A 107,957-nucleotide genomic window follows, 5' to 3' on the forward strand; every position below is an offset into this window, starting at 1 on the left:
GGCCAGCGCCTGTGACGGATTGGCTCCCGAGAGCAGACCGGGCAGTGACTGGCCAGCTGAGGCCGCGGGAACCTGTGGCATCTGCGGCATCTGGGCACCCTGCCCACCACCGCCCTGGCCGAGTGCGCCCATCAGGCCGCTGGCGCCACCACCCAGACCCGCCAACAGAGCGGGCCCGATCTTGTTGATGCCGTCCGAACCTTCCGCATCGATCCCGGTCTTGCCGGTGGAATCTCTTTTGGTCGTGTCGATGCCGCGGTCGACCTTGTCCCCACCCCGGCGGTTCTGCTCCGCGGTGTCGTCCACGGCGACGGCCAGACGCGGGTCGACACCCGGGGCGTTGGCCCGTCCGCCACCGGTGCGTGCGCTTTCCAGCGCGGCCGAAGCCTGTCCGGACCCGGACTGGATCGCGCCGTCGTCGGTACTGATCGATGAGGTCATGGGCTAGGCCCCCTGAATTCCGGATTCGCCGCGGTTGTCCGAGCCGGTGATCCCGTCCTGCAGCGCACCCAGATCGGTGATCACCGCCGAGAGCGACTGCGATGCCGCGCGGGCCGCGTCGGTTGCCGCTTTGATGGCAGCGCCGGCAGCGGAGAGGGTTTCGGCAGCCGCCGGTGCCACCGTCTTGCCGCCGGTTGCGGCCGCTGCGCCGCTGCTGGAGACCACGCCCGCACTGCCCGCCGCCGTGAGTGCGTCAGTGAGCTTAGTGCCCTCGGATGTGAGTTTGTCCGCCTCGGCCTGCAAGGTACGCAGATCCTGCAGGCCGGCGCGGTAGCTCTCGTGCGAGGTGATGGAAATCGTGGAGGGAGAGGTCATGTCACGTCCTGGTCTAGGTGTGGTGGATGTCGGCAGCAGCGGCGATGTCGGTGCCGGTAATGGCGGTGAACTTCTCGCTGATGGTGTCGGCCGCGGCTTGGGCCTGGTCGGCGACAGAGCGAGTGAGCGCCGCCGCGGCCTTGGCCCAAGCGTCGAGGCCCTCCAGTGTCTGGGCGTAGATGGGCGCCGGCACGCCATCACGGGTGAACTGCATGGTCTCCGTGCGTGCGGTATCCGCGATCGTGCCCAGCTCCCCGGCGATGGCGGAGAGGCCAGCCGCGGCTTCGCGGATACGTGTCACTTTGGCAGGGAAACCGTCGGCGTCGGCGATCTCGATCGTGGTCCCTGACGGACTGTTGCCCACTATCTCTCCTCCCGCGGCCTGCACATGTGCCATCTCTTTTGCCGCATGAAATGCACGGCCTCTCTGGGCAGTGTATGGGCGCGAGCGTTGCATCGACGGCTGATACGCGTCTAAGTGCACGCATCTGGTGCCGATGCAAATGCACGGGCGCCGAATGCGTGCTGGACGTGACGCTGAGCGGGGAACGCCGCTGCGATCATCGCTCTGGCAGGAACCGGACCCAGCGCGGTGGCGGATCGGGGAGTCGGTGCCTGCGCAGACTGAGCAACCGTGCGGACGGGCGCGGGGCGATCACGGTGGCCACCGCTGATAGAGCGGCTACGGCGACCAGGAGGAGCACTGGGCCGCTCATACGTCACCGGAACGGCTGCCGCCTGCGTCCGCACCTGAGCGTGCTCCCTTCGGTTCGGCGCCCGTGCGTGCGGACCGCGGGCTCGACGACGTCGCGTCGGTGTCACGATCCGGACGCAACGACACCCGGGGGGCGCTTGTGGACCGCTGTGTGTCGCGCGCAGTGCGCGTTCGCGCGGCGTCGGTGCGGCTGGTCACCGGCGAGTCGGCGACCGCTGCCGGTGCGTCCGCGGCTGCATCGGGATCAGCCGTTGTGCGGATTGCCTGCGGGGAGGATCTCTTCTCCGTCGCGGTGGACTCAGCGCTGTCTGGCGACGGGGCCGTGGCTTTCCCGGTGTCTTCAGTGGCGGCGGTGTCCTCGGGTGCGTTCACCTCCGCTGTGGTCGCCGCGGTATTGGTGGTGGGGATGGTTCCGGCGTCGTCGGCGGGCGCGCTTGCCTCCTGTTCGGCGGTTGCGTCCAGGGGGAGCATCGTGGAATCCGGTGCTCCCAGGGTGTCGGTGACCGCGGGGACCTGATGCGCCGCGGTGGCCGCCGTCCGCAGCTGGGCCCCGTTGCCGGCCGACCGGAGCGCGGGTGGCGTGTCGATGGGCTTCAAATTGAAGATGCTGCGAATGCCGTTGTTGATGCCGTCGCCCACCTGGTTGGCGAACCGGTTGGCATCGAGCATCGGCCCGTTGAGGTCCACCCCGAGATCGGTGACAGCACCCAGGCCGCCGTCGATCGCCTTATTCGCCTGGGCGGTGGCGTCGTCGAGTGCCTTGGCGATCGGGCTGAGCGCACCCTGAGCGTTGTTGATGATCGGGTTGAGCGCATCGCGCACCTGCTCCAGCGCCTGCGAGATGAACTGCGCGGCTGCGACGCTGACGGCGTTGCGGTAGACCAGGTTCCCGATCTCTTTGTTGCCGAAGATCTCAAACTCGCCTTTGGCCGGGTCGAGAAGGTTGTCCTGCAGCCCCGAGATCACCGAGTTGAACACGGTCTGCGGGGTCTCCAGGCCCATCTGCCAGGAGACCGGGTTCTGCCAGAACTTCGCCTGTGTACCGGCCATGTCCCAGCCGCGGGTGAAGGTGGCGACACCTTCGGCGTCCACGGTCATGTTGACGTCCTGGTAGCCCTGGGCGACCAGCTGGGTCAGGACATCGGCGAATGAGTCCGACACCGTGGTGGAGAATCCGAATCCCGGCAGGTAGCTCAGTGTGCGCGGGATGAATTGGACGGGTTCCAGCAGCGGCAGACGACCCGAGTCGTAGGTGACATACAGGTTGCCGTCCGCGCCGACGTCGACGTGCAGCAGGCTCGCCACGTCCACGGTCTCCAGCAGATGGTTGATCGTTCCGGCGCCCAGTGTGCCGCCGGTGAGATCGCTGATCACCTCGAAGAGCGCGTCGACGTTGGGCGGAAGCAGGTAGGTGGGCATGGCCATCCCGACGCCGCTGTTGAACCACGCCAGCGGGTTGAGCAGCGTGGACGGGGCATCGGAGACGATGTCGTAGGCGGCACCGAAGTCCCACACGGTGACGTTGCCGTCCATGACGGTGATCGGTATGCCCCAGTTGTTGGTGCCCTTGTGCGACGCCGTTCCGTCGGCGTTCGACAGATTCAGGCCGACCGCCGACGACAGCGGGTTGAGCAGCGAGAAAATTCCGCCGCCGGTGCGGCTCGGGTTGCGCAGCGCGAGCGCCAGGATGGCGGTCTTGGCGAACGCGGGATCGTTGAGCAGCGTCGGCGAGGCGAGCGCGAAGTTGGTGCCGCCCAATCCGATTGCCGGCACGATGGCGAGCTTGCCGGCGTCGGAGAAGAACGGCCCGTCCCAGGCGCCGGGAACGTTCAGCGGCAGATCCCCGACCAGAGTTTCGATGATCTCGGTGTCGATACCGGTGATGTCGCCGAGCAACCCGATGATGACCGCAGCTGCGTCACCGGCAGCCAGCGCGGTCTTCAATGCCGACAGTGTGCCCTGCGTCAGCGTCGACCACTGCAGGGTGCTGATCTGATCGATTGTGCCGGCGGGACCCGATGGGGGTACGGCGATTTCGGGGATGGAGATGTTGCCCAGGATCGGCATGTTGATGCCGGTCTGCAACGCGGCGACGAGGGTGGCGAGGCTTTCGACCGTCTGCTTGAGGCCTTGTCCGGCGTCGCCGGGAATGATCTGTGCCAAGCCGGCCATGCCGTTGAGGAAGTCCTGTGCGGTGCCCAATCCCATGGTGCGGAACGCCTGCGGGATCGGCCCGATCGGGTATATCCCTGTCGAAGCGGCGAGACTGACCTGCGCCGCGACGAGCCGTGTCGGGGCGGGTGGCGGGGCCGGAACGGCCGCCGCGGTGGTGAGCGCGGTGACGGTGGCCGCCGCTGCGACCGTGGCGGCCAAGCGGGACGGTGTGGTGGACATGAGACTCCTCATAGGTGATGGGGTTGGATCGGTCATGGGGTCGATTCAGATCCCGCCGGCGGCCATGATCTGTTCGCGCGTCTCGACAGGCAGTTCGATGAGCATCGTGGTGAGTCGGCGAACGTCGGGGTTGTGCGCGAGATCGAGCCAGCCCAGTTCGGTTTCCAGCTGTATGGCGTAGGCGCTGTCGGGCGCGGTGAAGTACCTGCTACCGATTCCGAAGAATTCGGCGATCAGCTCGGTCGTGTATTGCGAGGGCCGCTGGCGGTTCCCAGTCCGGAGCTGAGACAGGTACGGCGCCGAGAGCCGCATGCCGCCGGCGTGCACCCACTCGATGAGTTCGTGGCTGGTGAACGGGCCGCGGCCCGGCGGATAGATCGTGTCGAACAGCCTATTCAGCTGTGCGGCAAAGCCGCCCGGTCGAGCCGCTGCGGTCGCGACCTCGATATTTGTCGACCCTGCACCGCCGCTCACCGCGGCTCTCCTCGCTGCCGCCGCGCCCGCAGCACGGTGAGAGTCGCCGTGACGGCGGCGAGAAAGAAGCCGACCGGCCCGATCACGGGGCACCACCTTGAGGAGCAACGGCCGGCCGATTGGCGGGCTGGCCTGCCGGCGGGCTCGGCTCGAACGTGTCGATGCAGCGGCGGATGTGGGCGGCGCCGGCGCGAATCCGGCGCGTCGCCTCCCAGATTGTGAACAGAATGCCAGCTGCGCCGACTATCCAGGCCACGGTTGTCAGGATCATGATTTGCCTCCTGGGCTCTTCGTCAGCCGGGATGTGTCCTTGCGCGATGACGGTCCGGAGATCTCGCGGTCACCGCTGCGGGCAGTGAGACCAGGCTGACTCGCCGTCCTGGCGGTTCTCGGTGAGCGCGGACCTGTTTCGGGTTCGGGGCCACTGTCTTGGTCGGTGTCGTGTGTGCGTGGCGGCGTGCGCGTCTCGGCGGTGTCGCTGTCGCGGGGCGAGTCCGCTGGGTCGACATGGTGGGTCGGGCTGCCGTTGTCGTTGTTGACGGTGGTTGTCGCGTCGTCCTGTGAACCGGCGTCTTCCGGCCCGGCCAGGTCCAGGGCTGCCGGTTCGTCGCGGTCATCCACCGCATCCGGCTCCCCGGCAGGCATCGCGTCGCCGGGCTCCGCTGGTGAGTCCTTCGTTGTCGATTGATCAGCCGCCGGATCCGGCTCGCTGCCGGATCCCCGCTCTGGTTCCGTATTCGACTGCACCGCTACGTGGTCGGCGGCGACTTCTGGGTCTGCGCCTTTCGAACCTGAGATCGGTTCAGCCTGTGTCAGTGGTGCCGAAAGGTGCCCTGCCGCAGCGATCGACGTGGTCGTGTCGGTGTCGGGCGCGGACTCGACGGTCGGGGTGTTGCGGGCGCGATGTGCTGCATCGATGCGCCGAAGCACCGCGCCGATCCCGTCTGCCATCGCAGTCATCTGGTTGACCACGGCCCGCACCATCGACTGCACCACCCGCGCCAGGACGGGGGCCCGACCGGGCTCGTAAGCGGAGTCGATGATCGGTTTCAACTTCTGGTGCCAATCATTGAGCAGACCTTCGTCTATACCGAGCGCCTGCAACGGCCGGAGCAACGGCAACAGCCCGGTCGCACGGATCAGATAGGTCGTCGTGGTCGCCCCGAGGGAGTTCACGGTGGTAGTGATGTCGGATTCCGGGAACGCCGACAGGTCCACTGCGTAGGCGTTCGGGTTGTGGAACGTCAACGTGCCCAGGACCGCGTTGAGGACAGCGAGCACGTTGAGCTGATTAACCGGCCAGTGACCGAGACCGTCGTATTCGTGGTTGAGCACGATCTGATCGAACGGGGATTCGTCCGGCCGCGTGACGAACGAAAGCCCAGGCAACTTGAAGCCCCAGTTGCGGCCCATCACCCCGGTGTCCCCGGACGGGCCGGCCATCCGCACGAACAGCACGTCGCGGGCCTCGCCCGCCGCGAGTAGCGCCTGCTCCAGCAGGCTCAGCACGATGTCGCCCTGCGAGACCCCGATCAGTACCAGCCGGTCTCCGGCCGGCGCGGCCTCCAGCGCCGCTACGAGGTTCGCCAATCCCTCGGCTACCGAGGCGTTCAACGCAGTCGCGCCCTGGAACGGAAACAGCGCTGCTGCATAACCGATCTGCAATGCCTGTTCACCGAAAAATGTGAAGGCCGCACCGATGTCGGCCAGATCAACCATCTGCTGTGGCGCAGGATTGTTGCGGGTGCCGGAGAGATAGAACACCGAATCAGCGGCCTGCGCAGGTGCAGAGCTGATCACCAGCGTGGGCGAAACGATCAGCGCAGCGCACACTGTGGTCCCGATCCACCGCTTGGTCCGGTGCGTGTGTCGGCGGCTTCGCCGGGCCCGAGCGGCCGTCATTCGCCAGCCCTGGAATTCGACTGGCTGCCCTCGCGCCCGGATTCCCGCGGTGCGGACCGGTCATCGCCTTTGTGGGCTCCGCGTTGGGTCGCCGGCGAGGTCGGCCTGTCTGGCGCCGTTGCCGTGCGCGGTGCGCGCCGCGGGGAACGTTCTGACTTCGCGGCACTGCCCTCGCCGAGGGTTTCTTTCGCTCGCTGTGACTCAGCCTCGGTGTCGGTGTCGGTGTCGGTGTCGGTGTCGGTGTCGGTGTCGGTGTCGGTGTCGGTGTCGGTGTCGGTGTCGGTGTCGGTGCCCTCACCGGTGACCGTGGTGCCGTTCGTGTCGGGCTCGGACTCGGTGTCGCCCGCAGGTTCGTCGGAGCTGTCGGCTTCCGTCTCGGCTGACGAGTCGACGGCTTCGGCTTCGGTCGGAGCCGGGTCGGAGAGGGGTTCGGTCTCCTCGACCGGTTCGGTCAGGGAGTCCTCGACCGGGGCTGGCTCGACGGCCGGCTCCTGTGCAGTGTCGGTGTCGGCGATGGAAACCACCTCACCAGCGAGAGCATCCGCGGCCGGCACCCCGACTGGTTCAGCATTGATGTCGTCGACCACCGCGGCGGCCTCGCTCATCGGGGCACCAGACTCCTCGCCCGCGTCGCCGCTATCGGCCTCTTCCTGCGCCAGGGCCGTTGTCGCGCCGCCGGTCTCGTCCTCGGTAGCGTCGGTAGCGGGAGTCTGCGGCAGAGCGCGGATGACCAGGCCCAGCGCGGCCTGCATGACCGGGGTCATCGCGATCGCGACCTGCGCCACGACAGCCGAGACCGCGTTGGCTACCGCGGTGAACGCCTTGCGCAGCGGGCCCGGCATCAGGTTGTAGATCACGGCGATCGCGGCGTTGGGGATGATCAGCGCGGTATTGGCCAGCCCGAATCCGACCGACGCCAGTTGCAGGTACAGATCACGTGCGGCCGACATGCGCGGCGCGGTGTAGTCCGGCAGCTCACCGAGGCCGCTTGCCGCGATCAGTTCGGCGAGTACCTGTGCGGCCTGCTTGGGCGCGCCGGAGGAGGTGAACAGTCCGAAGTTGTACTCGTGGTTGAGAATTCCGGTCTGCGCATCCTGGGAGGTGTACACGAATGCCGGTCCGGTATAGGACAGCTTGGACCAGGCGGTGAGGAAGTCGCGCAACAGTGCGGCCTGCTCGGTCTGGGTGACACCCCACCCGGGGGTGGTCGCGGTGCCGTACTCGGTGGCCCAGATCTGTTTTCCCCCATCGCCGTTGGCGACCATCAGGTCATAGAGTGCTTTGACCTGCTCCAACGGCGTGTTGGCGGTACCCGTGCCAGCGGAGAACGGCAGAGTGAAGTGATACGGGTGATAGGACAACGCGTCGAAGTAGCCGGCGGCGCCCGCGGCGTACATCTGTTCCAGGAAGCGCTGAGGGGTGACCGAGATACCGTTGACATCGGTAGTCGCACCTAGCGATCCGGCGAGGACGACAGCATCAGGGTTGGCGGCCTTGATGGCGGTGTAGGCGGCCTTGAGCATCTCGGTGTAGCCGGCGGCGCTGACCGGGGCATAGAAGATCACACCGTTCGGCTCGTTCCAGATCTCATAGTTCGAGATCTGGGACCCGTACCGGGCAGCGACGGTCCCCGCGAATGCGCCGTAGGTGTCCGGATTCGGGGCGCCGGCCAGCGGCAGCCCTGCCCAGGTCGGAGTGGCCGTGACCGCGCCGGTGAGGGTGAACCCCATCTCGGTGGCCTTGGCCACCAGCGCATCCATCTTCGACCAGTCATACGTGCCGGCCGCCGGCTCGATGTAGACCCACGGCACCGCGACCCGCAGGTCAGTGACACCGAGGCCGCGCAGTTCGGTCAGTCGCGCCGTGAGTTCCTCGGGGCCCAGGTTGTACAGGTGGGAATCGGCGACACCGAACACTGGTGCGGCACTGCTGGTCTCGGACAGCAATGTGACTGCCAGTTGGTATGTCGGCCGCAACTGTTCATTGGTTGCCGTTGCGGGCGCAGCGGTGAGTACCGAGGCCAGCGTGACGGCCGCGACGGTGCCCGCGGCGAGCTTGGCCCGTAGGAGGGGGGTGGGTACGCCCGTCGTGGTGGAGACATGCCGGGCCTGATCGCGGGACTTCTGACCTGCACTTTTAGGGCTCGATGCGGGACGGTGAGGCTGCTTACGTGAGTTCACGCGCGCATGCGACCACATTCACCGGTGTGAATCGCACCGCGGCGCGTAGCAGGTCAGACGCGGGACTGGCCGAGAGACTGGGCGGGTTAAAGCAGCGAACCCGCAGCTAGAAGCCCTGGGCCGTCAGTCCAACTCGCGACGTTGCGCGATCGTGCCGCCCCGCACCGCCTCGTTGATGGAACTGGCGCCGTGGTCGCGGCCGCTGTCATAGGCGGTCACCTTCGATCCGTCACCGCCGCGGGATCCGCTGCCCCCGGCCCCACCGCCGGGCATTCCGCCCATCGGGACCATCGGCATGTGTGGCATCCCCGCACCGACGCCCATGCCGCGGCCGGCCAGCGGCGTCGCCGGAGCAGCCGCTGAGCCAGTGGCGTGCGAGGTTGTCGTGGTCGGGTTATAGGCCGTTCGTGCAGGCTCGGGGCGCCCGGAAGTGTCGGCGACGGTGGACAAGTTGTTGGCCGAGGTACCCGGCGTCTGCGACACCGGCGCGGCCGCAGCAGCGGCCGGTGCCGGGGCGGATGGACTCACCGTGGCCGCAGGCGATCCGCCGCTGGCCAGGCCCAGACCGACCGGCGCGGGGGCGATGGTGTCTCCGAAGTCATCGGCTGTCAGCGCGCCGGAGGTCTTCGCGTTCTGCGCCGGCCCCGCCGCGGTCGGAGCGCCGGACTGCGCGGCCAGCTGCGGCGCTGGCTGCTGGGACGGTGCTGCCATCTGTGGCTGCTGCGGGTTCTGGGCCTGGCTCGCCAGCAGTTTCAGCGCATCCGCGTTCAAGCCGGGGGAGGAGGAGCTGGTACTGGGCGCGGTGGCCGGCGGTGCCGATGACGGACGCGTCGCCGGCGGAGCGGACGGTGCCGGAGTGCCGGGCGCGGGTGCTGGGGCACCAGGTGTCGACGGGGCGGCGGCCGGCGGGGTATCGAGCTTGCCGGCCTCGGTGCGGGTATCGGCGGGCAGCGGGCTACCGCCGCTGCGTTCCCGCGCTTGATCGGTGGACCGTTTCTTGCCACGCGGCTGGCACTTCTCCTGCGGCACAAGCCTCTCCGCCCCGCGGCGGCACGCCCGCTCATAGGCCTCGTCTGCCGCCTTGCGGCGCGACTCCAGTTCCCGCAGTTCCGCTTTCGCCGCTTCCAGCCGCTCTTGGAGCAGGCTGGCCGGCAGACCCGACAGCGCGGCTAGTTGCATCTCCGCGCGAATCGACGCGACCTTCTGCGTGGCACGTTCCAGATCGGCCTGCTTGGGCGCATTCCGCAGCCACACGTCGCCACCGTCACGCATATCGCGCATCGTCTGCGCCGCGGCCACCGCCGATGATGCCCCACCATCAGCGGTGTCGCGGGTGCCGGCCATGTCACCACGCGCACCTTCCAGCGCCTCACCGGTTGCCACTGATCCGAAATGCGTGCTGCCCTCCTCGACGCCGCGGCCGAGTCGGTCCAGCGCGGAAGCCAGCGCAGCGGCGGCCGCAACCTCCTCCGCCGTCGGCCGCGACACGTCGAGATCAGGAGCTACAGGCATGCAACTAGCATGGCATTACCGACGGCATCTTGGCGGCGAGGACGCACGATCACCGCGAAAGTGCAAGGTCCAGCGCCAGCAGATGCGGGTCTGCGGCTTCTGCTCCTGGATCAGTAAGCACCCTCGCTCCGAGACCCCGCAGTGCCGGTTCCAGGAATGTGGCCCTGCCAGTAGTTCCGTCGTCCGGGTGGACTTCGCTAAGCAGGCCAATCAACAGAACCGCACTGTTGCTGTCCACGACGAATACAGGCGCGCCGCTGTCGCCCTGTTCGCTCTTGTCAACGTAGTTGATGAAGAGGTCTTCATCGGTGTCCCGTTTCGCGGCGCACCAAACACCGGTACGTCCGGCGTCGACACAAATCGGCGTTCCAACGGGCAGAGCGCGAACTGCGTCTGCGCGCATCACCCCTGCGATTGGACGATTCGCGATGCGTGTCGCTGCAGAATCCAGACGCAGGTCCGGAACCCACACAACGCCATGATCTTCGACTCCAGAAGGTCCCGTGTCGGTGACGGTGTCAACAGCCTCGGTGATCTCGCCGAAATCCACGCCTGGCGGCGTCTGGCGGGCCTCGTTGAACAGACGAGCACTTCTATCTCCACTCGCCTTCCCGCAGTGGCCAGCCGTCAGAAATCCACGCTGACCGTCGCGCGTTACCGCAGGCCCTACAGTGCACGCCCAGTTTGGTGAGAACATGAGGCTTCCAGGCAGCGGGACGGGCGCCCACTGCGCTCGTGGCTTACCTTGATCGAACCGCTCGCCTTGACCCGTTACGTCCTGGTACTCCTGCAGCTCTTCATTGGACGGCCTCGTCTCGGGCTGCAGAAGCTCGGGGGAGGGCGTCGCGGTGCCGGCCGTGGACTGCACGGCGATCCCGTCACCCGGCGAGCAGGCAGCCAGAACCGCGACAGCTGCGAGTGCAGCTGCCGTCAGCCTCGTGACCTGCGAAAACCGGGTGGACATACCTCCATGGTCACACGGGGATGACAACTCGGCAAATATGAGATCACCGCCGCGACCTGCACTTTTGTCGCGGCGGTAGCGTTGAAAGCAAATCATCCACGGTTTACGCATCGGTCACGGCCCGCTGACCTGCGGATTCAGCAGCCTCCTCCACGCTGACCTGCACCGCCTCCCAGCAAAGGACTTTCCACGGTTTCACTGTCACGTCCCCCTTTCGTCAGCTGATCATGAAACCCCATACGGGCCGGTCTGCGCACCCTTCAGCCGTCGAGGTAGCGCCGGGGTTCCGCTGGCGCAGATCGCACTAACTTTTCCGGTTGGCGCACCGTTGACCTGCGGAAAGTGTCATGGTTTTCGGTGATCTCGGCGTGAGCTGGACAGTTGCGTTGATGTCGCCAGAGGGGGGAGGGGGTCTGACGGTAACCCTCTCTACACGGTCGCCTGTGGCGTGGCTCACAGCGGTTTATCGGGGCGATGAATGGTGACGGTTTCTTTTACTCGTTCATGTTTTTAGTTAGTGTATCTAGTTATATGTATCTATCAGGCAATTCTACTTTTACGCATCCGACAATAAGACCGTTTTTGTAGCGAGAAGTGTTTCATTGAGTTTCTTCACGATTGACGACCCCCTCCCCCTTCTGGCGACATGGATGCCGCACTGCAGGTAGCGCCGTGATTGCACGCCGTGCTGACAGTTTCCACTGGTCAAAAGTGCGTCAATCGAAAATGTTCATGCGTTCTGCGCCAGCGGTTTGGCGTCCGACAACTGTCTACGAAATCCTGTGAGCCGTGTCACGTGACCAGCGGAGTCTTCGCCGCGACACGGCGATGCATGTGCATCTGGTGGGTGCATTGCGCCGTGCATCCGATACCGTGTGCGCCATGACCGACGCCGACAGCAACTGGATCGACCCCGCGGACTACGCGGACGAAGTGCTGCCGTCGTTCTGGTCCCGGCCCCCGCACTGGCAGCAGGAGATCCTGCGACAGCTGCAGGCCAGTCGCCGCCATCAAGAGGAAGAAGCGCAGCGCTGGCGCGAACAGGAACTGCCGACTCCTCCGGATCCGCCGCGCGCCACCGCGCTGGAAGCGGCAGCATCGATGTTCGGCCAGCCGTGGCACCCCGGCATTCAGCTGCACCGCCTGCCGGGGCGAGAACAGGCTGAACTGGAAGCCGCTGCACTGCGGGCCGGCGGTGTGCGCCAGATCGACGGCCCTGTCTACAGCCAGCAGGTCCGCATGCTGACAATCGCCGAAGCCGCAACGGCACTGGGCACCAGCGCCAGCGGTGTACGGCGCTTGATCAGCGGAGGGCGCCTGCCCAAGGTGACGTTCGGACGCACGGTACGGGTGCGCTCGGATCTGGTGTGGGCGCTGACGCACCGCCCCGACCTGAGATTCGGCGCCGACGTCTACTTCCGCACCGACACCGCCGCCTACCGGCCCACCGCCCCGGCCGTCGACAGTGACCTGGGCGTGCCGATGGCAGAGGTCGCCAAGACCATGCGCGTCAGCGAGGGGACCGTGCGCCGCTGGTCGCGCCAGGACCCGTTCACGCTGCCGATCGTGGGGCGGGGCCCCGACGCGCTGATCAAAGCCTCGCTGTTGGCCACGCACACGGTGCCGTTCACGTCCTCGCAGCTGCAGCTGATCGACTTCGCCAAGATCGCGCTGGCCAAACGGAAGACACCGGAAGCCAAGCGCGCCTACCTCAACGCGCTGCGTGTGATGGCGCCTGCGATCACCCCCGACCAAGTGCGCCGCACCGACGAGGTTTTCGATACCGCGGCCGGCAACGCGCTGTGGCCGATGTCCAAAGTCGCGGAGACACTGCGGCTGTCGCTGTCGGGGGCGCGGAAGCGTGTGGCCGCCGCCGGGATCCGCACGCAGGTCATCGGCGGCGTGGCCCGAGTGCGCGCCGACGACGTAATGCACCTGATCTATCTGCGCCAGGAGCTGTACGCCAAGCAGCAGGGCCGCCCTCCTGTCGACCCTGACGACCCGAACCACATAGACCTGCCCACAGCTGCGGGCAGGCTGGGGGTCACGGTGCGCACACTGCGGCGCTGGATCGCGGCTAAGCGCATCGAGGCGATCACCCGCGCCGACAAACTGTGGGTGCGTGCCGATGACGTTGTGGCACTGCGCCGCACGCTGCGCATCGACAAACACAACGACCGGGTGGCAAAGGCCCATGCTGAGGCCGCACCGAAGCGGGGTGCGGCGCTGACCGCCGAACACATGAACAACTACATGGCCTGGCTGGAAGAGACCATGAAGCTCGAGCGCCCCTCGGAGTGGATCCACACCCGCCGCGCCGCCGCTCTGCTTGCCGGCTGCCGCAAGTCGACCATCGAGACCCTGGTGCGTGAAGGGCTCATCCCGGCGATGCGCGACGGTCACGAACTGCGCATCCGTCACGGCGACCTGTACGCCGCCGGCGTGTTCTCCGCCAGGGTGGCGCGCCTGTGCCCGAACCTGCGGCCCTCCAGCCGTGAGCACGGTCGCGCGATCACCCGCGACTTCCTGACCCTGGACTTCGCCGCACGGTTCCTCAACCGCCCGCTCTCACAGGTCAAGCAGCTGATCCGGACGCGCAAGCTGCACAGCGTGCACTTCGACATGGTGCACCGCATCCACGCCAGCGAACTGCTGGGGCTGGGCCGCCAGAAACTGGAGTCAGCGGCAGGGCACTACCCGCGATTGCGAGTCGACCGCTGGGACGGGGTGCTGACAGTTGCCGAGGCGGCTGACCGGCTACAGGTCAGCGAGCGCACGGTGCAGCGCTGGTACCGCAGTGGTGCGCTGGCGGGCGGGCCCGCGACCAAGCCGAAGTGGAAGCAGTTCCCGAACGGTGCCTGGATCGAGATCGGCGTGCCGATCAACCGCGGCGGGCTGCTCCTGTTGGACCGCCACGTGGAGGCGGCGCGGCGGGCTCGACAGGTCGAAGGCAAGGTTCCGCGTGACCCTGTGCCGGTCACCGCGTCGCAGGTGCGCAGCGGGCATCTTCCGCAGCTGATGCCGTGGCAGCAGTTCGCGGTGAGTCACTGATCGCGGTCCCGGCAATGCAGGAGTCGCAGACACGGCGCGCAGCTCGGCTGTCGGCACGCGCGCAGGTGGCGTTCACCCGCGACCTCGCCGCGGCACGCGCCGCCGCCGGACTCAGTCAGGCGCAGCTGGCGGCGCTGATGGGCGTGGACGCGACGACCGTGGCCGGCATGGAGCGCCTGGACAGTGACCCGCGGCTCTCGCAGCTGCGCCAGTACCTCACCGCGTGCGGCGCGTCGCTGGTGCTGTCGGTGGTGGCTCCCGCGTCTTCGGAATAAGCGGCCGCACGACTGGGCGGCACACCCATGCCGCGAAGTGGCGTCGCGCCGCGGCGCAGCGGTGTTGGGTGCGCGAGCTTAGTTTGCCGCCCATGCAGGTCGTAGTGAAGCCGACAGCGCGGCAGCACAGTGTCACGGACGCCGAGATCAGGTCGGTCATCGAGCACTTCATCACCCGGTACCCGATCAATGCCGCCTTCGACCCCACTGCGAACGCATACATGTATGTGGGACGGATCGGGGGCGAACCATGGATTGAGGTTGCGACCGAAGAGACCGCGCGGGTGGAAGTCTTTCATGCGATGTTGTTGACCAAAGCTGTGGCCGAAGACCTGTTTCGGATCAGCCGCGGATCGCTAGACTTGCGGGGAATGCTCTCGGGGCAGCGTCCGTACGTTGGCCCGCAGACCGAGCCCATCGACTGGCCACTCGGGTAGAAGGGATTCAGCGGTGACAACGAGTTCTGATCATCCGGTGCGCGACGACGCGTACTACGCACAATTCAGCCGCGCAGTAGAGAACCACGAATACACAGTCGGGGAACTGGAGTGGGGACCCGCCGCGGGAGAAGTGGGCGTGCCATCCGGCTGCCCAGTCTGGGTTCCAGGAGAAGTAGCGGCGCGGCTACGACTTCGCGCAGAGCGTGAAGGTGTGAGCCTGGAGCAAGCTCTGCAGGATGCTTTGGACCGCTACCTGGCTAACTGACAACTCGCTGCGCAAAGCACCGGTGCCTGTAGCGCCCGCAACCTGTTCGCCCGGCAGCTAAGTCGCGAGTTGGGCGCGTTCCCCGCGCGGGCTCCGGATCCTCATCGCACGCCTGCTGCAATGCGCGGCGCCGGCACCTTCACCGCCGCCCCGTCGCGTCGATGGGTCGCGCCACTTCGGCCACGGGGGGACTACTCTGCTGCCGGGGAGGGCCGGTGCACCAGCGGTCTCTTGGTCCCGGGATCTCGCCTGTATTCAGCGGCGCAGGCGGGACCCGGCCAGTTCGTGGTCGACGGCCTCCTGCAGCTCCTCGCGGCTGTAGTTGCCGTGGCCGGCGTGAACTCTCACCCGGTATCCCCGCGCAGCGTAGGACCGTGCCGGCTCGTTGTGGTCGACGTAGTCGTAGGGCTGACCGTCGGCGGTGTAGACGGTGGCCACCAGGTAATCGGGGTGAATATCGTTGGGATAGCGGGGAAGTGGCATCAGGCCTTGCGCTCCGCTTCGTCAGCGGCACGGCGCAGCCCCTCCGCGGCGACGGTGTGCTTGCCCTCGCGTTCCAGGTTGCCGGCGATGACCCGCGCCTGGTCCGGTGTCAGCCGCGCGTCGAGGGTGACGTCCAACTCTGCCTGGGCGTCGCGGACGAAGACGTATCCGGGGTAGGTGTCGGTGTCGGCGATCACGGAATCTCCCGGTATCCGAAGCGGTAACCCTCCAGCGACAACAGGTTCTGGATGCTGCCGCTGCCCTCGTCGGCGTAGTTGCCGCCGGGGTCGCAGGTGGCGCGGATATGTCCGATCATTGCGTCGTAGTCGTCGTGCGTGGTGACGTCCAGCCCGTCGACGTTCGGGTCGTCGGTGGTCAGCTCGATGCGGGCCATCAGCTGCGGATGGATTCGTTGACGATGGTTTCGACAGCATCGGGGACGCTGGAGTGGGGGATCGCCAGGCGGAGGCGTTCGTACTCCGCATCGGTCAGTGGTGGACCTCCGGCCCACGCGTTCGCCTGCTCGCGTGTGATGAGCATGGTGGTGTGTCCTTTCCGGGGATGGTTGGTGGCAGGTGCGTGGGGTGTCAGATACCCCATTCGAATTCGCGACCGACCAAGCTCGGATCGGTTGCGCAGGTGATGATCTTGGCGAAGTAGCCGGACTCGCTGTGGGCGCGGCCGTCACCGGTGCGCGGGTAGATGTTGTCGTAGGCCCAGTCATCGAAATCTCCGGATGGGGTTGCCACATCGAAGGTCTCGGTGCGCTTGGACTCGCTGCCGTCGTAGACGTCGGTGAATTCCACGGTGATCTGCACGGTGTTGGTTCCTTTCACGGGGAATGCTGTGCGCCCGTCACGGTGTCAGCCGGCCCGGCGTCCGCGGGTGCGCGGCGCGTGCGGGGCAACTTTCCGGACAGTTCACCGGACGCTGACGACAGCGCTGCTGCTGTCACGTCCTGCCGGGTTCAAGCGCCGTTGGGCGCGCGCCGGCTGCTCGAAAGCAGAGAGCCCGGGTCGACCGCGAAGATCGAATACCGGGCTCTCACGAGGCCTGAACCAGAACGTCACCGGATGCACCTTGTGTGGGCGTGTGTCCTGGCCCATCTCCGCGCCTGGTTGCGCACATTGCTGCCCACGTCGCTACCGTCCGCGCCGAACAGAGGAGCCCGATCCCGTGCCCATCCCCGCGCCGGTCATCGCAGAGCTGACAGTGGTGACGCACGCCAACTGGCGCGTGCAGCAGCTGTGCGAGCACACCGCAGCCCGCCAGCATTTCGGCATGGACCTCGAGGGTGCCGACGACCCCTGCGCACTCTTCTGGTGCCCGGGATCCTGGGCCGCCGCGGCGACGACGCGCTACCCGCAGCTGCGGTTGTCCTCGGCTGGGCCGCGCTGGCTCGACACGTTGCCGGTCGCGGTGACCGGGCGCGAAATAGTCACGCGCACAGCAGGTGCCGTCGCCGAGACGGCAACGGGTGTCGGGTCCTCGGTGTTCGTGAAGTTGCCGGAGTCCAAGCACGATTGTTTCGCGGCGGCAGTGCGCACCCCGCGGGAGCTGGCCGATGCGTGTGCGCGACTGCCCGTCGACGAGCCCGTCCAGCTGTCCACGCCGGTGCAGTTCGCCTACGAGCTGCGGTGCTGGGTCCGTGACGGGCAGGTGGTTGCGTCCAGTCCGTACTTCGTTGACGCCGACCGGCAGGTGTGGCCGCAGCGCCAGATGCGCACTTGCGATCGCGAAGGCCGCGGCTGGCTGCAGTCGGTGCTCGATACCGGACTCGATGTCCCGCCTGCGGTGGTGCTCGACGTCGGCTGGTGCGCTGCACCGGCGACGGGGCCGCCCGGGTGGAAGATCGTCGAGGCGAATGCTGCGTGGTCGTCGGACTGGTACCTGGCCGACGACATGGCGGCGGTGTGCGCCACGGTCGCCGCCTCGCAGCGCGATGTGCCGGACCGGTGGCTCTGGAGGCCCAGCCCGATGTTGTTCACGATGTGCCAGGCGTTGCTGCGCCGTTGAGATCGGCGTGTCGTGCCGGGCTGGGCAACGTTGTCGGGCCGGTCTGCTCAACTGCGCGTTGAGCCCGCTCTCACCACTGACACCGGTGGGCGAACCTGCGACGAAAAGGACCCCGCGCATGGCCCGACGCAAAGGGAGCCGAAACCGCTTCAATTCCAACCGCGATGTCGTGGCGATGAAGCAGCGGCGCCAGGACAAGCGCGCGGTAAACCGCGGCGAGGACCGCGACGACAAGTGGGCCGGGACCGAAGCGCACACCCAGTTTCCATCGGCCGACCCCCCTGCGGACCTCCCGGAGTGCACCCGTGCTTGGTGACTGGCAGTCCCATCCGCTGCCACCGGGGCAGGTGGCCGACATATCACCGCGACATGCCCCCGAGATCCGGTTCCGCCCACATACGGTGAGCGTCCGCCGTGACGCTTCCGGCGCCGTGGCGGTGCTGAGGATCAGCGGTAATCGGCTGCCGCCGCGCGGCGGTCTGCCGATGGCCGGCACGCTCGACAGCTGGGAATGGGACCGCTCCCGCGACCCCGCCGAAGGCTGGCTCGACGCCGTGATCGCGGGACTGGACCGGTGAGCGTACCGATGACCGCCCCGTGCCGGTTCGTCACCAAGCGGCGGTTCGAATCCAGCGACGCGGCGTTGGCCGGCGCCGAGACCATCCGGGTCGCGGTGTTGGCCCGCGGCGACCGGTACACCCAGCTGCACCCGTACCTGTGCCCGGACGCTGCCCACTGGCATCTGTCGCACTACCCGCAGGGCACCGCCGTGTGCCCTTGCTGCGGTGAGGAGGTGTCGGCGTTCGACGTCGGCACCGGCTGGGTGGTGTCTCCGCACGGCGGGCAGGACACCGCGTGCCTCGGGGCGGGGATGCAGGTCGAACGAATCGTGGCTTCGTGATGTACGCCTGCGATGACCTGTACTGCGAGGGGTGCGGCGCGGTGGTCGATCATCAGCATCTCCAGGAGTGCTCGGTGTGGTGCGAGCTACGTGAACGCTATGGCGTCGCATGAGCAGTGTCGCAAAGCAGTTCCCGGCGCACACCGATTCGAACGGCAACACCTGGTATCGCCCGGTGCGTGACAAAGGTATGGCCCACGACCAGTGGGGGTGGACATCGAACCCGGCGATGGCCGATCCGAGCTACGCGCAGGACGTGACACTGTGCGCGATCGGCGAGGCGAGCGCCGGCGACCGAGCCGCGCTCCTGGACTTCGCTGCGGCACTGGCTGCAAAGGCGAAAGCTGCTGCAACCGAGACTGAGTCGGGGTGCACAGCTGGGACGGTGGCGGCCACCTGTGCGGATGCCGCCCCGACGACGCCATTCCCAGCTGCAGCCGGGACTGAGTCGGGAACAACGGTTTCCTTGCTTCCTGTGACGGTCCCCGGATGGCTGCCGGCGTGGCCAGGGCGCATGCACTAATCTCTAAAACAGAGAATTGTTCACGGAATCAAAAGAGGAGCTACGAGAGCGCGATGTGGGAAGATCTGCCTGACGGTCCGAAGTCCCCCGATCACGGCGAACCGCCAGGAAACAACGATGCCGACGCTGGGCCGGCCCCGCTGGTGCCGACCGGCCCGCCCGGAGCGAACCCCGCCCCGGCTTTCCCGCCGGCCGCTCCGCCGAACGGCGACCAGCCTGCAGTACCTTCCGGCCCGCCGGCCGCTCCGCCGAACGGCGACCAGCCTGCCGCACCTTTTCCGGTCGCAGGCCCGGTGGCGGGAGAGCCACAGCCCCCGCTGACTGATGACCGCTACCGGATGCGGCGGAATCTGGGATTGCGGGACTATCAGCACTACGCACTGGACGGCATACGCCAGCACTTTCAGGACCAGGGGGACCGCGTCACCCTGGTGATGCCCTGCGGCACCGGCAAGACCCGCGTGGCCGCGGAACTGCTGCGCGACACCGCGCACCGCCGCGTGGTCGTGCTCGTTCCGACGATTGTTCTGCTGGGTCAGATCGCCGAGGACATGAAGCACGCCGCGTCCGGGCATCGGCAGATTCTCGTATGCTCGCGCAACCCGCACACCGAAAACCCCGACGACCGGTCCATTCGGCGATCGGAGGCCGAAGCCCCCGCAGCCGCAGGGCTGGACATCACCACGGACGCCAGAAAACTCGCCGCGCAGTTGCAGCAGGAAGGCCCGATCCTGCTCGTGGCGACCTACGCCTCCGCCGACACCGTCCGTGACGCCGTCGACAAGGCGCCCGGACGGGACGGGTCTGGCTTCGATCTCGCCATCGCCGACGAAGCACACCGCACCGCGGGCCCGGTCGACAAGTCGTGGGGCCTGGTGGTGCGCAAGGAGTTCCGCGCGAAGCGGCGACTTTTCATGACAGCAACCCCCCGGATCATGGAGATCCGCGAAGGCGACGACGAGGATTCCCCGTCGGTCGTGTCGATGGACGGGCCCGCCTATGGAGCACAGCTGGTGCCGTTGACGTTTCGCGAAGCGATCGCCGGGGATTACCTGTCGGAGTACCGCGTACACCTGGTCGGTATCGCGAAGTCGCGGGCCACGGAGCTGCGGCGCCGCATCGAGGGTCACGGCTGCAGCCTCGAGGAGGTCGCCGCGCTGCTGGCGCTGGCCCAGCTGCATCGCACGTATCCGCACGTGCGTTCCGTGCTGGCGTACCACAACCGGGTCAAGCGCATGCGGCGCTGGTCGGAGATGTTGCAGAAAGTGCATGCCGAACTTGCCGCCGACGACCCCGTGCTGGCTGAGGTGCCGCTGGTGACGTTCGAGATGCACTCCGATACCCGCATGTGTGACCGGGGTGTGCAGCTGGGCATGCTCAAAGAGCCCGGCGGGAACATGGTGGTGGTGTCGAACTGCCACACCATGGCCGAGGGGGTCAACATCCCCGCACTCGACGCCGTGCTGTTCGCCGCTCCGCGCTCCAGCACCATCGACATCATCCAGATCATCGGGCGCGCAATGCGGGTCGCCCGCGATGAGCAGGGCCGGTCCCTGGGGCGTCCGCCGGCGCTGGTGATCGTTCCGGTGCTGCTGGCCGACGGTGACGAGGACATCGACTGCACGATCGGGACTTCGTCCTACAAGAGCATGTGGCGTGTGCTGCAGTCGCTGGCGATCGAAGACGTACAGTTTCAGGACTCACTGGCCACCTGGCCGATGAACGTGCTTGGATCCCGGAACGGCCACGACGCGAGAATAACGGTGGATCTCCCGCCGGGGATGACCGCGCTGGCGCGCCACGTGTTCGCCGTACGCGTGTCCAGCGCCACGCCCGGCGACTACCAGACCGCCAGCTGGGTCCGGAAGTTCCACGCCGAGAACGGCAATCTTGACTTCCCGGAAGGGGAGTGGCGGCCGGTGGCCGATGCGCCCGGGTTCACATTCGGCCCAGCCGTGCGTCGAGTGCGCAGTCGCCACACGAGCAAAAAGTTGCGTGCAGACATCGAGGCGCAGTTCGAAGCGATCCCGGGCTGGGACTGGCGCGAGAAGCGCGCGCCCAAAGAGCCAGCAGAGCCCGCCACGCCACACGTTGACGCGATCGAACGCCTCGCCGCCGATGGCCGCATCGCCGGGGGTCGCCTCCAGCGGACTCAGGTTGCGGTCTCCGGGGGTAAGTCCATCAATGTGAGCAACTGGTTCTACATCCAGAAAAAGCGCGGAACACTGTGTACCCCTGCAGAACAGGAGCGGTTGCGGAAAGTCATCCCGAACAGTTTTCGTAGGTAGTTGCGCACCGCCAAAACATCATCTAGTCTCTATTTTAGAGAACAGCCGCACGCATCGGTGCGCACGTTCAGAAAAGGAGTTTCATCCGTGCATTCTTTTGATCTCGTCACCGCCCCCTGGATTCCGGTGCTCTCTGCATCGGGTGTTCGCGACGTGGGCCTGGCAGACGCGTTCAGCGAGGACATCGCTGCGCTGGCCACCGGTGATTCCTACGAAGACGTCGCACTCTTGCGGCTGATGATCGCCATCGCCGTTGCCGCTGACGCTGAATCGCTGCACCCCGCACAGTGGGTGCGTAACCACACCGGCGATTTCGACCTCTTCCACCCGCAGCGGCCATTCGCGCAGAACGCGGACATGCTCCGCTTCATCGATGCGGGCAAGACGAACCCGATCGCCGACCTGTCCTACCGTCACGGCGGTACCGGCAAAGCCGCGGCCAACATGTTCCACAGCCACAGCGGCATCACGTTGACCCCCGCAGAAACCGCCCGCCAGCTCGTGGTGCGCCAGTGCTTCTCCGTGCCCGGCATCCAGCCGTTTCTGGGCAATCTGTTTCCCGCGCAGAAGCATCCGGGCACCGGGAAGATGGAGACCGTATTGCCCAGCATCGCCGCCGAGGGAACGGCCGGCACGCTGGCATGGATCGAGGACGGTGACCTGCCCTCGACGCTGGCCGCCAACGTCGCCGCGGTGCGCGGCCGCCCGCTGGGCACATTCCACTTCACCTGGACGCACGGACACCCGCCGGTGTATCTGCACCCCGAGGGCGTCCTCGACGGGCTGACCTACTTGGCGCGCTCCATCTACGTGGAGCCGGGAACGGAAGTCACCCGCGCCATGGTCTGCAACGGTGTGCGCTGGCCGGCCGACAAGGACAAGCTCGGCTACACCGAGGACATGGATCCCGAGCTGAAACCGTTCGCGCTCTACCTGATCAGCAGCGAAGAGCACAACGCTGCCAAGCGCGCGACGGAACGGATCGTCAAAGCGGCCAAGGCCGGCAAGAAAGCGAAGCCGGTTGCGCCGAAAACGTTTCCGCGCAGGAACTATTCGTCCTCGATGGGCCGGACGGCGTGGCGCACCCTGTTGCGGGGCCTGGTCGACCAGCAGCCGCCGTCGGCAGTGCTCTCGGCTGCCCGACCGGGCCAGACGCTGCGCACCGCAGGCATCGGCACATCCAACCAGTCGCGCATCGACGGGCTGTTCGTCGCCTCCCTGCCCGCCCCCGCCGAGGGGGTCGACCCCGCGGCGATCAACGCCGCGGTGGAGCACCACGTCGCGCGTCACGTCGAGATGGTGGCCGTGTCGCGCAACCTGCGCGGCCGCTCCGCAGCCGTCGAATCAGAGAAGGACATCCGGCGTGCGCTGGAGGGGCAGATCACTTCGGTGCTCGACGCGCAGATGTACCCGCACGTGTGCGCCGCCCTGCGCGGCGAGTGCGCGCTGTCGGACTTGGAACTCCGGCTGGCAGCGATCAGCGAGGCCGCCGGAGGTGCCGCCGTGGCCGGTATGGCGCCCGCACGCCCCGAAGCCGCGTCCCAGCTGCGTCGCATCCGCGACGCGCGCTGGAGCAAGAAACAGCGCGACGCAGCAGATCTCGCCGCCATCGTCGCCAAGAACACCGCCGAGAACACTTCCACCGGACAGGACAACAACTGATGACCACCGCCACCAACACCGACACTCGCGTTGAGAGCAGCAAGACCGATCCGGAACCCTCTCGCGAGGTCGCGTTCATCCGCCGGCTCATCGCCGCGCATCACAGTGGCGGCTCCGCGCAGCTGCGCCGCTGGCAGCCGGGGACCGTCGATGTCGCGATGATCGCGCTGACCCAGGACGCCACCGTGCAGGAGTACCCGGCGTGGGCACTGACGGCCAAGCTGTTCGTGACGCTCAACACGAAAGACCCGACCAAAGAGCTGTTCGGCTACCGGGGCACCGGGATCGGGAAGTGGGCGTTCTTCTCGAAGCCGCGCCTGGACTCGGGGGCACCCAATCCGCAGGCCGAGCGGATCCTCAACGCGCTCATCCGGGCGCAGACCTTCGAAGCCCTTGACCAGGCGATGACCGCGCTGGCGCGGATGACCACCGACACGCTCCCCGGATGGTTCCGTGTCCTCGACGAGCTGACGCAGTGGTGTGACCCTCAGCGCCGCGACGCCGTGCGCTACCGGTGGGCCCAGGACTTCCACACCCCCTACAAGCGCGCCCCGAAAAACAAAGACACGTCCACAGGCGAGGACACGACCGGCAAGTCAGACGTGTCCGACACGGTGCCCGGCGAGACCACCGACGGCCTCACCGCGACCTAGCGAAAACCGTTCTGCACCTGCAGAACCGAAACAGCACCACCGCACGTATTTCGTTCCACACCTGCACGTCACCCCCTGATAAGAGAGAAGGATTCACCATGTCCGCATCCACCCCGGCCACCACCGTGACCACCCCCGCGGCCAAGATCATCATCAACGTCCACGCGCTGCATCCGCTGGCCGGGTCGCTGCTCAACCGCGACGACACCGGCGCACAGAAGACCATCACCGTGGGCGGCACGCTGCGCACCCGCATCTCGTCACAGTGCTGGAAGCGCGCGGCTCGTTTGCAGCTGCGCGATCACGCGGTGGCGCAGGGCGCGTTCGCCGTGCGCACCAACCACCTGCCCGGGATGGTCGCCGACGCCCTGCTCGCCAGCGGCGCCGTCGAGGACATCGAAGACGCGCGGTTCCGCACCGTGGCCGTGTTCGAGGCGATGGGCTTCAGTCTCAAGACTGAGACGATCAGCGTGAACTCGACGTTCGTTCACCGCGCCACCCCCGCCAAGCTCGCCGCGCTGATCGCCGGGCACCCTGATGGCATCACCTACACCGCCGCGACTGACGACAAGCCGAGCAAGGCCGTCGTGTCTAAGGAGCTTCGGGCCGGATTCGAGGCACTGTTCGACGTCAACGGCGCCATCGACCTTGCGCTGTTCGGCAGCTTCCTGGCGACGAAGTCGATGGGCAAGCGTATCGACGGCGCGGTGTCGTTCAACCACGCCTACAGCGTCGACCCCGCCCGGATCATCGACGACTTTTTCACCGCGGTCGATGATGATCCGGGCGGTGTCGCGGCACGCGCCGCCGGTGGGGACACCGACGAAGACGACGACGACAGCAACGGTCGCGGCGCCGCGCCCAACAACATCGGCGTGAGCGACCTGTCCGCGCAGGTCTACTACCGCACGATGAGCCTCGATGTGCATCATCTGCGCCGCCTGCTCGGCGGGGACGCCGAACTCACCGCCGCGACCATCGGTGCCGCGATCGAGTCGTTCGTCACCTCGCTGCCGGCGGCCAAGCAGACCAGCACCAACGCGGCCACCCGCCCGTCGCTGGTGGTGGTAACCGTCGGGGACGCCCGCCTGAGCGCCGACAACGCGTTCACCCGCGCAATCACCGGCGACAACGTCGTCGCCGACGCCACCGGACGGCTGTTCACCCAGCTGGACTTCGCCGCCCGGTTCGGCGCGGCCCAGCACACCGTGGTGCTCGCCGGTGACGCGGATGTCCTCGGCCAGATCCCTGACGCAGGGGACTTCCGGGCTCCGCTGGCCGCGGTCGACACCCTCGACGAACTGGTCTCCACCGTGCAGGGCCAGATCGACACCCTGGACGCAGCATGAGCACCGCGGTGGTCGGCATCCGTCTGGAAGCCGCGATGCAGGCGTGGGCGCTGGCAGCGCGCGGAACACACCGCGACTGCTACGCCCGCCCCACCAAGTCCGGGGTTATCGGTCTGGTCGCCAACGCACTTGGCCGCGACTTCGCCGACCCGATCGGCGATCTGGCCGCGCTGCGGTTCGGTGTCCGGGTCGATCGCCCCGGACAGCTGGAGATCGACTACCACACCAGCGGCGGTGGCCGGCATCAGGCGCTGCCCCGTGAGGTGGTGTGGTCAGCCGGTGCCGGTGACCCGACCGACCCGGCATTCCTGGTCTACGAGACGGTGAAGAACCCGACTCCGGGCCCCGGATGGAACATGAAGGGGGTCAGCGGCGACACCTACGTGACGATCGACCGCTACCTGGCCGACGCGTCGTTCCTTGCGGCGCTGGAAGGCCCGTCGGCGCTGATCGCCCAGATCGGTGAGGCGCTGCTGTCCCCGGCGCGGGCGGTGTTCCTGGGGCGCAGGGCGTACGGTCCGGCGACCTCGCTGCTGGAGGGGGTGCGCGAAGCGAGCATCGAAGAGCTGTTCGCCGACACCGTCGAGGAAGCCGCCGAACGGACAGGTAACGCCGTGTTCGACGCCTACGTCGAGCCGCGTCACGGGGCGCGGGGGAACGTCATCTCCGATCAGCCGGTGTCGTTCGACGGCCCGATCCGGCGCAGCGCTCGTTTCGAGAACCAGTACACGCTGACCGCTGCGGCCGCGGCTGACCGTCGCGATGTGGGCGGCCCCGTCGCGAGCCCCGACCGCGATGACGTATTCGATACCGCTTTCGCAGAAAGGAATTGACCGTGAATGCCTCCGGCGCCGGGCAGGGCGTCCCCGTCCTGCGCACCTACCTGGAGTTCGATCCCGAACACCCGGTCACCCACGCACTGTTGACCGACGCCCACAAAGGGCACCGGATCACCATGGCACCGTTCGCGTACGCGATGCAGTCGAGAGACTTCTTCACCGGCGCGACCGGCCACGCCGATCACCGGTCGGCCCACAACATCCTGTGGGCGGTCAACACGCAGGGGATCGCCGGTGTCGGCTCCGGAATCCGTACCCACAGAGGGGAGTTCGCCCCTGCTCCGCGCGTGCGGATGATGATGCAGAGCGACATCGAGCCGCGCTTCGATCACCACCTGTGCGCCGATCTCAACGACGCACTTCTCACCGACCCGGTGTCGCGGCGGTACGTTCCGCGCACCGATGCCGGCACGGTGATCGAGTACCAGGTGGTCGTCAATCCGCGCCAGAACACCCGCATCCGCGTCCCCGGCCGCGATAAGCCCATCAACCGCACCACGACCCCCCGCGGCGAATCCCAGATCCAGGGCTGGTGGGTCCGCAAAGCCATCGCGGCTGGGCTCTCGCCGGTCGAGGACCCGATCCTCGACGAGCCGGGGGAGCGGACTCTGCGCAAGCACGGAGACGACCCCGGAAAGGCCCGCATCACGCATGTGCGGCTGACAGGCAAGGCGATGATCACCGACCCGTCCGCGTATGCCGAAGCGGCGCACGTCGGAATCGGATCGGGACGCTCCTATGGTTGCGGTCTGTTGCTGACCCGCTGACCGGTGGATGCGCAGCCGTTTGACAACTGAACAGTGAACCACCAACTCCGCCACGGTCAGCATGGAACCGTGGCGGAGATGGATCCCCTGATGCGTGGCGCCTCCTTTCTCAGGAGAATCACAGCATTTCAGGTAACAGAATGATAACGACGACAGAACTGATGCTGGTCAGCTTCTGTTTCCCCCGCGTAGGCGGGGATTGATCCGCCGCCCGAGTGTCGTCACGGCGTGCAATGATGGTTTCCCCCGCGTAGGCGGGGATTGATCCCATGGGTTGTCGGTTTTCTGACAATGGCCGGTGTTTCCCCCGCGTAGGCGGGGATTGATCCCGGAGCGGGTGCCGCCCGCGTTCGAGGACATCAGTTTCCCCCGCGTAGGCGGGGATTGATCTAGTTCATCTGCCCGACCGACCAGCTCGCTCTTGTTTCCCCCGCGTAGGCGGGGATTGATCCCACTGTCAGTGCTGGCCGCGCCTCGCCCGCAGGTTTCCCCCGCGTAGGCGGGGATTGATCTACCGCCATCAAATGTTCCAGCGGCTCGCCGTCGTTTCCCCCGCGTAGGCGGGGATTGATCCGGGAGCAGCCCGCGACTGGTCAGCATGGCCTTGGTTTCCCCCGCGTAGGCGGGGATTGATCCCTTGGAGCATGTCTGCGGGGCGGATAGCCTCCTGTTTCCCCCGCGTAGGCGGGGATTGATCCCCGAATTCGCGCATTTGGACTGCCGATCTTCTGTTTCCCCCGCGTAGGCGGGGATTGATCCGGTCAGCGACCCGATGTGAAGGCACTGTATGAGTTTCCCCCGCGTAGGCGGGGATTGATCTGAGGTGGGCGCGTGGCTCGATGATCAGCTTTCGTTTCCCCCGCGTAGGCGGGGATTGATCCGGACACATGACCAAGACGACAAGGAGCACAACGTTTCCCCCGCGTAGGCGGGGATTGATCCTCGCACCCGCGCTGCGTGATCTCGGCGCAAAGGTTTCCCCCGCGTAGGCGGGGATTGATCCATACCGATGCTGGCAGTCGTGCGCAACGATGGAGTTTCCCCCGCGTAGGCGGGGATTGATCCGAAATGTAGACCAAGGATTTCGGGTCGCACGCGGTTTCCCCCGCGTAGGCGGGGATTGATCCGACCGTGGCCGCCTCGTCTTCGGAACCGCTTCGGTTTCCCCCGCGTAGGCGGGGATTGATCCGCATCGCGCGGAATCAGCGCTCGGAGATCGCGCTTCCCCGCGTAGGCGGGGATTGATCCACCGAGACCGCCGCGGGCACCGACGCGATGCGGTTTCCCCCGCGTAGGCGGGGATTGATCCGACACATGCGGACCGTGCGAAATGTGGCTCCGGTTTCCCCGCGTAGGCGGGGATCGCGCTGCGGCCTTTTACCGGCACCGCGGTGCCGGTAAAGCGGGCCTGCACGCGCCGTGCGCCGTCGTGTGCCGGTGTCGGCGGCGATGCTGGCTACCGTGGCCAAGACACCGCGCATACATCTGCCTACCGCCTCTGCCCGGATCGGAATCCTCACACTGGAGCGGGCACGGATCGCCGTCGAAGGCGGGACCGTCGTCGCGCACACCGGTGATGTGGTGTTGGCACTGCCGACGCACACTCTCACCGCGCTGTTTCTTGGGCCGGGCACGACCCTGACCCACCGCGCAGCAGCGGATCTCGCCGATGCCGGCGTCACCGTGGTGTGGACCGGCTCCGGTGCGGTCCGTGCCTACAGCACAGTGACGCCGCTTGCGGTGCGCGCCCAGTTGCTCCATCGGCAGGTCAGTGCGTGGGCCGACCGCCAGCAGCGACTGACGGTGGCCCGGAGGCTGTATGCCCTGCGGTTTCCCGATGATGCCGCGGCGCAGCTGCTCACGATGGAGGAGTTGCGGTCCGCCGAAGGGCGCCGGGTCCGCGACCGGTACCGCGACGCCGCCGCCGAGCACGGCCTTACGTGGGTGCGCCGCGACACCGACTGGGACCGCAGTGACGATTTGAACCGTGCCATCACCACGGCGTATCAGGCGCTGTACGGGGCGGCGCTGGCCGCGATCCAGGCACTAGGCCTGCACCCGGGTCTCGGGTTCATCCACACCGGAAATGCGCATGCGTTCAGCTACGACATCGCCGACCTGCACAAAACAGAGCTGGGCCTGGACACCGCCGTCGCGGCGTACCTGAACACGGCTCCAGGCGGTGTGGAGCGCGCCACCCGGCGTGCGATGAACCACGCGATGGCCCAGAACCACACCGTGGCGGCGATGATCGGCGCACTGCACAGGCTGTTTGCCGGGGAGGATGCCGATGTCTTTAACCTCACCGTCGACGATCTGGAGTTGTTCGACCTGCGCGGCAACGTGCCTGCGAACACCAACTACGCCGACACCGTGGACGTCCCATTCTGATCACCATCTGCTGCGGAGGAAATTCGCAGCTGATGCACTCGCTGCGGCGCACGCTCACGCAGATCGGCACAGGTGTGTTCGTTGGTGACGTCAACCGTCGCGTGTTGGAGCACCTGACTGCGACCGCCGAAGCGGCTGTTTCTCGAGATGGCGGATGGGCGACGATCGTGTCGCCCTCGCACGCCCCACAGGGATTCGACATTGTCACTTACGGTCGCGATCCGCTAGTCGAGATGGACGGTATCCGACTCGCGGTGCTCAGGAGTATCACAGAAGACTAGCCCGGATTTTTCGTGGTTTGTTGCTGGTGAGGGTGTGTAGATAAGCGAAAGTGCCTGTCCTGCAAGGAATAATCGGACTTGTCTAAGGTTCGGATCGTTCCAGCGGAAAGGCACCTCGCAGGTGAAGAATATCGCGACCACATCACGGGTGAAAGTGTCCGCCGACGGCCATGGCGTCGTGTCGCATGCCGGGATGGCCATGCTGCGCGAACTCGCCGACTGGACCGGGCTATCGACGCAGGTGACCGCCGCGTTGGCCGACACCTACCGCGGCCCGTGGGTGTATGCGCCCGGGGAGGTGTTCGCCGACCTGGCGGCCGCGGTCGCCGACGGCGCCGATTGCATCGACGCCGTCGGCCAGTTGTGCGGGGATCGTGAGCACGCCTTCGGCGCGAAAGCCTCCACCACCACGATGTGGCGACTGGTCGATGAGCGCATCGACGCCGCCCACCTACCCGCAGTGCGAGCAGCGCGCGCCGCGGCGCGCGCGGCGGCCTGGGCCGCCGGAGCCGCACCCACCGGCGATGACTGGCTGCACATCGACATCGATGCCACCCTGGTCATCGATCACTCCGACAACAAGCACGGCGCGGCCCCGACCTGGAAGAAAACGTTCGGCCTGCACCCGCTGCTGGCGTTTCTGGACCGCCCCGAGATCGCCGGCGGGGAAGCTCTGGCCGGGCTGCTGCGCACCGGTAACGCCGGCTCCAACACCGCCAGTGATCACATCATCGTCCTGGCCCAGGCACTGGCCGCCCTTGCGCCGGTGTGTCGGCCCGACCCCGCCACTCCCGACAACCCTGAAGCACCCAAGGTGTTGGTGCGCTGCGACACCGCCGGAGCCACCCACAAGTTCGCCGACGCCTGCCGCGAACAGGGGGTGGGGTTCTCCTTCGGCTACCCCGTCGATGCCCGCGTGCAGGACGCGGTGGACACCCTCAACCTCGGCCAATGCTGGTACCCGGCGATCGACACCGACGGTGGTATCCGTGACGGCGCCTGGATCGCTGAGGCCACCGACCTGGTCAACCTGGACTCCTGGCCACCGGGCACCCGACTGATCCTGCGCAAAGAACGCCCCCACCCCGGCGCCCAATTGCGGTTCACCGACGCCGACGGGATGCGGGTCACCGCCTTCATCACCGACACACCACCCGGTGTCGTGGCCGGCCAAGTCGCCGGCCTGGAACTGCGCCACCGCCAGCACGCCCGCGTCGAAGACCGCATCCGCGAACTCAAAGCCACCGGCCTGCGTAACCTGCCGTGCCACTCGTTCTGGGCCAACGCCGCCTGGCTGGAAATCGTCCTTGCCGCCGCCGACCTGGTCACCTGGACACGACTGATCGGCTTCCGCACCGAGACCGGCCTGGCCCGCGCCGAAATCACCACCTTCCGCTACCGGGTCCTGCACGTGGCGGCCCGCATCACCCGCAGCGCCCGACAACTACGGCTACGCATCGATGCCACCTGGCGATGGGCGCACGCGATCGCCACCGCCTGGCAGACCATCCGCACCGCCTTCAGATAGAACTCCGGCCCACCCGACCCACCGACCACGAAAGACCAGGCCTTCGGGAAAGCCCGCCCCACCCGGCGACACGGGACGATCAACCACTCCACTACGCCGAAACCGCCACCCCGCAACACAATTCAGCAGCCGAACCGCACCCACATCAACTTCGATGCAAAATCCGGGCTAGGCAACAAAACGATAACGTCTATTGTGAAGCTGCAGAACATGTTTCGGATTCCTCCGGTGGGCAGGGATTGATCCCACAGCAGTTCCTCTACCACCTCGGGTCGGCGTTGCCCCGCGTAGGCGGGGATTGATCCTGACCGACGGCGCGACGGCTTTGGCTGCTGCCGTTTCCCCCGCGTAGGCGGGGATTGATCCTTCCCAGCGCGTGTCGACCGCGTGGAGGGTGTGTTTCCCCGCGCAGGCGGGGATTGATCTGTCGAGACTCCTAGTACGGTCCCGATTTCCAGGTTTCTCCCGCGTAGGCGGGGATTGATCCTGACCCGCGAGCACTTCATCACTGACGAGGTTGTTTCCCCCGCGTAGGCGGGGATTGATCCGCGTTGGAAACGTATCTGCACCGGTTGACCGCTATTTCCCCCGCGTAGGCGGGGATTGATCCGTCACCGACGGCGAGCGCTCCGGCAACAGCAGTTTCCCCCGCGTAGGCGGGGATTGATCCTCGGATTCGGACATTGGACGGGCGGGGCTGAAGTTTCCCCGCGTAAGCGGGGATTGATCTGCGCGACACCGCGCTGACGCTGAGCCCGACCTGTTTCCCCGCGTAGGCGGGGATTGATCCGCGCCCGGCCTCACCGAGGCGGGTACGCCGATGTTTCCCCGCGTAGGCGAGGATTGATCCACAGACGGTCGGCACCTGCGGCTGGGAGTCGACTTTCCCCGCGTAAGGCGGGGATTAATCCGGCCTGGTCGCCAAAGCTGACACCAGCGGCAGGTTTCCCCGCGTAGGTGTCAATGGCCAAGTGGAAGTCCCCGCTGGTGGCCGGATAAAAGTCCCCACCCCGTGTGGTGATTTCTAGTTTTGTGGGGCGGCCTCCTTGCGGTGGTGGGCGTCTTTCATCCGGTAGGAGTCGCCGTCGGTGATGACGACGGTGGCGTGGTGCAGGAGCCGGTCGAGGATGCTGACCGCTGTGGTGTGCTCGGGCAGGAATCGGCCCCATTCTTGGAATGGCCAGTGTGATCCGATGGCCAGGGATCGGCGTTCGTAGGCGCCGGCGACGAGCCGGAATAATAGTTGCGTGGCGGTGTCATCGAGTGGTGCGAAGCCCAGTTCGTCGAGGATGATCAGATCGACCCGCAGCAGGGATTCGATGATCTTGCCGACAGTGTTATCGGCCAGGCCGCGGTAGAGGGTTTCCACAAGATCGGCGGCGGTGAAGTAGCGGACCTTGTGCCCGGCGTGGATGGCGGCGACGCCCAGCCCGATCAGGGTGTGCGACTTGCCTGTGCCGGCGGGTCCGATGATGGCCAGGTTCTGTTGTGTGCGAACCCATTCCAGACTGGATAGGTAGTCGAACACCTTCGGCTGGATCGAAGAGTCGGCCACGTCGAACGACTCGAGTGTCTTGGTCACTGGGAAGCCGGCGGCCTTGAGCCGGTTGACGACGTTGGAGGCATCCCGGGCCGCGAGTTCGGTCTCGACCAGGGTCCGCAGCACCTCCTCGGGGGTCCAGCGCTGGGTCTTCGCGGTGATCAGCACTTCGGGTGCGGTGCGGCGGATCGCGGCCAGCTTGAGTCGGCGCAATCCTGCGTCGAGATCGGCCGAAAGCGGCGGAACTGACAGCGGTGCAACGGTTTTAGCGGCTTTAGATGCAGCGGTCACGATGTGACCCCACCGTCGGCAGCGGGTGTGACCGTATAGGCATCCAAGGACCGCGTCGGGGCGATCGGGAGGTCCAGGATCAACGCGTCACCGGCGGGGCGGGGTTGCGGTGTTCCCGCGCCGGCAGCCAGGATAGAGCGCACGTCAGCGGCACGGAACCGCCGAAATGCCACCGCCCGGCGCAACGCCGCGGTCAAGGCGTCGGTGCCGTGCGCGGCACCCAACCCGAGCAGGACCTCCAACTCAGAGCCCAGTCGGGTGTTGCCGATCGCTGCCGCCCCGACCAAGAACGCCTCGGCATCCGCGCCCAGAGCGCAGAACTGCTGCTCAGTCGTTGTCCGAGGTCGCGGCCCCCGATGCGGTGCTGGTCGTGGCCCGTCGTAGTGCGCGTCCAGGATCGAGGCACTGCCCGGCGCGGTGAGTTCGTGCTCGGCCACGACTGTCCCGGTGGCGGGTTCGACCAGGCAGACCGCGCCGTGATCGAGCACCACCGCCACGCTGGACCCGATCAGCCGGGTCGGCACCGAGTAGCGGGCCGAGGCATACCGGATACATGACAGTCGGTCGACCTTGCGCAGCACCGAGGGTGCCCCGATCCGCAACCGCAGTGACGGTAGCGGTTGCAGCAGTTCACGTTCAACGATCAGACGCTCGACGGGAATGGCGCAGATCTCCGAATGCAGCGCGTCGTTGACCTCGGCGCACCACGCCCTGGCCGCCGTGTTGGCGGCCCGCAGATCGACACCGCGGCCCGCGATGGCGGCCTCGGTTAACAACGGGACGGCCAGGTCACGTTGGGCGTAACCGCACAAGTTCTCCACGATCCCCTTCGATTCGGGATCCGATGCGTGGCAGAAGTCCGGTGCGAACCCGTAATGGCCGGCCAGTCGCACATATTCGGCGGTCGGGATCGCCACGTTGGCGACCACCCCGCCCTTGAGGCATGCCATCCGATCTGCCAGGACCCGGGCCGGCACGCCGCCGATCGCGTTGAACGTTTCAGCGATCAACGCCAACGTGGTGGAGGCTTTCTGGTCGGTGGCGAACGCGACGAACCGCCACCGCGAGAACGCCAGCACCGCGCAGAACAGGAACAATCCCGGCGCGGCCTGGGCCCAGTCGATGACCAGGTACTCACCCGGTGACCACACCGCCGGGCGTCGACCCCGATGATGCTCATTGCGCCACAACACTTTCGCCTCGGCGACCAGTCGGCGGAAGTTGCGGGCAGACCCCTCGTATCCGGCGGCCCGGGCAATCGGCAGCATCCGCTTGGCCGACATCCGACCCTGGGACTTCGCGACACGTTCGGCGACCAGATCGGTCACCGCGTCGTAGTTGTGGGCTCGCTGCGCCCGTGGCGGTGCGTTATCGCCGGCTTCGAACTTCCTCACGATCCGTTTGACGGTCTTGGGGGTGGTGTGGCAGAGGTCGGCAGCACCTCGGTACGACCCGACTTGTTGGTAGGCGGAAATGATGTCCATGCGGTCCTTCGCAGACTTCAATGGAACTCCCCGGTGGTGGTGGCGTTTGGTTGGCACCTTCACCGTCACCATCGGGGCCCACAGTTCCTGATCGACACGACGAACACGGGGTGGGGACTTTTATCTGGCCACCAGCGGGGACCTCTACTTGGCCACCAGCGGGTACTTTTTCATGGCCACGGACAGTAGGCGGGGATTGATCCGAAACCGTCCTCACCAACGCCTACCAAGGCCAGTTTCCCCGCGTAGGCGGGGATTGATCCGTTCCGCAAATGGCTGCGGAGCGCGGCGCGTCCGTTTCCCCGCGTAGGCGGGGATTGATCCAACAGCGCGCAGCACTTCTCAGCGGTCCACGAGTTTCCCCGCGTAGGTGGGGATTGATCCGACTCCCTCGAACTGCCGCCGAAGGTCTCCGGGATTCCCCGGTAGGCGGGGATTGATCCGTCCCGGGCCCACCCACACCCGGCCTCCCGCCGTTTCCCCGCGTATGCGGGGATTGATCCCAGCAACCGCGACGGGCCAAGCAGCACGCCGAGGTTTCCCCGCGTAGGCGGGGATTGATCCCAGCGTCTGCCCGCACCGCAGCAGTTCGGCAGGTTTCCCCGCGTAGGCGGGGATTGATCCAGCGCTGTGATTTACGTGGATGCCCCGCTGCCGTTTCTCCCGCGTAGGCGGGGATTGATCCTCTGCGAGATCCTTCACCGCGAGCGCGCCCAGGTTTCCCGCATCGGCGGGGATTGATCCGTGGCCGCTGCCGCCGCGCGTCTCGAAGCAGGGTTTCCCCGCGTAGGCGGGGATTGATCCGGAGCGGGTGATTGCTGTGCACGTGACGACGTTGTTTCCCCCGCGTCGGCGGGGATTGATCCCGCGACCGTTCCGGCCCCGCCGCTGGCGCGATGTTTCCCCGCGTAGGCGGGGATTGATCCACCGCGTTACCGGTGCACCGCCGGACGAGATCGTTTCCCCCGCGTAGGCGGGGATTGATCCCAGCGGCTACGGCGGCTGAAATCGCAGGTACCAGTTTCCCCGCGTAGGTGGGGATTGATCCTGAAAGAAGAGGGAGAACCGCCGGGCTCGCGCGTTTCCCCCGCGTAGGCGGGGATTGATCCGTCACCGACGGCGAGCGCTCCGGCAACAGCAGTTTCCCCCGCGTAAGGCGGGGATTGATCCAGCTTCGCCAACAAGTCGTCGCGCACCGACGCGGTTTCCCCGCGTAGGCGGGGGTTGATCTGACTGGTTCGGAGATGTGGTCATGTCGCTGTTGTTTCCCCGCGTAGGCGGGGATCTATCTCAGGCCGAGTGTGCCTCCCCTCGCGGGGATCGATCTATCGGCAACGCCGCGGTCCCGAATGGTCCTGAGCAGCCACTGTCACGTCCCTGACAACTTTGTGCTTCCGCTGTTGTCGGCGTGTCGGTCCGCGCGGGTAGGTGCGCGGGACCGGCGGCTGATGGACTCACCGCGCCCGGCCTACCCGAGGAGAAGCGATGTCTGTCACCACGTCACGAGCAGCTGCGCAGGCGGCGATGTTTCTGGAGGGCCGCAGTGCCGATGATCTCGGTTGGCCCGACCGCGACTGTGTGGCACGGCAGTTCGCCGCGGCGGTGCTGACCGGTCTCGGTCCCGAGCAGTGGGGCGCCGATCCGGTCACGTGGTGCATTGAGGTGCTGGAGCCGGCCATCGAGCGCCGCATTCCCGGTCCCCACGACGATCTACGTGCGTTGGGCTGGCCGCACACTCCGACAGTCGCGGCCAACCTCGTGCAGTGGCTCGTCGACGACGGAATCCTGGCCGAAAACGACGGATGAGCAGCGCCGTTGGATGAGTGTTCGCACTTGTCGGTGCTCGCATGTATTCTCTAAAACAGAGAACGACCCACACCCTAAACAGGAGTTTTGACGATGCGCCTTCCCGCCCCCGCCTCCACGCTGGTCACCGCTGGCGACGCCGCCGACGCCGCGCCGACGATGGCAAGTCGCGTGGACCCCGAAGGCGCGCGGCGCATGATGGACATCCTCATCAACCTCTACGCCGACCGCCGCCTGGCCGTAGTCCGCGAGTACGTCTCCAATGCCGTGGACGCCACCCGCGTCGCAGGCAGCACCGCGCCGGTGCGCGTCACCAGCCCCACCGAGCTGGAACCCAACCTCGTCGTCGCCGACACCGGTGTCGGGATGTCGGCAGCCGAGGTCGAAGACACGTTCCTGGCGTTCGCCGCCTCCACCAAGCGCGACAGCAACGACCAGATCGGCGGACTCGGTGTCGGCGCGAAATCCGCTCTGACCCTTGCTGAATCATTCCTGGTGGACACCGTGAAGGCAGGGCGTCGCACCCTGGTGCGCGCCGCACGTGACCTGACCCATCAGGTGCTGCTGGCCGACTCGCCCTCCGACCTGCCCAACGGCACCACGATCACCATCGCAGTGGAGGTCGCCGGCCAGCTCGACACGTGGAACACAGTCATCACCGAGGTGGCGTCCGCACACCCCGCAGGGGCGGTGCTGGTGGACGGCAAGCCAGTCGCGAGCCTGACCGGCGGACTGCGCTGGATCGGCCCCGTCGGCTGCCTGCGCGCCGGTGCTCGCACCGTCGCCGTGCTTTCCGGCGGCACCCTGTTCAGCGCGGTCCCCGAGGTCACCAACCGGGTGCTCGGCGCGACCAAGTTGCAGGGCGCGGTCATCGAACTGCCCATCGGTTCGTTCGACCACACCCCGAGCCGTGAGTCGGTGGTCGCCACCGAACGCACGATGGCCGCGGTGGACGCCGCGCTGGCCGAGTTCGCCGTCCTCTACGCCGACCTGGCTGAGCAGGTGGCGACCCTGGCGCTGACCGACGTGCACGCTGCGGCCACCCTGCGCGCCAGCGTCCTGGGTGACGTGGCCCGCGCCGATCTGCTGCCGGTCCCGTTCCACGCGGCTGTGCCCGCCGGCGCGGGTGTGCGGCACGGGTCGGAGAAGGGACGGCGCACCCAGCGCCGCCGCTGGAAGATCGCCGGAGAAGACGAGGTGGTGTTCACCGCGCTCTCAGCTGAGCGTGCGCTCAAAGACGTTGTGGTGGTGACCGATGTGCCAGCACGGCGCGGCCTGCGCAGCTTCGCCACGATGATGGCCGACACACACCCCGAGGCGCGGTGGGTGGTCCCCATCGTCGAAGGCCAGGACCGTGTCGAGTTGCCCATCCTGGGTGAGGGCGACACCGACACCGGACAGGTATGGCCGATCAGCGCCGACACCCCTGGCGTCACCGTCTACAGCTTCACCGAGTGGCTGGCCGCCACCGCGACCACGCGCGCCCCGCGCAGCGGTCTGGCCGGATACATGACGATGCGCGTCATCAGCGATGACCGCCCACAGCACCAGGAGCTGTTGACCGGAGCAGAGATCGCCGCGCTGGGACTGCCGGTCTTCTACCTCGAAGAGGACTGCGGCCGCACCTACGACCAGCGCATCGCCGGGTCCAACGCGGTGGCCGTATACCTCGGTCGCCGCAAGCCGGGGCCGCTGCTGGCCGCAGTGCCCGTCGCACAGACCTACCACGAATGGGCCAAGGCGCGGTTCGCCGCCGAGACCGTCGGGTGGACCGAGACCGAACTGGTCGCCGCTGCCATCGACTCTCAGTCCTACTGGCACGGCGACCGCGTTCGCCTCACGCTGGCCGCGACCGCCGCGTCGCAGGTGGACGCGACCCACCCGCTGCGCGCCGTGCTGACCCGGGCAGCGGAGATCGAAGCTGCGTGCAAGGCCGTACCGGCGGCGCACACCGCGGTGATGGAGCGCGCACGCAGCATCGGCCTGGCGGGCCAGTACATGCGCGAGGTCACCGACCTGTTGACGGCGATTCGGCGCGCGTACCCGCTGCTGGAGCATCTGCGCGGCTCTGCCTTCGACAACGAGAAGCAGGGATTCATCGACAATCTCGTGCACACCCCGCCGCGGATGCCCGCAACGTCCAGCTCCACCGCCGACGCCGCCTGACCGGCGCGGACGACCACACCCCGACAGACAAGGAAACACACACCATGCGCGCATTCATCGACGCCAACTCCATCATCGTCACCGAGGGTGCCGACACCGTGATGGTCGGCGCGGCTGACCCCGCCTACCAGAACGTGCGGTCCTATCTGGTCGATGACCACGGCCAGGACTTCGCCACGATCAAGACCATGGTGGACGTCGTGCGCGTCACCGTGAAAGCGGCTGTCGCCGAAGCGGTATCGGTGGTGGACGGAAACGACGACGACGCTGACGATGCCTACCGGATCACCCACGGTGACCCGGTGGCGGAGACGGTGCTGTCCACCGCACTGCGGCTGGCCCGGGAGAACGCTGACCTGGCACCGCTGGGGGAGTTTCTGCGCCGGTTGGAGCGCAACCCGTCCGAGGCGTCGCGTTCACAGCTTTTCGGCTGGCTCAAGGCCGGTGGCTTCACGCTGACCACCGACGGTCTGATCGTCGGGTATAAGTCGGTGCGCAACGACGGCTTCTCGGCTCACGCCGGTCGCGAGCCGGTGACTGTGGTGCACCAGGATGGCACCAGCGAGACTGTCACCGGGAACATCCCGTACCCGGTCGGGGCGACCGTGTGGATGGACCGCGGGTTGGTCGACTCTGAGCGGCACTCTGCCTGCTCGGTGGGGCTGCACGTCGGAACATACAGCTATGCAAGCCATTTCAGCGATCAGATGCTGGTCGTGCTGGTCGATCCCGCCGATGTGGTTTCGGTGCCCGCCGACCACAACGCCGAGAAGATGCGGGTGTGCCGCCTCACGGTTGCCGCGCGCCACGACGGTGAGCAGATTTCGGACGCGGTGATCGACAACATCCGCACGGTGCCCGATTTCGAGGCTTCCGACGAGTACGCCAGCCGCGAGGAGAACCAGCCGCCGGCCCGGTTCGCGGTGGCTGTCTTCGACGACACCGACGACGAGGACGACGACAGCACGGACTGGGGCGACGACTACGACAGCCACGGCGACAGCGACAACGATGACGACACCGACTGGCCCACCGACTACGACCTCGACAACGAGGAGTACGGGGGGTCCGATGACGATGACGATGACGATGACGATGACGATGACGATGACGATGACGATGACGATGACGATGACGATGACGATGACGATGACGATGACGATGACGATGACGATGACGATGACGATGACGATGACGATGACGATGACGATGACAGCGGCGCTGATGAGGACACCGCTGATCGGGCAACGGAAGCCGAGCCCGTTGTCCGCGATGTTGTCCCGCTCGTCCCGCGCGCACGTTCGTTCATCGGCCCGGTGACGCGGGCCTGGAATAACCGCAAGCGCGGGGCAGGGGAGTAGATAGCAGTGCTTCACACAGACTGCCGCCGCTGCGGGCACAGCTACACCTCCCACCAGCACCACCGCGCCGGAACTGACTGCTGTGCACCCTTCTGCAGTTGCCGCGTCTACCGCCGTCGATGGTCGCCGATGCACCGGCTTCGCGAGAGCCTGGCGCGGCGATGAGCACCACCTACGTCCCGCTCACGCTCGGGGAGCTGGTCGCCCATCTTCGCGAACTCGGTGATGAGCCGGTGCGTGGACTGACCGGAAACGTGCACTCCCACAGGGCGTTCTACGACCGCAGTGCGACGGAGCCGACCGACGATGTGCGTAACGGTGCCTGGCTGGCCGAGGCCTACAGCGCCGAGATCGATACGCCGCTGCCCGGCTACGGCGGCGGGCAGTACCGCGTCAGCGCCGACGAGGTGGTCTACTACGCCCGCTACGGCCACGACGGGCCGGTCATCATCGGATTCGAGCGCGCCGCCGACGGCGTTCACGAACTGGTGCTGCTCGATGACAGGTACCGGCTGTGACGATCCCGTCGCTTCGGCTGCCCGCACCGCCGACACCAGCGGTCGCCGGCCGATTCCGCGCGCGTGCAGTCGACGTCGACGCTGTGCGCGTCGTGCTCGGCGCGACCACCGAAGCCGACATCCTGGCGCTGTGTCCGTCGGCCAACGTCGGTGTCGGCGGCTGCACCGACCACCCGGACAGCGCTGATCTGCGCTGGGTCATCGTCGCCACCAGCACCGGGCCGGTCCCGGCGCTGGACGGCGACTGGATCGTCGCGCTGTCCACCGGGTTCGAGGTGCTGTCCAACGCACGATTTCGGGCGCGCTTCGCTTCACTGGACGACAGCGACGGGAACTGAGCCATGGACACACCCACATCGGTGATTGAACCCGCCAGCGCCGCTGCTGGCCGTGTCTATCGCATCGCTTTCCACGACGACGACTGGGATCACTGGACCGGCCCGGAGCAGTGGGCGACCTACCTGGGCGTGCGCGACCCCGCGTCGGGTCACTGGCAGGTGCGCAGCCTCGACGGGACGCCCATCGACTGGACCTACGCCGACGACGAAATCATCGTGCGGGGGCAGGCGTGAGCACCCGGAACCACGCGCCCGGCACTGAACCCGGTGCAGAATGCCGGCTGATCCGTGAACTTCGGCCACGGTGCTCGTGCGGCCAGCCGCTGCACGGGTGTACCTGCGCAGGGGAGCCGCCGTGCGGGCGTGACTGCGGCGAGTGCGAATTGGACTGACCGGCGGTGGAACTCTCAGACGAGAAGCGTGCGGTCAAAGCAGCGACGCTGGCACACCTGCGCGAACATGCAGCCGCGCTGCACCTGGCTGTCGGCCAGGTCTGGCAGCACATCGGTGCGGTCTCGCTGGTGGAACCGTCGCGACGGCTGCACACCGACGGCAGCTGCATCCGTATCGTCCAGGTCGCCGGCCAAGGCCGCGCCCGCACGACCCGCTTCGTGAAGATCGACCCGCCACGCGGCGGCAACGGCGGCTTCGACCGGCAGTCGCACCCGATCACGGCTCTGGAGTTGGCGCGTGCGTGGCAGCTCGTCAATGCCGCCGGCGAGTGAGGCGGCAAGCGCCTGCTGTCACGTCCTCCAGATCGCAACGGTGTGTGCCGCCGCGGCTGAAATGCCCACCGGGACGTGGTGCATGCCGAGGACGTGACATCTCCCGGCGGGCGCTGCGTTGCGCGCTGTCGACATGTGCGGCTAATCTCTAAAATGGAGAACAGGGGATTGGGGAGCCGCCCGTATGACCACCACCGCCGTCGCCGTCGCCGACACGCTGCGCGAGCTGGCACGCCAGACTGACCGGCAGCTGGCCGAGGTCGGCAGCCAGATCGCACGCCATCAGCGTTCCCGCACCGGCCACATCGCGAGGCTGCGCGACCTTCTCGGTGCACACAAGGACACCGCCGCTGAGGACGTGCTTTCGCAGGCACATCGTTGCAGCGGCGAGGATTCCCGCATCGCGCTGCGGTGCAACGAGATAGCCACGATCGAGGAATCCCTGGCCGACCTGCTCGCTGAGCGCGCCGCACTCGATGATGTCTATGCCGCCAACGGCCGCTGGTCGCGGTTCTTTCTCGTCGCCGGCGGACACATCCACGCCAGCACCGCCTGCTCAACCTGCAACAAGGGCGAGACACCCACCGAGTTCGGCTGGCTGACCGACCTGTCAGCGCTGACCGAGGCCGACGCGGTGGCCACCCACGGTGCGTTGCTGTGCACAGTGTGCTTCCCCAGCGCTCCCGTGGAGTGGACCAACTTCTACGAGACCCAGGCCGCCGCGAAGAAAGCCGCCCGGTGCCCCGGATCGGGAACCCGGGATTACCCGCGCGAGACAGCCCGGATGGGCTATGCCGCAGGCAACTACGGCACGTGCAGCCATTGTGGTCAGAACACCACCCTGACCGCCACCAACAAACTCCGGGGACACAAGCCGTGACGGCGACCATCAAGGGTGCCCCCACCGATGCGGCGGGGGCACCGGCACGCAAGCTGACCGGCGACCAGTACATGGAACTGCTGCTGGCGCGCCAGGCCGAGTTCATGGCGCAGTACGAGCCGCGACCGGGCGCGAAAGCGCTCCTGGCGCCGACGCTGGAGACGTTCGTGCGTGCCGGCGACGAGGATCTGGTCGAGTTGCCCGAGCCGCCACCGAAGCGGGTGGCGGCCCCGCGGCGCTACCGTCCTGCTTCGTTTTGGCGTGAGCGGGTCCAGGCGCTCGACGCGCAGATGGCCGCGGTATCGGCGAGCGTTGATCTCGGGGACCGTGCGGCGGCCGGAGGTGTCGGACTCGGACCGAAGCGCAACGCCAGGCATCGGAAGCGCATGGACGCGGCCCTGCAGCGCTACGTCGCGCTGAAAAAGCACAGGGACCACGCCGAGATGATGCTGCGCAGCGCGACAGCACGCGAACAGAAGCAAGGAGGCTGAGATGGATCTGGAGAACGTAGCGCAAGGGTTGCAGGCGACGTTCGGGGTGTGGGGCGAGTCGCCGTCGTACCCGTCGGCGGACTGGAAGTACGAGGTCGCCAACGGCGACACCAGGCTGGGTTACTGGCAGTGGGTCGCGGCAAAGATGGAGGGCTGATGGCCGAGGCGGTCATCGTCGATGTCGACGGCACGTTATGCGATGTCTCGACCGTGCGCCACCACATCGCGGAGCGCCCGAAGAACTTCGACGCTTTCCACGCCGCATCCGCGCAGTGCCCGCCGATCGCGCAGACACTGGATTTCGTCGAACGTCACCACCGGGCCGGACGCACCATCGTGGTCGTTACCGCGCGCCGTTACCAGTGGGAGGGGCTGACCCGCGCCTGGTTGCAACGGCATCTGACTGTGCCGTTCGTCGGGCCGTTCATGCGCGGTGATGACGACGTGCGTCCCGACGTTGAGGTCAAGCGGCGAATCCACGAGATCCTGCTGCGAGACCACGACTACCGCATCGTCGAAGCCATCGATGACAACCCGAGCATCGTCGCGCTGTGGCAGGAACTGGGAATCCCCACCACGGTGGTCCCGGGCTGGGCCGGGTGAGTCGCGCCCTACCCAGCTCTGCACCGCGGCGCGTGCTCTCCTGGCGCCGACGACCTAACAGCACAGCCGGAAAGAGGCCCAGACACATGGCACTGACGCGCGAGCAGGTCCACCAGCGCATCGCCGGCATGCACCTCGATGACCTGGATCTGATCGTCACTCGGGACAACGACGGATTCTCCGCCGACCCGCATCGTGGCGGCGGCAGCAGCGAGGACATCGGGTCCAGCTACGAGGTGCCGGAATCGGCGGATGATCGGGGGCGGATGGCGTTCACCGTCGGACCCTGGACCGCGTTCCAGTACCACTCCTCGGTCACCGCTCCGCACCGCGGAAACTATGACGGACTCCTCGACGACCTTGTCGCTGGGCACGTCTCGGCTGTCGTCGTCGGTTGTACGCCCATCCTGGAGAACAACACCTGGGTGCTGGCCGTGCGAGCGGAGAGCTGACCAGCGTGGGATTTTGGGACCAAGTGGACGCCGCGTTGGCCGGAGCGCGGACGGCGAAGACCGCCGATGAGTTGATCGCGGCGCTCAACGCGCAGCACCCACCGAGCAGCGGGGATGCGTTCTTCGCCGGATCGGGCGGTGACAACCAGTTGATCGGTGCGCTGGACCGCACCTACTGGAAAGTGCACTCGGTGGAAGCTGACTACCACTGGCAGGCCGTCTCGAACGTCGACGGCAGCCACATCGAGTACGTCGAAGGCGACGTATACCGCCGGGAAGGGGGTTGATCACCGTGGCAGAAAACGAACCCACCCAGTCCGAGATCGACGCCGCCATCGCCGTTCTCGCCCGCACCGACCGCTACAGCGTCAAAGACAACGACCGCGACGATTGGATCGCCTGATGCGTGAACTTCACTTCGACCACCGGGGCCAGACCTACCGGCTGGAGGTCGACGACTACGGCGACCACGAGTCTTCGGACACCCTCACCGTGTACGGCCCCGACGACTGCGCGCTGTCCAGCTTCGACTCCACGGCGCACACCGACGCCGCGCGTATCGCCGAGGCCAAGCGCGAGATCGAAGGACTGTAGCCGTCATGGACATCCCTGACTCGGTCATCGACCCGGCAGCCGCGACCCCCGACACGTTCCGCTACGTCGTCGCACTCAAAGACGACGACTGGGATCACTGGGACTCTGCTGGGCAGGTATCGAAGTACAACGGAGCACGTCGCGCCGGCACCGGGCGCTGGAACCTGCGCGATCTCGTTACCGGATCCCCGGTCGCCTGGGATTACGCCGACGACGAAGTGGTGGTGCTGGCGGTGCTGAACTGAGCCGTCGCTGCTCCGGTGGGCTGGCATTTCGAGCAGGCCACGGGGCGCTGTACCAGCATCTTGAACACGCGTCGGGTCACGCGTCATTCGCGCACTTCTGACCCTGCTTGTCCGCGTGTCGGCACTCGCTAGTGGACCTCGACGCCGCGGCGCCTCACACTCGTCGCAATCGACACCAATCAGCTTCTGCGCGGCTGCTTGTCGTAGCGCGGACCGTCGATAGGAACCCGAGTTCATGTCGCGTGTAGAGATCACACCAGACGCGATCGCCGCTGTGCTCTCGGAGTACCCGCAGCTTACTTGGCACGGCTTCCGTGAGGACCCGAGTCCTACACCGTGGAGCGGCGATGCTGCCCACGCGCAGGTACAGCGGGTGGTCGATCATCTCGTGGCGACATATCCGCGCGGAACGCGGATCAACCCGAACGCATACTCCTACAGTCTCAAGCACGTCTACGAGCGCCTGGCCGGCGAGTACATCACCAACGGGACGTTCATCCTTGCCGCACTGCTGGCCGGCTACCGCTGCGAGCCCCAGGACCGCGGCCCGAACGCCACGTTCGACATGCGCCAGCGGGACGTGTTGCGTGCCTGGTCCGCGAGCCACAATCAGCCCCTGCGCCGGTCATGCACCCCCGAAGAACGCGCGGGGGACACGCAGCGTGAGTTCGCGGTCGACTGGGATGCGCTCGTCGATACCGGCCGTTACCGTGTTCCCGCCCGCGATGCGCTGGAGGCGATCATTCTCGACTGCGTGATTGATACCCGCGGCGCCTATGACCCGCTTGACGAAGACGACCCCGCGGCGGTGTTCGCCGAAATAGTGGTCGACGATCTTCGCTCGGACGGGGCGGAATCGCGGATCGGTCAGCAGTTCGGCGATCTGCTGGCCGCAGCGCCGATCGGTGTTGACAGCGCGGAGCCCGGACAGGACTGCCCCCGGGGTTACTTTCGCGTCACGATCGCCGGCGAGGCTTTCGAAGGTCCGCTCGTCGACATCCCGTGCAGCTACGTCTTTTCCTGATGCTGTGCCGCGTGTGCTGCAGTCGTGTTTGGTCGCAGCTGCGGCACAGGTGTTTTCAGTCGCCGAACATGGCCCGCTCGTAGCTGCGCTCGGCGCGCTCGGTCGCGGCCTCTTCATCGAAGTTGTCTTCGCGCATCTGCTCGAAGTCGGGCTCGTCGGAACCGTAGTCGTCGTCATCGTCGCGTCGGCGGCTCATGGGGTGCCTTTCGGTGCAGCAGCAGTGACGTGCGCAAGCTAGGCCGCCGATGCCGGCGCACCGGGCCCGCGGCGCGACTGTCACGTCCCGGCTGGCCAGAGGTGCACGTCATGGGCCCCTGCCGCGCCGGGCACGCAGCCTGAGCGGCACCGGTTCTAGCGTGGGCGCACGTATCCGCACCGAGAAAGTGAGTCACACAGTGGCGACCATCACCATCAACGTCCCGGCCAAAGACGCCCGCATTTACCTCGAAGAGGTGTTGCGGCAGGTCGATTTCGGATTCACTTCTGGGCACGTCGACCGCGACACGAACTGGGATGCGAAGTTCGATGCCGGCGAACACGACGGCTTCGCGTCGTGAACACCTGGCCTGGATACGGCGGCTGGGCCGTCCAGAAGCAGGGCGACTGCGAGTACCACATCGCCACAGTGGCCGGCGGTCACCGTGCGGCATATGTCACGCTCAACGACGCCGGAGAATGGGTCGCCGGCTTGTACGACCGACAGGGAACTGCGACGGTGGTCGGGTCCGGTTATCCGTCGCTACACGTGGCGAAGCTCGCGGCTGACGCCGCGCGCAACCCCTGACTGCTTCCGACACGGAACTCGCCGCGGTGTTCGGCGTGGCGTCGCGTGTGGACCCACCAGTGATGCGGGATCTGACACGATCCGGGCAGGCTACAGAGGAGAACAGATGTCCGAGGTTAAGCCGACGCTGCCGGCGCAACTGTGTGCCGGGGACCGGATCCACCTGGCACCGCTGACCCGTTACGCGCTCACCGAGACCACCCGGGAGCAGCGCGTGGCGGCGTGTGAGGGACCGGTCGAGGTCATCGGTCATGACCGCGACGGATCCCGCATCGTGTTGCGCACGGCCGTATTTGACGTGGCGGTCCCGTCCACCGTGGAGGTCGGCCGTGTCATTGGCTGACCCAAGTGCGGTGGCTATCGCACCTGCTGAGACCGTCGTCATCTACACCGACGGTGCCTGTCACGGGAACCCCGGGCCCGGCGGCTGGGGTGCCGTGCTGCGCTTCGGTGAGCACGAGAAGCAGATCCTGGGCGGGGACCGTCACACCACCAACAACCGCATGGAACTCACCGCTGCGATCGAGGCCCTGGCCGTCCTCACCGTGCCCGGCTCGCCGGTGCAGCTGTGGACCGACAGCCAATACGTCCGCAACGGCATCACCAGCTGGATCTCCGGCTGGAAACGCAAAGGGTGGAAGACCGCGGCTGGACAGCCGGTGAAGAACGACGACCTGTGGCGCCGGCTCGACGAGCTGGCCGCACAGTTTGCCATCGAATGGCGGTGGGTGAAAGGCCATGCCGGACACGAAGGAAACGAGCTGGCCGACAAGCTAGCCACCCGTGGCGCAGTCGAGTTCGGCGGATCGACCGGTGCTGTCGGCGCACCGCGCCAGGGAAGCAGACGACCAGGGCGGGGTAGACCGGCCCGCCGCGGTGGCCCACGCAGTGGAGGGGAGGGCAACGGAAGATGGTAGCCGGCAAGCTCAGCGCATCCGAGCGCCGCGACCTGGGGGAGCTGTACGGCACCCTGGGAACAGAGGCGAACCTGTCGATGTACTGGAACACGTGCCCGGTATGTGGGAAAGAATCGGTGTATTCGAACGTAGCCGACCGCACATTCCATTCTGACGGGTCAGCTAACCGCGCATGCTGGGTGATGCAGCTGCGCAAGGAGTTCGACCTACACGCCACGGCGAGACGTGACGGATCGAGGATCCCCCAATGAGCGCACCCGCACTGTCACGTCCTTCCATCCCGCTCAGCGTCTGTGACGCCTGCGACGGCGATCACCAGAAGCGTTACGAGCCACTGAAGTTCAACGGCGTGACGCGTGACTGGCTCTGCGCCTCCTGTCGGGCCGTGCTGCTGGAACCCGCAGCTGTCGCGGTGTGCGAGCTGGGCGTGATGAACACGGATCCAGCGCAATGTGGTGAACAGGAGAATCGATAGATGTCCGATGACACCGGTGTCGATCCGTCTGACTACGCCGACCCGTCGATCCCGGAGATGAGCGAAGCGGTTTTCGACGCGTATTTCGAGCGAGAAGCCCGGTACGGCGCGGACTACCGTGCCCGCACAAGTTATCTCAAAGAGCACGTCGGCTGGGAATGCGCAGCGGTCGCATCACTCACAGAGATCGCGTCGAGTGCCCAGCTTGAGAAAAGTATCGGCTGGCCAGACCTTATCCAGGTGGCGATGATCATCGCGGAGTGCACCCACCTCCCCGAAAAGGTCTACGACTCGGATGCGTTCCTGGGCTTCATCGTGCGGAAGCTGTATGAGGTCCAGCGACAGCATCGCAGCGTGCCCGCCGGCCCTTGTACCGGCGACTTCCCCTGGCACTGCAACGGGGACTTCGCGCTTGAGGTCGTGGGCTGGATCTCTGAGTCGGGGATGTTCGGTTCCCGAGACGTGCTGGAGCCCGCAGCGCCGCCGTCGCCGACACCTCTGCACGGCGGGCACACTGACAGCAGCGAATCGAACGGAGACTCATGCCCCCGGTAACCGCCGAACAGGCCCGCGTGGCTCAGACGCTGACCTCGTGGTTCAACAACCTCGACGAGGCGGCGCGCATCGACGCGCTCTGCGCCGCGCCGTGGGACGATGTGGTGGCGCAGTGGGCGGACGCCACCGGGGCGAGCGCCGCGGACTCCGGCACCGCGAAGGATCTTGTGTCCGACGGCGTGATCGAAGTAGAGGACGGCCGGTTCTTGCGCACCCGCGCCTGGTCCTGAACGGGACCTGACGCATGAACCCCGAGACTGACGCGCAGGCGTGCGCTTTGCTACTGGATCTGATGATCGACTGGAACGACCGCGATGTGGCCGCATACGCCGCGGCCAACGCGGGAACCGCGATACCTGAACTGCAGTGTGTCCTGGTCCGTTGGCGGGCGCACAACCTGTTGGCCGACAGCCCGCTGCAATCTATAGCTGCGATGATCTACGTCGCGGCCTACGCCATGTTGCGCCTGACGATCGGCAGCGACTCGAAAGCCCCTGAGCACCACTACACCGCACCGTTTCTCGTGCGCACAGCAGCGGCTGAACTCGGTCGCGAAGGCCGCGCAAACGTCCGTAAGCTGATCGACGACAGCTGGGCCGTCCTGTGCGCGGACACCGACAGCGCTGGTCCGCAGTGACCGTCTACGTCGACGACATGCGCCTGCCGGTGCGGACGGGCCAACACGAGGTGCACTGGTCGCAGTTGCTGGCCGACAGTGAGATCGAACTGCACGTCTTCGCGGGCCGACTGGGACTCGGCCGGCACTCGGCCCGTGAGCTGGACTCACCGATCGCGCACTACGAGGTCAGCGATACGATGCGCCGCCAGGCTCTGGCCGCCGGCGCCGTCGCGATCGGCTACCTGAGCCCGGAACGGGCGGAGCTGATCCGTCGCCGGCGCGCGGCGACACATGTGCCGGTGGACTCACGTGTCGCCGCGGCCATCGCCCGCACGAGAAGCGTTGACGCGCAGACCGGCTGAGTCGGCTCGCGCGGTCAACGATCAGGGGTCAGCTCACTCCGGCCCAGCGGCAGAACGCCCGGTATCGCTCATCGAGGTCGGCCCGCGCAGCGATCGCCGGGCGAAGGTCGGACTCGTTCTTCGCGTACTGATCGAAGGGGTACGCCGCGGGCCCGACGCCGAGGACGTAGTAGCCCTGCTGTCCCGCGTTGAGGGGGATCGGGCCGCTGGACACTACCGCGGGGTACCAGAACGGGTTCCCGGTCTCGTCGCGGACGTTGGGTCCGCTGTACACCTCGACCTGCGTGCCTTTGGTGAACATGTCGATTCCTTTCTCGTCGAGCGACTACACGCGGAGCTTGGCGTTGAACTCGGCGAGTCGCTGGGCATCCACCAGCGTGGCGTTACCGACCTGCTTCCCGTTCACCGCTACCACCCAGGTGCCGGCCGTCAGGGTCAGCTCGGCGGTGTTGCCGGAGGTGTCGCCGCCGGTCCACCGAAGGTCGTCGATCTGCAACCAGTTCACGCTGCGCGCCCTTCGAAGCGTGTGGCCACGCGGTCGTCGGACTGCTGGACCTCGCGGTCGGCGCTCTTTCCGTCGTAGGTGGTATCGACGCGGACGTCGAACCAGAGTGAGTACCGGTTCTCGGCGCTGTTCCACTCGTACTCGGCGCGGCGCAGATCCACGACACCGCGGTCAAGGTTGTTGGTGAACACGCGCAGCCCGTCGGCGAGGACTACGCCGTCGGCGGTTTTCACCTGCTCGCCGGCGTACAGCTTGCGGTACTCGTTGTTGGGCGGGTTGGACACGGGTTCTCCTTACGGTTTCGGATTAGTGCGGCAGGGTGCGGGCTGCGGTGTCACGCGTTCCATGTGGAGATGGCGCCATGCTCCTGCGGGTTGTGCGCGGCCAGGAACGCCAACGCTTTTCGGTGTAGCGGTGTCTTGCCCGTGCGCACGTGAACCCAGACATCGACGTCGGCGACGAAGGGGTACGGAGAGGGAGCGCCGACGTGCTGGTCCGGGTCGTCGAACTTCTGCAGCTGCCACGGTCCATCCTCAGATCCAGCGCACTCGAAGAGGCCCCATCCCTCGGCCTTCGCCTGCTCGGCGTCCTCAGCGGTCCATTCGGCCATGTCGCACCTTTCAGGTTGTCTGTTGTTTGATCGCGCGTCACACGCCCGGGACTCGCGAGCCTGGATACTTCGACGCGATCTCGCGTTTGACGTCGGAGGGCAGGTAGGCGTACCAGCTGCTGTCGAGTGGGTTGTAGAACGGGCGGTCAGTGTGCAGGCGCGAGACGACTGCCCATCCGCGTCCCACGTTGTCCGAGCCCGCGGAGGCGATCCGGAAACCCATTCGCCCCAGCTCGTGCTCCAGGCGGGACTCATCCAGATCGGCGGCCGGCACAGTCACCGGGGCGGTGATGTGCGTGTTGGGGTCATTGTCGTCCCAGTGCACGATGATCTGACGCTTGTCTCCGTCGAGAGCGATGGTGGTCGTGTACAGCGACATGGTGCGTGGCTCCGTTCGTGGGGGTGGTGAGATGCGTTGCGCGTGCGCACTCAGTAGATGTAGGCGGGCGAGGAGCTTGTCCCCATGACGCCCGCCACCAGCGTGATCAGCAGCACGACCAAGCCCACCGCTGATACCAGCGTCATCAGGGCGCCCAGAGCGATGCCGGTGATCGCCATGCCGTCGCCGGACTCGCCGCCGTGGGATGCAGCGATCTGCTTGCGGGCTTTGAGGCCGATGATGATCGCGGGGATGCCGGTGAGAAAACCCAGGCAGAACACCGCGGAGAGGCCGAGCCACAGACTGGTTGTCGCAGCGGCGTTCGTCTTCGGGGACAGCGGGTAAGGCGGCGGGTAGCCAGGCGCATGGCCCGGTGTCGGCGACATCACCGGACCGGGGGCCGGGTGCGTCGAATTCACCACCTGCGGCATCGGTGGCATCGGGACCTGCGGCGCGGGCCCGTACACCACCTGCGGTGTCGAAGGGACGTGCATCTGGGTCATCTCCGGCGGCAACTGTGTCGGCGTCTCTGGGTAGGGGAGCGCCGGCGGGTAGGCCCCGCCGAGACCCGGAGGCGCCGGATGCGGCACCGGTGGGACACCGTGCGGCAAACCACTGCTGGTGTAGGGGTCAGGGGTGGTCATCAGCTTCTCCAGTCGTGGGGTGTGCCGGTCAGGCGCGCAGTGACAGCCGGGTGCGCTCCACCTCGACGGTGGCGCGGTGGGCGGTGTGCTCGACGATGGCGTACTGCGGATGCCGCGACGGGCCCCGGAATGTCCAGCCGTCCTCGGCCGCGGTGACGTTGGAGCCGTGGCGATCTGGGGGCGACCCGCACCGGCCGGCCGGGGTCGAAATCCGGGTAGGTGGCGGTCACCTGGCCGGCGAGGTTGGTGACGGTCAGCGTCTTCGGGGCGCTCACGCGGCGTCCTGGGCCCAGGACGTGACCAGTTCGGTCCAGTTGACGGCGGCTAGGTCGACCCAGCTCGGCAGCGTCGAGGCCACCGCGCCACGCACGGCGACCGAGTCTCGCAGTTGATCTGCGGCACCGGCGATGTCGCCTCCAAGCGCGACCGCGGTGATCCGCGCGACGGTGTCCTGGAAGCTGCCGGTGTTGTCGCAGGCCCCGGCCACTCCCCAGGTGTGGTCGTTGGTCCATCCGTTGTAGGTCATGGCTGCAGATGCTGCACGCCGAAAGCAGCAGCGTCCGCCCGCGGCGCGGAGCACGCCGATGTCACGTCCCTACGCTGACGGTGATGGCTGACTGACCGCCGCGGTCGCGTCTCGGCAGGGCGAGAATGGGCTGGCGGTCTACGTTCCCGTCCCATGCCGCGCATTGCCGAGTTCTTCGGGATCGTCATCTACATGTATGCCTACGACCATCCGGAGCCGCATTTTCATGCGACGTACGCCGGCGATGAGGCGAGGTACGCCATCTCCGACGGGCAACTGATCGAGGGAGAACTGCCCAAGTCGCAGGACAAGAAGGTGCGAGAATGGGCGCAAGCGCACCGCGAGCAGCTCTCCCGAAATTGGGATCTGTGTGAGAGCGGGCAAGCGCCGGAGCGCATCAGCTGACGGGAGGAAACCAAAAGTGGAGTATGGGTTGAAGCACGCGTGGAAGATCGTGCAGGTGGTACCCGAGTTTCCCAGCGTTCGAGTGCTTTTCGCCGACGGAACGACCCACCGGTTCGATCTCAGCTCCCTGTTCGAGCGTGGTCCACTGTTCCACCCGCTGCGGGATCGGGCGTTCTTCGACCGCGTAGGGGTCGTGAACGGGGCACTGACCTGGCCCAACGAAGCCGACATATCGCCGGACACGCTGTACGCACAAGCAACCGGTCGATCGGGCTGGTAGCCGCGCCGCGTCGTGTTGGCCGTGCCGCTGCTGCGCCAGGATGCGCACGCGGACGCCGGCCACGGCGCCGGGAAGGGGGCGCCGTGAACACCAACGACGTCGCGGTGCTGCCCGACGGCAACGGCGGCTACACGATCCAGGTTGTGCGCCGGCCGGGCCTGGCCCACTCCGGCGAACGCTTCGCCGAGCCATCCGTGCATGACTGCCTGCAGCGGCTGGTCGCACTGCGTGACGCCGGCGTCGCGGTACCCAAGCAGCAGATCAACTGGTTCGCCGATCGCAGCGCGGGACAGGCCGCGGTCCTCGGGTGGTGAAGTGCAGCAGCGCAACCGGATCGGCTGCGCTGCTGCGGGTCTCAACTCAGGTACTTGTACTCGGCAAGCACATCGGCCCGCGCAGGGATCAACGCGCTGTCGGAAGCCGTGAACTGAACACCGATCGCTGCACCGGTATCTGAGTCGATCTGCTGCAGCACGTACGGTTCGTCGCCGCCGGAGATGCCCACCACGCGGATCGCGGCGCGGTTCCACAACTCGTCGGCGACCTCCACAAGGTCACCGACGGTGAACCGCAGGCTCACAGCGGGTTGACGGCTGGCCGGGCCAGCGCGCCGACATCGGCCATCTTGAGCGCTCCGAACACCGCCGCGGGGTTGTAGGTGAACTCGATCGGGCCGCCCTTGGGGTGGGTGAAGACCGTCTCAACCAGCGCATCGTTGGTGGCCACGGCGAACACCTCCATCCATGCGTCGTGGGTCTCGATCAGGGCGTGCGCCTCGGTCGGGTCCAGCACGGACGTTCCGACGGCGGCGTTGACGTACGGGGCGACCGTCTCCGGCGCAGTTCGGCAGGCGTCCAGGTAGCGGCGGTAGGACGCCAGCGCGTAACTGGCCTCGGCGACACCGTTGTAGCCGGCAGCCGAGACGGTGGCCGCCCATCCCCGCGGATCGCCCCCGGGCCGCAGCTGCGCGGTGAACGTCGGTGTGGCGGCCCGTGACCGCGGGTCCAAGTCCACAGGGGCGGGGACATGGTTGATCGAGCAGATCGTGATTCCGCGCAGGGTTTCAGCGCTGCTGTCGTGGCCGAGCACGGTTTCCCACCGTGCAGTGTCATTCAGCGGCAGCGCAGCGGTGTCGATGACGCTGAATGGGGCGTCGGTGGGGTCCAGGTCGCCGGGATCTGCAGCGGCGGTGGACACCGAGCTGAGCAGTGCCGCTGCAGCCAGCGACAGCGAAGCGACCGGACGGATGAAGCGGCGAGTCAGGTTCATGGGCGGCACGGTAGACGTCTGCGTTGACGGTGGGCTCGCGCGGCGCGCACGGCGCTGTCGGCGGGGCAGTGTCACGTCCCGTTTTCGTCGCCTGATTCAGGCACCGCGATCGAGGCAGGTTCGCCGAGGATACGTGCGACAGTTGTGCGCTGGGCGTCGGTCAACATGTCTGTGGTGAATCCGTCAATTACCAGTGCCCACCAGACAGTCTGCTGGATCGGACAATTCGGACAGGTGCGGGCGCTGACGATGGTGAACGCCCCCATATGTGGCGGGTAGTCCCAGCCGGCGGCGTGCGCAGCCTCGCAGTCCAGCACCGCGTCGGTGCCACAGACCTCACAGATGTGCCGCAGCTGCATGACCTAGACGGTAGCGGTGCACTACCGGTTCCTTTCCGCCATCTCGTCGAAGCTGCTGAACAGTTCGGGCCAGTCCGGGCCCGGGGCCAGCGACGTGGCAGGCAACCGGCCCATCGCCACTGCCAGGCGCACTCCCAGATGTGTGGAGCCGGCTACCGCCAGCCAGCCGGCGCAGGCACGGTCGCGGCCGGGGACCGTCTTGTGGCAGGCGAAGATCGGCGCGTCGAGACCGGCTTCCGCGCCCGGCATTCCCGCCGTTGAGCGCAGCTGTTCGTAGCGCTGAGATGTGAACTCGCCAGCGGGGGAGTCGCGGCGCCAGGGACAGTTGGCACACGGCTGCTGCCGGTGTGGAATCTCGGACGCTGCTTCGGCCACCGTCAGACCACCGTGGCGAGATCCACCGCGGTGGGCGGCGCGGTGGTGAAACTCAGATAGCAGTCAGATTCGTCGACCCACTCTTCGTCGATTTCCCAGGCTCCCGTCGGTGTCTGTTCGATCTGCTCGGGCCACTCTGCATCGATTCCGGCGACGATGCAGCCGCGGTAGGGGACCGTCCATCCCCACCCGTTGCGCCAGGTATGGGTGACGCCGTGAAAGTCGAACTCCTCCCGGTCGAACCATGGTGGGCGCGGCCGGTTTCCGCCCTCGCCGGGTCCCTCGCCGAGACAGTTCGGGTGACCGTCTGGGCAGTCGCAGCTGTGCGGGCCGCACGCCGCCGAGATGCCGTCGAACTCGTGTGGCTCAGGGCATGCGGTCCAGCCTTCGCAGCGCTGCGGATCAGTGCACACAATCGTGTAGTCGCGCTCGTCGGGGTGCTCGGGAAAGATGTGCTGTTCCGGATGTACCGGACCGGGCCGGTGGTCGTCAAGACTGATCACCAGCACATGGCCGCTCACAGCGGATCAACCTTGCCGTCGGGGTAGCACACCAGCACCGGGCGCTTGATCGATACGGCGTAGTCGATGGTGTACCAGGTGCCCGATCCGCTGCGACGGGGACCGTCGGGTGTGGCCAGCAGCAACGTGGATGCATCGACGATGTCGCGGTCACGGTCCAGGTAGTCCTTGGCCGGCAGCCAAAGCGCCCGCGGGTCATACGGCATGCGCAGGCGCGGATTGATCGGCGGATGTACCGTCACGGCGTCAGTGTCTGGAGCCCGCTCAAATGCGAACACGTGCATCTGCGCGTCCGCGCCGACACACCCGCCGTGATGCAGCGGTGTGCCCGGCGGGAAGACCGAAGGCAGCCAGGCGTGCTGCGCAGCTGACATCCCAGTGCGGGTGCCGGTGAATCCGATGCGGTCGGTCATGTGCTCTCCTGGGTCCGGGGGACGAGGCGGGGTGTGAAGGTGACTACGGTCTTGCTCTGGGTCACGGCGGTGACAGGGTAAGGGTCACCACTGACTTCGACTCCGTCGTAGGTGGATTCACCGATCAGGTACTGCCACAGCCCGCCGTCGGGGTCGACGACGGTGATCGTGAAGTACACGTTGCTGTGCTTGAAGGTGGTGTATTCGCGGGCCACCGCTGTCCAGCCCCCGGTGGTGTCACCGATCGCGTTGAGCCACACGCCGTGCTCGGCGATGAAGCGGCGGGCCTGCGCGAGGGTGACCATCAGTGTCTCTCCCGCACGCCATTGGCGAGGACCAGTCCCGCGCCTGCGCAGTGGTTGCACACGGCTGCCGGCTCAGCGATGCGGGCTCGGATGTTCTGGACGATCTGCTCGACCTGCTCGTGGGCCTGGGCCAGTGTTTGCGCGGTCAGCACCACCGGAACCTGCTCGGACAGCTGCACATACTTCGTGTCGGGAACCGGGATGCGCTTGGCGTTGCGCCGGTTGTTGAGCGGATCTTTCTTCACCAGCTTCGTGCGCGCATCGGCGAAAGGGACCGAGAAGTCAGCGATCAGGGTGGTCTCCGTGGCACTCCACGTGGGTTTGCGCACCTGCACGCGGACACCGGGAATGTCGAGTTGGCCAGCGACCAGATCCGGTACGCCACTGAGCGTTCCGGGGACCAGGGCCGACAGCGGGGACAGGATGCCGAGGTAGTCCGGGGCCGGCGTCCATCCCGCAGCGGTTGCCGGGATGTCGTCGGTGTCGACGCCGAGGATGCGCATCTGCGCCAGGTCATAGACCGTTTCCGGGGTGTGCGTGGTGCGGTTGCTGTCCTCGACTCGGCGGTAGAACGCATCGACGTTCTCCCATCGGGCCCGCAGTCGGGCCATCTGCTGCTCGGTGCCAACGATGGCGGGCAGTTCGACGACAGCAGCGATGCGCTCGAAGCGCAACAGGGTCCGCGTCGTCTCGGTGCGTGCCGGGCCGGCCACGGTGAAGCCTGTAGTCCCGGCCTCCAGCACTACGAAGCCGCTCGCGGCGTGCACGGTGGCCGACTCCCGAACGGACTCACCGGCGGCGAGCCGCACCGGAACCAGGGTCTTGTCATTGGACAGCCGCACGGCGACAGTCATGTTCACCACCCCGCGTAGGACACGGTCAGGTCCGCGATGACGCGTCGGCGCTGCTCGTCGAGTGCGGCTGCCACCGCGCCCGCACTGCCGGCGCCCAGCCGTGTCAGCATCACGGCACCGTCGTCGGCGTTGTAGAAGCTGTACATGGCGGCCAGGAACACCGCCTCGCCGGTCGACAGCACGCCCAGGGCGTCGCTGATGCGGTCGAAGTTCGGACAGAAGTTCCACTTCGACGTGCGCTCGTCGCTGTGGTGTGAGGCGTAGAAGTACCGGGGTCCGGCGAGCTGGACTCCCCGGTGCCACGCCGCGTCGAATGCGGCTTCGTCGTAGAACGGGCTGGACATGTTTACCGCCTCTCGGCGGGGTGGTCGTCGGCCGGGTCGGAGACGGAGTCGAACTTGAATTCAGGATCTGCCAGGCACATTCGGCACCTGCCCAGATGTCCGCATCGGCGGCAAGGCGGGTTCATCCGACAAGCACGCTCTCGTGCATGTCGAACCACTCACTGGGATGTGCCGCGAAGTAGATCGCCACTGCTTTGTCCGCGTCGGCCGGCGGGTCAGCAGGAACGACGAGCGTGTGGCCGTCACCGTCGTACTCGCCGCCGGCGACTTCGGCCCACCACTGGTCCACATAGGCCGTCAGCGTGGCCTGTGCGCGCGCTTCGCTGGTGTGCGCCGAGATGTCGCTGCCGTGGCGGTGGTGGATCTCCAGAATCCAGGTCTGTGCGTCCATGTCAGAGTCCTTTCACCCTGGCGATCCACTTGTTTAGGGCCGTGGTAGTCACAAACCAGCGGCGGTTGGCGCCGTGGCCGTAGAACTGTCCGTCGGAGATGATGTCTCCCTGTCCGGCCACCCGAGCGATCTGGTGGGTCAATGCTGACTCGTAGACCGCGACAACCTTGCCGTCTCGCACGGCCACACGCGCGATGTCGTTGCCGAAACCGTTCCCGCCCCAGACGGACTTGGCGTAGACGACGATTCCGTTGCGGTACGGCTTCTGCGGGTGGAACCGCGCGTCGGTGGTCACTGCGCCCAAGTCTGTACGGACGCCGTTGGTGCTCAGGTCGCCGGATACGGCGAGACGAGTTCGATCCGTGAACATCCAGACTCCTCAATCTCTAAAATAGAGAATAGCGTGACGAGCCGACAGGTGCGAACCGGGTGCTAGATCCCCGCCACCGAACGGGCATCCGCGTAGATTCCCGACAGCTCCTGCGGGCTCGGCGGGCCATGGGCAGCGCCATCAGCAGCCAGCACCGCCTGCAGCGTGATCCCCGCGGTGAGAAAATCCGCGACCGAACGGCGTAGGTGATTCGACGAGGTGACCAGCACCGCACCGGGGCCCAGACCGGCGATGCGAAGTAGCTCGGCGGTCTGGAGTGCGTTCGTGGCCGTGGACACCGAGGTCGACTCCTGGTGTATCCGTAGAGGATCTAGGCCGCGGTCGATGAGCCAGGCTGCCATCGCTTCGGCCTCGGTCCGCCCACCGCGGGGATTGCCGCCGGAGACCACCACCGGCATGTGCGGGTAAGCGGCGGCGACTGCCAGACCTTTCTCCAGTCGCTCGACCAAGATGGGGCGCAGACCGCCGTCATCGAGCAGTCCGAACCCGAGCACGACGACCACGGACCCGGGCGCGATGCCCACCGGAACCTGGTCGGTGAGCGGGAAGCTCAGCGCTTGCGCGACATCACCCATCACCGCGGCGGTGCGGCGTGCATGCTCTACCGGAAGCTGGTCTACGGCGGCCTGGGCGCCGATCGAGTCGCCGGCGGCCTGCAACGCGAACGCCTCATCGGTGAGCGCGGCGATCGTCGACTCCGCGTGCGCCGTCGAGGCGGCGGCCAGCAGCACCGCCATCGAGAGAGCCGCGGCGGCCAATCCCCGGCGAGGACCGAGAATCGGGCGAATGCGGCCGCCGCTACCTGCGCGTGTCACGTCCCTCTCCCGCGGAGATACTCGTCAGTTCGCGGGTTCGACACCGGTAGGGACTCCCTTCACGGTCGCCTTGGCGCGGGGCTGGGCGCGTACCGCCTTTCCATCGCGGACGAACCCGGCGGCCGAAACCTGCACCGAGACCAAGGTCTTTTCCCCGGAGACGAACGGATGGAAGCCCACTCCGCCCCCGCCGCGGCCTTTCACCGGGATGTCAGTGCACGCAGTGACTTTCCAGCCCTTCTCCGAAGTCGACAGCAGCGCCGCGTCAGCCGAGTCGCGGATCGGCAGTGCGGCGATCACCGCGTCGTCGGCGTCAGTGGCGCTCAAACGCACCCCCGCCACGCCATTACCTGCTGCACCCTGGGAATTCACCGTCCCCGGGTCAATCCGCAGCACCTTGCCGTACCGGGTGACCAGCGCCAGATGCACCCCCTCGGGCAGCACCCCCGAGCACAGCAGCCCGGTGATGTCCGGGGCCACCGGCATGTCGCGGATCTTGGTCGGCAGGCCCGCGCCCGTCGTGAACTTGACTCGGCCATCTGACCACACGGCCCACCCGGCGCCACCGCTGAGAAGATCGCCGTGGCTGTCGGAGAAGACACCTCGGTCATCGAGACGCCAGTTCGGGTTGAGCTTGCGTTCGCGGGGACCGTCCTCGTCGCCACCGTGACCCGAGACCGGCACCGCGTCGAACTCGAGACGGGTACGGCGATCGAACTCAGGCCCATCGAACAACTTCGCGGTCTCGACGAGTTCAGCGTCGATGACGGCGCGACGCTCCACCGGCGAGGACACCAGCAGCTCCAACCGCGCCGCCTCAGCCGCGAGCCGGTCGGCCTCGGTCTGCAACTCCAGCACGTCGAGTCTGGTCAGGCGCCGCAACTGCATCGCCAGCACGTGATCGGCCTGTCCGGAATCGATGCCGAACCGCGCGCACAGCCCGTCGCGAGCGGCATCGACAGTGTCGGATCCGCGGATGACCGCCACAGCCGCGTCGATGTCGACGTGCACCGACAGCAGGCCAGCTAATACATGCCGGCGCGCGGCGACCTTCTCCAGGCGGTGCTCGCTACGACGCACCACCACCGAGTCGCGCAGCGACAGGAATGACCCCACCAGCTCGCGCACGGACCACCACCGCGGCACCCGGTTCTCGTCGAGCGCGACCAGGCTCGCGGCGAACGTCGACTCCAGCGGTGTCAGTGACAGCAGCGCAGTCGCCACGTCGGCCGGGTCATGGCCCCGCTTGGCGCTGACGACGATCCGCAGGCCGTTGCGCCGATCGGTCAGATCCGACAGGTCCGCCACGCCGGGCAGCTCGCCGCTGTCGACGAGTGCGCGGATACGTTCCTGCACGGTGGAACTGGCCACGCCTGGTGGCAGTTCGGTGATCACCACATTGCGGCCCTCCACGGTCAGGGATCCACGCACGGTGAATGAGCCGCGCCCAGTGGTCACGTACTCCCGCAGGCCAGTCGAGCCGATCACCGAGGCTCCGCAGCCCCAGTCGGGGCCCGGCAGCAGTTCCATCAGCGCGTCATCGGAGAGGTCCGGGTCGGCCAGCAGTGCCCGGCACGCGGCCATCACCTGCCGCGGATTGTGTGCCGGAACCTTGGTCGCCCAGCCTTCGGCAATGCCTACCGCGCCGTTGCACAGCAGCACCGGGAAACGCGCCGGCAGGACGACGGGTTCGGTCCATTCGCCGTCGAACGTCGACACCATCGGCACCGCATGGTCGGACAATTCCGCAGTCAGTGCCGCGCCGGCGGCTGACAGCCGCATCTCCGTGTAGCGGTCGGCCGCGGGAATGTCGCCCTGAATGCGCGGGAATGCGCCCTGTCCGTCGATGATCTTGACGCGCTGAAACTCTGCGGCCAGCAGCGCCGCTGCGCCGTACATCGCCGCACCGCCATGCGGGTGAAGGTTGCCGGTGACCGCGGAGCAGACTTTCGATGACTTCTGAGGCTTGTTTCCGGGCAACAGGTTCGAGGAGTACATCTGGTACAGCAGTCGGCGCTGGCCAGGCTTGAGGCCGTCGTAGGCCGAGGGGATCGCGCGGTCGCTGACGCTGTACAGCGCGAAACTGAGCTGGTAGCGGTTCCAGTAGTCCTCGGCGGACTGGTCGTGGACCAGATCCGGGTTCTGCTCAAGTGTGGTGCTCACGGGTGTGACGGCTCCTTAGTCGAGATCCAGTGCGGCGGTGTCGATCCGGGCCGCTGCTGCTGCCATCCAGTCGCGGCGGCCTTCCGGCGGCCCTCCGAACAGCACGTGGTGCAGGTCGGCAGCCGTGGCGTCGGGGTGGATGCGGATGACGCTGCGCTGTGTGGGGTCCAGCACGGTGTTCCAGAAGTCGTCTGCGTTCATCTCGCCCAGGCCTTTGTTGCGCTGCACTTCGACTTTGCCCCTCGACGTTGTGCGCAGTGTGGCCACGGCTTCATCACGTTCGGCTTCGTCCTGGCAGTAGATGCGGCGGGTGCCGTCGGAGACCACGAACAGCGGCGGCATCGTCACATACACCATGCCGGCGGCCACCAGTGGCCGGTAGAAGTCCAGGAACATCGAGATCAAGCTGGAGTTGATGTTGCCGCCGTCGGGATCGGCGTCGGAGGCGAACAGGATGCGGTCATAGCGGCATTCCTCGGGATCACAGCGATCACGCACCCCGCAGCCGAGAATTCGCTCGATCGCGTCGAACTCGTCCTTGGTGCGCGCCTTGGCCGAGGTCCAGCCGAACGTGTTGGGCGGCTTGCCTTTCAACGGGAACGCCGCCTGGAACGTGGCGTCACGCGCAGCTTTGACGGTGCCGAGTGCGGAGTCGCCCTCGCAGATGAACAGTTCGGCGCCGCTGCCGCGACCGCTTTCGCGGCTGGGTAGCAGCTTGGCCGGCAATGAGAGGTTGGTGCCCAGCCCTTTGGCTTTCGATGCGGCTCGGGATCGGGCCTTTGCGCCTTCGGCGCTGCGGCGTGCGCGGGCGACCTCCAGTGCCATCTTCGCCCACACGGTGATGGCCGGCATGTTGGCGGGATTGGCCGCCCACACCGCTACGGCGCGGGCGACATCGGGCGCCATGGCCAGATTCAGCGAGCGCGACGAAACGGCAGTCTTGGCCTGCGAATCCCAGGCCACGTCGGGGGCACGGGTGTCCACGGCCAGTGATGTGACCGCGACGAAATCCTGCGCCTCGGGGCCGTCTTCGCCTTTGGCCAGACCGAGGTCGCGTATGCGCGACGCGCGGTCGGCCAGCCCTTCGGAGATTCCCTTCACCGCTGCTGACAGGTGTGAGCCGCCGTTGGCGGTGCGCACGGTGTTGCAGAAGGCGGACACGACGGGCGGCTCGGCGGGACCGGCGGTCAACGACCACCGGAACGGTGTCGACCCGCGTCCGGTCGTATAGTCGCCGCGTCCCTCGATCGTCATGCGGGGATCGGGCCGCACGCCGCCCGACGCGGTGCACATGAGGTCCAGCAGCGCATCGGTGCCCCACGGACCATCGAATGGTGCGACGAGCGCCTGCGGAATCACGCCCAGCGGCCAGCCTTCATCGAGGACGCGCAAGCGCACACCGGGGGACATGCGCGCCGCGGCGTGGGCCCGCAACAACACCTCGGCGATGTCGATGGAGCAGTCCGGTGCGACCGCCGGGTCGAACAGGATGCGCACCGCGGTGCCGTGGCCGGTGCGTTCCGAGGTTCCGCTGCCGCGCAACTTCTGGGTGTCGACACGCAGGAAATCGGCGTCCGGGTCGAACCCGGTGCCCGAAAACACTCCGGGGTAGCCGTCGCCGAAGCTCTGCAGATACACCTTCCCGTCGCGGTGGACGGTCACATCCGCGCGCTTGGAGATGAACACCGCCGCGGCGGCACCGATGCCATTGAGACCAGCGCCGGTGGCCGCCGCGTCAGCGTGAGCAGAGAACTTGCCGCCGGCCCGCGCGGTGCCGAGGGTCTTGACGATGCCGTTCTTGCCTGTGACCGGGTCGGAATCGACAGGCAGTCCGCGACCGTCATCGGCGACGGTCACCGAGCCGTCAGCGTGCAGCGTGATTGCCACGGTGGATCCACCGTGGCTCGGCACGGAGACCTCTTCGATGGCGTTGTCGACCAGCTCGCGCAGCGCGGTGTTGAGGGCGTCGAGGCCGAGGTTCACCGCCGGGCGCAGCCGCGTGTGCTGTACGTCGTCGAGTTCGGTGATGTCGGAGGCGGTGTAGCTCACCTGCGGTAGTCCTTCCCAGTCAACGTGTGTCAGCGGTGGTGGGCACCATGCCAGTCGTGCTGGTGCCGGGCAGCCTGCGCCGCGAGGACACGCCGGTCATGCCGCGCCCTGGGCGTCGCCATCGAAGAGCGCCATCTGGTTGGGGTCATCGAACGGCACCACTGTCACGTCTTTGATGTTGTCCGGGTCCAGTGCCATCCGCTCGGCGGCCTCGGCCAGCTCCACCAGCCGCCACTGCCGCTCGGTGCGCTGGGCCAGCGTCCCGGACGGCAACTCCCGCGTGCGGTGAGCGGCTTCGCAGATGGCATCGGCGACGGCCTCGGCGACCGGTGCAGAGCTGTTGCGCAGCTCGCGCACCCCGCGTGAAATCTCTTCGACGGCACCTTGTTCGGGGCCGTAGACGCCGCCCGATCCGGGGACGCCTGCGGGAAGGTCGTAGTGATCGAACGGGTCGCCGGTGATGATGTGGCGCGGTTCGAGCAGTGTGTCCATCAGAATCCGGCGGGGCCCGGGGTCTGCGGCCGGCAACTCCGCCCACGCCGCGCCGGTGTCGGCCATCCAGCCGTTGGCGACCACCTCGATGCGGTGTGCCAGATCAGGGGAACACACCTTGTCCAGGCCGCGGGAGTTGCGGTACTCAAGTGGGCGATGTTTCGGATCATCACTGGGAAGCCGGGTGAGATAGCTCAGCGCGGCGGATTCCGACAGTTCGAGAGCATCCTCAGCGACCGCGTGACGTGCTGTTTCGATGTCCCCTTTGGCGCGAGTGAGATAGCTGTTCCAGTTGTCGGCGCCGATCGCCTCGGCGGGGGTGTAGCAGTTTCCGAGGTGAGCGGCGAAAGCCGTTGCAGTATCGGCGGCGTCCGGGTCGGCGAAGTGGGTCGCTCCGATGTCGGTGGTGCCTGTCAGACGGCCGTAGGCGGCGGTTACCTCACGCACGTTGCTCAGTGGCAGGGAGAGTTCATCGCCGTCGACGGTGCGGAAGTCGACATGTGATCGGGGTTTTGAGCGTGACTTTGAGCGCGAGGTTGACTGCGATGTTGACTGGCCCGGGCCTTCGGCTTCGGCGAGCGCGGCCGCCTCGTGGTCGCGCCAGCTCTGCAGCTCGTCGGGGTCGACATCGCGGCGCTGAGCACGGGCCGCGGCGACGCACAGGTCGACATAGCGCTGGCGCTTCTCGCGAATATCGGCGTCGACGGTATCGAGTTCAGCTGCGCTGGCATGCGGTCCGCCGGCGCTGTTGATCTGGGCGGCTAGGTTGGGTGCGGCGAACGTGTCCAGCCCGACCTTGGCCAGCACGGCGACCGACGGCTCCTGTCCGGGGGCCGGCACCCGCAGTGGCAAACTCCCCGTAGTCGAGGACGTGACAGCAGCAGCCGCGGCCGCAGCGGATTCGGCGAGGTCGGCGTTTCGCGCGGCGGTGAACGCGCGCAGTGTCGTGGCGATGTCGTGATTCACACGGGCCGCGGGGGACAGTGGAGATGGTGTGCGGGTTCAGCCCCAGTTCGGTGGCCAAAGCGGCCAGCGCCGAGGTGGGCGCCGTGGCAATCACTTCGAGCGTGTGTGGTCCAGCTACTTCAGCAGCAGCAGCGCTGACATCGGCGCGGTAGGTCCGCATGGCGACTCGGCGTTCACGGTCACGCTGGGCGGAACGGTGTCGTGGGCAGCGGCGGCCTCCGATGCGGCACATGGGCTTCTCCTCCGTCGGTGAGGTGATGTAGGCGGGGAACGGTCCCCTCCGGCGCACGGTAGCGCGGAGGGTCGGCGTCAACGTTGCTCAGCGGTGCGGCGCTCTTCGGCGTGTTGTGTGCCGCTCGCCGGTATGACAGTCTCTAAAATAGAGAATCCTACGGAGGAGTAAGTTTGCAGTTCGGAAGCCTGAGTAACCTGGTCGCCGCTGGTTCGCGCAGTCATCGCCCCGAAGTCGGCATCGGAGCGACGATGCTGAGCTGGACCGATCGCCATGCCGCAACGGTGGTGTCGGTATCAGGGGACGGCCAGGAGGTGGGCGTCCAGCGCGACCTCGCCCGCCGAGTGGACGGTGGCGGTCCGACCGACGGCGGCCAGCGCTACGAATACACCCCCGATCCTGACGCGCGGATCGACATCTACACGCTGCGCCGCAACGGTAATTGGGCGCGTAAAGGCGAACCGATGCGCAAAGGTGCTGTGCTCATGATTGGCGCCCGTGATGAGTTCTATGACTTCACGTTCTAGCATCGGCCTGTCGCGGGTCCGGTCTACGCTTCACCTCCGCTGCTGACCGGACCCGCAGCGTGTGGCGCCCAGGCGGACCAGCTACACGCCGCGGTTACGTGGTGGCCTACGTCCCGAAATTTCTGAGGAACGAACACTCCGGGGGGTTTGCGTGATGAGCAGCCGATGGCAGGCGACGTGCACGGGATGGGCGATCGCCGCGGTTCTGGTATGCCTCACAGGCTGCGCGGGCGAAGCGCATGTGCCTGGCGCCGCCGTGCTTCCGGGGCTCGCGGTTGTCTCTCCTGATCCGGCTCAACCGGCCGGAGTGGGAGAGGTGATAGACGGCAACTGGCCGGTGGCCGATGGCCGCCGGCTGATCGAGTTGGCCGAGCTGCTCGACGCCAAGAACGCCGACGCTCCGCGCAACGGTGCCGCGACCGGCGTGCTGGCGGTATTGGACGCCGATGTGCAGGAGTGGTTGCACGCCCGCAGCGTCCGGCCAGTGGCGAAGGTGGGCGGGGCCAACACTGCCGCTGCGCTGCGGTTGGCGGGGATAGCAGTGCAGGAGACGAAAGGGCGTATCGATGCCCTGGCGAGAAGCGACGGCCCCACTGATACGCGCGCAGAGCTGATCCGTTCCGCTGCGTCGGCGCTCGAGGATGTGCTGGAGCTGACCGGCGCGCGAGTGGGTCTTCCTGTCGGTTGACGCGACGGGGTAGTGGGCGTCGCGCCCACCCGTTCGATTGCCGTGTTCCGAATGATGTTGTGATGTGAGCAATTCCGGTCCCCAGCGGGCGTCGATGGAGGTTGTCACCCCCTGTTGTATTCTCTAAAATAGAGAATAGACGGCAGCAAGGAGACCGCTGAAATGACCACCCCAGCACCGGCAAACGCACTGGAAACAGTGATGCTCATTCAGGTCGATGCCCGGGTCAACCACAACAAGTTCTACGAGCTGTCCAAGCTGCCCGATGGCAACACGTTGGCTCGATGGGGGCGCGTCGGTGCTGGAGCCCAGTCTCGGGTCTACCCCGGCCACCACAGCTTCACCGCTAAGCGGAACGAGAAGTTGGCCAAAGGCTACGTCGAGTTCGGCACCAGCGATCGCGCCGGTACAGCTGCTCCCACCAACCGCCCTGACCTGCACAAGCTGGTGACAGCTGCGCTGCTCGGAGTGGCGGGTGGGTCGGCAGATCTGGTCTCCCACCTGATCGGCGCCAACCGCCACGCCATCGACACCGCCACCGGCGGCCGGATCGCGGTGTCCGACACCGGTGCAGTGACCACCGCGCTCGGACCCGTCTCGCTGGCCCAGATCGCCCGCGCCCGGCGCGAACTGGCCACCCTGCGCAAGGGTTACGACCGCCCAGCCGTGGAGAGCTATCTGACGCTCATCCCGCAGAAGATCGCCAGCGTGCGGGCCACAGACTGGGTCGCACGCAGCTGGTGCCGCGACCAGGATGACCTGCTCGACGCCCTTGAGTCCGCAGTCACCATGTCGGCGACCACCACGAATACAGCCGCCGACGCGCAGCCGATTCATTTCCGGCACAGCATGGTCGAGATCAAGCAGGGCGAACCCGGTTTCGCCGAGATCGCCGCGCGCTTCGAGAAGTCACGCAACGCCATGCACGATGCCAACCGGCTGACGCTGCACCGGGTGTGGGAACTGCGCGATGAGCAGAAACCGGCCTGGGATGCACGTAAGGCCGCGCTCAAGCACAGCCGCATCCTCTGGCACGGCACCACCGCCGGAAACGTGCTCTCCATCCTGCGTACCGGCCTGATCTGCCCGCCCTCGACTGCCGGCGCCTACAACACCACCGGTCGCATGTTCGGTGACGGCGTCTACTTCTCGGACCAGTCGACCAAAAGTCTGAACTACGCGATCGGCTGCGCTCCCGGGCAGCGCAGCCGCGCAGGAGCCGGACACCCGATGATGTTCCTGGCCGATGTGGTGATGGGGCGCGAATGCCGCTCTGAAACCACCCTTTCCGGCTCTGCGTTGGTGTCCCGCTCGCGTACGGGTAAGGACGACAAGGGCCGCGGGTTCGACTCGCTGTTCGTCCGCGGCGGCCACTGCGGGGTGCGCAACAACGAGATGGTCGTGTGGAACACCGAGCAGATCCGGCTCACCCACCTGTGCGAGTTCCGCTGAGCACCCGCGTCGGCATCGGTCGTCGGCGTAGTTGATGGGTACCGTTCGCCGCCATGAACGCAACGAGGCCGCTCTTGGCGCGGTTGACCGCCGCGGTCGGTGCAGGGTTCGTCGTGCTGTGCCTGTCAGGCTGCACGTCCGCGCCCCAGCGGCCGATGTGCGAGCCCACACCCGGTATCGCGGACTACGCCGAGCTACCGTGCCGGCTCGCACATGCCGATTACGCCGAGGCCATGAACCGCTCGACGGCGCAGAAGCTGCTCGACGGTGACCGCGACGAGTGGATCGCCGCGACCAAAACGCTGTTCGGCGCAGCTCTGCTGGGTGTCGGCATCTTCGGTCTGATCGCCGGGCGCCACGGCAGCAGTGGCGATGAGCGGTATCCCACGGCCGGGTATGCGGACACCGACGACGGCCCCGCGCCGCGCCCGCTGCGGCCCCTGGTTGGCACACACGTCACGCTGCGAGGCGAACAGTTCACCGTGCTCGATGACAGCGCGCCAGCAATGGATCCGGCACGTCGCTTCGGAGGGCGGGCCGCGGTGACAGCCCTCGACGCACACGGCCGGGTCGGACTGCTGTTCGTCGGGTTCGACACCAACGGCCGCATCTTCGAGGCGGCCACCGGCGCTGAGCCGTGGGCAGCTGCGCACATCGTCGTTGCCTGATTCGGAGCCGGTCGGGACGTGACACCCCTGCGGCTGACGTGGACAGGTCGCGGTAGCGTTCGCGGTCATGAGCACCGTGCGGCTACCGCTGCGGATCGCAGCTGTGATCGCTGCGGGAGCGGCGCTGGTGTGCCTCGCCGGCTGTACGCCGTCGCCGAAAGACCCGCAGTGCTACGCCATCAGCGGGGCGACGGACGCCGCTTCGCAGCTGTGCCGGTCGCAGCGTGCGAAGTACGAGCGCCACGAGAATCAGTCATTTGTGCAGAAGCTCGTCGATGGCGACCGTGACTCGTGGGGCAAGGCCGCCCCGTTCATAGCCGTGGCACTCGGTGCCTCCGGATGGCTGATCAAGCGCGCGAGGACCGCGCCGGCATCTGTCCCCGCCGCGGCGCAACCCCCGCCTCCGCCTCCGCCGCCGCCACGGAAGATCGGGCTGGCGGGTTCCCGAATTGCGCACCTCGGATGCATCTACACCGTGCTTGACGATTCGGCTGTCACCGGTGACGGCCGCCGCAGCAGCGTCATCGCAGCAGATGAGAATGATCAAGCGGGGCTGCTGTTTCTCGGCTTCGACGAGACCGGCGCGGTGTGCGAAGCCCGCACCCGCGACGGCGCATGGGCCGCTGCCCATGTCATCGGTTAGGGCTCAAACCTGACGACGCACGGACCTGCGGACTCACCGCGGGGTTCCAGAACCCGCAGCTGCCGGGTCCGCACCGACCGGGAGCCATCAGTCGGTGTAGGCCAGGGCGCCGCACCGCGGGCACTCGCCGGCCGGCTCGGGTCCGTCAGTATCGACACGCAAGCTGTGGTCGCGGACGTCGTTAAGCTGCGTTTCGTCGCAACTGAACTGGCAGTTGTCGCACCGGGCATGGCTCACGATCAGGTCGCGTCGATGCCGCAGCCGGTGCACAGCAGCACTTGCCCGTCGTGGATCCATTCTGTGTCGAGGTGCCCAGCCGTGCATTGCTCGGGAGTGTTGGGCCAGTTCCGGCCAGGCAGCACGGCGACCAATCTGCCCGGCACTACGTAGTCGCCACCGTGGTTGCGGGGCTCTCGCGGGTCCCACTGTCCGCCTATCGCTGACAGGTCGGGGATGTCGTTGCGTTCGTAGCGTTCGCCCACTGCTGCACTCCTGGTCGGTTTCCGTCGGGGAGTGCACAGGATGCGGTGAGACCCGCCGCCCGGACGTCGGCGGCGCGGGGACACGCGGACAGAGCGGGCACCGCGGCACCCTCCCGTGACGCGCTCCAATGAGCATTCCTGGGCCGACACGGTGAAGGACGTGACAGGTCGGCGCGTGTGCCTGACTCTGCCTCACTGGTGTGCAACTTTGGTCCCAACGTGAGTCGGCACCGCCGGCGGGAGAGGAGCAGCGTGATGGACCCCGAGGTGTCCCACCGCCGCAGAACTAAGCGACTGTTGTGGACGATCCTGGTGTTCGCCACGGTGGCGAGCATCTCCGGCAACATCGCCCAGGCCGCGACGCATCGCGGCGTGCTCCAGGCCGGCGGACCGGTGATCGCCGCGGCGCTGCCGCCGTTGGCGCTGCTGAGTCTGACCCACCTCACGGGCATGTGGTCGCGCATCACCACCCGAGGAATCGTCTACTGGTGCTTCCTGGCTGCGGTCGCCGCGATCACCACCGCGGCCTTCCGACTCAGCTTCGAGGCGCAGCGCGCACTGGCGGTGCAGTACGGATACAGCCGCGCCGATGCAGCGCTCTTCCCACTGATTCTCGACGGGCTTATCGCGGTGGCGACGTTGGGTCTGGTGGTGCTCGCTCGCACCGATGAACCGACCCTTGCACCGGTGCAGGCCGATGACGCGCACCGCGACGCACAGGAGTCGATCCATGCATCGGCGGTGCGCACCGGTGAACCAAGTCCAGCTGCGCTGGGCGCCCCCGCGGGTGTCAACGGTGCGTCACTGGCTGCACCGGGTGCGCCGGCACAGCTGCCTGGTGGCGCATCAGCTGGTGCACCGGCGCCAGCCATGCACCACGGAAAGTCGGCATCGACGCGCGGTGCAACCACGCTGACCAGCGGTGATTCACCCGGTGCACCGCAGATGGTGCGCGCGTCAGCTACTGATGAATCGGTCGACGCGGCGATTCTGGGTGCTGACGGGGCTCTGCAGATCGCGCATCAGTTGATCGAGATGGGGCGCACCACTGCACCACTGGAAGCGGTGCACCTGGTGCTGGTGCGCGCAGCCTCTGGTGCATCGAGCCGGCCGGTGGCTGCGGAGGTCGGTCTGTCTTACAGCACGGTGCAGCGCATCATCCGCGCCGCGCGGGAAGTGAATCAGGACTGTTCCGTCTGACTCGCCCCGGTTGCCCCGATGCACCAGGGCAACCGGACGATGAACCGCGCCGGTGCACCATGCAGGGCGACTGCACCGGGGCACTGACGCGCGCACCAGCCGGTGAATCACCGTGGGCCTCACCGGCTGGTGGTCATGCACCGCGGGTGTTTGTCCGTGGGTCAGGTCAGCCAAGCAAGGGGGCGTGACACGACCCGTGGCGCTCACAGCCACTGCAACTCGGACACGGCGTGCGGGTCGGTCGACATCATCGCGCTGAACTCTTTGGCGGTGAGCCCCCGCTTCATCGCCCCTTCGTAGACCAGCTTGGGCGACAGTGCCCCGCACGTGATTTGCAGGGTCGAGGAGCACAGTCCTGCGATCTGACCGGCGGTGTCAGCGTGCGCGGCCCCGATGCGTCGCAGTGAGGTCAGCGCCTCGTCGTAGGTCGGGTGCGACATCAGGCGTTCTCGAAACGGTCCGCGGTCTCGGCGTCGAACGAGGTTCCGTAGCCGCCCGGTCGGATGTGGGCGCTGATGCTCGGACCATGGCGGTGCGCCCGGCCAGCCGACCCCGGTGGGTCGATCCGCGACACGGTGAGCACATGCTCCTTACCGATCTCACGGATTCTGTCGCCGACTTTCAGCGTGAACACATCGACCATTCGTCTACTCCTCGTTTCGGGTGTCGGAGCGAGACAGTGACAGCGGGTGCCGCAGCGGCGGGTGCGCGGCGCGTTCGGGTCAGTCAGTGTGTCCGTCGCGGCAACGGCAGCGCCCGCGACAGTCCTCATGCGGGACGTGCGGAGCGTCCATCCCCACCGGCAGAAACAACGCGGAACGCTCATCGAAGACTGACCACTCGATGACGCGGCGCAGCCCCCAGTTTCGAAGCACCCCGGCGGCGCTCAGCGCCTCCGCCAGGAGTGTGATGGATTCAGCGACAAACTCTCCTGATCCGGTCCGGACACGGCCGCTCTCGTCGAGCACATACTCCCTGTGGGCGCACACGCGGCGTGTGAGTTCCGTGTCGGAATGTGGTCGACCATTGGTGTAGTTCAGAGCGGACTGAACGGGTTCCCAGCCGGGCAGGAGGTCGGCGGAAGCAGAGTCGTGATCGATGGCCATGGCGGCAGGTTGTCGGCCCGGTGACCCGGCTGGGGAACGCGGCGCGAATGCTCAGCTTCGTTTCACCCACAGCACCTCGTCGCGAGCCGCGGCCTTCTCGACTTTCGGCGCCCGCAGCGTGATCCGCTCCCAATCTCCGAGCGCAGTGTCGTACAGGGTGCTCGCGTACCCGCTGAGGATGACGGCGCCGCGATGCTCTCGCAGCTGCGCCAACAGCTGCTCGTGATGGGCGTTGTCGGTTTCGTGGGCATAGAGCTTCGCGGTGCGTGTCTGGCGCAGGTATGGCGGGTCGACGTAAAGCAGCACATCAGGGCGGTTGAACCGCTCGATGACCTCCAGCGCGTCACGGTTCTCGATCTCAGCGTCGGCCAGGCGAGCAGCGACGGCCTGCAGCTGCGCGGGAACCTTGCGCCATCGCTGCGACATCCCTGCCCGAGCCTGCGCCGGACCGCGGTTGCGCCATCCGGTCACCTTCGAGCGGACAGCGGCATGGGCCTGCCAGGTCCGCACCGCGAACCGCCGCGCTGCTTCTACCGGATCATCAGCGGCCGCAGTGGAGGCCTCGTACTCGGTGCGCGACCACGGCGTGGTCTCCAGTGCCCAGCACAGATCCTCGGTGTGTTCGCGCAGAACTCGCCAGAAATTGACCACCTCCCCATCGATGTCGTTCAAAACCTCGTGTAGCGACGGTGGCTTGGTGAAGAACACCGCTCCAGACCCGAAATAGGGCTCGACGTAGTGGCTGTGCTGGCCGAACTCCGCCACGATGCGCGGCGCTAGCGTCCATTTCGCCCCCGGATACCGCAGGAGTGCGGGCTGCTGGGGCATAACTGTGGGGATGGACACCGCGCGGAGTATTCGGCGGGGCAACGGCGATCGATGCCTGCGGCGCGCACGGGCCCGGGCGGGTTACATCAGCCGACGAATTTCTCGGCTCCTCCCCTGGGGGTCGATGCGCAACTCCATCCGGCCGCCGGTGAGCGCATGGAGGTTCTGTGCCGTCTCAGCGACAGTCTCGTCCACAGCAGCGGCGATTACTGGTATGGCGCGAAGGGCCACGTCTGTGGTGCGCGCGGTCAGGCCGTCGCCAGCCACATGGCGGCGCGCCGTCGCCGAGACTCGAATCCCGTTGGGATTGCCGGCGTGGTCGTACGTGTTCTCCGCGAATCCTGACTGCGCATCAACGCCGCGCACGGCCTCGTGCTCTTTGCGCCAACGGTGGGCGTTCTCGCCGCGGATGTCCATCACAGCAGACCATTCCGGTGACGTCCGCAGCCGATCAAGCCGGTCAACAGCTGGTCGGTGAATAGCCGGCAGGTTCGACCGGAGGGAGGCCAGCGTCTTCTCGCTGATGGAGAGCCACGCCTTTTCATCGTCAGTGACAAAAGGCTGGTAGGTGGGACCGAGCTGCTCGAAACGGGCTATGCCACCGAGCACGGCCTGGATCTCAGCGTCAGTCCGCGCTACTCGAACGACGAAGTTCACGAGGCGATGCCCGATGCTGACGGCGGTGTCGAGGACCGCGTCCGCCAGGAATCGCTGCGCGATCGCCATGCCCGCTGGCTCGCGTTCCTGCTCTATCAGCTTCGCGTGCCAGGACGCCTCGACCAAAGTCGCTGCGCAAATCATGAGCGATTCCGCCATGGATCCTGCGAGCGCGCACGTCTCGCGCCACTGGCTGGTGTGAAGATCGGTGAACGGGTCGGGCTCGAAATCGCTCCGGCTGTAGGCCCACACGCGGTCACAGACGCTGTGCACATCATCGAGGCCGAGGTCTGTCAGCTCCGGACGGTGTGCCACCGCTCCGCCATGGGCGCCGACGTGGCGGAGTTTTAGCCAGGCAGTGTCGTAGGGGGAACTCATGCCGGTGGATTGTTCCTGATCCGTATCAGGGTGCGGGGCGGGGTGCGCCACCCGTGTCGGTGCAGTGCCGGCGATCGTGGCGATCCGGCAGAGATACGGGCAATTATGCCCGTATCTCTGATACGCTGCAGCAATGAGCCTGAGTTTCCACACATTCAATCGGGACACACGGCAGTTCTACCCCGCAGCGGGTGCAGTGGAGTCCTATCCCGGCGGTGACATCGCGGTGCGCCACCTGCAGCCCGCCCCGGCTGGTTCTGTTCCGGTCGCCTGGAATGCCGGCGGCACCCTTGACTACGCGGCGTTGGCACAGTGGGTGGCGTTCCATGCCGCTGTTAGCGGCATCGCGGCGCCGATCCTGGTGATGCCATACCTGCCTTCCGCTCGCGGCGACCACGACCCGACCGCGGACGCGCAGGTCTCCGCGCGGCTGACAGCGGCTACCGGGATCGGTCACGTGATCTGCGCCGACCCGCACTCACCGACATGGGCCGAGCACACCGGGTGGGACACCGCTGTGCACACCATCACTGCTGCCGACCTGATCGGCGGATCCACACTGATGGGCGCGCACTGGGAATGGGACGCGGTGATCGCCCCCGACAAAGGCGCCGTCGACCGCGCCGGCGCGGTGGCCCGGGTGCTCGGGGTCCCCCTGTTGACCGCAGGGAAGGCACGCGACGCCGCCACCGGCAAGCTCTCCGGTTTCACCGCACCCGACGGAATCGGGGCAGGGCGGTTCCTTGTCGTCGACGACATCTGCGACGGTGGCGGCACTTTTGCCGGACTCGCGCAGGTGATCGCCGCGGCGGCACCGAAAGCCGAGCTGCACCTCTGGATCACCCACGGGCTGTTCACCGGCCGCTGGCGCGAAAACCTGGCCACGCACTACGTCTCGATCACCGCGGCGGACACCACCGCCCCCAGTGAACCCGCCGCTCTGCCGCCCGAGGTGCGCGCAGTCCCGCTGCTGCCCGCTGTACTCGACGCCCTCACCCACTTCGCCGCACCCGTCGCGGCTCACTGAACAGGAGACCCACCATGACCTACATCCCGGCCGACTACACCGCCGAAACCCGCGCTGCACTGGCTGTTCTCATGGACACAGATGCCTACAAGTTGGACCACCGCCGCCAGTACACGACCGGCACCCAGTTCGTCTACTCCAACCTGACGGCCCGCAGTAGCCGCATCCCTGACCTCGACTGGACCGTATTCTTCGGCCTGCAGGCCTACCTGCTCGACCTGACTGAGCGCTGGGACCGGTTCTTCACCGCGGACATCGACGCCGTGTGCCGCGCCTACGAAGAGCGCGTCACCGACATCGTCGGCCCCAACGGTGTTGGCTCCGAGCACATCCGGGAGCTGCACAGCTACGGTCGCCTGCCGCTGCGGTTCCGGGCACTGCCCGAGGGGACGGTCACCCCGATCGGCATCCCGTACCTGACCGTCGAAAACACCGATGAACGGTTCTTCTGGCTCACCAACTACATCGAGACCGACATGTCCGCCGCACTGTGGCAGCCGATCACCTCGGCGACCATCGCCTGGCGTAACCGCTGCCTGCTCGACGCGCGCGCTATCGCCAGCGGTGCCGACACCGCAGCTGTGGACTGGCAGGGCCACGACTTCTCTGCTCGCGGGATGGCGGGGATGGCAGCAGCGGCAGCTTCCGGTGCCGCGCACCTGCTCAGCTTCACGGGCACCGATTCGCTCTCGGCTCTGGGCTGGATCGACCGGTTCTATCCCGGTTCGCCGGCGGGCACGATTATCGGCGGATCGGTGCCCGCGACTGAGCACAGTGTGATGACAGCGGGCGGCCGTGACGGAGAGCTGGCGACCTTCGAGCGGTTGCTGGACCTGTACCCCACGGGCATCGTCTCGGTTGTCTCGGATTCGTTTGATCTGTTCCAGGTGCTGACTGAGTTTCTGCCGCAGCTCAAAGACAAGATCATGGCTCGCGACGGGAAGCTGGTCATCCGCCCGGATTCCGGTGACCCGGAGCTGATCCTGTGCGGTGATCCGGCCGCCGCTGCGGGCAGCCCGCAGCGTAAGGGTGTTATCAACCTGCTCGCCGAGACGTTCGGCACCACTGGGCCCAACGCGGCGGGTTTCAAAGAGCTGGATCCGCACGTCGGGGCCATCTACGGCGACTCGATCACCACCGAGCGCGCTGATTCGATTACGGCGAATCTGATGCGCCAGGGCTATGCCTCGACGGTCCCCGTCTTCGGATTCGGCAGCTTCACATACCAGTTCGTCACCCGCGACACCTTCTCGCTGGCGGTGAAAGCAACGTGGGTGCAGGTCGACGGGCAGGGGCGCGACATCTTCAAAGATCCCGCCACTGGTGCCGGAAAGCGCTCGGCGAAAGGTCGGCTTGCGGTGCTCGGGGGGATGGACGGATCGTTGGCGCTCGTGCAGCAGGCCAGCGCGGATCAGGAGGCGAATTCGCGGCTGCGCACCGTCTTCGACGACGGCCAGTTCATCGCGGCGGGCGCGTCACTGGCCGACGTACGGGCGCAGCTGCGCCGCAGTTGGATGCGGCACGCGAGAACCGCGGACACACTCGAAGCGGCCGCTGATATGCGCCCCATGCTCGCGGCGGGCATCTAGTGACGATCAACAGTCTGGTCCAGAGGCGGGGGACCGTCGACTTACCCGAATACACCGGCGAGCGCCGGTACATGGTGCCGTTCTTCCAGAGAGACGGCCTGCCAGTGGGGTTGGAGCGCTGGCGCGAAACCGTGGAGGAGATGCTCGATGGGCTCGTCACCGACCGCGAGGTCTACCTGATGATCGACCAGTCCTACGTCGACGCGGCGGCAACGCAGCGGCGGCCCGGAGCGCACGTGGATGGGTGGTGGCAGCCCGCACTGCGTCGACATGACCACGGCGGGCACCGCCTCGCACCCGGAGCACACGTCGTCGACCCGCGACCGCCGGGGCACAGGACCACGCCGTGGAACCCCGCCCACCGCGCCGCGCCCCAGCGTCCGGGCGGCGGACACGGCCTGGTGCGCTCGATCGTGCCGACGCACAGCGGAGAGCTTGTTGAGTCCGACCAACTGATCCTGTTGGCCTCCGATGTCACGGCCTCACGTGGCTGGGCGGGCGAGGCAGCCGGTGAGCCGGCAGACGGCGGCGATTGCGCGCACATCGACGTCACCGGTCTCGACCAGGTCGTGTTCACCGCGGGGCACTGCTGGGCTGGAAACGCACGCATGCTGCACGAGTCGACACCGCTGGCCGCTGGCGGGCTGCGCACCCTGGTGCGGCTCAACGTCCCGGTCGACGATGCCGCCGCGGTGTTGGCACCATGACCGGCGGTCGGATGCTCTCACGCCGAGAGGCACCTGGGCATGAATATGGTTGGTTCGTGCCAGACCCCGAGCCGCCGCCGCCGCCCCCAGCCGAGAGGCGCACCTGGCTCTCGGTCGACTTGGTGGCCATCACCGCTGATCCTCACGATCCGGCGCTGGTGCTCTACCGCAGGGAGAGGGCCCCGCACGCAGGGAAGCTGACGCTGCCCGGAGCGGTGATGGACCCTGCCAAAGGACAGACGGTTGCCGAGACCGCGGCATGGATCGCAGCTGAGCGGGCCCATGCCGAGGTGGTGCCGGGCGCGGTGCCGTTCCCGATCAGCGTGGTGTCTGATCCCAAACGCGACGAGCGCGGACACACGGTGTCGCTGGTGTGCCTGACCCGTGTCCGTGTGCCGGAAACAGGCAGTCCTGTCGTGCTGGTACGTACTGGTGACCGATTGCCGAAGCGGATGCCGTTCGGACACAACGCGATGCTGGCAGCTGCGGCGTCACGGGCGCTGGACACTGTGTTCGTCGACGCAGCGGTGGCCGGGGCGCTGGTCTCGACGGAGGTGGAGCACGGTGTCACCGTCGGATCGCTGACCGCGACGTTGACGCTGCTGCACCGCCTCGCCGGTGGCGATCCCGCTACTGTGCCCACCGCCGAGGCGGTGCGCCGGCGCCGGTCGCGGTCCGCAGTGCTCGCGGTGGGTGGGACTGTCGCTGCGGTGACGCGGCCCGAGGCGGTGCTGATCTCAGTGGCGGGCTGATTCAGCGGCCATCTGCACGGCGTGTGCGTTGCGGCTGTCTCACCTTCGGTCTATTCTCTAAAATAGAGAACTGATCGCGAGGGGTAGACATGCACAACGCAGACCTGACCGCCGAGCCCGACGTCACGGCACACGCCTGGGAGATCCGGGCCGAACGCGTCGAGGTGTTCAAGTCCAAGATCGAGCAGGCAAACCGCAAGCTGGAGCGCGCCGGACTCGACGCACGCTTCGAAGTGACCTACACCGACTTCGAGAAGCGGTACGGACTCACCTCCGGAGCGGAGATCCCCGCCACGACAGCCGAGACGGTGTTCGTCACCGAGCCTTGGGTGCGTGCCGAAATGAGCGGGCCACTGAGCCTGGCGCACGGGCACTTCACCTTTGTGGCAGCACTGGTGCCCGAAGAGGCCGGTATCACCGTGCATTCGGCCCCTGGTCAGGAACTCGACGGCTTCGTCCCGCGCGGTGACAATGCGTGCGAGCACTGCGGTGTCGCGCGCAATCGGACACGGCTCTACCTCGTCCGCGACGAGCGCACCGGCGCCATCATCCAGCTCGGCCACACCTGCATCGAGATGTACACAGGGGTGTCCCCGAAAGGTCTGTGGGCGTTGACCTACGACGACACGTTGGCCGAGATCGCGCTCGATCGCGGTGGTCCGGCGCGGCGTCCGCTCGGCGCATCGGTGAACGCGGTACTGGCTTACGCGTACGCGCACTCCGATCAGGGGCGCTCCTACCAGGCTGCGTCCGGGTGGGGCGTGTCCACCGGCGGACAGGTCCGGATGAGCCTGTTCGGATCCATCCACCGACTTAAAGAAGCCGACCGTGCCTACTACGTTGCCAAGGCAGCAGAATCAGCGGTCTACGCTGCGGACACCACGCTGATGGATGCCATCAAATCCAGCGTGGACGCGACCGATGTCGACAGCGACTACGGCCGCAACCTGCGGGTGATCCTCGGCGCCGAGACCGTCACCGGGCGCAACATCGGCATCCTGGCCTCCCTGGTCAAGGTCTATGCACGGGCCAAGCAGCTCGAGGTGGAGCGCGCCGCGACGGTCCTGGCGTCAGGGTTTATCGGCGAGGTTGGCGAACGCATCAAGAACATCACCGCCCGCGCCAAGACCGTGGTCTACAACGAGGGCATGTACGGCACCACCACTTTCTTGGTCGCCATCACCGACACCGGCCACACACTCGTGTGGGGTGCGAGCAAGAGTCTCGATGTCGAGGTCGGTGACTGGTTCACCATCGCTGCTGCCACCGTCAAAGAGCATGGTGAATTCAACGGCATCGATCAGACGGTGATCGCGCGCCCGTCGAAGTTCACGGTGCTGCACCCGGAAACGGCAGCGGCGTGAGTGCGACAGGTCAGCCGCGCAGGCTCAGCAGACAGCAGATTGAGGCACTGAACGCTGAGCCTGGCAGGCGGGCCGCAGTGGAACCCACGGATGCCCGCCGTGCGGCGCTGCTGCGAGCCAGGCAGGGTCTCGCGCTGCTACTGGTCGGCGTGCCGCGGCTCGCTTACTAGTTTGCGCGGGTGTCGCGTTGTATGCAGGCGATCATCATTAGCGAAAGGTGCTGCCACGAAATGGCTGACAACAAGATCGTAGTTTTCGACTTCACAGGTGTGCGGTTTCATGACAGCCACACTGGAATCAGCTCTGAATTGCTCACGGTCGGCTACCAGTACGCCGACGCCATCGAGGAGACCGTCACATTGGCCGAAAGCACCCTGAACTGGGAAAGGGATCGTGATCTGCGGTGTATCCACTTCGGACGGTACGCGGTGCTTGAGGCCTACATCGCAGGTGGCAACCGGTGGGTTACTGACTGGAGCAGTGCAGCCTCCGCGCTGCGGAGGTTTCAGGCTGTCCTCACCGAACTGGGGGTCAGATCTGTTAAGGCGTACGAGACGGCGCACTGGCCGCCCCGCTTCGGGTGTTTCGATGCGCCCGAGACCAACCCACTTGTGCCACCGGCACAGAAGGCCGGAGGGTAGCGCAGGCGTTGCAACCTGGGCTGGCGCGGGCGCAGCATGCTGTGGTCGACCGCGCTATAGCTGCAGGCATCCCCGGTGTGCGGCGTACTGCATCCCGTGGCGACCCTCTCGATACCAGACCCCATCGACATAAACCCGGCGGCGGCTGCCGCACAGCGGATCTGGCGCCGTGCAGTCGTAGTTCCCGCTGTAGTCCCCGGGTGAGAACGGGTCAGTGATCTCGATGCCGGCCATCAGACCGCGCAGGGCCGCGGGAACTCGTCGGGGGAGACGGTGGTGCGGTCGATTCCGTTGGCGTCGGCGATCTGGTTCAGGGCGTCCTCGATGTCCATCCCGCGCGCGCCAGGGGAGGCAACTCCGGTCCGGATCAGCTCCTCGACGAGTCGGCCGGGGGTGTAGTTGATGCCCTTGTAGATATAGCGGTCCACGCGTGCTCCTCCAGTAGCAGATGTTCAGGGCTTGCAGCGCGCGACTGTGGCAGCTTCTGACCGTCGCCGGGGCCCGGGGCGCGCACGTGGGCAGGTGGGCGGCCGACCGGCGCCGGTCGGGCACCCGCCGGAGCACGGTGGCGATCGGCGCGGCGATCGTGCACTGTGGACGGCATGTGCGCACATCACGCCGGAGATTCCGGCACTGATGGCCGATCAGCGGTGTCAGCGGCGCACTCAATCATGCGCTCAAAGCAGTGCTCAATCACATGCTCAACGGCGCGATCACAGCGACGCTCAAACGTGCAATAAGGCGGCCGATCACACCCGTGCTCAGCGGGGTGATCAGAATGCAGATCAATCTGCGGCTCAGCATGACGCTCGCAGGCGGCCTCAGCGCTCAGCTCAAGAGACAGCGCATGGATCGTTGCCGGGCCGCCGAGCTAGGAACGGGTCAGAGCCGATCCAGCTGGAGCCTGTCGGCGACTCCGTATGCAGCGGCGCGTGCACGCAGATGGTCGACCAGCTCTGCGGACGCCGACGAGGTGACGCTCAGCGCCGCGGCGCAGCGGTCGACGAGTATCGTCCGCACGATCTCATCGGCGAACGATGCCGTCGCGGCGACGACGTAATCGCACCGAAGGTGCACGGTCCAGCCGGCCAGGTCGCCGTCTACCGCCGCGAGGATTTGGCGGGCGCGGGCGCGCGAACCGGCGAGCACGGGAACATTCAGCGATCCCACCGGCGCGAGTGCCGGCGTTTCGTGGTCGCACATGCGTTGCCGAAGCGCGCTCAGCTGCTGGCGGGGTAGTTGTTCAGCTTGCGCATCGCGGCCTTGTCGCCGAGCGCGGCTTGCAGCACGGTCTCTGGATCGATGTACGTCGCCGCGGAAAGCGCCACCATCTCAGTCACCCGACAGGGGCGCTCACCCCGCTCGATCCGAGACAGCACCCGCCAGTCGATACCGGCCGCCTCCGCAAGGTCGCGTAGCTCGTATCCCGCGCCGTGCCGCGCAGCGCGCAGCGCCTCGCCGACAGATTCATCGGACAGTTCAAACTTGCGCTGCGGGTGCACAGGCATGCTCAGTCCTTTCGGGTGAAGTTCCAGCGCAGAGAGGTTAGCGTCCAGCCGCGCGTGCCATGTCAGGGACGTGACACAGCGTGCAGCTCGGTGCGACGATTGATCACCGTTTCCAGCAACTTCTCCGGTTTCGAGCCGCTTGCGTGTGCCAGCGCGACCAGCTCGGTCACACGGCACGGGCGGTCGCCGCGTTCAATGCGGGACAGCACCCGCCAGTCGATCCCGGCGGCGTCGGCTAGATCGTGGAGCTTTTGCCCGACACGCAGACGTTCGGCGCGTACAACAGCGCCGACAGCAGTGTCTGCCAGGGTGAATGTGCGCTGCGGGTGCACGGGCATGTCGGTCCTTTCCAGGGATTCTCCAATACAGAGACTAGCGCGATGGGCGCGCGATTCGCGGACAACGGCGATGAGGACGTGACACTGGTCGTCTGACCTGGTGACACGCCCCCAACGCCTGGCCGCTAGTCGGACTCGAAGATGCGGACGCCGTAGCCGAAAGCGCTGGTGTCCGCGCATCCGTAGCCGGCCACCGCCACCGCGGCTCGAATGTTCTCGGGATCCTCCCCGAGCTTGGTCAGCTCCGCGATCGCGTACTTCTCGGCGGCAGGGCGGTCCGGAAACTCCGCCTTGCCGAAATACTCACGGTTGCTGATTCGCTGGAACTCGCAGATGAACATGGCGCAGTGCCCTTTCGTGGGTGCGGATAGATCTCCCCGGGGGCACCGTTGTCGCCTCCGGGAGGCCGGAGGCTGGCACGTTGATCGGTTAAGTAACGGCTACGGCGCGGGCACTGCGCGGGGTCTGCAGTTGCGGGTGCGCGCCGCGGTGAGTAGCCCGCATCACCCAGTTGCGAGCAGGCGCGAGGCCACCCGGCGCTGATAGCCGATACCGGGCGCATCGGCGAGCAGGTCCGTGGGTGCTGGAGCACCTGCGATACCCGCCGCTTCATCGAGCGCGGCTGCATATGCGCGCGGCAGCAGCGCGGTGATCGACCGCGGAGCGATACCGGCCAATTGTTCGGCGATCGTGGCAGGCGCAACTGAGCGGGGGTCGCCCATCTTCACGTCGTAAGGCTCCAACTCACGTTCGCACTCGACCAGGCCGTGAAGCGCGGACAGGATCAACACCCGCCCCGCCTGTTCGCCCGCGACCCGGCGCGCTGCGCGAAGCATCAGCGCGAAATGCGGTGACGTGTACAGCTCGGCTGCTGGCGCGCGGCGTTCCAACTTGGCCGCGCCACATGCGAGGACCACGATCGGCTCCGCGTCGGGCATGCCAGCTGGTTCAGCGTGTTCGGCAACTCCGGCCGCGACAAGATCGTGAGCGGCGAGCAAGTCGACGTGGGCCGGGCCGTTGACCGCGGCGAGCACAGCTGCGGCGAACTGGCGCCCGGCTGCCATCGTGGTATGCCGCGAATGCGCGGCCAAGACACCGCCGGCGACACGGATTCGCATGAACCACGCGCCATGGGTGCGCGCCCCTTCCGCATCGTTGACGCGATACAGCTCGATGGTGTGGGTGTCGGTGGTTGCGGTGTGGATTGTCAGGGTGCCGCAGGGGTGGGGGACCGGGCGGAATATCAGCAGCGGAGCAGGGCGGGTGTCAGGGTTCTCGGCTGCGTCGACGGCGTTGGTCGTCTGCGTCATGTTGTCCCCCTGTTTATTTCGTCGAGCGTGATCGTCGAGCGATGCGTGCTATTCTCTAAAATAGAGAATACATGTAGGAGGAGACAGTAGCTAAGGCGCACGCGACAATCGTGACCAGGGACGACCAGCGTCTGTGCGACGCGCAGCGGTTGGAGGCGATTCGGCAGGTTCTCGACAACCTGTGGATCGCTCAGCACCACAGCGCCAGGTGTGTCACCACCGCGGGCGCCGACGAGGTGCGCCACGAAGCCGTCGAAGAGATCCGGACGATCACTGACAGAACCTGGCGCCCGGCTGCCAACCCCGCGCCCGCGTTCTGGCGCCGTCCCAGGTTGGGCGCCTGATGGCCCCGGAGTTTCAGCGTGGCGACGCGGTGGTGTTCGTGCGCACCCAGACGACACACACCGTCGGTGTCCCGAACGCGCAACGGGTCAGCGTCACCGTCGGCGTGGTCGTTTCCGTCACCCGTGACGGGCGTATCAAGTCCTACCGCAGCGGCGCCGACGGCTCACCGGTGCGTCTGCACCGGCACTCCGTCGAGCACCGCGCCCAGGCGTACCGGCAGCCGAGAACGGGATGGGACATCGACGCCATCGCGGCGTACTGCGCCGCTCGTCCCTGGGCGCACGCTCCCCACCGCCGCGGTGCGCCGTTCGACGGGCTGGACCAGGCACGCGCCGAGCTGCGCCAGTTCCGCCTCGGAGCCGCAGTATGAGCGCCCGCCCGGGTGGTCCGGGTGGTCCGGGTGGTCCGGGTGCAGCAGGGAGGTGGGCACCGGTGGAGATCGAGCGCCACGATGCCGAGCAGCCGGTCTACGTCGAGGGCGGCGACCCGATCAGTGACGACTGGCTTCGCGACGAGTGGTGGCGTGCCAACAATCCCGGCGCCAGTGCAGCACGGGGCGTTCTGTGCGCGATGGCCGCCGCTGCGATCCTGTGGCCGGCACTGATCGCCGCGGGATTCTGGGTGTGGAGCCTGTTCGCTTGAGCTTCCCGCCTGCGCCCGACGACCTGGGATGCGCTTCCAAGAGGAGACCGCTGATGGCAATCGACCAGAAGTACCGACCCGTTCCGGAGCACCGCCACGTCCGTGGCCGGACCGCGCCCGCGGCCATCAGCGTCCGAACGCATTTCATGTACTCGGAGCCGCAGCCGGGCAAAGCTCCTGACGCGCCCCGGCACATCTTCTGCTACGCCGCGAGCGTCACCGACGGCGGCGAGTTCACTGACAGCTTTGAGGACTACAACACCGTGGCTTCCACGGTGGGTCGGATGGTGGCGGCGTTCGGTGATGACGCCGACCTTGAGATTCAGGTGCGCCGGCGACAAGCTGGCACGATCGACAATCCACACCTCGCACAGGCGGAGGCAGATGCCGCCGATGCCCGCGAATTCGGCCGATTGGTCAGCTGGCTTCGTGAGAACTGTGCGCAGACGCAGCTGGCGGGGGAGAGCCCTGTCGATTGGGCCCTTCGACTGCTCGGCGGCGCATCGTGATCACGTTGCGACGGCTGTGGCATGAGGTGGTGCTCAAGCACGGGGCAGCCTGGTCGGAGATGAGCGCCGGCACTGTCTCGCGTCGGCGCGGCGTCGTGCTGGAGTGTCGCTGCGGTCGGCGGTGGCTGTCGCGTGCACCGTGGGATCGCATGTCGTGAACGAGTTTCTGACCCGGTTGCTGAACGGGCTCGGCGGTAGTACCGGGGGCCTACACGACGGGGTAGCGCTGCTTTCTCGGCTGTGGCGACAGATATGCGGGTAAGTGTCGCCACCGCTGAGAGGTGACGACACCTCTTTGTCCGACGGATGTGTCGCCATCGTTGGAGCATAACGACACGTATACGAGTAAGTGTCGCTATCATGGAGGCATGGCGACACTTCCTGCGCTTAGCTACGAGACCCTGCACTGGACGCCCAGTCACGGCGGCAGCTACTCCCGGTCATCTCGCCGGGGCGGGCCGTACCAGGTGGCGATCCCCCCGACTATCGCCGACCTGCAGGTGGCGCTGCCACCGGATGTGTACACCGCAGCCGAGGACGCCAGCCTCGCCATCACCCGATTCGACGCCGAAATCGGCGCCGAGATCGCCCCGTTCTCGGCTGTGCTCCTGCGCAGCGAGTCCGCGGCCAGTTCCCGTATCGAAAACCTCACCGCGTCCGCACGCTCGATCGCGGAGGCCGAGCTGCCAGGCGGTAAGGGCAAGGCCAATGCCGAGCAGATAGTCGCCAACACCGCGGCGATGACCGCCGCTGTCGAACTGTCCGATTGTGTTGACGCCGACGCCATCTTGGCCATGCACGCCGCGCTGATGGTCGGCCAGCCGCGTCACACTCCGGGGCAGTGGCGTACCGAGCCGGTGTGGATCGGAGGCGGGAACAGCCCGCTGGGCGCGATGTTCGTCCCGCCCCGCCACGAGCGCGTCCCCGCCGCGATCGACGACTTGATCGCTTTCTCCGCCCGCGACGACGTTGCGCTGCTCACGCAGATCGCGGTGGCGCACGCGCAATTCGAGACCATCCACCCGTTCACCGACGGCAACGGCCGCACCGGGCGGGCTCTGGTGCAGTCGATGCTGCGCAACAAGGGCCTGAGCCGGCAGGTGACGGTCCCCGTGTCCGCTGGGTTGCTGTCGGACACCGACGGCTACTTCGCCGCCCTCACCGCCTACCGCGAAGGCGATCTCGCGCCGATCATCGAGGCGTTCGCCCACGCCAGCGAGCGCGCAGTTGTCAACGGCCGCCAGCTGATCGCCGCGCTGCGCGAGATCCGGGCGAGTTGGAACGATCGGATCACCGCGCGGTCGGACTCTGCTGTGTGGCGGGTCGCCGACCTGTTGACTCGCCGGCCAGTGGTCAACGGTGTGCTGCTGCGCGATGAGTTGGGCATCTCCACCGACCATCCCCGCCGCTATCTCGGTCCGCTCGCCGAGGCAGGCATCGCCGTCGAGTTCACCGACCGGGCGCGCAACCGCGCCTGGCGTGCACCTGAAATCCTCGCGGCGCTGGACGATTTCGCCGAGCGGGCCGGACGGCGCGGGTGATCCTGTGATGCCCGCGCCGGAAGTGCAAACCGGCCGTTTGTCGCGACATCGCCCGTCTCGACTGTGCCTCCGCCGTCGGCGAGGCGATACACGGGGAATGGTCCCCGGCGGCCAGAGACAACTACGCCCGGCTGGTGTCAGAGGTCTCGGGTCGGGCGCGCTCGCCTGATGCCACCCTGCGGGACCGGTCGGCGCAGCGTACCGGCCTGATTGTTGAGCCGGGCGTTGCAGGTGCCGCCGCGGTTGAACCACCGCCCTCGACACGCTGATCGAGTACGTTCAGCGTGTGGCCACTCTCTTCAATGAGTTCGACCGCCCCGTCAATGACGCGGCGGTCACGGGTGAGCGCGACTCGAACGGCCGCACGTTCCTTGACGTTGCGTTCGAGCAGGTCAGCGTCGAGGCTGACACTCTCGTGCTACTTGCTGAGAGGTGACACTAGCTCGGAGTTTCGACGATCTGGTCGAACTCAACCGGAAGATCATCGGCGCAAGCGGGCGCGCCAAGCTCCTATAGTTCAACGATGCGCGACATCGATGAGGCCAGCAAGGCTCGCGCACTGTCACTGTTCGGAACCGCCGAGCTGGCGGCGTTCGAAGTCGGCACCACGCGCGGGCTGCAGCAGATCCACAGCTACCTGTTTGGCGGGCTCTACGACTTCGCCGGCCAGATCCGTTCACGCGACATCAGTAAAGACGGGTTTCGGTTCGCCAGCTCGATCTATCTACACGACGCGTTGCGGCAGATCGAGAAGATGCCCGAATCCACATTCGAGAAGATCATCGAGAAGTACGCCGAAATGAATGTCGCACACCCGTTCATGGAGGGTAACGGGCGCAGTACGCGGATCTGGCTCGACCTGATCTTGAAGAAAAACCTGGGAAAGTGCGTCGACTGGGCGGCGGTCGACAAGCACGAGTACCTGGAGGCGATGAAGCGCAGTCACGTGAAAACCACCGAGCTGCGCGAACTGCTGCGCGGCGCTCTCACCGACAGGGTGGATGACCGCGAGGTCTACATGTTGGGCGTCGAGCAGTCGTACTACTACGAGGAACCCGACAACTACAAGGGCTGAGTTCGCGCCAACACGACCCGCGGTCACTTTTGAGCGGCGGCGGTTTCCATGGACGACTCTGCTCGCGCATCTCGGTGGGCTGACGGAACCTGCTCACGTCTGCCGGGGCGCGCGGCTGAACATCACCCCACGGGGCGGTAGCCGCCTGCGTGGGGAGCGATCCACCGACAGTCGGCGCCGGGTTTCAGAAGTCGAGCGCGGCGTCGTCGGCGTCCAACACTGTGCGCGGGTGGTACTCCCGGGAGGGCATCAGCGCGATGCGTTCCTCGCCGCGTCGGCGCAGTCTGGCCAGCTCGGCGTCGTTGGCGCCGAACAGCGGCACACCTAGCACCGTCGCCGCGCTGAACACGGTGCCGATGGCCACGCCGGGTGCGCCTCTCTCGATGGCGGTGATAGTGCGCGGACCGACACCGACTCGCATGCCCAGTTCGGCGGCCGTCCAGTTCTTGTCGTGGCGCGCCAGGCGGATCTGTGCACCGAGTACGGCGAGGGCGTCCGCTCCCGCACGGGTCGGTGCTACCGCCTTCTTCACTGGTCTGCCTACCTTAAAGCGTCACTAGTAGTCATTTAATGACATTTTATAGCCAGCAGAACAACGTGTGCAGCAGCCGCGAGATCAAAATGCCGCGGTGTGGCCGATGCGCAAGGTTGCACTTATAACTGACACCCCATATCCTCGGATGTAGACGGGTTGGGGTGATGACATGACTGCCACGTTGGCGCGCTCGATCCTGGTCGAGCAGCGCGCAGTCGATCAGGCTAGGGAAGCTCAGCAGTGGATCGAGCATCGCGACGCGCTCGCGGTCGTGCCCGAGGCCGGCCGCCCGATCAAGCTGCCACGCGAACTTGCCGCACTGCTCGAACAGATCATCTCCACGCTTTCGGCGGGCGGCACGGTCACCGTCGGAGTGATCCCCGAACAGCTGAGCACCACCGAAGCTGCGGCGCAGCTGGGGGTTTCGCGGACCACGCTGATGAAGCTGATCGCCGCTGGCGAGATCGCATCGCACAAGGTCGGCAGCCATCACCGGTTGCTTGCCAAGGACGTGCATGCGTTCCGTGAGCACCGGCGCGCACAGCGACTGGACGCTCTGGCGCAGCTTCGGGAACTAGACGACGAGGCGGGCTTGGGCACCTGACAGGCGGGCATTCCGTTGCGGTTCCCGGCATGCCTGTGTCCCGCGTCCTGATCGACGCGAATGTCGCTTATTCGCGGACGCTGCTCGACCGGGTCAGCCAGCTGAGCCTTCGCAGCAACATGTTCGCGGTCTTCTGGACCGAGGACATGACGTCGCGCTTCTGATCACTCGAGCGTTCCGCCGCTCGCTCAGCTCTCGAAGGCCAGCGTCGCGGTGAACAGCGTGTGACCAGGTGCGAGGCGATACGTCACGGACGCGCGACGTGGTGGGCCAGCAGTGCGCGCGTCCGTGCCGGGATCCCCGATTCCGCCGACATCCGAGCCGCCGCCCGGGCGGCGTCGCCGCGCTGCCCGCTGCGGACGACATCCGGGTCGCCCATCCGCCACGGCGTCGCGATATAGGCCGGGCGGGTGTCGACGATCTCCAGCAGCGTGCCGACGTCCTTGACGTCGTTGTCCGAGATTCGCACGGTGCGGGCCAGCGCCTTGAGGACGAACGCGGGCTCCACATCAGGGATCGGAACCTCGAAGGACACCGACGACGTGTCGGCGAGCCGGGCAGTCACTGACACGCTGATCGGCTCCACCGCCAGGGCGAACAGCAGTCCCGGAGCCGCATCGAACGCACGACCGGCGATCGTCTTGGTCCTTTCCCGGCCGGTCGCGGGCACGAGCAGGTCGATCGCCAAATCGCCGCGCACGTAACGGTTCCCGCACTCCGGCAGGTATCCCAGCCGTGTCAGTTCGGCGTGGAAGTCGCCGCCGGCTGCTACCGGCGTGTCGATCCCGGTGTCGGTGTCGGCGGACATGCGCGGGGTTCCGGGGTGGTGATAGATGTGCCGGAGCAGATACACCATCTGCCCGCCGATGATCCGGTAGTTGGAACGGCCCGCAGCCTCGGCCAAGTCACGCAACGCCAGCATCGCGTGGTCTTCGCTGGCGCTGGTGCAGGCAAGGTTCACGGAAACGGAAGTCATGTTCGGTTCGCAATCCACTCGCGGAGACGGTCTGGTGCACCATCGTCGCCTCCGGGCCGGGAAACCATGTCCTGCAACACGACCACCGGGTCGACGGTGGGGGGCGCCGGATCGACGGTGGAATCCGACCACCACCGGGCTGTGGCCCACACAGTCGAGTCCTCGGGCACGCGCAGCACCAGCGTCGCCTCGGCGTGCGTGGCCGGAACCAGTTGCGCCACCGAGAGGTCGATCAGCTCCCGCGCGTAGACCAGGCCCTGCGTGGGCACCCGCCACGGATTGAGCCAGTCCGCGGCGACTTCGCCGCCGGCGCGCGCGTCGACCTCCAACTCGGCGGCCGTTGTAAGCACGCGGCGGACCTGCTCGACGACGGGGGCCAGTCCGTACCAGTACGTCTCGGCGTGCGAGTCGCCCGTCGGGTGTCCCGACAGCTGTGCCAGCGACGCGCGACGGTCCTCGACGGTCATGGGCGTCGACGGCAGACGCTGTTTGGCCGCCATCTGCGATACCGCCTGCTGCGAGACACCCACAGCTGAGGCGATGTCGCGCTGACGCAGGTGATCGCGTGCCAGCACGCATACCCTCAGCGCGGCGCTGCGGGTGCGGTCGTGGGCCGCGCTCGATCGGCTCGGTGGCCGGGCGGGGGCTCCGTAGCCATGCCCCTCCAGCACGAGTTCGCCCGTCACGGTGTCGAACAGGTCGATGTCGCCATGTTCCAGCAGAGCCTCGCGGGCGCGGTCGGCGATTCCGTCGCAGACGACGAGCAGGCGCTGTCCGGGCCGGGACCGCCGCTTGGACAGCACCCCGGCAGAGCCGGTCAGACGCCCGACACGCATGACGTCGACGGCAATGGGATCCCCGGCGGCGCGGTACACGAGACGGTGGGCGTCGCCCTCCAGGACGCGCACGCCCACTTCGGCGAGGCGCGAGGGAAGCGAGCGTTCGAACATACGGCTTATACTAGGCGGATCTGACACAGTCAAACAAGCGAATTCGATCTACATCGACTTGGATTGTATCCAGGCGACGAGATGCGTGATATCGATCAGGGCTGGACTTTCACCAAGAACAGGCGATCCGACGCCACAACGGATCACCGATGCGGCCTGGAAAGTGTTTTGAAATGTAATTATTGCGCCAATAGGTCCGATAAGGGACTATATGTGCATGGCGGAGATGACCGCTGCAGATGCTGCTGAGCATCTGCAGGTGTCCCAGCGGCAGGTGCGTCGGCTGGCGAGCAACGGCGTCCTGGCCACCACCCGGGTGGTGGGGCGCACGCTGCTGCTTGACGCCGCGTCGGTGCATCAGCTGGCCGGGCGCACGCGCCACAACGGACGGCCGTGGACCGCGGCCACGGCATGGGCCGCACTCGCGCTGTTGTCCGGTCAGCACGCCCCGTGGATGGACTCGGCGGCGCTGTCTCGCCTACGCCACCGCCTACGCGGTGCGCGCGCGACCGAGGTGGCGTGGCTGGCCCGCGGGCGTGCACGGGTGCACCAGATGCATGGCTGGGGGCAAGACGCCGGCCTGATCCTGACCGGTGTGAGCGCGCTGCGCGACCCGAAGCTGTCCGCGCTGTTCGATCTGTCCCCGGCTGAGCGGGGAGTGGACGGCTACGCCGCGGCGCGCCACTTCGATGACATGGTCACCGACCTGGGGCTGTTCGACGACGTCGAAGGTGACATCACCGTGCGCGTCGTTCCCGACGATGCCGGCTACGAGGTGGACCGCCCGCTCATCGCCGCCGTCGCGGTGGACCTTTCCGAGTCGCTGGACACCCGGGAAGCCGCTGCCGGGCAGCGGGTGCTCAATGATCTGCTCGACGCGTTCCGGACCGGTGATGGCCGCGCCGTCGGTCGATTCGACGAGGCCCGGTGAGCGCGCGGCCGGATCCGCAGACAACGGTGTGGAAGGTCAACGCACCGCCGGGCGGGTGGCCGCCGCCGTGGCCGCAGCTCGTCGAGATCGTGCAGGCCATCCCGCACACGCAGTGGACGCTGGTCGGGGGACTGATGGTGCAGCTGCACGCCGCGCACGCGGGACTGGCGCTCACCAGGCCGACGCGGGATGTGGACATGATCCTGCACATCGAGACCGGCGCCGCCACGTTCAGCGGCGTCCGTGACCAGCTGGAAAGGCTCGGGTACGCGCTGCACGAACCGATGGGCGAAGGTCCGGTGCACCGGTTTGTTCGTGGGCCGGACGGCGCGGAGACCGTCGATGTCATGGTGGCCGACCGGCTCCCTCCGAAATGGCACCCGAAAGCGTTGGGCCGCGCGGTGTTCGCCGTCCCCGGTGGCACCTCGGCGCTGCGCAAGACGGTGAACTGCGAAGTGGACACCGCAGAGACCACAGTGATACTCAGCGTCCCTGATGTCCTCGGCGCACTGGTGCTCAAGGGTGCGGCCTACATCGAGGACACGCGCGACCGTGGCCGCCACCTCGATGACGCGGCCGTGCTGGCCTGCGCGGCAACCGATCCGGCCGGTGACCGCGCCCGCATGATCGGCAGCGACCGGAGGCGGATCTTGGCGCTATGGCAGGTGCTCCACGACGAGAACCACCGGTCCTGGCTCGCCACCGGGACCAGCGCACGTCGCGGGCGCGCTGCGCTGCGGGTGCTGGTGGGCGGCTGAGACGTTATCGGCCGGCACACGGTCTGGCTGATCTCTTTGAGCGGTTTCCGGCGTGCGCAGTCGAGGACGTGACAGGTACGCTGACCTGCGGCGCAGCATGTGACCGGCGGGGATCGACGGCCAAGGCGTCACGTCCGAGGCGCCCGCGCGGCCACCGGATTCGGCCATCCTCCACCGGAGTGCACAGTCACCCTCGATTTATCGGCGCTAACCCCTGAGAAATGTTATTCCCGCAGCAGGTCCATTGAAGTGCCTGGTGAGCGCGTTTTCTCAGCGCGGAGGTGTACCCCAGACGAAGTAACTCGGGGTGACACCGAAAATGTCGGCCACCGCACACACTTCGTTGAGGCGCGGCGACGCGACCCCGTTGCAGTATCGGTACCACTGCGTCTGCGAAAGCTTGAGGTCAGGGTGCTCGACTTGCAACATCCTGTGGACGCTCAGCGGCGTCACACGCCGCTGCTGGCCGGTACGGGGCTGCACCGCGAGGTGGCCGCCCATCAGCGTCCGTAGGCGGTCTGCGAAATAGGCCGCGGCTTCATCGACTCTCGTGTTCTCCATGTGCCGACATTAAGGCCGCAAACGGGCCATTCAGGCTGCCGCGCACTAGGAATTTTCATCGCCCTGTCCCCGGTCGGAACTAGTCGAGCCCACCAGGCAAAACACCTGTAGCCGACACCCGAATCGTTGACCGGAACCGCATGGAAAAGCCACCGGACGGATCGCTGAACTGGGCAGATGGCATAGCCCCCGCAAGGCACATGACACCAGTGAGCACGCACGGCTCCGGAAGCCAAAAGACGTGACAGTCCCAGCTCAGCTAATGCACGCGTTCATGCACGTGCAAACGCCAGCGGCATCGAAAGCACCTGGACGGCGATAGGCTGCCACCATGCCGTCACTCGCCGTCCCAGCGGACGGTCCGGACACCGCCTTGGACCGCCGCACACAGGAGGCGATCCTGCGCGCGGCTGCGGCTGCCCAATCGCCGGGCACCCGGCGCGCTTACGACAGCGCCTGGGCCCGATTCGAACGCTGGTGTGCCACCCACCAGCACCGTCCGCTACCGGCACGTCCAGATGTCGTCGCGGCCTACCTCGTCGAAGCAGCCGAGACCGTCGACAGCGACGGCCGCCGTTCCTATGCCGCCGCGACGCTGGCCAAGTGGGTTGCGGCGATCAGCGACCGACATCGCCGCGCGAGCTGCGACAGCGACCCCACGCAGCACGCCCTGGTGCGCGCAACCGCTGCCGGTCTGCGCCGCGAATACGCGATCGCCGGTGACCGCCCCCGATCGCCGCGCGACCCGCTGCTGACCGAGGACATCATGGCTCTGGTCGAGACGGCCCGCGCCCAGGTGACCGGGTGGGCCAGTGGGGTCCGTGAAAGGCGTGACACGGCGCTGTTGCTGATGGGATTCGCCGGAGCGTTCCGCCGCAGCGAGCTGGTCGCACTGACCGGTGCTGACCTGGCACTGCACCCGCTCGACGGCATGCATATTCACGTGCGCCGATCCAAGACAGACCAGGGTGGCGAGGGCCGCGTACATGCACTTCCGCGCACTGAGGACCCCCGCCGTTGTCCGCCGTGCGCCTACACCCGCTGGGCCCTGGCTGTCTCCGCGTTCGACCGCGGCGGTCGCGCCGCACTCATCGCTGCGGTTAGTGGTGTCGACAGCGGCTTCGAGGACCATCTGTGCCGGCGGGCGCGACCAGCGATCACTGGGGGCCGGGCGGTGTTTCGCTCCATCGCACAGAACGGCAACCTCTCGACCGACGCGCTCTCCGGAGCCGCAGTGCACTCCGCGGTGCGCCGGCGTGCCGAGCGAGCCGGGTTCTCCGCCGACGAGGTCGCCAGACTCGGCGCGCACAGCCTGAGAGCCGGATTCGTCACCCAGGCCATCCGCAACGGCGCCGACACCGTGGCGATCATGCGCCAGACGGCCCACCAGACCCCGGCGATGGTGGCGCGCTACGCCCGAGAGAAGGCACCCCTGGTCGGCAACGCGGTCACCGAACTCGGGCTCTGACCGTGGCTGCCAACCGTCGGGAGCAGGCGGTGTGGGGCTTGTTCGCCGACTGGTGCGCGGCGCATGAGCAGCAGCCGTTGCCGGCCGCGCCGCTGACGCTGGCGCGGTTCCTGGCCGAGAATCCCGCCACGGTGGCCACCCAGCGCCGCCGTGTCGGTGTCGTCAACGCGGTGCACCGGCGTCGCGGACACCGACCGCCCGGGCACGTCGAGACGGTGCGCGAACTCATCGACAGTCGCCGGCGCGGCACCGTCGCTGCTCAGGCCGATGCCGCAGCAGCTGCGCTGGCCAGGCTCCCCAGACGCGGCTGGCCAACAGCGCTGTTCGCCCGCCGAGACGCAATGCTGCTGACGCTGGCCGCCGCTGCGGTGCCCTACACCCGGATCGCGTCGCTGCGCCTGGGCGACATCGACAGCGACCAGCGCGGTGACACCGTGTCGGTGACCTGCCCTGACGGGACGGCGTACACCGCCACAACGCCCGCAATCGACGCGTCCCCGGTCAGTGTGTGGGAGGAATGGCGGGAGATCCGTGGTCTCCAGCACCAGTTCCCGAGCCCGCGCATTGTCGCGGCTCATCTTCGGGGACAGCAGGTGCGCAACGCCGCTGCGGCGCCTGTGCATCTGCCGCTGTTCACGCCGATCGACCGCTGGGGCGACTGCGGCCTAGCGCCGACCGCGCTCACACCCGCCGCGGTCTCGGCAATCCTCGCCCCGCACCTGGAAGGCACGGCGCTTCCACATTCGCCGCTTCCGGCACCCGAAGCGCACCGCGCGAGACGTCCCGCGCCCCGAGCAGCGCCTGCGCCGGTACCGGAGACCGTCATGACACTGGACCCGGAAACCTTCGGCCGCGGCCTGGCCGCACGCCGCCGCGCGGCCACGGATCTGGCCGGAGTCACCGATGTGCTCGACGATGTTGAGGACCGCGCTGGCCGCCTACTCGATGACCTGCTGCGGCTGCTCGACGACCCAGACCCGGGCACACAGCGGTGACGCGCCCGGTGGCGGTTCGGCCACGGCGCTGTGATCCCCTCCAGACAGCCGGGTGCACCGTGTTCCCAGCACACGCAGGAGGATTCGCCGATGTCTGTCTTCTACGAGTTGCCGGCCACCGAATTAGTGGAGGGACTGTCCACTGACGATGCCCAGCGCATCCTCGACGTGATGCGCGTAGGGGAGGCGATCCAGGTCACTGTCTACACACCGCGCCCTGACGATGACGCGCAGGATAGGCAGAACCAGGAGGAGTCCGAGACCCGGCTATTCGGCGTGGGCAGCTACGTGTCGCTCGGCGCGTTCCCCGGCACGCCGGTCGACCTGTCGCGTCACCCGCAGGCGCGGAACCGACGTGAATCCTCCAGGTAGAGAACACATAGTGTGTGATGCGCAGCGGAGACGGCGGGACTCGAACCCGCGGCCGGTTACACCGACTACGCCTTAGCAAGGCGCTGCATTCGCCACTCTGCCACGTCTCCAATTTGGCTGCACCGCAGCCATGCGAGCCCCCAGTCGGAATTGAACCGACGCTCGCGCATTACGAGTGCACCGCTCTGGCCTACTGAGCTATGGGGGCATGCGCGCCTTGCACGCAGCTGCCGGCGATCCGGTGCTTGTCTACGCGCATGGCACAGAACAGGTTGTACTCCGTGGTCCAGTCACACGCTCCGTACGACACCCACCTGCTGGTCGGCCACCAGCTCGAATACGCAGCGGCCAAAGCTCTGTCGGATGGGCTGAGGACCGGGACCGTGAGCTTGGTGCCGTCGAGCGATTTTCCGGACGACGCGAAGGTCGGTGACACGGTCGAGGTTTGAACGCACGTCCCGCGGAGTCACCGCGGTGCCGGCACGTGTGGTTGGAGTCTCCGACCGGAATCGAACCGGTGTGCGCGGCTTTGCAGACCGCTGCCTTGCCATTCGGCCACGGAGACATGTTCGCCGTACCGCTCACGATCGCTGGGCCGATGTCGACGCCTAGCGGCAGACGCCGCCGAGCCGGCGCAGCTGAGCGATCAGTTCGCGCGCCGGGCCACGTCTTCGAGAATGCGCCAGTCCTGCCCATCAATCGCCCAGCGATCGTGGGCGGTGCGGAACTTGTTCTTGCTCGCATGTTGTGCAGTGCAATCCGGACACAGACACCACGCCTGCAACCCATTGCTCGAGCGGTACACGATCTCGCGCGCAGCGCGGGCCTGCGCTTCCGTCACGTGAGACATCAACTCACGGCGTTTCCCTCATCGCAATCATCGCCCGTCGTCTCGGCTGACCATGTGCACATCCCTAGCGGGTTCCCCGTGCCGTGCGGCGGCGTCGAATCAGATCCATCGACTCGCGGCTCATGTACCCGATCGGTATCGCTCCCAGCCGAAGCGCGAGTTGCCGTTTCGACTCGGTCACGTCGTAGTGGGCGATCGGTGTGCCGGGTTTCTGGAACCAGACTCTTCGCAGACCGAGCTGCGCCGCGAAGGCGTGCAGCTCCTCGTCGGTGTCGGCCAGCAGGTGCGACCACACCGCGTTGAGCCGCCCCACCTGAGCAGGACGTTGCATGTCGTCGACGTAGACCGGCATCGCCCTATCTCTCCACCGGTGTCAGTTCGTCTGCGCGGTACCAGCGGAACGCATCGGGCTGGCGCTTGGCAGCGTCAGGGTGATCGGCGTCAGCTTCCAGGTAATGCATGCCGTCACCGCCCGGTCGCGGAGCCACCTGCACGCGGTACACCTTGCGGTTGTTACCAATTCGCACAAGGTCGTTCTTCCTGAACGCGACGTCCACTTGTCAACCTCCCCGGTTCATCGCGGCTGCATTGTCGATGCGGTCGCGGCAGGTTTCGTCGTTCGGGTTGCCGTTACAGAAGTAGAAGCACCCGCATAGTCGGCACTGCGATTCACCGGCCACGGCTGTGGTCCTCTCGGTCTCAAGGTGCCGACGCGGGGAAGGCCGCGCCGGTGTCGATGTCGTAGGCCCGCACGACAGCCGCGGCCGCCACTGGCACCGTGACCACAGCTTCGAACGCGGCGGTGGGGTCGATGCGTACCACCTGCGCGGACACATCGACGACGAGCACCACCAGGGACTCCTCGACGTCTTCGAACGCCTCGGACAGCCAGTTGTCGCACGCAGATATGAGCGCGGATTCGCTGGTGAAGAAGTAGATCGCGGGAACTGTTTCACCCAGTTGCGCGGAACGGGGCCCGATCGAGGGGCGCAGACCGTGGCTCCGGATCGACGCAGCTGCAGATGCGGTGGTGACGTGGAGGAGCTGCATTGGCTAGCTCCAGAGTGCGCGGATGCTGGGGGCGTCGCGCAGGGAGATGGAGGGGCCGCTGGCCGGCGCGCGGTCCGCGGAGCTGGAGCAGTCGCAAGACAGCCCGTGATGCAGGAACTCACCGCAGGCGGCACACCACACGTCGTAGTCGGTCTCACCGGCCGGCAGTACCGAGATCCGCGTAGCGCCGCCGACATCCTCACTGTCAATGTCAGCCGGACGGCGACCAGAGACATTGACGCCGAGGGCTTCCAGAATGGCTACGCTGCACCGCGGCGATCCACACGACTCGTGCAGATCTTCGGTTTGGCCGCGACGGCTGATGGTGATGCTCTCGGCTGGCATCGGCAGGTCTCCGCTCCGGTGGGGGACAACCGCGCTCAGTCGTCCATGCATTGGTGAGCATGCGCCCCATGACCTGAATTAACCGTGCCGGACGCGCAACACGCGGAAGGGCCGGATTCGGGTTCCCGTGTCGCAGGGCCGGTGACGCGCCGGAAACTCGCACACTGCGCGCAATCAGCGGTCGAACAGGTGGCCGGTCCCAGCGTAGGAGTCACACCGAAGATGCAGAGCGCCACCGAGAAACTGGCCGAGGCCCGGACTTCGCTGCACACCGCAGTGGCCGCCGTCGATGATTCCCACTACCGCCGCCAGCACGCACATCACGCCGCGACCCTCGCCGCGGACGTGACACTGTCGGCAGACGCCACCGCGGACCAGAAACGCACAGCGAGTATCTATCTGGATCAGGCAGTCGGAATGCGCCGCCAGGGCGGACAGTGAGCTGATCAACGATGCACACCCCGATGCCGTGCATTCGTGTCGCGCATTGCGCGGTGCCGGATTCGGTGTAGCTTCGGCGGCAATCGCCCCGGCCGTGGGGCGGGATCCTCGAAGCGAGACGGGCCGCGACCCCGCACCGCAACGTGGAGGTCAGCCCCCGCAGGGGCACATGGCGAACCCGCCCTGTTCACCGCGGTGTGGCTGGTGGTCGCGGCGCCGGACCCACTCCGCGGACTGCACAGGAGAGGTTTCTTCAACCATGGTTTCTCACCGACTCAAGGCCGACGCTCGCGCGTACATGGAACAGCACCCCGGGGTCAGCTACCAGGCAGCGTTGCGTGCTGTCACTGCGCACACACCGACGAGGGACGGTTCCGGCGGCAGGCCAGCACAGGAACCGTCACTTCAGCGCACCCGCGCAGTAGACCTCTTCGAAGCTCTGGGCATCGAAGACATCGCCACCCACGATTTCGCCGAGGTGTGGGCACGCAACACGGCAACCGCTTCGCTGCGGGTGCCCTACTGCTATCGGCTCGAAAGCGGCGCAATGAACGCCACGCTGGAACACCTCGATCTCACCGACGAGAGTCGGGGCGGAAGTGGTCCGCACCCCGTGCTCCAAGGACGCTTCGAGAGTGGCGCAACGCACGCCGCGCTGGAATACCTCGATCTCACCGACGAGAGTCGGGGCGGAAACGGGCCGCACGTCGCGATTGAGGGGCGCACCGGAAGCGGGAAGTCACATTTTCTGAGCTCTCTCGTTTTGGGCCTTGCCGCCACCTATGCGCCCGACACCGTGAGTTTCGTCCTGGCCGACGGTAAGGGCGGCAGCACATTCGAGGGGCTCGACAAGCTGCCCCACGTGGTTGCGGCGGTTTCTCACCTGGAGCACTTCCCGCCACGTGTCCAGCGCCTCATCGACTTTATCGCGACCGAGATGGATCGGCGGGCGCAGCTGATCTACACGCATTCAAAATGCGAGGACTTTGTCAGCTACACCGAACGGTCCATGCAGCGCGCGGGGTCGGAGTATCCGCGGTTGCCGCACTTGTTCATCGTGGTCGACGAGTTGCACGCAGCTGCGCGCAGCCACCCGCGCCTGGTGTCAGCACTCGGCCGCCTGGCGCGCACCGGGCGGGCGTTGGGGATGCACCTGGTGGTCGGCGACCAGCCGTCTGACAGGAGGCTGGGCGATGAACTGTCCGAACAGCTGCGCACTCGGATCACGCTGCCGCTTGATGAACCACTACACCGCATACATGCAGAGACCGACGGGACCGGACAGCCGAACAGCATGCTCACGCAGATTGCCTCACGGCTGTCCGCGCTCAGTGACTTCCGCGCGATGGACCAGTACCCGTTGTCTGACGAGGCCGCGCAACGCGAACGCATCGGTTTCGTCCGCGCCGAGATTGACTCCCTGATCGGCCAGGACGAGGTCAAAGAGCAGCTGCACGGCATCCTGACCGATGCGTCGGCAGCCGCGGAACGCGTCCGTCGCGGGTTGCGTGTCTCACCGGTGCGCCCCAACTTCGTCTTCACTGGCGCTCCCGGCACGGGGAAGACCCATGCTGCCGAAATCCTGGCAGACACCTTGCACGCCGCCGGGGTCACAGAAACCTCGAAGGTGGTGTTCGCGTACCGCAACACGCTCGTTGGCAGATTCGAGGGTGAGACTTCGTCGAGAACATCCGGGGTGTTCGACAGTGCGCGCGGGGGTGTTCTCTTCGTCGACAGCGCTTACGAACTGGTCCAGGACCGCGGCGGCAGCGGCGACCCGTTCGGGCGCGAGGCGGTGGACACGCTCAGTCAGCGGATGCGAGACGGCGGGAACGACCCGGTGGTGGTCCTGTGCGGATACCCCGAGGAGATGCGGCGTTTCCTGGCACGCGAGCAGAGCCTGGCCGGCCTGTTCAGCCGCCATGTCACGTTCACCTCGCCTTCGCAGGCTGAGCTGTGGAAGCACCTGGTGAGGTTCGCCGAGACGGCCGGCCACGTTCTCAGTCCCTCCACTGAGGAAGCGTTCCGGCGCATCGTCGAGGAGCTGGGCAACGAAGATGGCTACGGCTTCCGCTATATCGACCGGCTTGGCAATATTCGCTATGCCCGCAACGTCGTTGAACGCGCCGCGGGGATCGCGAGGCAGCGGATCGGCGGCGTGGAAGATCTGTCTGCGCTAACAGACGAGGAGCTGCTGCAGCTCACCAGCGAGGACGTCGTCATGGCTGCTGAACAGATCGCGAGTGCTGTGGGAGCGACCGCCGGGTGAGAGCGGTGCGGGTCGGTGCCCGGAACGAAAGCCGGCGCCGACCCGCAGCGGCCTCACGTCCACCACCAGTCGACATCGCGTCGAGCACGCAGGTCGGGGGTTCCCCGGGGTCGCCGACGGTACGCCAGCGGCCCTGCACGGTGCTCGGGAGCGACCGTTTTGAGGCCCCCGCTGGGCGTCTTGTCGGTGCGCGCCATCAGTCCCACCACCCGCCGGTGTACTCGCAGTAGCGGTGGGTCTGGCGGTTGTCGACGCGGTCCTCGTTGATCTCGCCGCAGCTGTTGGCCTGGCGCGTGAGGTCGCGCAGGATGGTCCGCTGCGCCGCCCGCTCGGCTGAGAACCAGGAGCGGCGAGCGGTCTGCCGATAGCGGGTGTCAGAGAACATTTTCCAGTGCGGAACAGGCTCACGCGCCGGTTCCCAGCGGCACACGGTGTCCGCGTATGTCCACGGGTCAGTAGGAAGGTCGCACGCAGCGGTGACGTGCAGCCGCCGGATGCCGGTGCACATGTGCGCCGCGCGCATGCCCGGGGCATCGTTGATCTGGACCCGCCAGGGGCGGGTCTTGTCGGTCTTGGACAACGGATCTGTCCGCCTTTCGGCGGGCTACCGGCGACCTCTGTCTGGCCGCAGGGGAGGCAGCCGCACCTACAACGGGAGACCCATGACCGTGTCCTTCCATGCGTGTGCGCGAAGCCACGCGGCGGTGGCGAGCCAGACAGCGTAACGCGCGGTGCTAGAGGTCCCGAAGGGGATCCTCGCGAACTCCCGCGCCGAATTCGTAGGCGTGGGCGATCAACCGGATGTACAGCTCATCGAGATGCCTGGCGCGGTCGTATTCCCGGTTGGTTACCTGCACGTACAGGGTGTAGATGTCGAACGGTTGGCCCTCGTCGAGATCGACTTTGGCCCCGTGAGCCCGGGCTTCTCCGCCGAGACGAGAGGCGGTCGCAAGCTCGGACCGCAGCCCTTCGACCCCGCCGAGCAATGCCTCGGCTCCCGCTTCCGCGAATAGGGCTTGGTAGTTCCGGTGCATCGTGACTCAGCGTCCCGGGAACAGTTTCGCGGCGGCGGCATCGGCATCGGCCTGCGCGGCGGTCAGTCCACCCTCATCGGTGAAACCGCTGTCGAGCACCTTGCCGCACGAGCCGTCCTGCACCGACCAGCGGTAGTGCGTCGGCTGCTCCTCGTCGTCCCACTGGTCGTAGTCGACGTAAGCGTAGATGCGGTCGAGACCGGACAACTCACGGGCATAGGTGGTCTGAGTGCCCGATGTGTGCTGCAGCTTCCACTCGTTCACAGGGCACCGCCGGCCAAAGTGGAAGCGGCATTCTCGGCGATGATCCGGTGCGCATTGCCAGCGGTGTCGAACCGGTGATACACCGGATGCCCGCCCACAGGCTGAACACGCAGCACCCAGGCTTCGGCGACGCCTACCAACTGCGCCTCTCGCAGGGAGTCACGTCCCCGGGACACCATCGTCTCGAGCTGCCCGCACAGCGGGGAACGCGGGTCCAGAGTCGTGATGATCTGCTCGATCGCTTGGTGGTCGCGCAGCGCGTTGAGCGAAATGACGGTTGTTGGCATGACACCGATAGTGGCCACGACCGGTCCGATTTCCGTTGCGCGGCGCGGCAGCTGGGTTGGGGCGACGAGGGGGAATCGAACCCACCGACCTCCCGGACCACAACCGGGTGCTCTGCCGTCTGAGCTATCGCCGCCATGACGGTCCCCGAACAGAGGACCGGGCCGCTGAACGCGCGCCGCCTGTCCGCGACTGCGCGAGCGGAGCCACCCGCACCCAGCATCTCAGCTGAGCAGTTCCGCCAACGGCCGTGAGCCGTGGCGATATGCGCGGAGGGCAGGGGGATCGAACCCCTACATGTCTATGCACCAACTGTTTTCAAGACAGCGCCCGTCGCCAGCCGTCGGGTGGGCCCTCCAATGCGACCGGCCCCCGCGGACCGATCCTCGTTGCTCCGGCGGGACTCGAACCCGCGACTTCCGCGTTATGAGCGCGGGGCTCTGCCAACTGAGCTACGGAGCGTTGCGGACACCCTCTGCAGAGTGGCCGAAAGTGGTTGCGGAGACAGGATTCGAACCTGCGACCTCTGGGTTATGGGCCCAGCGAGCTACCAAACTGCTCTACTCCGCGAAGCTGTTGCTTGCGCGCGTTGTACGCGCTCGGTGGCTACTCCGATCCAGTTGATCCACCGGCACGCGGTGATTCGCTTCCGCCACCTCCGGCCGGCGACCCGGCGGTGCCTTTCGCACCAGCAGAGTCACCGCGATGGCGCCCACCCGCAACTGCCGGTGAATCCGCAGCGGTCTTTCCGGACGCGTGCCGGCCCTGCGGTTTCGGCCGAGATTCGTCCTCGCCGGTATCGGTCGAGGACGAGGTGGAATCAGTGACGTCGAGCCTCGTCCGGGTGTCGTTGCTGCGCGAAGATTCAGTGGCCGAGCGTTTGCGTCCGGGGACGGCGACGGTGGATTCGTCACCGGGATCGGCGGCTTCGTCGGTTGACTCAAGGCCGCCGGTCGAAGTCTCGGGATCTGCTGCGGTGCTGTTCGCGGATTCGGGCTCAGCTTTGGTCACGTCGTCGCCGGTTTCATCATCTGTGACTGGCACGTCGTCTTCGTGGGGTTCCGCGACAACCGCGGTGTCCTCGACCGGATCGGCTTCGGTTACGTCGCCCGCGGATCCGACCACCGCCGGTGCGGAGACAGCGGACGCGGCTGAATTGCTGGCAGTGAGCGGTCCCGCATCGGCCACATCGACACCGTCCCGTGCCTGGTTAACAGACATGGGAGCTGACAGCTGAACGTCGGCGGTGACGAACGTGGACGCAGCTGCCTGGCGCAGCTGCGGTGCGGCAGCGGAGACGGCCGATCGGTGCGTCAACGAGCCCGGGTCCAGCACGGCGGCAACCGTATTGAAGCCGGCGGCAACGGCTGCGCCCACGGCGCGGACCGCCATATTGACTGCCCCGGCCACCGTGTGCGGCAGGTTCGCCACCAGCGACGGCAACCCTGCGGCGCGCATCAGCCCAGAAGCCAACGTTGCCGCGCCACCGTTGAATTTCGCGACCATCTCCGCGGCGGTCACAGACAGGTCGGCACCAGCGGTGAACGGAACCGACAGGAGCCCGGTACCGATGTCGGTGATGGCCCCCACGGTGCGCACGCCGGCGGCCACAACAGCTCCCAGTGCCTGGGTGTAGCTCGCAACGCTGAGCGGTTCGGAGCCGATGGCGCGGATGCTGCGCTGGAGCGCCCCCTCACCGGTACCGTCTCCGAGCCACGCGTCTGCGATCTCACCCACACCATGGGTGATGTTGCCCAGCGTCCGCCCCGCGGCGTCGACCAGCGTTCCGGTCAACCCGTTGACGCCGGCGAGCGCAGCGCTGACCGGGGCCGTCACGATTCCCTGTATCGCTGTCAGGACACCATCAAGCAGCGCCACACCCGGCACGAGGCCCTTCGCGGCGCTGAGCGCCTCGTTGACGCCCCGCAGCAGGTTGTCGATCTGGGAGGTGACTCCCGTGGCGAGTGTCCCCACCGTGGAAAGTGCACCGCGGCCGACGCTGTTGACCAGACCCGCCCCATCGTGAAGGACCAGGCCGGCGACATCGAGCGGAACGTTGAGAAGACCTGTGTAGCTGGACAACGAGAGCGGGTTGTTGATGATGCTCGCGACGGCATGCAACGCCGTGCTCAAAGATCCTGTCAATGTCGATGCCAAGAGGGTGGTGACCTCACCGGTGGTGAGCACGATGGTGCCGCTGACATCAGCCACCGTGTCCGATAGGCGCGTCAGGCCACCCGAGGAGGCCGCGCGCAGTGCGCGCAGAAGATCGACGAGCGCGCGGTTATCGGTGGACCTGATCATGTTGTTCCACAGGTCGTTGTTCACCGCCACGGCGGAGTCGAGCACGGAGCTGAGGCTGTTCCCCGGCATCGCGACAACGGAGGTGACCGTAGAGGACACGGACGCGAGTGCCGAATTCAACCGCTCGACAAGGTCATCAATGTCTCGGGGGCTGACCAGCGCCGCGAGCTGAACCCGTGGTGCCGACAACGACGGCAACGCCGGGAATGCCGGGGAGTGCAGCACGGCTGGGCTGACCAACAGCGGAGCAGCGGTGATCGCGGCAGCCGTGAGTGCAGTCGCAGCGGGCAGGTACGAACCGATCGAACGTTGCATGGGTGACTTCCTTGCCTGGGCGGGTGGGCAGTCTGTACCACGCAGTGAAAGAACATCGATGTGTGCGGCGCGACCTCCGTCACGCGCGGTCGCCAGTGCCAGTGGGCGATCTATTGAACGTGAGAACAGTTGTAGCGCTGCGAACGTCGCCGGTCGGGTGACGGGTGTGCACCGCATTTTCACGGCGGTTTGTCTACGCTTGCACGTCCCCCACCGGACGGTCGCTGCCCGCCATACCCGCACTTCGACAATCTGCGCGAGCAGAATATGGCGCTGCTGGAACCGCCGTACATCGTGTGTGTCGGCACCGGCGGTGATCGGAGGAAGCGACGTACACGCGCCGGGGACCAGGCGCTCGACCTTATCCGCGGCTTTTCTACTCATCGATCCGCGTGGGGCAGTTACCGTCGCGATGCACGCATAGTTCGCCGAACACGTTGTGCAGGCGATTTGCTCATTCTGATCCCCGGCGGCTTACTGGCTCTTGACCGTGTCGGTGGCCCTGACGACTAGGGTGGTTTTCTTCTCCAAAACGCGACGCTGCGGGCGCCGAAGTGGGCGCGCTATGCCACCTTCATGTAGAACGGCATCTCGATGACAGGCCACTGGTTGCGCCCGCAGGATCCGCTCGGTCCGATCGTCTTGTCGAACCCGGTGTACTCCCGGGCATCCGCGTCGTAGTGCCCGTTAGCGCCGACCGGGTAGATCATGTAGGTCTGCAGGCCCTCGACCGGGACGCCGTCGGCACAGTATCGCCAGTTGGGCACCTTGCGTTTGACGTACCAGAGACCGTTGGTCGTGTAGATCGGCGCACTCCAGCCGGCGTCGCTGTTCACTGTGCCGGTGCAGTCTGACGGGGAGACGCATTGCGTTGAGATGGTCCAGGTGCTGCGGGTGGGTGGCTGATCCTCGTAGCGCTGGTTGATCTTGGCCCAGTCACCGTTTGACGATGTGAGGAACGTTCCGTTGATCCCCCACAGCTGTTCGGCGCGCGCGGGCGGGGCACCGCCGAGCACAACGAGCATCGCGGACGCGACCACCGCCAACACCCTACCGGATGACATTGCTCCGCTCCCATTACTGATAGTGGCATTCTCGCTTTCGGAGAATATCACTGGCGGGCGATCCGGCTGGGCGTTTCGGCCGAGTACCCACCATGCATGGAGTAGCCACCTCGCGGCTGACGCGTTGCTCGACACGGTTGGTGCGGTTGCCACTCGTTTCAGTTGGGGCCACACCCGCTGGCCCCGAACGGATCGCCCGGTGCTCTGATCCGCTGAGCTGCAGGGGCAGTAGCGAAACCCCGTGCAGGTCGCCTCTCGTCTGGGGCCAGCGTCATGGAGACGCCTTCACCGGTGAAGGTCATCGAAGCCGGTGTTGACACGAGGTCTCGCTGCGCACAGCTTCACCGATGGAACCGAAGATCCCGCCGACGGCGCGCGACACGCGGAGGATGCGCCGCTATGGGGTGGCTTTCACGGCCTCGATCACGGCTGCAGCGACCGGGTTGCTGGTCAGCAGAGACTGGCCGTGGCTGTTGAAAACCAGCCAGTCGTAGGTCGATTCGATCTTGCGGACATCGCGCACCGTGACGGCCACACTGTGCGAGGTGACCTCCCAGTGCGTCGGGTGAGTGGCAGTGACGACGGCGCTGGACATGTCGGTGACCGTAGGCCGGTGGTCGGCACCTCAGCCGTGCGCGGCGCGGTATCGAAATTTGTAGCGCCGACGGGAATCGAACCCGCGCCTCCCGAGGTGAAAACCCGGGTGCCTAGCCATCACAGCACGGCGCCATGGACGAGACCACGACCGTCGCCGCGACCTCTGGAACCCCGCCAACCCAGCGAGGTGTTGCGCGCCCGGCAGGACTCGAACCTGCGCGTAACCGCTTTGGAGACGGTTGCTCTGCCGCTGAGCTACGGACGCTTGCCCCGCGAGCGGGGTGGGTGTCGGAAAGGTGAGGGACGACTGTGCGCCGGGGACCGTCGGTAGCCCGCTAACGTGGGGCCGCATGGTCACTGTCGACGAGCTGTCTTGTGCCGCCATGGCAGCGCTGTACGCCCCACCGGAGGCCATCACAGAGGCGTCGCTGCTTTCGTGGCCGGCAAGTCCCGGTCTGTATGCGGTGTTCGGTGCGGATACCGTCTGGCACACGCTGGGACTCGGCGAAGCTCCAGACGCGCGTCCGCTCTACGCCGGGAAAGCCGAGCGATCGTTGTCCAGCCGAGATGTCGGCACCCACTTCGGTTTCGCCGGCGGGTCAAACAGCATCACCGGCAGCTCGACACTGCGCCGCTCTTTGGCGGCACAACTGCGGTCGACGCTGGGTTTGCGAGGCCGCTACCGTAATCCGTCGATTCCGAAATATGCGTCGAATTACGGGTTATCCGACGAGCACGACGAACTTCTCAGCACGTGGATGCGCGCCAACCTGCGCGCAACGTATTGGGTCCACCCCGCAACTGAGGTGCCGCTCGACGCGGTCGAAACCGCGGTACTCACAGTGCTGAAGCCACCGCTGAATCTCGACAAAGTCACCCACCGCTGGGGAAAATCGATCCGGGCTGCCAGGGCGGTGATGGCGGCCGACTGCCGACAGACCTGACTTCCTCCGCTGTGCGTGCCCCCAGCAGGGATCGAACCTGCGACATTCCGATTAAAAGTCGGAAGCTCTGCCAACTGAGCTATGGAGGCCAAGAGCCCACGCCGAGAATCGAACTCGGGACAACCTGCGCCGGAGGCAGGTGCTCTATCCGCTGAGCTACGCGGGCATGCGATCGGTCGGGGTGACACGATTCGAACGTGCGACTTCCCGCTCCCAAAGCGGGTGCTCCACCAAGCTGAGCTACACCCCGGTGTGCGCCGTTGAGGCCGGCGCGGTCCTGGTCGCGGTGGCCGGAATTGAACCGACACGTCCGAAGAGACGGCTTTACAGGCCGCTGAGCCCACCACCTGCTCAACACCGCGCTTGTAGTCCCCGAGGGATTCGAACCCCCGACATCCGCGTTGTAGGCGCGGCGCTCTCCCGCTGAGCTAGAGGACCGTTGCCGCCGGACACCGCCGGCCCCCGTGCACAGGGAAAGCGGCGATGCCAGCAGTTTGCGACCGTGACGGGACTTGAACCCGCGATCTCCGCCGTGACAGGGCAGCGAGGACTCCAGCTCCTCCACACAGCCAGGTGGTGCGCACGGGACTCGAAACCCACACACGGCCCATGACGCGCCCGATTCGACACGCTGCGGACTCGAACCGCTTGCCCGCCTGGACACACCGGGGTGGATTCCCCGGGAATCGAACCCGGCACCTCCGTCTTATCAGGACGGTGCTCTAACCAACTGAGCTAGGAATCCGCGCGCACCGCTGAGCGATTCGCGTGATGACGTACCGCGAGAGGGATTCGAACCCCCGACCCCCTGATCCGTAATCAGGCGCTCTCTCCACTGAGCTAACGCGGCGTGACGATCCCCGCAACGGGACCGACGCACTTCACGCAGACAACCCGGAACGGCGCAGGTCGGCTTCCAAGTTGGCCACGGCACGGTGATCGCGAGTAGTGGCCGGCGCGATCACGATGTTCTGCTGTTTGTCCGGCGGAACGAACCGCCAATGCCCGCCGCTGGTCTTACAGACGTCCCATTGTTGCTCCTCGGCTGTCGAGATCAGCGCCTTGAGACGCTTCTTGTAATCGGATCCGCTCATAGCCGGCCACCCTGCGCGGGCAACGGTCACCGGCCGCCACGCGGCGCGTCCGGATACTCAGTCCTCGGCGGGGCCGATGAACTTCACCTGCGCCCACCATCCGGACTCGCGCAGCCGCTCCTGCAGCTCCGCGGAGATCAGCTCCTGCAGGTCGTCGTGGCGTGACAGATGCAGCCGCACAACACCGCCCGGAGCACCGGATGCGACATCACACTGCACCCATGGCCCAGCTGAGCACCGGAACGACGACAGACTCAGCGCTGCATCAAGGAATTCCGCAGGATCAGACCCACTGACAGTCGCGGTGTAGATGTCGCCGCCGCTGTCATCGCTCTCGGGCGGGTACCCGTTGCGGATGAGCAGCGGAATCCCGTGACGCATCGCGGCAATCGAGCGGTGCACTCCGTCTGCGACTCGCAGCCGTCGGCTCCACCAGCGATCGCGGCGGACGATGATCGGGCGCTCGAAGCCATCAACCAGCTCGGATGCCAGCTCGGCGATGCGGCGACGCTCATGCGGGTCCGCCAGCAGAATCGCCTCGGTGTCAGACCACCGTTCCTCGTGAGCAGGACGGACGTGGGCGCGGAACCACTCCGCATCAACCGCGCGGGTGCTGTGGCGCCGCATCACCGCCTCACCTCCCTGTTGTGTGGTCCCGGCCGGAATCGAACCGACTTCTCCTGGGCTTCAACCGGGCGCTTGAACCATGTCAGCTTCGGGACCATCTCACACCCTTACACGCGGGTGCAGGCGCAGGTGAGCATCGACAGCGACCATCACCTCACGG

General features: G+C 66.9%; 142 protein-coding genes, 18 tRNA genes, 1 pseudogene and 3 CRISPR repeat arrays (1 of these 164 running past the window's edge). Of the genes and pseudogenes, 74 read left to right on the forward strand and 87 right to left on the reverse strand.

Annotation, left to right across the window (positions count from 1 at the left end; translation table 11 throughout):
- From BN976_RS33920 to BN976_RS33665, 9 genes and pseudogenes are all read right to left on the reverse strand, one after another.
- A pseudogene (locus BN976_RS33920) lies at window positions 1-441 on the reverse strand (C40 family peptidase); the annotation flags it as partial.
- A gap of 3 nt (window positions 442-444) precedes the next feature.
- Window positions 445-816 (reverse strand): hypothetical protein, encoded by a 372-nt coding sequence (locus BN976_RS28750; protein WP_036376393.1) that lies wholly within the window; start codon window positions 814-816, stop codon window positions 445-447.
- Between the two features lie 13 nt (window positions 817-829).
- Window positions 830-1,180 (reverse strand): hypothetical protein, encoded by a 351-nt coding sequence (locus BN976_RS28755; RefSeq protein WP_051558617.1) that lies wholly within the window; start codon window positions 1,178-1,180, stop codon window positions 830-832.
- 348 nt (window positions 1,181-1,528) lie between these two features.
- On the reverse strand, window positions 1,529-3,925 hold the full coding sequence (locus BN976_RS28760) for a PE-PPE domain-containing protein (RefSeq protein ID WP_036376396.1): 2,397 nt from the start codon (window positions 3,923-3,925) through the stop codon (window positions 1,529-1,531).
- Window positions 3,926-3,970: 45 nt separating this feature from the next.
- Entirely contained in the window at window positions 3,971-4,372 is a 402-nt protein-coding gene (locus BN976_RS28765) for a hypothetical protein (RefSeq protein ID WP_051558649.1), read from the reverse strand.
- A 294-nt stretch (window positions 4,373-4,666) separates the two neighbouring features.
- The gene (locus BN976_RS28770; RefSeq protein WP_158498051.1) at window positions 4,667-6,199 is read right to left on the reverse strand and encodes a PE-PPE domain-containing protein; all 1,533 of its coding nucleotides are present in this window, start codon (window positions 6,197-6,199) and stop codon (window positions 4,667-4,669) included.
- A 98-nt stretch (window positions 6,200-6,297) separates the two neighbouring features.
- A complete protein-coding gene (locus BN976_RS34120; protein ID WP_199559028.1) occupies window positions 6,298-8,481 on the reverse strand; it encodes a cellulase family glycosylhydrolase in 2,184 nt (727 codons plus the stop codon).
- 123 nt (window positions 8,482-8,604) lie between these two features.
- Window positions 8,605-9,993, reverse strand: a complete 1,389-nt coding sequence (locus tag BN976_RS28785; protein WP_145977994.1) for a hypothetical protein — start codon at window positions 9,991-9,993, stop codon at window positions 8,605-8,607.
- A gap of 49 nt (window positions 9,994-10,042) precedes the next feature.
- On the reverse strand, window positions 10,043-10,957 hold the full coding sequence (locus BN976_RS33665; RefSeq protein ID WP_145977995.1) for a chymotrypsin family serine protease: 915 nt from the start codon (window positions 10,955-10,957) through the stop codon (window positions 10,043-10,045).
- Between the two features lie 882 nt (window positions 10,958-11,839).
- Here BN976_RS33665 and BN976_RS28790 point away from each other — a divergent pair.
- The 3 genes from BN976_RS28790 (at window position 11,840) to BN976_RS28800 (ending at window position 14,720) form a co-directional block, all read left to right on the forward strand.
- The gene (locus BN976_RS28790; RefSeq protein ID WP_051558619.1) at window positions 11,840-14,008 is read left to right on the forward strand and encodes a helix-turn-helix domain-containing protein; all 2,169 of its coding nucleotides are present in this window, start codon (window positions 11,840-11,842) and stop codon (window positions 14,006-14,008) included.
- Window positions 13,981-14,283 (forward strand): type II toxin-antitoxin system RelB family anti-toxin, encoded by a 303-nt coding sequence (locus BN976_RS28795; RefSeq protein ID WP_199559029.1) that lies wholly within the window; start codon window positions 13,981-13,983, stop codon window positions 14,281-14,283. The genes BN976_RS28790 and BN976_RS28795 overlap by 28 nt, the downstream gene beginning before the upstream one ends.
- A gap of 104 nt (window positions 14,284-14,387) precedes the next feature.
- Window positions 14,388-14,720, forward strand: coding sequence for a hypothetical protein (locus BN976_RS28800; protein WP_220096307.1), 333 nt, complete (start codon window positions 14,388-14,390; stop codon window positions 14,718-14,720).
- 523 nt (window positions 14,721-15,243) lie between these two features.
- On the opposite strand, the gene BN976_RS28805 is transcribed toward BN976_RS28800, so the two are convergent.
- From BN976_RS28805 to BN976_RS28825, 5 genes are read right to left on the reverse strand one after another with little or no spacing between them, the layout of a single operon-like run.
- Window positions 15,244-15,471 carry a hypothetical protein gene (locus BN976_RS28805; protein ID WP_036376408.1) on the reverse strand — a complete coding sequence of 76 codons (228 nt, stop codon included), beginning with the start codon at window positions 15,469-15,471 and terminating at the stop codon, window positions 15,244-15,246.
- On the reverse strand, window positions 15,471-15,668 hold the full coding sequence (locus BN976_RS28810; protein ID WP_036376410.1) for a hypothetical protein: 198 nt from the start codon (window positions 15,666-15,668) through the stop codon (window positions 15,471-15,473). Before BN976_RS28810 ends, BN976_RS28805 begins: the two co-directional genes overlap by 1 nt.
- Entirely contained in the window at window positions 15,665-15,865 is a 201-nt protein-coding gene (locus tag BN976_RS28815) for a hypothetical protein (RefSeq protein WP_036376412.1), read from the reverse strand. Before BN976_RS28815 ends, BN976_RS28810 begins: the two co-directional genes overlap by 4 nt.
- On the reverse strand, window positions 15,865-16,011 hold the full coding sequence (locus BN976_RS33930) for a hypothetical protein (protein WP_158498052.1): 147 nt from the start codon (window positions 16,009-16,011) through the stop codon (window positions 15,865-15,867). The genes BN976_RS28815 and BN976_RS33930 overlap by 1 nt, the downstream gene beginning before the upstream one ends.
- Before the next feature lie 47 nt (window positions 16,012-16,058).
- Complete coding sequence (locus BN976_RS28825) at window positions 16,059-16,307, reverse strand: hypothetical protein (RefSeq protein WP_235622169.1); 249 nt, start codon at window positions 16,305-16,307, stop codon at window positions 16,059-16,061.
- Window positions 16,308-16,647: 340 nt separating this feature from the next.
- Between BN976_RS28825 and BN976_RS28830 the strand changes: the two genes are divergently transcribed.
- From BN976_RS28830 to BN976_RS28895, 12 genes are all read left to right on the forward strand, one after another.
- Window positions 16,648-17,487 carry an ATP-grasp domain-containing protein gene (locus tag BN976_RS28830; RefSeq protein WP_235622170.1) on the forward strand — a complete coding sequence of 280 codons (840 nt, stop codon included), beginning with the start codon at window positions 16,648-16,650 and terminating at the stop codon, window positions 17,485-17,487.
- Window positions 17,488-17,792: 305 nt separating this feature from the next.
- Window positions 17,793-18,065 (forward strand): hypothetical protein, encoded by a 273-nt coding sequence (locus BN976_RS28840; protein WP_036376421.1) that lies wholly within the window; start codon window positions 17,793-17,795, stop codon window positions 18,063-18,065.
- A gap of 8 nt (window positions 18,066-18,073) precedes the next feature.
- Window positions 18,074-18,388 carry a hypothetical protein gene (locus BN976_RS28845; protein ID WP_051558620.1) on the forward strand — a complete coding sequence of 105 codons (315 nt, stop codon included), beginning with the start codon at window positions 18,074-18,076 and terminating at the stop codon, window positions 18,386-18,388.
- Window positions 18,389-19,204: 816 nt separating this feature from the next.
- On the forward strand, window positions 19,205-21,199 hold the full coding sequence (locus BN976_RS28855) for a DEAD/DEAH box helicase family protein (protein WP_145977996.1): 1,995 nt from the start codon (window positions 19,205-19,207) through the stop codon (window positions 21,197-21,199).
- A gap of 87 nt (window positions 21,200-21,286) precedes the next feature.
- The gene (locus BN976_RS28860) at window positions 21,287-22,861 is read left to right on the forward strand and encodes a type I-E CRISPR-associated protein Cse1/CasA (protein WP_158498053.1); all 1,575 of its coding nucleotides are present in this window, start codon (window positions 21,287-21,289) and stop codon (window positions 22,859-22,861) included.
- Window positions 22,861-23,514 carry a type I-E CRISPR-associated protein Cse2/CasB gene (gene casB / locus BN976_RS28865; protein WP_036376430.1) on the forward strand — a complete coding sequence of 218 codons (654 nt, stop codon included), beginning with the start codon at window positions 22,861-22,863 and terminating at the stop codon, window positions 23,512-23,514. Before BN976_RS28860 ends, casB begins: the two co-directional genes overlap by 1 nt.
- Before the next feature lie 98 nt (window positions 23,515-23,612).
- Window positions 23,613-24,863 (forward strand): type I-E CRISPR-associated protein Cas7/Cse4/CasC, encoded by a 1,251-nt coding sequence (gene cas7e, locus BN976_RS28870; RefSeq protein WP_036376433.1) that lies wholly within the window; start codon window positions 23,613-23,615, stop codon window positions 24,861-24,863.
- Window positions 24,860-25,696 carry a CRISPR-associated protein Cas5 gene (gene cas5, locus BN976_RS28875; protein ID WP_036376436.1) on the forward strand — a complete coding sequence of 279 codons (837 nt, stop codon included), beginning with the start codon at window positions 24,860-24,862 and terminating at the stop codon, window positions 25,694-25,696. The genes cas7e and cas5 overlap by 4 nt, the downstream gene beginning before the upstream one ends.
- Window positions 25,697-25,698: 2 nt before the next feature.
- Window positions 25,699-26,469 (forward strand): type I-E CRISPR-associated protein Cas6/Cse3/CasE, encoded by a 771-nt coding sequence (locus tag BN976_RS32205; RefSeq protein WP_051558621.1) that lies wholly within the window; start codon window positions 25,699-25,701, stop codon window positions 26,467-26,469.
- A 177-nt stretch (window positions 26,470-26,646) separates the two neighbouring features.
- Window positions 26,647-27,837: a CRISPR direct-repeat array (repeat unit 28 nt; unit sequence GTTTCCCCCGCGTAGGCGGGGATTGATC).
- 93 nt (window positions 27,838-27,930) lie between these two features.
- Window positions 27,931-28,860, forward strand: coding sequence for a type I-E CRISPR-associated endonuclease Cas1e (gene cas1e, locus BN976_RS28885; protein WP_158498054.1), 930 nt, complete (start codon window positions 27,931-27,933; stop codon window positions 28,858-28,860).
- A 32-nt stretch (window positions 28,861-28,892) separates the two neighbouring features.
- Window positions 28,893-29,141 carry a type I-E CRISPR-associated endoribonuclease Cas2 gene (locus BN976_RS28890; protein ID WP_036376439.1) on the forward strand — a complete coding sequence of 83 codons (249 nt, stop codon included), beginning with the start codon at window positions 28,893-28,895 and terminating at the stop codon, window positions 29,139-29,141.
- Between the two features lie 121 nt (window positions 29,142-29,262).
- A complete protein-coding gene (locus BN976_RS28895) occupies window positions 29,263-30,669 on the forward strand; it encodes an IS1380 family transposase (RefSeq protein WP_036368218.1) in 1,407 nt (468 codons plus the stop codon).
- Window positions 30,670-30,951: 282 nt separating this feature from the next.
- Window positions 30,952-31,519: direct repeats of the CRISPR family, unit length 23 nt; unit sequence CCCGCGTAGGCGGGGATTGATCC.
- 174 nt (window positions 31,520-31,693) lie between these two features.
- Here BN976_RS28895 and istB read toward each other — a convergent pair.
- A complete protein-coding gene (gene istB, locus BN976_RS28900; RefSeq protein WP_036376442.1) occupies window positions 31,694-32,500 on the reverse strand; it encodes an IS21-like element helper ATPase IstB in 807 nt (268 codons plus the stop codon).
- Window positions 32,497-34,005, reverse strand: coding sequence for an IS21 family transposase (gene istA / locus BN976_RS28905; protein WP_084182462.1), 1,509 nt, complete (start codon window positions 34,003-34,005; stop codon window positions 32,497-32,499). Before istA ends, istB begins: the two co-directional genes overlap by 4 nt.
- A gap of 218 nt (window positions 34,006-34,223) precedes the next feature.
- Window positions 34,224-35,094: direct repeats of the CRISPR family, unit length 24 nt; unit sequence CCCCGCGTAGGCGGGGATTGATCC.
- 375 nt (window positions 35,095-35,469) lie between these two features.
- Here istA and BN976_RS28910 point away from each other — a divergent pair.
- The 16 genes from BN976_RS28910 (at window position 35,470) to BN976_RS28985 (ending at window position 45,187) form a co-directional block, all read left to right on the forward strand.
- Complete coding sequence (locus tag BN976_RS28910) at window positions 35,470-35,790, forward strand: hypothetical protein (RefSeq protein ID WP_145977998.1); 321 nt, start codon at window positions 35,470-35,472, stop codon at window positions 35,788-35,790.
- A gap of 93 nt (window positions 35,791-35,883) precedes the next feature.
- On the forward strand, window positions 35,884-37,956 hold the full coding sequence (locus BN976_RS28915) for an ATP-binding protein (RefSeq protein ID WP_235622172.1): 2,073 nt from the start codon (window positions 35,884-35,886) through the stop codon (window positions 37,954-37,956).
- A gap of 44 nt (window positions 37,957-38,000) precedes the next feature.
- Complete coding sequence (locus tag BN976_RS28920) at window positions 38,001-39,317, forward strand: hypothetical protein (RefSeq protein WP_051558623.1); 1,317 nt, start codon at window positions 38,001-38,003, stop codon at window positions 39,315-39,317.
- A 161-nt stretch (window positions 39,318-39,478) separates the two neighbouring features.
- Complete coding sequence (locus tag BN976_RS28930) at window positions 39,479-39,835, forward strand: hypothetical protein (RefSeq protein WP_036376453.1); 357 nt, start codon at window positions 39,479-39,481, stop codon at window positions 39,833-39,835.
- Window positions 39,832-40,173 (forward strand): hypothetical protein, encoded by a 342-nt coding sequence (locus tag BN976_RS28935; RefSeq protein WP_084182429.1) that lies wholly within the window; start codon window positions 39,832-39,834, stop codon window positions 40,171-40,173. The genes BN976_RS28930 and BN976_RS28935 overlap by 4 nt, the downstream gene beginning before the upstream one ends.
- Window positions 40,174-40,176: 3 nt before the next feature.
- The gene (locus BN976_RS28940; RefSeq protein WP_036376456.1) at window positions 40,177-40,407 is read left to right on the forward strand and encodes a hypothetical protein; all 231 of its coding nucleotides are present in this window, start codon (window positions 40,177-40,179) and stop codon (window positions 40,405-40,407) included.
- A 164-nt stretch (window positions 40,408-40,571) separates the two neighbouring features.
- A complete protein-coding gene (locus tag BN976_RS28945; protein ID WP_036376459.1) occupies window positions 40,572-40,898 on the forward strand; it encodes a hypothetical protein in 327 nt (108 codons plus the stop codon).
- A gap of 184 nt (window positions 40,899-41,082) precedes the next feature.
- The gene (locus tag BN976_RS34125) at window positions 41,083-41,778 is read left to right on the forward strand and encodes a hypothetical protein (RefSeq protein ID WP_051558624.1); all 696 of its coding nucleotides are present in this window, start codon (window positions 41,083-41,085) and stop codon (window positions 41,776-41,778) included.
- The gene (locus BN976_RS28955; protein WP_036376462.1) at window positions 41,775-42,269 is read left to right on the forward strand and encodes a hypothetical protein; all 495 of its coding nucleotides are present in this window, start codon (window positions 41,775-41,777) and stop codon (window positions 42,267-42,269) included. Before BN976_RS34125 ends, BN976_RS28955 begins: the two co-directional genes overlap by 4 nt.
- A gap of 1 nt (window position 42,270) precedes the next feature.
- Window positions 42,271-42,426, forward strand: coding sequence for a hypothetical protein (locus BN976_RS34130; RefSeq protein WP_165605294.1), 156 nt, complete (start codon window positions 42,271-42,273; stop codon window positions 42,424-42,426).
- Entirely contained in the window at window positions 42,426-42,872 is a 447-nt protein-coding gene (locus BN976_RS28960; protein WP_036376465.1) for a phosphatase domain-containing protein, read from the forward strand. The genes BN976_RS34130 and BN976_RS28960 overlap by 1 nt, the downstream gene beginning before the upstream one ends.
- 86 nt (window positions 42,873-42,958) lie before the next feature.
- Window positions 42,959-43,324 (forward strand): hypothetical protein, encoded by a 366-nt coding sequence (locus BN976_RS28965; protein WP_036376468.1) that lies wholly within the window; start codon window positions 42,959-42,961, stop codon window positions 43,322-43,324.
- Between the two features lie 5 nt (window positions 43,325-43,329).
- On the forward strand, window positions 43,330-43,611 hold the full coding sequence (locus BN976_RS28970) for a hypothetical protein (protein WP_084182431.1): 282 nt from the start codon (window positions 43,330-43,332) through the stop codon (window positions 43,609-43,611).
- 115 nt (window positions 43,612-43,726) lie between these two features.
- A complete protein-coding gene (locus BN976_RS28975; RefSeq protein WP_036376471.1) occupies window positions 43,727-43,918 on the forward strand; it encodes a hypothetical protein in 192 nt (63 codons plus the stop codon).
- Between the two features lie 5 nt (window positions 43,919-43,923).
- Window positions 43,924-44,163, forward strand: coding sequence for a hypothetical protein (locus BN976_RS28980; RefSeq protein WP_036376474.1), 240 nt, complete (start codon window positions 43,924-43,926; stop codon window positions 44,161-44,163).
- A gap of 235 nt (window positions 44,164-44,398) precedes the next feature.
- Window positions 44,399-45,187 carry a hypothetical protein gene (locus BN976_RS28985; RefSeq protein WP_085122394.1) on the forward strand — a complete coding sequence of 263 codons (789 nt, stop codon included), beginning with the start codon at window positions 44,399-44,401 and terminating at the stop codon, window positions 45,185-45,187.
- A gap of 55 nt (window positions 45,188-45,242) precedes the next feature.
- Here BN976_RS28985 and BN976_RS33935 read toward each other — a convergent pair whose 3' ends face one another.
- The gene (locus tag BN976_RS33935) at window positions 45,243-45,383 is read right to left on the reverse strand and encodes a hypothetical protein (RefSeq protein WP_158498055.1); all 141 of its coding nucleotides are present in this window, start codon (window positions 45,381-45,383) and stop codon (window positions 45,243-45,245) included.
- 199 nt (window positions 45,384-45,582) lie between these two features.
- On the opposite strand from BN976_RS33935, the gene BN976_RS33940 reads away from it, so the two are divergent.
- The 9 genes from BN976_RS33940 (at window position 45,583) to BN976_RS29030 (ending at window position 48,899) form a co-directional block, all read left to right on the forward strand.
- Window positions 45,583-45,744 carry a hypothetical protein gene (locus BN976_RS33940; RefSeq protein WP_158498056.1) on the forward strand — a complete coding sequence of 54 codons (162 nt, stop codon included), beginning with the start codon at window positions 45,583-45,585 and terminating at the stop codon, window positions 45,742-45,744.
- Window positions 45,741-45,971 (forward strand): hypothetical protein, encoded by a 231-nt coding sequence (locus tag BN976_RS28995; RefSeq protein WP_036376483.1) that lies wholly within the window; start codon window positions 45,741-45,743, stop codon window positions 45,969-45,971. Before BN976_RS33940 ends, BN976_RS28995 begins: the two co-directional genes overlap by 4 nt.
- Window positions 45,972-46,077: 106 nt before the next feature.
- Complete coding sequence (locus tag BN976_RS33670; protein WP_036376486.1) at window positions 46,078-46,314, forward strand: hypothetical protein; 237 nt, start codon at window positions 46,078-46,080, stop codon at window positions 46,312-46,314.
- Window positions 46,301-46,888, forward strand: a complete 588-nt coding sequence (gene rnhA, locus BN976_RS29005) for a ribonuclease HI (protein WP_409366024.1) — start codon at window positions 46,301-46,303, stop codon at window positions 46,886-46,888. Before BN976_RS33670 ends, rnhA begins: the two co-directional genes overlap by 14 nt.
- 247 nt (window positions 46,889-47,135) lie before the next feature.
- Window positions 47,136-47,363, forward strand: a complete 228-nt coding sequence (locus BN976_RS29010; protein ID WP_036376489.1) for a hypothetical protein — start codon at window positions 47,136-47,138, stop codon at window positions 47,361-47,363.
- On the forward strand, window positions 47,364-47,918 hold the full coding sequence (locus BN976_RS29015; protein ID WP_036376492.1) for a hypothetical protein: 555 nt from the start codon (window positions 47,364-47,366) through the stop codon (window positions 47,916-47,918).
- On the forward strand, window positions 47,906-48,148 hold the full coding sequence (locus BN976_RS29020; RefSeq protein ID WP_036376495.1) for a hypothetical protein: 243 nt from the start codon (window positions 47,906-47,908) through the stop codon (window positions 48,146-48,148). The genes BN976_RS29015 and BN976_RS29020 overlap by 13 nt, the downstream gene beginning before the upstream one ends.
- A 14-nt stretch (window positions 48,149-48,162) precedes the next feature.
- A complete protein-coding gene (locus BN976_RS29025) occupies window positions 48,163-48,555 on the forward strand; it encodes a hypothetical protein (protein WP_036376498.1) in 393 nt (130 codons plus the stop codon).
- Complete coding sequence (locus BN976_RS29030) at window positions 48,552-48,899, forward strand: DUF4031 domain-containing protein (protein WP_109489689.1); 348 nt, start codon at window positions 48,552-48,554, stop codon at window positions 48,897-48,899. Before BN976_RS29025 ends, BN976_RS29030 begins: the two co-directional genes overlap by 4 nt.
- Before the next feature lie 28 nt (window positions 48,900-48,927).
- Here BN976_RS29030 and BN976_RS29035 read toward each other — a convergent pair whose 3' ends face one another.
- The 7 genes from BN976_RS29035 to BN976_RS29065 form a co-directional block, all read right to left on the reverse strand.
- Entirely contained in the window at window positions 48,928-49,200 is a 273-nt protein-coding gene (locus BN976_RS29035) for a hypothetical protein (protein ID WP_036376501.1), read from the reverse strand.
- 24 nt (window positions 49,201-49,224) lie between these two features.
- Window positions 49,225-49,404 (reverse strand): hypothetical protein, encoded by a 180-nt coding sequence (locus BN976_RS29040; RefSeq protein ID WP_036376504.1) that lies wholly within the window; start codon window positions 49,402-49,404, stop codon window positions 49,225-49,227.
- A complete protein-coding gene (locus BN976_RS29045) occupies window positions 49,401-49,688 on the reverse strand; it encodes a hypothetical protein (protein ID WP_036376507.1) in 288 nt (95 codons plus the stop codon). Before BN976_RS29045 ends, BN976_RS29040 begins: the two co-directional genes overlap by 4 nt.
- A 50-nt stretch (window positions 49,689-49,738) precedes the next feature.
- Window positions 49,739-50,014 carry a hypothetical protein gene (locus tag BN976_RS29050; protein ID WP_036376510.1) on the reverse strand — a complete coding sequence of 92 codons (276 nt, stop codon included), beginning with the start codon at window positions 50,012-50,014 and terminating at the stop codon, window positions 49,739-49,741.
- 37 nt (window positions 50,015-50,051) lie between these two features.
- Window positions 50,052-50,393: a hypothetical protein gene (locus BN976_RS29055; protein ID WP_036376513.1), complete on the reverse strand. Its 342-nt coding sequence runs from the start codon at window positions 50,391-50,393 to the stop codon at window positions 50,052-50,054.
- Between the two features lie 50 nt (window positions 50,394-50,443).
- A complete protein-coding gene (locus BN976_RS32210; protein WP_084182435.1) occupies window positions 50,444-51,037 on the reverse strand; it encodes a DUF4190 domain-containing protein in 594 nt (197 codons plus the stop codon).
- Window positions 51,038-51,308: 271 nt separating this feature from the next.
- Window positions 51,309-51,563, reverse strand: a complete 255-nt coding sequence (locus BN976_RS29065; RefSeq protein ID WP_036376516.1) for a hypothetical protein — start codon at window positions 51,561-51,563, stop codon at window positions 51,309-51,311.
- A gap of 153 nt (window positions 51,564-51,716) precedes the next feature.
- Here BN976_RS29065 and BN976_RS29070 point away from each other — a divergent pair, with 153 nt between their 5' ends.
- The 3 genes from BN976_RS29070 (at window position 51,717) to BN976_RS29080 (ending at window position 52,562) form a co-directional block, all read left to right on the forward strand.
- Entirely contained in the window at window positions 51,717-51,968 is a 252-nt protein-coding gene (locus tag BN976_RS29070; RefSeq protein ID WP_036376519.1) for a DUF4160 domain-containing protein, read from the forward strand.
- A 16-nt stretch (window positions 51,969-51,984) separates the two neighbouring features.
- Window positions 51,985-52,248: a DUF2442 domain-containing protein gene (locus BN976_RS29075; RefSeq protein ID WP_051558627.1), complete on the forward strand. Its 264-nt coding sequence runs from the start codon at window positions 51,985-51,987 to the stop codon at window positions 52,246-52,248.
- Window positions 52,249-52,331: 83 nt separating this feature from the next.
- On the forward strand, window positions 52,332-52,562 hold the full coding sequence (locus tag BN976_RS29080) for a hypothetical protein (protein ID WP_036376522.1): 231 nt from the start codon (window positions 52,332-52,334) through the stop codon (window positions 52,560-52,562).
- 41 nt (window positions 52,563-52,603) lie between these two features.
- Here BN976_RS29080 and BN976_RS29085 read toward each other — a convergent pair whose 3' ends face one another.
- From BN976_RS29085 to BN976_RS29155, 15 genes are all read right to left on the reverse strand, one after another.
- Window positions 52,604-52,828 carry a hypothetical protein gene (locus BN976_RS29085; RefSeq protein WP_036376526.1) on the reverse strand — a complete coding sequence of 75 codons (225 nt, stop codon included), beginning with the start codon at window positions 52,826-52,828 and terminating at the stop codon, window positions 52,604-52,606.
- Window positions 52,825-53,517: a hypothetical protein gene (locus tag BN976_RS29090; RefSeq protein WP_036376529.1), complete on the reverse strand. Its 693-nt coding sequence runs from the start codon at window positions 53,515-53,517 to the stop codon at window positions 52,825-52,827. Before BN976_RS29090 ends, BN976_RS29085 begins: the two co-directional genes overlap by 4 nt.
- Window positions 53,518-53,588: 71 nt before the next feature.
- Window positions 53,589-53,876: a hypothetical protein gene (locus BN976_RS29095; RefSeq protein ID WP_036376532.1), complete on the reverse strand. Its 288-nt coding sequence runs from the start codon at window positions 53,874-53,876 to the stop codon at window positions 53,589-53,591.
- A gap of 21 nt (window positions 53,877-53,897) precedes the next feature.
- Window positions 53,898-54,251, reverse strand: a complete 354-nt coding sequence (locus tag BN976_RS32215; protein WP_051558628.1) for a DUF6283 family protein — start codon at window positions 54,249-54,251, stop codon at window positions 53,898-53,900.
- 2 nt (window positions 54,252-54,253) lie between these two features.
- A complete protein-coding gene (locus BN976_RS29105; RefSeq protein WP_036376535.1) occupies window positions 54,254-54,772 on the reverse strand; it encodes a hypothetical protein in 519 nt (172 codons plus the stop codon).
- On the reverse strand, window positions 54,769-55,185 hold the full coding sequence (locus BN976_RS29110; RefSeq protein ID WP_051558629.1) for a hypothetical protein: 417 nt from the start codon (window positions 55,183-55,185) through the stop codon (window positions 54,769-54,771). The genes BN976_RS29105 and BN976_RS29110 overlap by 4 nt, the downstream gene beginning before the upstream one ends.
- Window positions 55,182-55,490 (reverse strand): hypothetical protein, encoded by a 309-nt coding sequence (locus BN976_RS29115; RefSeq protein WP_036376538.1) that lies wholly within the window; start codon window positions 55,488-55,490, stop codon window positions 55,182-55,184. The genes BN976_RS29110 and BN976_RS29115 overlap by 4 nt, the downstream gene beginning before the upstream one ends.
- Window positions 55,490-56,344: a hypothetical protein gene (locus BN976_RS29120; protein ID WP_036376867.1), complete on the reverse strand. Its 855-nt coding sequence runs from the start codon at window positions 56,342-56,344 to the stop codon at window positions 55,490-55,492. The genes BN976_RS29115 and BN976_RS29120 overlap by 1 nt, the downstream gene beginning before the upstream one ends.
- 2 nt (window positions 56,345-56,346) lie before the next feature.
- The gene (locus tag BN976_RS29125) at window positions 56,347-56,688 is read right to left on the reverse strand and encodes a hypothetical protein (RefSeq protein ID WP_036376540.1); all 342 of its coding nucleotides are present in this window, start codon (window positions 56,686-56,688) and stop codon (window positions 56,347-56,349) included.
- Between the two features lie 121 nt (window positions 56,689-56,809).
- The gene (locus BN976_RS29130) at window positions 56,810-57,079 is read right to left on the reverse strand and encodes a hypothetical protein (protein WP_036376560.1); all 270 of its coding nucleotides are present in this window, start codon (window positions 57,077-57,079) and stop codon (window positions 56,810-56,812) included.
- Between the two features lies 1 nt (window position 57,080).
- Entirely contained in the window at window positions 57,081-57,374 is a 294-nt protein-coding gene (locus tag BN976_RS29135) for a hypothetical protein (protein WP_145977999.1), read from the reverse strand.
- A gap of 137 nt (window positions 57,375-57,511) precedes the next feature.
- Entirely contained in the window at window positions 57,512-58,285 is a 774-nt protein-coding gene (locus BN976_RS29140; RefSeq protein WP_145978000.1) for a YdcF family protein, read from the reverse strand.
- 24 nt (window positions 58,286-58,309) lie between these two features.
- On the reverse strand, window positions 58,310-60,448 hold the full coding sequence (locus BN976_RS29145; RefSeq protein WP_036376566.1) for a DNA gyrase subunit A: 2,139 nt from the start codon (window positions 60,446-60,448) through the stop codon (window positions 58,310-58,312).
- Between the two features lie 15 nt (window positions 60,449-60,463).
- Complete coding sequence (locus BN976_RS29150; protein WP_036376569.1) at window positions 60,464-62,497, reverse strand: toprim domain-containing protein; 2,034 nt, start codon at window positions 62,495-62,497, stop codon at window positions 60,464-60,466.
- Window positions 62,498-62,593: 96 nt separating this feature from the next.
- Complete coding sequence (locus tag BN976_RS29155; protein ID WP_036376572.1) at window positions 62,594-63,955, reverse strand: hypothetical protein; 1,362 nt, start codon at window positions 63,953-63,955, stop codon at window positions 62,594-62,596.
- 405 nt (window positions 63,956-64,360) lie between these two features.
- Between BN976_RS29155 and BN976_RS29160 the strand changes: the two genes are divergently transcribed.
- From BN976_RS29160 to BN976_RS29180, 5 genes are all read left to right on the forward strand, one after another.
- Window positions 64,361-64,714 (forward strand): hypothetical protein, encoded by a 354-nt coding sequence (locus BN976_RS29160; protein WP_036376575.1) that lies wholly within the window; start codon window positions 64,361-64,363, stop codon window positions 64,712-64,714.
- A gap of 307 nt (window positions 64,715-65,021) precedes the next feature.
- Complete coding sequence (locus tag BN976_RS29165) at window positions 65,022-65,402, forward strand: hypothetical protein (protein WP_036376578.1); 381 nt, start codon at window positions 65,022-65,024, stop codon at window positions 65,400-65,402.
- A 162-nt stretch (window positions 65,403-65,564) separates the two neighbouring features.
- Window positions 65,565-66,854 (forward strand): WGR domain-containing protein, encoded by a 1,290-nt coding sequence (locus BN976_RS29170; protein WP_036376581.1) that lies wholly within the window; start codon window positions 65,565-65,567, stop codon window positions 66,852-66,854.
- Between the two features lie 53 nt (window positions 66,855-66,907).
- Entirely contained in the window at window positions 66,908-67,522 is a 615-nt protein-coding gene (locus tag BN976_RS29175; RefSeq protein ID WP_036376583.1) for a hypothetical protein, read from the forward strand.
- A 67-nt stretch (window positions 67,523-67,589) separates the two neighbouring features.
- A complete protein-coding gene (locus tag BN976_RS29180) occupies window positions 67,590-68,165 on the forward strand; it encodes a hypothetical protein (RefSeq protein WP_036376586.1) in 576 nt (191 codons plus the stop codon).
- Between the two features lie 239 nt (window positions 68,166-68,404).
- Here the strand turns inward: BN976_RS29180 and BN976_RS29185 are convergent, their stop codons facing one another.
- Window positions 68,405-68,647, reverse strand: coding sequence for a hypothetical protein (locus BN976_RS29185; RefSeq protein WP_036376589.1), 243 nt, complete (start codon window positions 68,645-68,647; stop codon window positions 68,405-68,407).
- A 255-nt stretch (window positions 68,648-68,902) separates the two neighbouring features.
- Here BN976_RS29185 and BN976_RS29190 point away from each other — a divergent pair, with 255 nt between their 5' ends.
- Entirely contained in the window at window positions 68,903-69,847 is a 945-nt protein-coding gene (locus tag BN976_RS29190) for a helix-turn-helix domain-containing protein (protein WP_036376592.1), read from the forward strand.
- A 203-nt stretch (window positions 69,848-70,050) separates the two neighbouring features.
- Here the strand turns inward: BN976_RS29190 and BN976_RS29195 are convergent, their stop codons facing one another.
- From BN976_RS29195 to BN976_RS29215, 5 genes are all read right to left on the reverse strand, one after another.
- Complete coding sequence (locus BN976_RS29195; protein ID WP_036376595.1) at window positions 70,051-70,287, reverse strand: hypothetical protein; 237 nt, start codon at window positions 70,285-70,287, stop codon at window positions 70,051-70,053.
- Window positions 70,287-70,490, reverse strand: a complete 204-nt coding sequence (locus BN976_RS29200) for a hypothetical protein (protein ID WP_036376597.1) — start codon at window positions 70,488-70,490, stop codon at window positions 70,287-70,289. The genes BN976_RS29195 and BN976_RS29200 overlap by 1 nt, the downstream gene beginning before the upstream one ends.
- Before the next feature lie 79 nt (window positions 70,491-70,569).
- Complete coding sequence (locus BN976_RS29205; protein WP_036376599.1) at window positions 70,570-70,953, reverse strand: hypothetical protein; 384 nt, start codon at window positions 70,951-70,953, stop codon at window positions 70,570-70,572.
- A 51-nt stretch (window positions 70,954-71,004) separates the two neighbouring features.
- Window positions 71,005-71,799 carry a DNA adenine methylase gene (locus tag BN976_RS29210; protein ID WP_145978001.1) on the reverse strand — a complete coding sequence of 265 codons (795 nt, stop codon included), beginning with the start codon at window positions 71,797-71,799 and terminating at the stop codon, window positions 71,005-71,007.
- Between the two features lie 63 nt (window positions 71,800-71,862).
- Window positions 71,863-72,816, reverse strand: coding sequence for a hypothetical protein (locus BN976_RS29215; RefSeq protein WP_145978002.1), 954 nt, complete (start codon window positions 72,814-72,816; stop codon window positions 71,863-71,865).
- A gap of 133 nt (window positions 72,817-72,949) precedes the next feature.
- Between BN976_RS29215 and BN976_RS29220 the strand changes: the two genes are divergently transcribed.
- The 6 genes from BN976_RS29220 to BN976_RS29245 all read left to right on the forward strand — a co-directional run bounded on the left by BN976_RS29220 (window position 72,950) and on the right by BN976_RS29245 (window position 78,896).
- The gene (locus tag BN976_RS29220; protein WP_051558631.1) at window positions 72,950-73,843 is read left to right on the forward strand and encodes a phosphoribosyltransferase family protein; all 894 of its coding nucleotides are present in this window, start codon (window positions 72,950-72,952) and stop codon (window positions 73,841-73,843) included.
- A 14-nt stretch (window positions 73,844-73,857) separates the two neighbouring features.
- Entirely contained in the window at window positions 73,858-75,432 is a 1,575-nt protein-coding gene (locus tag BN976_RS29225) for a nicotinate phosphoribosyltransferase (RefSeq protein ID WP_084182438.1), read from the forward strand.
- A complete protein-coding gene (locus BN976_RS29230) occupies window positions 75,432-76,139 on the forward strand; it encodes a hypothetical protein (RefSeq protein ID WP_051558632.1) in 708 nt (235 codons plus the stop codon). Before BN976_RS29225 ends, BN976_RS29230 begins: the two co-directional genes overlap by 1 nt.
- A 56-nt stretch (window positions 76,140-76,195) precedes the next feature.
- Complete coding sequence (locus BN976_RS32220; RefSeq protein ID WP_145978003.1) at window positions 76,196-76,891, forward strand: NUDIX hydrolase; 696 nt, start codon at window positions 76,196-76,198, stop codon at window positions 76,889-76,891.
- Window positions 76,892-76,980: 89 nt separating this feature from the next.
- Window positions 76,981-78,255: a hypothetical protein gene (locus tag BN976_RS29240; RefSeq protein WP_109489690.1), complete on the forward strand. Its 1,275-nt coding sequence runs from the start codon at window positions 76,981-76,983 to the stop codon at window positions 78,253-78,255.
- Between the two features lie 230 nt (window positions 78,256-78,485).
- The gene (locus tag BN976_RS29245; RefSeq protein WP_145978004.1) at window positions 78,486-78,896 is read left to right on the forward strand and encodes a hypothetical protein; all 411 of its coding nucleotides are present in this window, start codon (window positions 78,486-78,488) and stop codon (window positions 78,894-78,896) included.
- A 233-nt stretch (window positions 78,897-79,129) separates the two neighbouring features.
- Here the strand turns inward: BN976_RS29245 and BN976_RS29250 are convergent, their stop codons facing one another.
- The 6 genes from BN976_RS29250 to BN976_RS32225 form a co-directional block, all read right to left on the reverse strand.
- Window positions 79,130-79,324, reverse strand: a complete 195-nt coding sequence (locus tag BN976_RS29250) for a hypothetical protein (protein ID WP_036376610.1) — start codon at window positions 79,322-79,324, stop codon at window positions 79,130-79,132.
- Between the two features lie 454 nt (window positions 79,325-79,778).
- A complete protein-coding gene (locus BN976_RS29255; protein WP_036376886.1) occupies window positions 79,779-80,066 on the reverse strand; it encodes a hypothetical protein in 288 nt (95 codons plus the stop codon).
- A gap of 50 nt (window positions 80,067-80,116) precedes the next feature.
- Window positions 80,117-80,404 (reverse strand): helix-turn-helix domain-containing protein, encoded by a 288-nt coding sequence (locus tag BN976_RS29260; protein ID WP_036376613.1) that lies wholly within the window; start codon window positions 80,402-80,404, stop codon window positions 80,117-80,119.
- A 62-nt stretch (window positions 80,405-80,466) separates the two neighbouring features.
- Complete coding sequence (locus BN976_RS29265) at window positions 80,467-80,742, reverse strand: helix-turn-helix domain-containing protein (protein ID WP_051558635.1); 276 nt, start codon at window positions 80,740-80,742, stop codon at window positions 80,467-80,469.
- 125 nt (window positions 80,743-80,867) lie between these two features.
- The gene (locus BN976_RS29270; RefSeq protein WP_036376616.1) at window positions 80,868-81,083 is read right to left on the reverse strand and encodes a hypothetical protein; all 216 of its coding nucleotides are present in this window, start codon (window positions 81,081-81,083) and stop codon (window positions 80,868-80,870) included.
- Window positions 81,084-81,245: 162 nt separating this feature from the next.
- Complete coding sequence (locus BN976_RS32225; RefSeq protein ID WP_199559030.1) at window positions 81,246-82,052, reverse strand: DUF6884 domain-containing protein; 807 nt, start codon at window positions 82,050-82,052, stop codon at window positions 81,246-81,248.
- A gap of 110 nt (window positions 82,053-82,162) precedes the next feature.
- On the opposite strand from BN976_RS32225, the gene BN976_RS29280 reads away from it, so the two are divergent.
- The 7 genes from BN976_RS29280 (at window position 82,163) to fic (ending at window position 86,164) form a co-directional block, all read left to right on the forward strand.
- Complete coding sequence (locus tag BN976_RS29280) at window positions 82,163-82,396, forward strand: hypothetical protein (RefSeq protein ID WP_036376620.1); 234 nt, start codon at window positions 82,163-82,165, stop codon at window positions 82,394-82,396.
- Window positions 82,396-82,767 (forward strand): hypothetical protein, encoded by a 372-nt coding sequence (locus tag BN976_RS29285; RefSeq protein WP_036376623.1) that lies wholly within the window; start codon window positions 82,396-82,398, stop codon window positions 82,765-82,767. The genes BN976_RS29280 and BN976_RS29285 overlap by 1 nt, the downstream gene beginning before the upstream one ends.
- A 62-nt stretch (window positions 82,768-82,829) precedes the next feature.
- The gene (locus BN976_RS29290) at window positions 82,830-83,039 is read left to right on the forward strand and encodes a hypothetical protein (RefSeq protein WP_036376626.1); all 210 of its coding nucleotides are present in this window, start codon (window positions 82,830-82,832) and stop codon (window positions 83,037-83,039) included.
- 53 nt (window positions 83,040-83,092) lie between these two features.
- Window positions 83,093-83,548: a hypothetical protein gene (locus tag BN976_RS29295; RefSeq protein WP_036376629.1), complete on the forward strand. Its 456-nt coding sequence runs from the start codon at window positions 83,093-83,095 to the stop codon at window positions 83,546-83,548.
- A 368-nt stretch (window positions 83,549-83,916) separates the two neighbouring features.
- Window positions 83,917-85,089, forward strand: a complete 1,173-nt coding sequence (locus BN976_RS29300; RefSeq protein WP_036376632.1) for a Fic family protein — start codon at window positions 83,917-83,919, stop codon at window positions 85,087-85,089.
- 286 nt (window positions 85,090-85,375) lie between these two features.
- The gene (locus BN976_RS33945; protein ID WP_158498057.1) at window positions 85,376-85,525 is read left to right on the forward strand and encodes a hypothetical protein; all 150 of its coding nucleotides are present in this window, start codon (window positions 85,376-85,378) and stop codon (window positions 85,523-85,525) included.
- 87 nt (window positions 85,526-85,612) lie between these two features.
- Complete coding sequence (gene fic, locus BN976_RS29305; RefSeq protein ID WP_036376635.1) at window positions 85,613-86,164, forward strand: protein adenylyltransferase Fic; 552 nt, start codon at window positions 85,613-85,615, stop codon at window positions 86,162-86,164.
- A gap of 184 nt (window positions 86,165-86,348) precedes the next feature.
- Here fic and BN976_RS29310 read toward each other — a convergent pair whose 3' ends face one another.
- Window positions 86,349-86,696, reverse strand: coding sequence for a helix-turn-helix domain-containing protein (locus BN976_RS29310; RefSeq protein WP_036376639.1), 348 nt, complete (start codon window positions 86,694-86,696; stop codon window positions 86,349-86,351).
- 172 nt (window positions 86,697-86,868) lie between these two features.
- Between BN976_RS29310 and BN976_RS29315 the strand changes: the two genes are divergently transcribed.
- Together BN976_RS29315 and BN976_RS34655 are read left to right on the forward strand one after the other, a co-directional pair.
- Window positions 86,869-87,303: a helix-turn-helix domain-containing protein gene (locus BN976_RS29315; protein WP_036376643.1), complete on the forward strand. Its 435-nt coding sequence runs from the start codon at window positions 86,869-86,871 to the stop codon at window positions 87,301-87,303.
- 29 nt (window positions 87,304-87,332) lie between these two features.
- Entirely contained in the window at window positions 87,333-87,467 is a 135-nt protein-coding gene (locus BN976_RS34655; protein ID WP_268748884.1) for a hypothetical protein, read from the forward strand.
- Window positions 87,468-87,550: 83 nt separating this feature from the next.
- On the opposite strand, the gene BN976_RS29320 is transcribed toward BN976_RS34655, so the two are convergent.
- Window positions 87,551-88,279 carry a hypothetical protein gene (locus BN976_RS29320; RefSeq protein WP_036376646.1) on the reverse strand — a complete coding sequence of 243 codons (729 nt, stop codon included), beginning with the start codon at window positions 88,277-88,279 and terminating at the stop codon, window positions 87,551-87,553.
- A complete protein-coding gene (locus tag BN976_RS34135; protein ID WP_199559031.1) occupies window positions 88,276-89,229 on the reverse strand; it encodes a hypothetical protein in 954 nt (317 codons plus the stop codon). The genes BN976_RS29320 and BN976_RS34135 overlap by 4 nt, the downstream gene beginning before the upstream one ends.
- A gap of 217 nt (window positions 89,230-89,446) precedes the next feature.
- Between BN976_RS34135 and BN976_RS29330 the strand changes: the two genes are divergently transcribed.
- The gene (locus tag BN976_RS29330) at window positions 89,447-90,160 is read left to right on the forward strand and encodes a helix-turn-helix domain-containing protein (RefSeq protein ID WP_084182440.1); all 714 of its coding nucleotides are present in this window, start codon (window positions 89,447-89,449) and stop codon (window positions 90,158-90,160) included.
- Window positions 90,157-90,918 carry a nucleotidyl transferase AbiEii/AbiGii toxin family protein gene (locus tag BN976_RS29335; RefSeq protein WP_235622173.1) on the forward strand — a complete coding sequence of 254 codons (762 nt, stop codon included), beginning with the start codon at window positions 90,157-90,159 and terminating at the stop codon, window positions 90,916-90,918. Before BN976_RS29330 ends, BN976_RS29335 begins: the two co-directional genes overlap by 4 nt.
- Before the next feature lie 270 nt (window positions 90,919-91,188).
- On the opposite strand, the gene BN976_RS29340 is transcribed toward BN976_RS29335, so the two are convergent.
- Entirely contained in the window at window positions 91,189-91,479 is a 291-nt protein-coding gene (locus BN976_RS29340) for a helix-turn-helix transcriptional regulator (RefSeq protein ID WP_036376649.1), read from the reverse strand.
- A gap of 331 nt (window positions 91,480-91,810) precedes the next feature.
- Between BN976_RS29340 and BN976_RS29345 the strand changes: the two genes are divergently transcribed.
- The 3 genes from BN976_RS29345 to BN976_RS29355 all read left to right on the forward strand — a co-directional run bounded on the left by BN976_RS29345 (window position 91,811) and on the right by BN976_RS29355 (window position 94,314).
- Entirely contained in the window at window positions 91,811-92,947 is a 1,137-nt protein-coding gene (locus tag BN976_RS29345) for a site-specific integrase (RefSeq protein WP_036376652.1), read from the forward strand.
- Window positions 92,948-92,949: 2 nt separating this feature from the next.
- Window positions 92,950-93,942 carry a hypothetical protein gene (locus BN976_RS29350; RefSeq protein WP_051558637.1) on the forward strand — a complete coding sequence of 331 codons (993 nt, stop codon included), beginning with the start codon at window positions 92,950-92,952 and terminating at the stop codon, window positions 93,940-93,942.
- Between the two features lie 90 nt (window positions 93,943-94,032).
- Window positions 94,033-94,314 (forward strand): hypothetical protein, encoded by a 282-nt coding sequence (locus BN976_RS29355; protein WP_145978005.1) that lies wholly within the window; start codon window positions 94,033-94,035, stop codon window positions 94,312-94,314.
- Window positions 94,315-94,339: 25 nt separating this feature from the next.
- On the opposite strand, the gene BN976_RS29360 is transcribed toward BN976_RS29355, so the two are convergent.
- A tRNA-Ser gene (locus tag BN976_RS29360) sits at window positions 94,340-94,424 on the reverse strand.
- Between the two features lie 25 nt (window positions 94,425-94,449).
- Window positions 94,450-94,522, reverse strand: a tRNA-Thr gene (locus BN976_RS29365).
- Between the two features lie 49 nt (window positions 94,523-94,571).
- Here BN976_RS29365 and BN976_RS29370 point away from each other — a divergent pair.
- Window positions 94,572-94,763 (forward strand): hypothetical protein, encoded by a 192-nt coding sequence (locus BN976_RS29370; protein WP_036376657.1) that lies wholly within the window; start codon window positions 94,572-94,574, stop codon window positions 94,761-94,763.
- Window positions 94,764-94,805: 42 nt separating this feature from the next.
- Here the strand turns inward: BN976_RS29370 and BN976_RS29375 are convergent.
- The 5 genes from BN976_RS29375 to BN976_RS32230 all read right to left on the reverse strand — a co-directional run bounded on the left by BN976_RS29375 (window position 94,806) and on the right by BN976_RS32230 (window position 96,214).
- A tRNA-Cys gene (locus BN976_RS29375) sits at window positions 94,806-94,879 on the reverse strand.
- A gap of 81 nt (window positions 94,880-94,960) precedes the next feature.
- Complete coding sequence (locus BN976_RS29380) at window positions 94,961-95,155, reverse strand: hypothetical protein (protein WP_036376660.1); 195 nt, start codon at window positions 95,153-95,155, stop codon at window positions 94,961-94,963.
- A 73-nt stretch (window positions 95,156-95,228) separates the two neighbouring features.
- Window positions 95,229-95,516 carry a DUF4031 domain-containing protein gene (locus BN976_RS29385; protein WP_036376663.1) on the reverse strand — a complete coding sequence of 96 codons (288 nt, stop codon included), beginning with the start codon at window positions 95,514-95,516 and terminating at the stop codon, window positions 95,229-95,231.
- Window positions 95,517-95,520: 4 nt separating this feature from the next.
- Entirely contained in the window at window positions 95,521-95,721 is a 201-nt protein-coding gene (locus tag BN976_RS29390) for a hypothetical protein (RefSeq protein WP_036376666.1), read from the reverse strand.
- 142 nt (window positions 95,722-95,863) lie between these two features.
- Entirely contained in the window at window positions 95,864-96,214 is a 351-nt protein-coding gene (locus BN976_RS32230; protein WP_051558638.1) for a hypothetical protein, read from the reverse strand.
- Window positions 96,215-96,322: 108 nt separating this feature from the next.
- Here BN976_RS32230 and BN976_RS32235 point away from each other — a divergent pair, with 108 nt between their 5' ends.
- The 3 genes from BN976_RS32235 to BN976_RS32240 all read left to right on the forward strand — a co-directional run bounded on the left by BN976_RS32235 (window position 96,323) and on the right by BN976_RS32240 (window position 99,269).
- A complete protein-coding gene (locus BN976_RS32235) occupies window positions 96,323-96,616 on the forward strand; it encodes a hypothetical protein (RefSeq protein WP_051558639.1) in 294 nt (97 codons plus the stop codon).
- Between the two features lie 165 nt (window positions 96,617-96,781).
- The gene (locus BN976_RS29400; RefSeq protein WP_036376670.1) at window positions 96,782-97,000 is read left to right on the forward strand and encodes a hypothetical protein; all 219 of its coding nucleotides are present in this window, start codon (window positions 96,782-96,784) and stop codon (window positions 96,998-97,000) included.
- Between the two features lie 478 nt (window positions 97,001-97,478).
- Window positions 97,479-99,269 carry an FtsK/SpoIIIE domain-containing protein gene (locus tag BN976_RS32240; protein WP_158498058.1) on the forward strand — a complete coding sequence of 597 codons (1,791 nt, stop codon included), beginning with the start codon at window positions 97,479-97,481 and terminating at the stop codon, window positions 99,267-99,269.
- Window positions 99,270-99,465: 196 nt separating this feature from the next.
- On the opposite strand, the gene BN976_RS29410 is transcribed toward BN976_RS32240, so the two are convergent.
- The 13 genes from BN976_RS29410 to BN976_RS29465 form a co-directional block, all read right to left on the reverse strand.
- Entirely contained in the window at window positions 99,466-99,849 is a 384-nt protein-coding gene (locus tag BN976_RS29410) for a hypothetical protein (RefSeq protein WP_036376673.1), read from the reverse strand.
- Window positions 99,850-100,003: 154 nt separating this feature from the next.
- Window positions 100,004-100,303: a hypothetical protein gene (locus BN976_RS29415; protein ID WP_036376676.1), complete on the reverse strand. Its 300-nt coding sequence runs from the start codon at window positions 100,301-100,303 to the stop codon at window positions 100,004-100,006.
- A gap of 6 nt (window positions 100,304-100,309) precedes the next feature.
- Window positions 100,310-100,567: a hypothetical protein gene (locus tag BN976_RS29420; RefSeq protein ID WP_036376680.1), complete on the reverse strand. Its 258-nt coding sequence runs from the start codon at window positions 100,565-100,567 to the stop codon at window positions 100,310-100,312.
- Window positions 100,564-100,872, reverse strand: a complete 309-nt coding sequence (locus tag BN976_RS33035) for a hypothetical protein (protein WP_145978006.1) — start codon at window positions 100,870-100,872, stop codon at window positions 100,564-100,566. Before BN976_RS33035 ends, BN976_RS29420 begins: the two co-directional genes overlap by 4 nt.
- 39 nt (window positions 100,873-100,911) lie before the next feature.
- Window positions 100,912-100,988 (reverse strand) — tRNA-His (locus BN976_RS29430).
- Between the two features lie 134 nt (window positions 100,989-101,122).
- Window positions 101,123-101,210: transfer RNA gene (locus tag BN976_RS33950), tRNA-Ser, on the reverse strand.
- 31 nt (window positions 101,211-101,241) lie between these two features.
- A tRNA-Ile gene (locus BN976_RS29435) sits at window positions 101,242-101,314 on the reverse strand.
- Window positions 101,315-101,345: 31 nt separating this feature from the next.
- Window positions 101,346-101,422, reverse strand: a tRNA-Met gene (locus BN976_RS29440).
- Between the two features lie 36 nt (window positions 101,423-101,458).
- Window positions 101,459-103,471 (reverse strand): hypothetical protein, encoded by a 2,013-nt coding sequence (locus tag BN976_RS29445; RefSeq protein WP_036376686.1) that lies wholly within the window; start codon window positions 103,469-103,471, stop codon window positions 101,459-101,461.
- Between the two features lie 563 nt (window positions 103,472-104,034).
- Window positions 104,035-104,535: an Rv2253/PknI dimerization domain-containing protein gene (locus BN976_RS29450; RefSeq protein ID WP_036376689.1), complete on the reverse strand. Its 501-nt coding sequence runs from the start codon at window positions 104,533-104,535 to the stop codon at window positions 104,035-104,037.
- 397 nt (window positions 104,536-104,932) lie between these two features.
- Window positions 104,933-105,130 carry a hypothetical protein gene (locus BN976_RS29455; protein WP_036376692.1) on the reverse strand — a complete coding sequence of 66 codons (198 nt, stop codon included), beginning with the start codon at window positions 105,128-105,130 and terminating at the stop codon, window positions 104,933-104,935.
- Between the two features lie 61 nt (window positions 105,131-105,191).
- Window positions 105,192-105,264: transfer RNA gene (locus tag BN976_RS29460), tRNA-Glu, on the reverse strand.
- 61 nt (window positions 105,265-105,325) lie between these two features.
- Window positions 105,326-105,397 (reverse strand) — tRNA-Trp (locus BN976_RS29465).
- Between the two features lie 85 nt (window positions 105,398-105,482).
- Between BN976_RS29465 and BN976_RS29470 the strand changes: the two genes are divergently transcribed.
- Window positions 105,483-106,076: a GIY-YIG nuclease family protein gene (locus BN976_RS29470; protein ID WP_036376695.1), complete on the forward strand. Its 594-nt coding sequence runs from the start codon at window positions 105,483-105,485 to the stop codon at window positions 106,074-106,076.
- 16 nt (window positions 106,077-106,092) lie between these two features.
- Here BN976_RS29470 and BN976_RS29475 read toward each other — a convergent pair.
- The 12 genes from BN976_RS29475 to BN976_RS29530 all read right to left on the reverse strand — a co-directional run.
- A tRNA-Lys gene (locus BN976_RS29475) sits at window positions 106,093-106,165 on the reverse strand.
- Between the two features lie 4 nt (window positions 106,166-106,169).
- Window positions 106,170-106,242, reverse strand: a tRNA-Arg gene (locus BN976_RS29480).
- Between the two features lie 10 nt (window positions 106,243-106,252).
- A tRNA-Pro gene (locus BN976_RS29485) sits at window positions 106,253-106,326 on the reverse strand.
- A 28-nt stretch (window positions 106,327-106,354) separates the two neighbouring features.
- A tRNA-Tyr gene (locus tag BN976_RS29490) sits at window positions 106,355-106,438 on the reverse strand.
- A gap of 4 nt (window positions 106,439-106,442) precedes the next feature.
- Window positions 106,443-106,514, reverse strand: a tRNA-Val gene (locus tag BN976_RS29495).
- A gap of 59 nt (window positions 106,515-106,573) precedes the next feature.
- Window positions 106,574-106,647 (reverse strand) — tRNA-Asp (locus tag BN976_RS29500).
- 100 nt (window positions 106,648-106,747) lie between these two features.
- Window positions 106,748-106,821 (reverse strand) — tRNA-Ile (locus BN976_RS29505).
- 32 nt (window positions 106,822-106,853) lie between these two features.
- Window positions 106,854-106,926, reverse strand: a tRNA-Arg gene (locus tag BN976_RS29510).
- A gap of 31 nt (window positions 106,927-106,957) precedes the next feature.
- On the reverse strand, window positions 106,958-107,170 hold the full coding sequence (locus BN976_RS29515) for a hypothetical protein (protein ID WP_036376698.1): 213 nt from the start codon (window positions 107,168-107,170) through the stop codon (window positions 106,958-106,960).
- A gap of 57 nt (window positions 107,171-107,227) precedes the next feature.
- Window positions 107,228-107,797 (reverse strand): ParB N-terminal domain-containing protein, encoded by a 570-nt coding sequence (locus BN976_RS29520; protein ID WP_145978007.1) that lies wholly within the window; start codon window positions 107,795-107,797, stop codon window positions 107,228-107,230.
- Between the two features lie 23 nt (window positions 107,798-107,820).
- Window positions 107,821-107,893 (reverse strand) — tRNA-Phe (locus BN976_RS29525).
- 3 nt (window positions 107,894-107,896) lie between these two features.
- A protein-coding gene (locus tag BN976_RS29530) for an HAD domain-containing protein (RefSeq protein WP_036376703.1) crosses the window boundary here: on the reverse strand, window positions 107,897-107,957 show its end. 428 nt of this gene lie beyond the right edge of the window; 61 of the gene's 489 nt are visible here — the last part of the coding sequence; its start codon lies off the right edge, out of view — the gene reads right to left on this strand; the stop codon is at window positions 107,897-107,899.

The organism is Mycolicibacterium austroafricanum, assembly GCF_000612725.1.
Classification (GTDB): Bacteria; Actinomycetota; Actinomycetes; order Mycobacteriales; family Mycobacteriaceae; genus Mycobacterium; species Mycobacterium austroafricanum.

Coding starts and splice junctions, on each gene's coding strand:
- BN976_RS28750 (WP_036376393.1), bottom strand. CDS start 816: ATGACCTCTCCCTCCACGATTTCCATCACCTCGCACGAGAGCTACCGC.
- BN976_RS28760 (WP_036376396.1), bottom strand. CDS start 3,925: ATGTCCACCACACCGTCCCGCTTGGCCGCCACGGTCGCAGCGGCGGCC.
- BN976_RS28785 (WP_145977994.1), bottom strand. CDS start 9,993: ATGCCTGTAGCTCCTGATCTCGACGTGTCGCGGCCGACGGCGGAGGAG.
- BN976_RS33665 (WP_145977995.1), bottom strand. CDS start 10,957: ATGTCCACCCGGTTTTCGCAGGTCACGAGGCTGACGGCAGCTGCACTC.
- BN976_RS28790 (WP_051558619.1), top strand. CDS start 11,840: ATGACCGACGCCGACAGCAACTGGATCGACCCCGCGGACTACGCGGAC.
- BN976_RS28805 (WP_036376408.1), bottom strand. CDS start 15,471: ATGCCACTTCCCCGCTATCCCAACGATATTCACCCCGATTACCTGGTG.
- BN976_RS28815 (WP_036376412.1), bottom strand. CDS start 15,865: ATGGCCCGCATCGAGCTGACCACCGACGACCCGAACGTCGACGGGCTG.
- BN976_RS33930 (WP_158498052.1), bottom strand. CDS start 16,011: ATGCTCATCACACGCGAGCAGGCGAACGCGTGGGCCGGAGGTCCACCA.
- BN976_RS28845 (WP_051558620.1), top strand. CDS start 18,074: ATGACCGCCCCGTGCCGGTTCGTCACCAAGCGGCGGTTCGAATCCAGC.
- casB (WP_036376430.1), top strand. CDS start 22,861: ATGACCACCGCCACCAACACCGACACTCGCGTTGAGAGCAGCAAGACC.
- cas7e (WP_036376433.1), top strand. CDS start 23,613: ATGTCCGCATCCACCCCGGCCACCACCGTGACCACCCCCGCGGCCAAG.
- cas5 (WP_036376436.1), top strand. CDS start 24,860: ATGAGCACCGCGGTGGTCGGCATCCGTCTGGAAGCCGCGATGCAGGCG.
- BN976_RS28890 (WP_036376439.1), top strand. CDS start 28,893: ATGCACTCGCTGCGGCGCACGCTCACGCAGATCGGCACAGGTGTGTTC.
- BN976_RS28910 (WP_145977998.1), top strand. CDS start 35,470: ATGTCTGTCACCACGTCACGAGCAGCTGCGCAGGCGGCGATGTTTCTG.
- BN976_RS28915 (WP_235622172.1), top strand. CDS start 35,884: ATGCGCCTTCCCGCCCCCGCCTCCACGCTGGTCACCGCTGGCGACGCC.
- BN976_RS28920 (WP_051558623.1), top strand. CDS start 38,001: ATGCGCGCATTCATCGACGCCAACTCCATCATCGTCACCGAGGGTGCC.
- BN976_RS28930 (WP_036376453.1), top strand. CDS start 39,479: ATGAGCACCACCTACGTCCCGCTCACGCTCGGGGAGCTGGTCGCCCAT.
- BN976_RS28940 (WP_036376456.1), top strand. CDS start 40,177: ATGGACACACCCACATCGGTGATTGAACCCGCCAGCGCCGCTGCTGGC.
- BN976_RS34125 (WP_051558624.1), top strand. CDS start 41,083: ATGACCACCACCGCCGTCGCCGTCGCCGACACGCTGCGCGAGCTGGCA.
- BN976_RS34130 (WP_165605294.1), top strand. CDS start 42,271: ATGGATCTGGAGAACGTAGCGCAAGGGTTGCAGGCGACGTTCGGGGTG.
- BN976_RS28960 (WP_036376465.1), top strand. CDS start 42,426: ATGGCCGAGGCGGTCATCGTCGATGTCGACGGCACGTTATGCGATGTC.
- BN976_RS28965 (WP_036376468.1), top strand. CDS start 42,959: ATGGCACTGACGCGCGAGCAGGTCCACCAGCGCATCGCCGGCATGCAC.
- BN976_RS28975 (WP_036376471.1), top strand. CDS start 43,727: ATGCGTGAACTTCACTTCGACCACCGGGGCCAGACCTACCGGCTGGAG.
- BN976_RS28980 (WP_036376474.1), top strand. CDS start 43,924: ATGGACATCCCTGACTCGGTCATCGACCCGGCAGCCGCGACCCCCGAC.
- BN976_RS28985 (WP_085122394.1), top strand. CDS start 44,399: ATGTCGCGTGTAGAGATCACACCAGACGCGATCGCCGCTGTGCTCTCG.
- BN976_RS33935 (WP_158498055.1), bottom strand. CDS start 45,383: ATGAGCCGCCGACGCGACGATGACGACGACTACGGTTCCGACGAGCCC.
- BN976_RS33670 (WP_036376486.1), top strand. CDS start 46,078: ATGTCCGAGGTTAAGCCGACGCTGCCGGCGCAACTGTGTGCCGGGGAC.
- BN976_RS29010 (WP_036376489.1), top strand. CDS start 47,136: ATGAGCGCACCCGCACTGTCACGTCCTTCCATCCCGCTCAGCGTCTGT.
- BN976_RS29015 (WP_036376492.1), top strand. CDS start 47,364: ATGTCCGATGACACCGGTGTCGATCCGTCTGACTACGCCGACCCGTCG.
- BN976_RS29020 (WP_036376495.1), top strand. CDS start 47,906: ATGCCCCCGGTAACCGCCGAACAGGCCCGCGTGGCTCAGACGCTGACC.
- BN976_RS29025 (WP_036376498.1), top strand. CDS start 48,163: ATGAACCCCGAGACTGACGCGCAGGCGTGCGCTTTGCTACTGGATCTG.
- BN976_RS29035 (WP_036376501.1), bottom strand. CDS start 49,200: ATGTTCACCAAAGGCACGCAGGTCGAGGTGTACAGCGGACCCAACGTC.
- BN976_RS29050 (WP_036376510.1), bottom strand. CDS start 50,014: ATGGCCGAATGGACCGCTGAGGACGCCGAGCAGGCGAAGGCCGAGGGA.
- BN976_RS29055 (WP_036376513.1), bottom strand. CDS start 50,393: ATGTCGCTGTACACGACCACCATCGCTCTCGACGGAGACAAGCGTCAG.
- BN976_RS32210 (WP_084182435.1), bottom strand. CDS start 51,037: ATGACCACCCCTGACCCCTACACCAGCAGTGGTTTGCCGCACGGTGTC.
- BN976_RS29065 (WP_036376516.1), bottom strand. CDS start 51,563: ATGACCTACAACGGATGGACCAACGACCACACCTGGGGAGTGGCCGGG.
- BN976_RS29070 (WP_036376519.1), top strand. CDS start 51,717: ATGCCGCGCATTGCCGAGTTCTTCGGGATCGTCATCTACATGTATGCC.
- BN976_RS29090 (WP_036376529.1), bottom strand. CDS start 53,517: ATGAACCTGACTCGCCGCTTCATCCGTCCGGTCGCTTCGCTGTCGCTG.
- BN976_RS29095 (WP_036376532.1), bottom strand. CDS start 53,876: ATGCAGCTGCGGCACATCTGTGAGGTCTGTGGCACCGACGCGGTGCTG.
- BN976_RS29110 (WP_051558629.1), bottom strand. CDS start 55,185: ATGACCGACCGCATCGGATTCACCGGCACCCGCACTGGGATGTCAGCT.
- BN976_RS29115 (WP_036376538.1), bottom strand. CDS start 55,490: ATGGTCACCCTCGCGCAGGCCCGCCGCTTCATCGCCGAGCACGGCGTG.
- BN976_RS29120 (WP_036376867.1), bottom strand. CDS start 56,344: ATGACTGTCGCCGTGCGGCTGTCCAATGACAAGACCCTGGTTCCGGTG.
- BN976_RS29125 (WP_036376540.1), bottom strand. CDS start 56,688: ATGTCCAGCCCGTTCTACGACGAAGCCGCATTCGACGCGGCGTGGCAC.
- BN976_RS29130 (WP_036376560.1), bottom strand. CDS start 57,079: ATGGACGCACAGACCTGGATTCTGGAGATCCACCACCGCCACGGCAGC.
- BN976_RS29170 (WP_036376581.1), top strand. CDS start 65,565: ATGACCACCCCAGCACCGGCAAACGCACTGGAAACAGTGATGCTCATT.
- BN976_RS29175 (WP_036376583.1), top strand. CDS start 66,908: ATGAACGCAACGAGGCCGCTCTTGGCGCGGTTGACCGCCGCGGTCGGT.
- BN976_RS29180 (WP_036376586.1), top strand. CDS start 67,590: ATGAGCACCGTGCGGCTACCGCTGCGGATCGCAGCTGTGATCGCTGCG.
- BN976_RS29190 (WP_036376592.1), top strand. CDS start 68,903: ATGGACCCCGAGGTGTCCCACCGCCGCAGAACTAAGCGACTGTTGTGG.
- BN976_RS29195 (WP_036376595.1), bottom strand. CDS start 70,287: ATGTCGCACCCGACCTACGACGAGGCGCTGACCTCACTGCGACGCATC.
- BN976_RS29200 (WP_036376597.1), bottom strand. CDS start 70,490: ATGGTCGATGTGTTCACGCTGAAAGTCGGCGACAGAATCCGTGAGATC.
- BN976_RS29205 (WP_036376599.1), bottom strand. CDS start 70,953: ATGGCCATCGATCACGACTCTGCTTCCGCCGACCTCCTGCCCGGCTGG.
- BN976_RS29215 (WP_145978002.1), bottom strand. CDS start 72,816: ATGAGTTCCCCCTACGACACTGCCTGGCTAAAACTCCGCCACGTCGGC.
- BN976_RS29220 (WP_051558631.1), top strand. CDS start 72,950: ATGAGCCTGAGTTTCCACACATTCAATCGGGACACACGGCAGTTCTAC.
- BN976_RS29225 (WP_084182438.1), top strand. CDS start 73,858: ATGACCTACATCCCGGCCGACTACACCGCCGAAACCCGCGCTGCACTG.
- BN976_RS29240 (WP_109489690.1), top strand. CDS start 76,981: ATGCACAACGCAGACCTGACCGCCGAGCCCGACGTCACGGCACACGCC.
- BN976_RS29245 (WP_145978004.1), top strand. CDS start 78,486: ATGGCTGACAACAAGATCGTAGTTTTCGACTTCACAGGTGTGCGGTTT.
- BN976_RS29260 (WP_036376613.1), bottom strand. CDS start 80,404: ATGCCTGTGCACCCGCAGCGCAAGTTTGAACTGTCCGATGAATCTGTC.
- BN976_RS29265 (WP_051558635.1), bottom strand. CDS start 80,742: ATGCCCGTGCACCCGCAGCGCACATTCACCCTGGCAGACACTGCTGTC.
- BN976_RS29270 (WP_036376616.1), bottom strand. CDS start 81,083: ATGTTCATCTGCGAGTTCCAGCGAATCAGCAACCGTGAGTATTTCGGC.
- BN976_RS32225 (WP_199559030.1), bottom strand. CDS start 82,052: ATGACGCAGACGACCAACGCCGTCGACGCAGCCGAGAACCCTGACACC.
- BN976_RS29285 (WP_036376623.1), top strand. CDS start 82,396: ATGGCCCCGGAGTTTCAGCGTGGCGACGCGGTGGTGTTCGTGCGCACC.
- BN976_RS29295 (WP_036376629.1), top strand. CDS start 83,093: ATGGCAATCGACCAGAAGTACCGACCCGTTCCGGAGCACCGCCACGTC.
- BN976_RS29300 (WP_036376632.1), top strand. CDS start 83,917: ATGGCGACACTTCCTGCGCTTAGCTACGAGACCCTGCACTGGACGCCC.
- fic (WP_036376635.1), top strand. CDS start 85,613: ATGCGCGACATCGATGAGGCCAGCAAGGCTCGCGCACTGTCACTGTTC.
- BN976_RS29315 (WP_036376643.1), top strand. CDS start 86,869: ATGACTGCCACGTTGGCGCGCTCGATCCTGGTCGAGCAGCGCGCAGTC.
- BN976_RS34655 (WP_268748884.1), top strand. CDS start 87,333: ATGCCTGTGTCCCGCGTCCTGATCGACGCGAATGTCGCTTATTCGCGG.
- BN976_RS29320 (WP_036376646.1), bottom strand. CDS start 88,279: ATGACTTCCGTTTCCGTGAACCTTGCCTGCACCAGCGCCAGCGAAGAC.
- BN976_RS34135 (WP_199559031.1), bottom strand. CDS start 89,229: ATGTTCGAACGCTCGCTTCCCTCGCGCCTCGCCGAAGTGGGCGTGCGC.
- BN976_RS29330 (WP_084182440.1), top strand. CDS start 89,447: ATGGCGGAGATGACCGCTGCAGATGCTGCTGAGCATCTGCAGGTGTCC.
- BN976_RS29340 (WP_036376649.1), bottom strand. CDS start 91,479: ATGGAGAACACGAGAGTCGATGAAGCCGCGGCCTATTTCGCAGACCGC.
- BN976_RS29345 (WP_036376652.1), top strand. CDS start 91,811: ATGCCGTCACTCGCCGTCCCAGCGGACGGTCCGGACACCGCCTTGGAC.
- BN976_RS29355 (WP_145978005.1), top strand. CDS start 94,033: ATGTCTGTCTTCTACGAGTTGCCGGCCACCGAATTAGTGGAGGGACTG.
- BN976_RS29370 (WP_036376657.1), top strand. CDS start 94,572: ATGGCACAGAACAGGTTGTACTCCGTGGTCCAGTCACACGCTCCGTAC.
- BN976_RS29385 (WP_036376663.1), bottom strand. CDS start 95,516: ATGCCGGTCTACGTCGACGACATGCAACGTCCTGCTCAGGTGGGGCGG.
- BN976_RS32230 (WP_051558638.1), bottom strand. CDS start 96,214: ATGCAGCTCCTCCACGTCACCACCGCATCTGCAGCTGCGTCGATCCGG.
- BN976_RS32235 (WP_051558639.1), top strand. CDS start 96,323: ATGCAGGAACTCACCGCAGGCGGCACACCACACGTCGTAGTCGGTCTC.
- BN976_RS29400 (WP_036376670.1), top strand. CDS start 96,782: ATGCAGAGCGCCACCGAGAAACTGGCCGAGGCCCGGACTTCGCTGCAC.
- BN976_RS29415 (WP_036376676.1), bottom strand. CDS start 100,303: ATGCACCGGAACTACCAAGCCCTATTCGCGGAAGCGGGAGCCGAGGCA.
- BN976_RS29445 (WP_036376686.1), bottom strand. CDS start 103,471: ATGCAACGTTCGATCGGTTCGTACCTGCCCGCTGCGACTGCACTCACG.
- BN976_RS29450 (WP_036376689.1), bottom strand. CDS start 104,535: ATGTCATCCGGTAGGGTGTTGGCGGTGGTCGCGTCCGCGATGCTCGTT.
- BN976_RS29455 (WP_036376692.1), bottom strand. CDS start 105,130: ATGTCCAGCGCCGTCGTCACTGCCACTCACCCGACGCACTGGGAGGTC.
- BN976_RS29470 (WP_036376695.1), top strand. CDS start 105,483: ATGGTCACTGTCGACGAGCTGTCTTGTGCCGCCATGGCAGCGCTGTAC.
- BN976_RS29515 (WP_036376698.1), bottom strand. CDS start 107,170: ATGAGCGGATCCGATTACAAGAAGCGTCTCAAGGCGCTGATCTCGACA.
- BN976_RS29520 (WP_145978007.1), bottom strand. CDS start 107,797: ATGCGGCGCCACAGCACCCGCGCGGTTGATGCGGAGTGGTTCCGCGCC.